Raw genomic sequence first — 115,343 nt, 5'->3', positions numbered from 1 at the left:
CTACGAGCTTCAAGGATGCCCAGACGCACACTCACATAACCCTGGATCAGCAACGTCAGCGACAGGGCAACACCGAGAATAGGCTGTACCAGAGTCACTACCGGCAACAACAGCAGACCGGTGTTGGTCCCCCAACGGAACGACCCGACACCGCCGATGATCGATTTCATCGCCTTCGGCCCACCTTTAAAACGCTCGATCACCACCACCAGCATCGCCGCCCATTTTGGGCCGCACATGGCGACATCCGGGCCAAAGATACTCATGAACGCATTACGCGCGCCGAAGATCAGGTGAGAGCGATCGGCGTTGTAGTCGACGACTTCATCAGTGCGGACAGTTTCTGCCTCATCGAGGAGCGATTTCGCACTGAGCACATCGCCGAAGACAATGATGTACACCGCCAGCATGGTCGGCAGCGCGGAGATGAACATCGACAGTGGCGGCATGCCCAGACCGAACACAGTGTAGTTGCTCCACAGCCCGGCGAAATCCGGTTTGCTGATGCCCCACTGAATGGTTGGCCATGGCGCCTCACCGAACAGCGGCGCAATCACCACTGCCAACAGAATGATCGGCAAGATGCCGAGCTTGGCGAAGTTCCACCAGAAGCGGTTGCGCTGCTTCAGTTCGTTGAAGTGCTGGGAGAAGATCAGATAGAAGGCGATGCCGACCGCAATGGAAATGGTCCAGGGCAGCACATTGAATTTACCGCCAACCTGGAACACCGCGATCACCGCACTCAAGCCGGCACCGACGATAATCCCGGATTTGATCGCCGAGGGCACATATTCCACAACCTTCTTCGCCATCCCGGTCGCCCCTAGGGCAATTGAAAAAACCCCCAACATCAACTGGAAGGCAATCAAGGCGTGGACACGCTCCGGGCCCACTGGAAATTGAGCACAGTAAGCCATCAACAGGGGTACCGCCGGGGTGATCCAGCCAGGTACGGTCGGGTCACCGAGCAAATGGTGCACGAGGTAAAGCAAGCCGTTGAGCATCACGACGGCCAGTGCGACCTCAAATGGCATGCCGAGCAGTTCGGTCATCAGCGGAATGGCGGCCAGATCCACGGCACACATCAGCAAGCCTTGAAGGTAGTCCGGAAGCTCGATTTTGTAGTGAACAAACGGCAACCGAACCTTGAAAGGACCCAGCGGGATGTACGGGCTTTCGCTCCGTTGCGCAGTAGTGTTGGACATTGAGTGCACCTGTTTTATTGGTCTTGTAATGGCAGACGCCCGAACCGGCAGGCTGGGGCGTCGCGGCTTTTCGGGATCAGTAGGCTGCGCGGTAGATTTTCTCAATATCGGTGGCGGTCAACTTGCGCGGGTTGTTGCGCATCAAGCGGTCGATCTTACTGGCCTCTTCGGCCATCGCCGGGATGGCATCCTCAGGCACGTTGAAACTGCGCATACCGATTGGGATATCCACCGCGGCACATAGATCCGCCATGGCTTTGACAGCCTGATCCGCCGCATCCTTGTCGTTCAGGTCGGCGACACGCACGCCCATGGCTTCGGCAATGTCACGGAAGCGCTCGACGCAGGCCATCTTGTTCCACTCCATCACGTACGGCAGCAGCAGGGCATTGCTGACACCATGGGCGATGTTGAACCGGCCGCCCAACGGGTACGCCAGCGCATGCACTGCGCCTACCCCTGCGTTACCGAAGGCCATGCCGGCCATCAGGCTGGCGGTGGCCATGTCTTCCCGGGCTTGGAGGTTGGACGGATTGGCATAAGTCTTGGGCAGCGCCTTGGCGATCAGCTTGATCGCACCCAGCGCAATGGCATCAGTGATGGGCGAAGCATTCACCGAAAGATAGGACTCGACCGCATGCACCAGCGCGTCGACACCGCTGGCCGCCGTCACACTGCGTGGACAAGTCAGGGTCATGATCGGGCTGACCAACGCTACGTCAGGCAGCAGGTAGTCGCTGACAATGCCTTTCTTCAGCTTCGCTTGCTTATCAGAAAAGATGGCCACGTTGGTCACTTCCGAACCGGTGCCAGCGGTCGTCGGAATGGCAATCAGCACGGGGCCTTTGCGTTTCACCTGATCGACACCGAACAGTTCGGCCAGCGGGCCTTCATGTCCGGCAAACGCCGCGACGCCTTTGGCGATGTCGATTGCACTGCCGCCACCCACAGCAATCAACCCGTCGTGACTGCCCTCGCGATAGGTGCGGGTACAGTCCTCAACAATGGCAATTTCAGGTTCCGGTTTGACCTGATCGAAAATGCCGTAACAGCGCCCCCCCAACTGTGCCAGCGCCAAGTCCACAGTGCCGGACTGGACCAGAACGGCGTCTGTCACGATCAGCGGGTTTTTGACATTGAGGCGATTCAGTTCAGTGGCAAGCTGCTCGATAGCAGCCGGTCCAGTGATCAGTTTGTTGGCGATTTTGAAAGCAGAGATGTTCATAGTGCTCGTCCAGTGGATGTTGTTTTATTGGAAGACGTGCCATATGAGATAGCGAAAGACGTGCCAATACCCGCAAAGCCCTGTGGCGTGGGCCTTTGCGCGATTCACACGAAAAAAGAGGGTTTTTTACCGCTCAGTCCCGATTAGTTTTCTGATCGATTAATTCGGGGCTGATTAAAATCCTAATCAGAATGTTCCCAGCGTTTCATTTTCTGCACCACAGTCGCCTGACTCACGCCCAACGCCTTGGCCGCCAGGCGCGTGGTCTTGTGCACACGCAGCGCGGCACGAATCGCACTGCGCTCGGCGTTTTCCAACACCTTGCGCAGCGGTAAGCGGCTGTCATCGGTATTCAGCGGGTTGAGGTTGAGGATCTCCTCAGGCATGTCCAGCGCCTCAATAGTCCCGGTTTGATTGGTCACCACCAACCGTTCGACGATGTTGATCAACTCACGGATGTTGCCAGGCCAGGTGTAGTCGCACATCAGGTCGAGGGTTTCGAGACTCCATTGAACCTGGCGTTCATAACGGACATTGAATCTATCGAGGTAGTAATTTAGAAGCGGCAGAATCTCCTCACGACGCTCGCGCAGCGCTGGAATGTTGATCGGCACCACGTTGAGCCGGTAATACAGATCAGCCCGAAAACGACCGTCTGCCACCAGACGCTTGAGGTCGTGGTGGGTGGCACTAATGATGCGCACATCGACCTCCTTCAACTCCAGGCCGCCGACAGGAATGAAGCGATTTTCTTCGATAACCTTGAGTAACTTGACCTGCACCGGCAGTGGCAAATCACCAATTTCGTCGAGAAACAATGTTCCGTGATGCGCCAATTCCAACAGGCCGCGCTTGCCTTTGGGGCCTGCGCCTGTGAACGCTCCAGGCGCATAACCAAACAGCTCGGCTTCAATCAGATTCTCGGGCAGTGCACCGCAGTTGAGCGCGAGAAATGGTTCACTGGCCCGTGGACTGGCGTTGTGGATGAATTGCGCTACAAGGGTCTTTCCGACGCCGGTTTCTCCCTGAAGCAGAACCTTCACCGAGCTACTGGCAACCTGCCGGGCCAGCGAGAAGACGCGGCCTGAAACCTCCTGATCGGCCATAAGCGGAGAACGCAAAAGATTGTCTCGTTGGCCAGCATGAAGTTTGGCGGTGCTGTTGCGAAGTTGTTTAAGCTGTTGCAACTCATCGCGCTCGTGTTTCATGCGCAGCAGTTCGGTCATGTCGCGTACGGTACTGACAACATATGAAATCCGGTTATCAGCGTCGAGAATCGGCGTGGCGCTGACTAGCAATTTCTTGCCCTGACTCAGGCTCTGCATCACCGACACCGGCCGACCTTCATGCAATACACGCAGTGTGGCCGATTGCGAGAGGACGCCCTCCTTCACCAGCTCCTGCATGGATCGGCCGATGAGATCAGCACCACTGAGCCCGGTCTGGCGCTCATAGGCTTGATTGACCTTCAGCGTCTTGCCGTCGCCATCAGTGATGTAGACGCCGTCATGCAAAGCGTTGAGCAGTTCTTCGAAACTGGCGTCGTTGACGTTCACCGGGGAGATTCCTTCGAGAGTGCGGAGCCGTTAAGTGTAAACGTTGTGTTGAGGGATGGAGAGTGACGGGAAGACAAGAGAGCAATTGAAGCCTTGAAGTGGTCCCATGCAGCCAAGGGCATGGGGCCTAATCCAATAGAAGCGTGTGACGCCGGCGTTGACTCAAGGGCTGGCTGGAACAGGTCACCGTCCGACAAGTGAAAAGAGTCATCACTTACCTCCCCTCTCACGAACTGCTCCCACACCTCCCCGCCCACCTGGAAGAAACAGCAAAGACACTAACTTCAGAACAACCCGCACGAGCAGTTAGCTTGCTACAACAAGCAAAACGCTCAATGCAACAAGCCATTTGCCAACTGGCACCTGTGCATTGAAGGTGTAGCATTGAGCGAATAACACGAAACCAACTTCCCCTGCAAAAAAGCATTCAAAGGATGAAATAATGAAAACAACATTTTCTCACTTTGCCGCAGTAGGTTTCATTGCACTTGGCACTCAGGCTGTCGCTGCACCGCTGCTACAGGAGTACAACTTCAAGCAGGACGTAAATGCAACAATATCCCAAACAAACGCCTGGTTAGAGATCAGTAAATCTGCTTTCAAGCAAAATATAGAATTCGTAAAAAGCAGATTATCGAAAGGCAGTAGCTTGTGCGCCGTGATGAAAGCAGATGCTTATGGCCACGGCATCGCATTATTGATTCCGACGATCATGGAAGCGGGCATTAATTGCATCGGCATTGCGAGTAATGAAGAAGCGCGAATTGCCAGAAAAGAGGGCTACACAGGAAAAATAATTCGCGTTCGGCAAGCCACGGAGGGAGAAATCGTCAGCGCATTGCCTTATGACATTGAAGAGCTTATCGGCAATGCACAGGTAGCCCAAGCCATGAGCACGCTGGCAGAACACAATGGCAAGCCCATCAAAATTCATCTCGTTACCAATGCGGGCGCCATGAGTAGGAATGGCTTGGAGCTTGCCACCGAGCAGGGCAAAAAAGACGTGCTGGAAATCACCTCAATGAAGGGACTGAAGGTCACCGGGATCATGACGCACTTCGCCGTCGAGGATAAGGCCTTCGTCATGGAGGCCTATGACAAGTTCATGTCGGAGCAGGACTGGATCATCAAGACAGCACACTTGAACCGTGACGAAATTACCGTTCATTGTGCCAACTCGTTCGCAACGCTTGACGTCCCGGCAACCCACTTGGACATGGTGCGCGTGGGCGGAGCACTTTACGGCGATTTGATCGGCCGCGCCGAGCTGAAACGCGTCATGTCACTTAAAAGCAAGGTTGCTGCGGTCAACACCTATCCTGCCGGAAACACAGTGGGTTATGACCGCACCCTCACACTGACTCGAGACTCCAGGCTCGCCAACATCCCAGTAGGTTACTCAGATGGCTACCGCCGAGTGTTTACCAACAAGTCTTTTGTCGTTATCAATGGCGTGAAAGTGCCCACGGTCGGAAAAATCTCGATGAACACAGTTATGGTAGATGTGACCGACATAAAAAACGTCAAGCCCGGCGATACCGTAACGCTCTATGGCAAACAAGGCGATGCCGAGATTACACAAGCTGAATTGGAAGACATCAATAACGGTGCACTGCTCGCCGATGTTTACACCATGTGGGGCACCTCAAACATTCGAATACTGGTCGACTAAAGCAAGAGGCCCATAGCATGTGATGAAAAGCCACCTCATCAGGGTGGCTTTTCATTGCGCAGTTGCACTGATCCGCCAGTTGGCCAAAAACCGCACCAGAGTTCAGTTGGCAACGGAGCTTCGGCCTGGGCAGCGGTCATGGTTTTTTCAGGACGTCTGTTCCGTCTTTCAGCTGGCGGCATTTTTATCCGATGCACGCTGCGGCGTTAGGGCATAAGCACCATCGCCACACAGCGCGATAGCAATCAGCACCGCCGTCCAGAATGCCGGGTACTCCCAGCCCCCGCCGGTACTGCTGAACAGCCAGCCATTACCCGAGTGCGCCCAGGTGGCACCCAATAAAACAGGAATGGCCGCCAAGGCCGCATAGCGAGTTTTAAAGCCCAGCACCAGCATTGCACCCGTGGTGACCTCAACTCCGAGAACCAGCCACGCCAACACACCCGGCAAGCCAATCGACTCAAAAAAACTTGAAGTACCTGACATTGTAAAAACGAAAACCTTTAAATACAGAGAGTGCGCAAGCAACGCAATACCAGCTGTCAGGCGAAGCAATAAAACACCATAGGATATACCTTTAAAATCGTCCATACAACTTCCAAAATAACACTGACAGCGCACGTTGCGCTGCCTTCCGAATATATTGTTGCGAGTAATCAGCAACCCTACAATCTGCAATTTAGCTATTACGGACTGCATATATGCACACTTGGGACTGGGACGATCTGCGCCTGATACTTGCCGTTGCCGAACACAAGTCTTTTGCCGCCGCCGGACGCGCACTTCATCTTAATCACACCACCGTGCTGAGGCGTATCAATGCCTTCGAAAAACTTCATGCATTTCGACTATTTGATCGCCTCTCGACCGGCTACACAATGACTGACGCCGGAGAAGAATTACTGCAGACAGCACAAATCATGAATATCGCCGTCAGCGAACTGTCCCGCAAACTCGAAGGCAAGGATCTGCGATTGGAGGGCATACTCCGCATTACCACCTGCGATACTTTAATGGCATCCATTTTACCGGAGGCACTTGGAGGATTCAGTGAACTCCATCCCGAGATATCACTTGAAGTCACCACCGGCAATTTCATCAGCGATCTGGCCCAACGGCATGCAGATGTAGCAATACGAACCAGTGACAGTCCTCCCGACGCATTGATCGGTAGGCGTATCGCCGATGTCGGGTTTGCCGTTTACGCTGCCAGGGGATTTTCTCAGCGTCATGGGAGCGTTGATCCAGCGCACTTCAATCGATGGCTTGCCCCGGATCTCGCACTTGGTCAAATGGATATTGCAAAATGGCTGCGTGCCAGCGTTCCTGCAACGTCCATTGTTTTCAAGGCCGACTCTTTGGTCACCCTTAGGCAAGCAGCGCTGGGGGGCTTGGGAATAGCCGCACTTCCCTGCTATTTGGGAGATTCAACCCCCGGGCTAGAGCGGGTCCCGTTCGTAGGAATCAACGCCCTCAAAACGGGACTGTGGGTCCTCACCCATCAGGACCTGAGACATACCGCTCGGGTGCAAGCCTTCACCCGCTTTTTGAATGAAGCACTTCAACGTTCCTGGCCTGGACCGACAACCACATGACCGTTGAGCAGAGTGACGTATTTCAGATGGAACGTAACCTTGCGTACCGTTCAATTGCGATTTTTTCCGGACAGTTACTTTCTTTATTCATGGGGGGCTTGCCGGGGAGGCAATCCCTGGTTTTCACCAGTGCCGCGATCATTGCGCTGGTGACTGTGCTGCTCCTGTCTCTCACTCACAAATGCTACTGGATCGGGTAAGTACTGCACCTGATCTCAACCAGCTCAAACCAGAAATTGTTCAACTAACCGAACCCAGTAACTAGCCCCCGTCCCCAGGCAGTCATCGTTGAAGTCGTACCCAGGGTTATGCACCATGCACCCCCCTTCCCCATCACCATTACCGATAAAGAGATAGCTGCCAGGACAATGCTCAAGCATCACTGCAAAATCTTCACTGGCAGCAATAGGTGCCATGTCTTGAATCACCCCCTCTTCACCCAACCAATCAACAGCGACCTGTCGGGCAAACGCAGTAAGCTGAGGATCATTGATCAAGGGTGGCAATGATTCTTCCCTATCAACCTCCACACTGACACTGGCACCGAAGCTAAGCGCTTGAGCTTGGGCAACCTGGACAATCCGCTTGAGAAGGTCGGCACGAACGTTAGGCTTCAAGGCGCGCACACATAGTTGGAGTACTGCATGCCCCGGAATGACATTGGGCGCCTCACCAGAATGAAAGGAGCCCACAGTGATCACCGCCGTCTCCAGAGGATCCGTATTGCGCGACACAATACTCTGCAGTGCCATGACAATTGCCCCTCCAGTAAGTATGGGGTCAATGGCTTTATGTGGCATTCCGCCATGCCCGCCCGTACCATCAATTCGAATTTCAACCGTATCGGTGGAGGCCATGAACGGTCCGGCCCGAAAACCCAACTTCCCTACTGGCAACCCAGGCATGTTGTGCATACCGAACAACGCATTACAGGGAAATCGCTCCAGGAGACCATCATCCAGCATTTTCTGCGCGCCCCCATCGCTTTCTTCGGCGGGCTGAAAGATGACCACCAGCGTACCGTCGAACTGCCGGCTGTTGGCTAGGTGCTGCGCGGCAGCCAGCAGCATTGCAGTATGGCCGTCATGACCACAGGCATGCATGGCGCCTGGATGCTGGCTCGCATAAGGCAATCCGGTCTGCTCCTGAATCGGCAGTGCATCCATATCTGCCCGAATACCAATGACCTTACTTCCACAACCTTGCTGAAAACGCCCTACAACACCAGTCCCCCCAAAACCACGATGCACCTCAAACCCCCACGACTCGAGCTTGGCAGCAACCAGATCTGAGGTTTTGAACTCCTTAAGGCTGAGCTCCGGATAAGCATGAAGCTGACGGCGCAACTCAATCATTTCAGCTTCAATGGCACGGATACCCGGCAGCATGGGTCGAACGGTCATGGACTTCACCTGTTTCATGTAAGGGAGGCTCGCCTGCAAAGTGCGAGGATATAAAGCTCATCAACGTTAAGTGCTGCAAACTCTGCTCAATCACTGGCAGGCAGCTGTATTGTCTAGCGAGTCGTGAAACGCATCATGACGCGCCCACCTCGAGCGAGTTTGTAGCGCACAATGGCAAATACCTGAGCCGTCGCTGGTTGATCTGGGAGGTACGTTTCGCGCCTGCTATACACGGCCAAGAATGTTTCTTGTAGCAAGTCCTCGATATCACTTGGTTGACACTGAAGTCTATTACGCAGAAATTCACGCGCATGAACACTTAGCTCCGACAAAAACGTGAGATAGGCTTTTCGTTTCCGCCCAGGCCTGCGAGGAACGATGCTTGTAGGTGAATCACCCGATTGAGAAAGGCAGCATTATGTGTAGTTCGTTCCATCGTTAACCCGGGTCACGTAAAGGTCGGATATTGTTGATCGAGTGATTGAATTTTAATGCCTCGAAGTAGTTCGATTTGCTCATAGCTTTTTGAGTTGGCCTCGTTTAAGGCAAGGAGATACATCCGAAACGCGATGCGATTCAGTTTGCTCAATGGGCCCTCAGTATCAAGAACTCGGGGTTCCCACTGAGCAGGAAAAACTATTAATAATCAACAGCGTTCGATGTATTCAACTTAAGTACGGAAGCTATCCACCAGATGTTTGAGTCGGCTGGCTTGTTGCTTAAGGTCATCACAGGCGAGCAAGGTGGCCTGGAGATTCTCCACGCCTTCTTGGTTGAGGGATTTGATCTCGGTGATGTCCATATTCAACGAGTCGATTACAGCGGTCTGCTCTTCAGTAGCAGTGGCTACAGACTGATTTATGCCATCAATTTCGCCAATACGCTGAGTAACGCTCCCTAGTCGCTCGCCAGCCTGGTTGGCGATAACCACACCTTCATGGCTATAGCGCTCGCTTTCGCTCATGGTGCAAACCGCCTCACGAGCGCCGACCTGAAGCTCCTCAATCATCGTATGAATTTCTTGTGCCGATATCTGAGTGCGGTAGGCAAGACTGCGTACTTCATCCGCCACCACAGCGAAACCGCGACCTGCCTCGCCCGCCCGCGCAGCCTCGATAGCGGCGTTGAGCGCTAGTAGGTTGGTCTGTTCGGAAATGCCCTTGATCACTTCAAGGATCCGACCAATGCTCACCGTCTTACCATTAAGCGTCTCTATGTTGCTGCAGGATGCACGAATTTTTCCTGACAACTCGTTCATGGCGTTGATCGTCTGAGCTACCACTTGCCGGCCACCCTCAGCCTGAAGGCGTGCATCTGACGCCTGAAGTGAGGCATCACCGGCATTACACGCGATTTCCTGAGCGGCTGCACCCAGCTCGTTGATCGCTGCTGCAATGCTGTTGGTGCGATTGGCCTGTTCGTCGGAATTTGCTATGGATGAGCTGGAGGCAAACATCACTCGCTTTGCCACTTCGTTGACTTGTTCGGTCGCTGATGAGACTTCGCGTATTGAATGTTGGATTCGCTCCACGAAAAGGTTGAAGTCGCTGGCCAATTCTCCAAACTCATCTTGAGAATGCACGGCCAAACGTCGGGTCAGGTCCCCCTCCCCCTGGGCTATATCGCGCATGGCTTTGCCCATTAACCTCAGAGGTTGCATCAGTACGCGGATTAGCATGCCCAGTAGAAGCAACGTGATTAGCACGGCAATCAGAGTGGCGAAAATAGCTGAAGCACGGAAATCGCCTAACGCCTGGTAGGCTTTTTTCTTGTCGATGGACAAACCGATATACCAGTTGACCGAGGGCAGCCCCTTGATCGGCGAGAACATCAGAATATAAGGAACACCCGCCTGCTCAGTCTCACTGAAATGGGTGCTGATAGCGGGTGTGTCTTGCGGATAGATATCGATAAGATTTTTCATCACCAAGTCTTTATCCGGGTGAGCAAGTATCTTGCCGTCGGCACTGACTAGGAAGGCATAACCGATGCCGCCCAGATCGAGCGAACTGACAATTTTCGCCAGGGTATCCAAAGTCAGGTCACCACCGACCACACCGAGAGGTTGGTTTCCATGGTGAACCGGAGTAGCGATGGTCATCATCAACTGGCCAGTGGATACATCCAGGTACGGCTCAGTCAAAGTCGTACCACCAGCTGCCATCGCATCCTTGTACCAAGGCCGGGTACGCGGGTCATAATCGGCGGGCAATTCGTCTTTTGGTCGCATCGCAAAGCTGCCGTCGATACCCCCAAGATAGGTGAAGTTAAATGTTGAAAGCAGCGTCTTCTGTTCCAGCAGGCGCACCACACTGTCCGGCGTATTGTCGTTGGCAACAGTCTGAGCGACGGTGTCTATCAGCAAAACACGTCCAGACAGCCAAGCTTGGACATTGCTTGCAGCAATTTTGCTCATCCCCTCAAGGTGGCTTTCGAGGTTTGTATGTATAGCGTCACGCTGAAAATAATCGTTGTACAGTGTGAATAATGAGAATGCTGCAATGACTACGAGCGATGCGGCGAGCAGAACTTTGTGGCTGAACCTTAAGTGGACAGTCATTGGAAATTTACCCGAGATTAAAAATTTCTGTTTTTATTATTTAACTCCAACCGCAGGCCTTTAAGACCTGCGCCAGTTCATCTCATGCGTAGCCCGTATCTTTTATACTACACCGCTAGTCGTGGTGTGTGGACGAATGTTTAACAACAGCCAATTCAGGGTAGGCAACCAGTTTGTCGATACACAGGTCCTCATTCTCCAACCAAACTTCCGTAAGCGCACGATAGTGCTTCATATCTGTACAGTGCATACGCAGGCTGTAGTCGAACGGACCACTGATAAGATGGCATTCCAAGACCTGAGAACAGCTATCTACACATGCTTCGAAGGCTTTTTGTGCAGTGCGCCGATTCTGGCTCGATATAGCGACCAATACCTGTAGTGACAATCCCGGTGAGACCTTTTGCACATCGATGAACGCACCATAACCGCGAATCACCCCTAGCCTCTCCAACTTGCGTACGCGTTCCTGGCAAGGGCTTGCGGTCAGGTGCACAAGTGTTGCTAGTTTCTGGTACGTGATGCGCCCGTCATGGCGTAATACGTCAATGATAGCCTCATCAATACGCCCCAATGTTCGTGAAAAATCGGGATTTTTTTCCTTCCTTTTCATTGTTAACTCTATTCACTTCAGTCCATTAGACAGAAATTGTTGAAGGCGCTCGCTGCGCGGGTTATCCAGAATCTCTGCCCCACCCTGCTCCTCGACTCGGCCTTGATGCAGAAACAGTAACTGGCTCGACACCTTGCGGGCAAAGCTCATTTCGTGGGTCACCATGATCATGGTCCGGCCTTCTTCGGCCAGGCCCTGAATCACCTTTAGTACTTCGCCCACCAGTTCAGGATCCAGCGCCGACGTCGGTTCGTCGAACAGCAGAACTTCCGGCTCCATCGCTAATGCTCGTGCAATCGCCACTCGCTGTTGCTGACCGCCAGAGAGAAATGCTGGAAACTGCTCCGCAACGCGCGCTGGCAGCCCCACCTTGTCCAGATAACGTCGGGCACGATCTTCGGCATCTTTTTTGCTGACACCCAGCACCCGGCGCGGGGCCATCGTGATGTTTTCCAGAACGGTCATGTGGCCCCACAGATTGAAGTGCTGGAAGACCATGGCTAGACGGGTGCGCAGCCTTTGCAACTCAGCGGCATCGGCCACCTGCATGCCATGATGGTTTTTGACCATGCGAATCTGCTTGCCGTCCAGGCTCATGGCTCCGTCATTGGGTGTTTCGAGAAAGTTGATGCAGCGCAGGAAGGTACTTTTGCCTGACCCACTGGCGCCGATCAAACTGATCACATCACCAGTTTTGGCTTTCAGAGATACGCCCTTGAGTACTTCGTGGTTACCGTAACTCTTGTGCAGTTCTTCAACAGTCAATTTGTACATGTGCGCAATCATCCTCTAAGGGAAAATGTGGCGTCGCTGTGCAGCTGTGACAGCCGGCGACAAAGCCCGAGGCCTAATGAGCGGCCATATGGAGTACCAAGCCCTAATGAGCCGGACCAAGGAAAGCCAACCAACGGCGCTCGGCGATGCGGAATAGTCCGACAAGCGCGAAGGTAACCACCAAGTAAATCAGCGCAGTAATACCGAACGAATGAAAGGTCAGAAAGGTCGCCGAGTTGGCGTCGCGAGCAACTTTCAGAATGTCCGGGACGGTTGCAGTGAAGGCCACGGTGGTCGAATGCAGCATCAGAATTACTTCGTTGCTGTAGTACGGCAACGAGCGACGTAGCGCCGATGGCATGATCACGTAGGCATAGAGCTTCCAACCTGTCAGGCCATAGGCCTTCGCAGCTTCGACTTCGCCATGGGCCATGTTGCGAATTGCTCCGGCGAAAATCTCCGTGGTGTAAGCGCAGGTGTTCAGCGCAAACGCAAGGATGGTGCAGTTCATCGCGTCGCGAAAAAATGCATCGAGCACCGGTTGTGCACGAACTGCAGCCAGGCTGTAGATCCCGGTGTAGCAAATCAGCAACTGGATATAGAGCGGCGTTCCCCGAAACAGGTAGGTGTAGAACTGTACGGGCCAGCGTAGGTAACACTTGGATGAAACCCGGGCAATGGATAACGGGACCGACACCAAAAATCCGATGAAGATTGAGGCACTGAGCAACCACAAAGTCATGGCTAGCCCCGTGATCTGGTGGCCGTCGCTATAGAGAAAAGGCTTCCAGTAATCCTGCAAGAGTTCGATCATCGTACAGCCTCCCGGGAACCTGCCGCATAACGCCGTTCCAACCAACGCAAGACATAGTTTGAAGTACTGGTAATCACCAAATAAATAAGCGCTGCCAAGACCAGAAAATAGAACAATTGATAGGTGCTTTTACCAGCGTCCTGGGCTGCCTTTACCAAGTCAGCAAGGCCTATGATCGACACCAGTGCAGTGGCTTTGAGGATGACCATCCAGTTATTACCAATACCCGGTAAAGCAAAACGCATCATTTGCGGGAAGACCACAAAGCGAAAGCGCTGAGTGCGACTTAAGCCATAGGCGGTGGCCGCTTCCACCTGTCCACGGGGCACGGCTAGCATCGCCCCGCGAAAAGTCTCAGTGAAATAGGCCCCGTAGATAAACCCCAGCGTGATGATCCCGGCAACAAACGGATTGATCTCTATGTATTCCCAATCCAGTGCCTGCGTGATCCCGGTCAACCAGGTTTGCAGGCTGTAAAAGATCAGTAGCATCAGCACTAGGTCCGGCACCCCGCGAATCAGGGTAGTGTAGAGCTGTGCTGGGATTCGCAGGAGTTTGACACTGGAAAGTTTGGCACTGGCCCCGATAAGACCAAGCAGCACGCTCAACAGCAGCGAGAGTATTGACAACTTGACGGTCATCCAGGCGCCCTCCAGCAACAGAGGACCGAACCCTTTCATGCTGTATGTGGAGAGCCCGAGGGCCTGCAACAGTATTTCGAACATAATTCAGGAACCTATCGCGATAATAAAGCGCCCGCCCCAAGGACGGGCACCCGGGCCTTACTTGCCGCTATAGAGATTCAGATCACCGAAGTGTTTTTTCTGGATTAAGTCATAGGTACCGTCATCGTGTAACGCTTGGATGCCCTTATCCAAAAAGGCCTTGAGGTCTTTGTTACCTTTAGAGATACCAATAGCTGTTTTGGCTGGCAGTAACTCGCTGTCAACGGGCTTGCTGACTTCATAACCAGTGCCTTGGGGGGAATTCAAAAAACCCAGCTGAGCTTGCAGCATGTCCTGGATCGCCGCATCGAGGCGACCGGAAACCAGGTCGTAGTAAACCTGATCCTGGTTCTGATAGGCCTGAGTTTTGACACCAGCCTTATCCAGAACCGCTTTGGCATAGGCTTCCTGGATACTTCCTTGCAAATAGCCTACGGTCTTGCCCTTAAGGGAAGTAACCTCTTCGCTCAGACCAGAGTTTTTCTTGAACACATAAGAGGTTGCGCCGGAGAACAGCTCATTTGAGAAGTCAATGACTTTCTCGCGGGCTGGGGTCACCGTCATGGAAGAGAGAATGCCATCGAATTTGTTGGCCTTCAGGCCAGGAATCGTGCCGTCGAAATCGCTCTCGACCCACGTACATTTGACCTTCAATTTGGCACAGATTGCATTACCCAGATCGATATCAAACCCCGTAAGACTACCATCTGCGGCTTTAGATTCGAATGGTGCGTAAGAAGCATCAACGCCAAAACGCAGTTCTTTGTACTCCTTGGCCAGAGCGACATTTGCGCAAAGTGGGAAAAGTGCTAACACGAAGAGCTTTCGAAGCGAAATCATATGAGAATCCCTAGATGTTGTAGTTTGATTAAGGGCAGTGAACGATTTGACGACTTTAACGATTCTTCTTTCGGCAACTACATTTCGGATATAAACCCCCGCAATAGTTGCATTACTGCACACCCATTTAAGAGCTGTGGCAAGCGTTACGCAATCAACGGCAATAGAAATTTAGCTATACACCTCCTAAGCAATTTTATATTCACTCATAATCAAGACCTCATGTCCTGGTACTGGACACTGATAGTACGCCGATGGCTCGCTCATCCAAATATGGCAAACAGATCAATGTTATGAGCAAACCGCTCGTAACAGAGAGCAATCTGCTTGACTGAAAACCTGTTTTGCAAAGGTAAACAAAAAATCAGCGCATGAACCCCCTCAGGAAATGCTGAGGCGTCACTCCAACTCTTATCATTTATTTTCTAACCGAAACAGAAAAAATCAAGCTGAAGCCAGCTTCATCATTAGAAGACCGCTGACAATTAAGACAGCTGCGACAACTCGCATAAGGCTGGCAGGTTCCCCTAGAAAGATGATACCCACTGCAAACGCGCCAACAGCACCAATGCCAGTCCAAATTGTATAAGCAGTACCAAGCGGTAGACTTCTCATGGAAAATGATAGGAGCGCAAAACTTGCCATTAGCATGACCAAGGTAACAACAGTCGGCCCAAGCTTGGTCATACCTTCAGATTGCTTCATGGAGAAAGCCCAAACAACTTCAAGTACCCCTGCAAATATTAAACATATCCAAGCCATGATAAGCCTCCATTGAAAGATCCGTCACGACCAAGACGAATACAACCTACAAGTATTGGGGCCGCGCCCCTGAAAATAAAAACAATGGATCGGGCTCTTAAAAAAGCCCCCGCTGGTACGGGGGCAAAGGAGGGTTACCGACCAGACCATATTTTGAGCAATGCCGTACATCCAACGCTAAAGGTGCCACCAATTTTTTTGCGTTCAGATCATTTGAATGTCTCGTCCAAGGCCAGGGAAATATCTTTGATCAAATCGTCCGGATCTTCGAGCCCCACCGAAAACCGAAGGTGACCGTAGGTACGGAACTCTTCAGGGTACTTGTCAAAGCCGCCTCGGCCTTCCGCACCCACATGAACGATGAGGGACTCATCGTGCCCGAGGGATACTGCAGAAGTGATGATGCGCAGATTCGAAACGAACCGATTCTGAGTATCCGGATCGCCCTTTACTGCAAAAGCCATCATCGCCCCATATCCCTTGCCTGCAAATTGCCGACGGGCTAGTTCATGCTGCGGGTGGGACGGAAGCCCCGGATAGTAGATATAGGCTATACGATCATCCGAATTGAGAAACTCAGCCAATTTTTCAGCCGTATTTAGAAGTTGTTTCAGTCGCAGAGGCAGCGTGACTGAACCGCGCATTATCATCCAGGCGTTAAATGGAGAGATGGTCGCGCCGAGGTCAACAAGAGCGTCATTCTTGATCTTGGTAATCATCTGAGTGGAACCGATAACCACCCCGCCCATGGCATCACCATGGCCATTGATATACTTCGTCAGAGAGTGGACGACCAGGTCGACCCCGTGCTGACTGGCACGGAAAAACGGAGGTGGAGTGAAAGTAGCATCGACGGAAATCAGTGCCCCGTGTGCATGGGCAATTTCAGCCAGCGCAGCGATATCTGCAACCTTAGTGGTTGGATTAGCAATCGTCTCGGTATGGATCAGTTTGGTATTAGGGCGGATCGCTTGGCGAACAGCCTCTAGGTCACCTACGTCGACAAATGTGGCTTCAATGCCATAACGCTCAGGCAAAAGCTCCGCGAAAAGACGCCATACAGCCTGATACGTAATATCACTGACAATGACGTGGTCACCGCTTTTCAAGAAAGAGAAAAACACTGAATGCAAAGCGGCTACGCCGGTAGCAAATACAACCGCAGCCTCGCAGCCTTCGAGTGCAGCAAGTTTCTTTTCAAGGCATACCTGGTTATGCCCCTGGTTCCGCGTGTACACAAGGCCGTCTGGGCTAGACCAGTCCATCGTGGCCGGATCTTCAGGCAAGAGATAAGAGTTAGCCATTACCAGCGGAGTGCGAACAGCACCAGTAGTGGTGTCGGTTACGTTACCACCATGAACTGCGAGTGTAGCCGCCGAAAGTGTGGACAGATTCTTTTTGTCAGGACGCATGTCTATTTCCTCCAAAGTTATTTTTTGTTGGGTGTCATTGATTCTGAAGGTGAGTGAAAGAAGGACGGTTGGTCTGATCTGCTCGGACCAATTCTTGATTTTCGTCAAAGACTAATTCACCACTCTCAATTGCACGAACACGGCCACGAACCATGTACCAACCAACAACAAGGGCGGTGGCATAAAACGGCAGCGAAGCAATCGAGTACGTACCTACGGGATAATCGAATGCGATAAGAACCAGAACCAAACCGAAGAACCCCAAAGTCGCGTAACCACTGTAAGGCGCAAACGGCATTCGAAACCCCGGACGCTCCAGATCACCTTGCTGGGAGTATTTGAAGAGTTTGATCTGACACAGGACGATTGTTGACCACGAACCGATCAACATAACGGCAGTGAGTGTCAGCGCGATTTCAAAGGCTTCCCCCGGAACAATGGCGTTAAGTACGACACCAATTAGTGAAGCAACGGTCGTCAGCATGATGCCAGCGAACGGAACACCTTGACGGTTCATCTTGGCCAGGAAGCTAGGGGCTGATCCGTTGATTGCCAGCGAGCGAAGCACCCGGCCAGTGGAGTAAATGCCAGCGTTCAGAGAAGACACGGCCGCGGTAATCAAGACCATGTTCATAATCGCGTCTGCACCCTTGATCCCCAGCGAGCCGAAGAAAGTCACAAACGGGCTTACCCCCGCCGAGTACGCTGTGTGGGGGAGCAGCATTGCCAACAGCAATACAGAACCAACGTAAAAAACAATAATGCGGAAAACAACTGCCCGAATGGCTTTCGGCATGACTGTAGCGACGTCTTGGGCTTCGCCAGCTGCAGTACCAACCAACTCCACACTGCCATACGCAAATATCACCCCCTGGATCATGATTACGGCGGGCAAGAGGCCTGATGGGAACCAACCGCCATTGTCAGAAATCAGTTTGAATCCGACCTCATGGCCTGGCAGCGGAGTGCCGAACAGCACCATGTAAATGCCGATCCCAAGGAAGGTCGTTAATGCAGCCACCTTGATCAGGGCAAACCAGAATTCGAGTTCACCAAAAATTTTTACCGAGACAAGGTTAATCGCAGTAACAAAACCCAATGCTCCCAGTGCCAAGGACCATTGAGGGATGTCGCCCATGAAAGGGACATAGGCTTTGAAGAAATTCAGGTAGAGCGCTGTCGCTGTGAGATCTGCAATGGCAACCATTACCCAGTCAGTCCAGTACATCCATCCCACGGCAAAAGCCCATTTCTCACCGTAGAACTCTCGAGCATAGGAGACGAACGAGCCCGAGGATGGGCGATACATCACCAGTTCGCCCATAGCCCGAATGATGAACCACGCAAAAAAGCCACAGATTGCATAGACAAACACAAGCGAGGGTCCGGCTTCGGCGAGTCGTGCGCCTGCGCCCATGAATAGACCACTTCCGATTGCCCCCCCTATGGCAATCATCTGAACCTGGCGAGGCTTGAGCACCTTTTGATAGCCCGCATCTTCTGCGCTGAAGTCTCTCTTTCGAGTTACACCAGACGATGGCACGCGTGTGGGATTAAGATCATTCACACTCATTTTGTTACCTTTTATTGTTGTATTGGGCAAGGCTCTACCGACCAGAAGAGCCTTGCCGAGGACCCGATTTAATCCTAGGGATTCACATCGATCCTTTAATCAACTTCCGCCAACACCGTTTAAGCAGATCACTTTTGGTTGCGTCATATCTTCATACGCGAAACGCACACCTTCACGCCCCATGCTGCCGTATTTTGAACCACCAAATGGCATTGCATCAAAACGATAGTCAGATGAGTCATTAATCATGACGCCGCCGGCTTCGAGTCGTTTAGCTGCTTTCATGGCGACATTCAAATTGCTGGTGAAAATACCCGCATGCAAACTGTATTCTGGTTCATTAGCCAGTGTCAGCGCCTCATCAAGCGAGGCCACGCGTTGAAGAATGACAACCGGACTAAATACTTCCTCACACCAAACTTTACAGCTTTGGCTAACATTCTCCAGGACCGTCGGAGAGTAAAGCGAGCCTTGGCGTATATTACCAAATAACAGGTTAGCCCCTTTATCCATTGCCTCGATAACTACTTTTTCAGTGCGTTTTGCAGCAGCTTCAGTAATCATTGGCCCAACATCCGTGCTTTCGTCAGCAGGATTTCCCACGACTAAAGCACTTGTCTTCACAACGAATTTCTTTTTGAACTCCTCATATATTGTCTCTTCAACAAGAATTCGTTGGGTACCGATACAATTTTGCCCGGCCGCCCAAAAAGCGCCTGATACACAGGACTCAACGGCTTCATTCAGATCACAATCGCCCATGACGATAACCGGGGCATTGCCCCCCAAATCCATCGCCAGTTTTTTAAGGCCTGCATTGCGAGAGATCTGCTCACCGGTAACAAAACCGCCCGTGAAGGAAACCATACGTACCGCTCGATGAGCGACCAGTGCCTTGCCCAGCGCAGCCCCCCCAGTTGCAATGGACACGACCGCAGGAGGGAGACCCGCAGCGTTCAGGCAAGCCACCAGCTTAATGGCAGATAACGGAGAGAGCTCAGAGGGTTTGAGTACAACAGCATTACCGCCAGCGATCGCAGGCCCCAACTTGTGAGCGACCAAGTTGAGTGGGTCGTTGTATGGGGTAATTGCAACAATTACCCCCAAAGGCTCCCGAGTAAACCATCCCTGACGGGACTCAGATCCTACATAGGAGTCAAACGGAATCACTTCGCCAGCATTACGCTTGGCCTCCTCAGCGGACAGTTTCAGCGTATTGACGCAGCGTAAAACCTCCTTTCTCGCCTGCTTGATCGTTTTTCCCGACTCGGCAACAATCAGACTGGCAAACGCCTCCTTGTCGCTCTCAACCAAAGCAGCGGTTTTTTCCAGTATGCGAGCACGTTCGTGCCTTGGAAGTTCTTTGGCAATCAGCGCACCAAGCTTCGCCGTATCAATGATCGCAGTGGCAAATGAAGCGGGTATGTCCGTCACCTCTCCAACTGCAGCGCCATCATACGGACTCAAAACTGTTATGGTTTTATAATCAACAGCGAGCGAAAGACTCAAGCTATTCATGATCACTTACCTATCTTAGTTTTGTTCTTGTGAATGCTGACGATATCCGAGAGTAAGGCGAATGCTGTTTCAAACCGACCTGCACCCGCTCCGACAACCGTTACCGGGCCCAGAACATTTGTATTAAATGTAATTGCATTCGTTGCACCACTCACACCGGCCAGTGCGTCCCCCTGAGGCAACAATTGAGGACTAACAGATGCAGTGATGGAGCCATTGCTCATTTTTTCCGCGCTGCCAATTAGTTTCCACCGGGCATTGGCTTTCGTTGCTTCGGCGATATCTTTTGACGTGATCCCCGAGATGCCTTTGCAAAGGACATCGCTCGGAGTCAACTTCGCCCCCAGAAGCTCATTCGCCAAAATGACTACTTTAAGACGAACATCATGCCCTTCCACGTCTGCAGTGGGGTCAGCTTCTGCGTAACCGAGTTCCTGAGCCTTGGCGACTGCATCAGAGAAGTCGAGACCTTCTTCCATGCTAGAAAGTACGAAATTGGACGTACCATTCAAGATGCCCTTAAACCCGCTGATTTCCGAGCCGGCCAGCGACTCTTTAGCCAGACGAATGACGGGGGTGCCGCTCATTACCGAGCCTTCAAACTCGAATTGGGCACCGGTGCTTCTGGCCAATGCTTTCAGGCTTTCAGCGTGCAACGCCACCGGCCCTTTGTTGGTGGTGACCACACTGATACCTTTTTCCAGAGCCCAGCGACAGAAAGTCGTAGCTGGCTCTCCGTCTACAGGGTTGGTGAACGTCGCCTCGGCGATAAGATCGGCCCCCGAGAAACGGATAACCGTCTCATTTGCAGGCTCAGCACTGCCCGCTGGCAATGTTCTAAACCCCCCTTTTACAGCAGGAACTGCGGCCAATTCGTGGGCATCCAACCCGTTCTTGTTGATGATGGAGCCAAAGTAAAGATCACTGACACCAACAATTTTTAGCTTAAAACCAAATTCATTAGCCCAGTGCTCGTTCTTATCTGCAATGAGCTGCGTCAACGCACGGTTTACACCACCAAAACCAAGCAAAGCAATTTTATATTCAGTCACGACATGGGCCTCATTGTTATGTTTTCGGTACTGAAATACTAAACTGCAGCAGTGCTCATACGAATATGGCAAACCGATCATTGTTGCGAGCAAAATGCTCGCAGGAGAGAGCGTTTTGATTTCCTAGCAACCTACTTCGTGCAAGACAATACAAAAGACGTAACCGTATTCAGAACTCCTGGCAACGTGGATATGTCGCTCCAGACCCGATGAATACAATCCGAACTTGCCGCTTCAACTGTCACTACGATATCCAGGTCACCACTCATTACATTGCAGGACACGACCTCAGGCATTGAGACAATTGAACGCACTACTTCAGCACCACGCATTCGGTCTTTTCGATACACAAAAATAAGGGCATTAATTGGCGCAACCTCGGAAGGTGGCCCACCTTTGATTATGGTATAACCCCTGATATATCCGTCCCGCTCCAACCGTTCAATCCTGAGCCTGACAGCATTCCTAGACAAATTAACTTTCATGGCAATGTCGTTATGCGCAAGTCGAGCATTACGAGTAAGCTCTTCCAGTATTTTTTCATCCGTCTTATCTAAAACGCGCTTCATCTCTAACTCCAGGATTATAGCGAGCGAGACTTCGTGTCTTGGGATATCGTCTTGATGAGTTCCGTAAGGATGCCAACATCATTGGAAATTGAAATGCATTCGTCATTAGAGAAGGGGTGAGCACTCACCACACTTATTGGAGATTGAACATCGGCTTCAGCCAGAACTGAGGCAGAGCTTGAAGGATGCGTCGTGGCCAAGCAGATCATTGGTGTCAGTAAGCTACGCCTGTTAATTCGCGCAGCTCGTAATCCAATCGCGGTATTAGGACTGATCAAGTAACCACTTTTAACAAAGACTTCATGAATACAGGAAAATGCCTCTGCATCCTCTACCGCCAAAGAATCAAATAGCTTTCGCGCCTCTAACCACTCATCCTGTTCCAGTTGAATTTGGCCATCCGTCTCTAGTAGCTCCATATTTCTAGCCACTTTATCACTGCACCTATTGAGAATGCTCCATTGCAGCCGCTCGAAATTAGAGGCTAACGACACATTCATGCAAGGCGTGTTGGTAATACGAATCTCATTACACCTATAGAGGTTAGACTGAAGAAAGTCATGCAAACCCGCGTTGGTATTCGTTGCTACAATTAGCTGCCTGATGGGCAACCCCATTTCCCTTGCAATATAGCCTGCATAGAGAGCACCAAAATTTCCGGTAGGCACACTGAACGCCACCTCTCTTTTAGGCGCACCTAATTGAAGCGACGAGTAGAAGTAGAAGGACAGATGCGCCAGCACCCTCACCCAATTCACCGAATTGAAAGATATTAATTGTTGACCTGTTTCGTTAATGCCTCTGTGAAATTTTTCGCACAGCTGATGACAATCGGCGTAATCACCCTCAACCAAGATATTTACAACATTTTCTTCGGCAGCGCCTAATAAGCGACGCCGATGTTCATCTGTTATTCCTCTGGAAGGATGCAGAACAATCACAGTCACACCTTCCATGCCATTGAAGGCTTTGATGGCCGCGACACCGGTGTCTCCACCAGTGCAGCCAACGACAAGCGCTTTCTTTCCGGACTTTAGTAAAGAGTATTCAACCAGACGAGACATCAATTGGAGACCGAAGTCTTGATAGACCCCTGCCGGACCATGGAATAGTTCTAATACCCACTCATTGGTAGCCGTCTGATAGAGCGGCGCAACGGCGTTACTTTTAAAACGGTCAAATGTCTCCTCAAGAATTCGAGACAGTTCATTTTGAGGGATATAGTCACCTAGGAACGGCTCGATCACATGACGTGCCAGTTCGTGAAATGGTAGCCATTCAAGCTTCAGGAGATCATCGCTTTTGAAGCGAGGAACCTTGCTAGGAACGAAAAGCCCACCATCCGGTGCGTACGCCCCCATGAGGACCTCGCTGAACTCGAATTCTTTACCAGGCGTCCGTGTGCTGACGTACTTCATGATTTGAGACACCCTCTCGCCTTTTCTGAGCCTTCCACCCGTAAGGCGGCGCCCTGCTGAAATTCAGTGCTGCAGTGAGCCTTTCCTGTGAAATGTGAGGCCTTCTTCTGAAGCGTTGAGCGAGATCATCGTCATCTGCAAACGCAGATGGTGAGGGGTCGCACATCACCCGCGCCAGGCCAATCACCCATCACTCAGCTACCACACGGCCACTTTCGTCGCTTGCCGTTCAAGCTACCAACTATTGACTAAAAAAGTCAATATAGTGACTATCCCATCTATCCGACCGTGCACGGCTATTCCCCTGCGGGAAGGAGCCCTATCCGCATTCCCATCAGAAGGTCCAGGGCAGCCAGAAAATTAGAAATCCAGGAGAACGCCATGAGTGCCACGAACCTTCTTCATTCGCTTTACAAATACAAGGCATGGTCTGAGGAGGAACTGTTCAAGTGCTTGAAAGCCCCCGCGGCAAAAAAATTTCCAACCGAAATGGAGGAAGCACTCTACTGGCTAGCCCATATCAATATTGTTGACCAACTGTTCATTGCCAGACTGCAGGGAAAACCGGATGAATTTGACTCCATCCTGACCGAACAGAAACAAGACCTAGGTCGACTGGAAGAGTGCTTTTCTTCAGCGAATCAATGGTTTGTGAACTACACCCAGTCGATCACTGCAATCGAACTGTCTGATCCGGTTGCGTTTATTTTCAAGGATGGAAAACCAGGCAACATGACGAAAGAGCAGGTTCTTGCACACGTGCTATCACACGGATTGCAGCATCGAGGAAGTGTGGCGACTATCTTGCCTGGTGAGCTCCTGCTGGATCACAAGGACCATTTCACAACGTTTTTGAAGCTCTAGGCACTGATGGGCCGGCCCATGTATGGCGATGATACGTAATAGGAAATTTTTCGATGTTCTGCATACCCGATCAAGCACCAGTTGCCCCCAATATGACGAGCGCTGGATGCATAAAAGGAACCTGAGACAATTCCGCTCAAATGTCGAACGAGGCTTCGGTGTGATTCAAACTGAGTAAGCCGGCCTGCCGGCCCGAAGCAGCGATCTCAAAAAAATGCCTCAGCAAGCCACCTTCTGCTGAGGCGTCCTCACTGCAAAGAAAATTCATAAGTGCCTACGATTTTTATGAGGAGCGTGTCACGAATAGAAATGCTCCTTTATTTCAGTAGGCGCCTTTTTGTAAGTGGGAAGGAAGATGCTAAATGTCTTTATTATCAGCGCACTCAAGCATGGCTAATCCAATTCCTCGCTCATTACGCGAGACCAAAGCATCGCCAGCACCTCGGATATCACGGGCTTCCTCATCCTGACCGAGCTTGAATTTCCCCACCAGCCTCGTGATTTCGATCTCGACCCCTACAATTTTTTTCAGCATGGCATCTATGTACTCCTTGGGACTATCGGTCATTTTCCAAGGTGTGGGCTGAGTTGCTTCATGAGACTTGGTCAGCTTTGCTACGACACGACGCACGTACTGTGCATCATCGTGAAACGTCACACGACCAAATGCGTGCACGACCCGGTAGTTCCAAGTGGGGACTTGCTGATGGAAATCCTGTTTGCTCGGATACCATTGCGGCGATATATACGCATCTTGAGCTCGAAATATCACCAACACCTCACTGCCCTGGGCGACTTCATGCCATAGGGGGTTATTCCGCGCCACATGCGCCTGCAGCACCCCAAGCGCTCCGCTGCGGAGTACAAGTTCAAAAGGTAGGTGATTGGCGTCAATCCCATCACCCGAACAAGTGACAAGTGACCCAAGCGGATTTCGCATAATGACTTCTTGCAAAACGCCAACACGAGACTCTTCAAACTGAGGGGGGATGTACATTTACTTTGCTCCTATAACTGATCTGCTCGCTCAACATTAGGGCCACTGCGCCGGTCAAAGCCGACTAAACATCGGCCCTACCGCGCCTGCTGAGCTGTATCATTGTAAAGATGCAGCTTGGCGTTTCGGATGCGTTCGCAGCACTTACTGCTCAGCTCAGTTCGAGCTCGTCGATCACCGCAGCAATTTGCTGACGCCCTGCTCCACTGATGGTTCTGAGTGGCAATGGCAAGCTCGGAGAGTGGGTGAATCCACGAAGCTCGGCCGCCGTTGCAACAACGCGCAAGCTTCCCCCAAATTGTGTAAAGAGGGCCCATAGAGGCTTCAAAGATTCGGAAAGGCGAGTCGCTTCTTTGGCGTTACCCGACAACGCAGCACGCGTGATTGCCAGGGCTGTTTTCGGGAACAAGCCCCCAATGACGGAGTACCAGACCTGACAGCCTGCGTTCAATCCAGTAGCAGCAAATACATCCCCGCTTACCCCGATCGTTACGTGCTCCGGAATCAGTGCCCGAAGGCGATCGACTCGTGCCTTGGCCTGATCTGGTGCTTCAGGAACGCCAGGGATCTTGATCGAGTGCACATTCGGCAGGTGGGCAATGCGCCCGTGAAGCTCATCAGTAAATTCGAAATGGGTGGTGCCGGGGTTGTCATAGACGCATAGCGGGACGGAGATATTGGCGGTGACCGTTTCGTACAGGGAAAAAACATCTTCAGCTGTTAGCTTCTGATAGGAAACGGGTGGCAGCAACAATGCCTTGACTCCCACCTTCTGCGCATCCTCTGCCAGCAACAGCACATCACGCGTCCGCAGCGACCCAATACTTACCATGACGGGAACATTCCCGGCTGCCTCTACTGCCAACTGCGTAACTCGTGAGCGTTCAATCCGAGAAAGGTACGCATAGCTTCCTGTAGATCCGAGCGCACCGATAGAATCCACTTTTGCAGCCACCAGTTGCTCCACAAGGCGAGCAAATGCTCCTTCATCCACACCCTGCTCATTCATTGGCGTCAAAGGAAATGCACTAAGACCGGTAAACATAGTTCAGGACTCCATTGTGTGATTCTGCAATTAGATCACCACAGGACGGACGGACTCCGAAGCATACATCGCTCAATAATCGACACCATGCGCCATGGAGATTTCTTCGATTCAGCTGCAGGCTTTTTCAAGGTGATGTGGGGGGGGGCATGAATGCCACCGATAAAAAGGCTGCGTGCGAGGCGAGATTGGACATAACCCCGTATGCATCCACACAAGCAGCCCGTACCCTCTCGCTTATGTACTAATTGGCACCTGGACCGATAAGCACACTCTCAATCTGAGCGCCTGGCATCATCAGTTGCAGGCCTTCTATCAGCTTGTCACCCGCTTCAGTCAATGCCTCGAGCGGCATTGTCGGCAGACTTTCCAGAATGAACCACATGTGCTTCGCGTCTGCACTGAGCCGTGTTCTGACACCCTGTCGCCAATTCCAACGACGGCAAGTCACCCCTTTATCGTCTCGCCAAACAACCTCGCCAGAATCAGGATATTCGTGGGCTGGAGCGCCTTCTTTCATGGTGTCGAAAGGTTCCGATCCATCAGCAACAGCGAGTCGCGGCGAGCCCACATAGGCTTCGACGTTCTCACCGCCGACCGGAACTGCGTATTCAATGCTGATGGCGTTATAGAGATCAACCACTGGATCGATACTCGGCAGACTGCCGTCACGCAGGACCCGTTTGCGAAGAGCTTCAGCTGAGCAAGGGGTGCGCTGCGGCTTGGCACCGAATTTTCGGAAGAGATCCGCCCAAGCGGTCAGGTGAGCGTCTGCCCACAGTGCACCACCCGCCGTGACTGATTGACAGGCTCGAGCCAAAGCGTCCTTGCCAATATCTGGATTGGCGATTGGTGCAGCTTCGACCACAATGCTGAGCGCTCTGAACTCAGGTGCCAAATTGATTACGTCTTGGTCGATTGACGGCAGTACGGACAGCATCAGAGAATCCCTTTAATCCTAAATTTCACTTCATACTAGCGATCAATGACCAAAATAGTCAATATACCGACCAACACCGGGGCCGACGTTCAAACCGTTAGCGAGGCAGTTTCCCGTAGGCTCAAACAGGAACGGAAGAAGCGGAAAATCACTCTCGACGAGCTTTCCCGTCGCTCCGGTGTCAGCAAGGGCATGGTGGTCGAGATAGAGAAATGCACGGCTAACCCAAGCATCGCGATCCTGTGCAAAATCGCTGCTGCTTTGGGCCTTTCAGTTGCTGATGTCGTAAACGTGTCCGACGCCCCATCTGCCCACCTCATCGAGAGCAAGGATATTCCCACACTCTGGACAGGAAACATGGGAGGGACGGCTCGGCTCCTGGCTGGAACCAGTGGTCCGAACATGATTGAGCTTTGGCGCTGGGAAATGTTTCCCGGCGAAAACTTTGCCTCCTCAGGGCACCCTCACGGCACAACTGAGCTACTTCACGTGGAGAAAGGGACACTCCACTTCATAGTAGGAGATACCGAACTGAGCGTTTCTGCGGGTTGCTCAGCCGTAGCAAAAACAGATGTACCTCATGTCTACTCGAATAAAGGCAAATCAAAACTGATATTCACCATGTCTGTAACGGAGATCCACCAATCCGGGCGTGAAATTTAACGTTCAGACAGCATCGCGCTGAAGCTTACAGAGGAGTCCGCCGGGTTGGCTCTTATGGTCGGCCATCATCGCCCCGTCATAGGGCTCCTAATAACGGAGCCGCTGACTGGCATAGAACTTCGTTAAGGGGCTTTTAATGTCATTTGATTACCACCATCTCTTCCTCGTATTCACGGCCTATATTGTTGGAGCGGCGAGTCCTGGACCGAGCAACATGCGAATAATGGGCGTCGCGATGCACCAAGGCAGGCAGCCTGCGCTCCTGCTAGCGGCAGGTGTGATCAGTGGTTCGATTTTCTGGGGATCGATGGCAGCCACGGGCGTCTCAGCCGTCCTGGCGCAATATGCGCAGGCGCTGGGTGTCTTAAAAACGGTTGGCGGTGCTTACCTGCTCTTCCTTGCCATCAAAGCAGGCCGCTCTGCTCTAACGTCCAATGAGCGACTCGAGAAAGAGATAGCTGCCGCGCCAAAAGTCTCGGGCTTCAGTCTTTATCAGCGCGGCTTGTTCATGCATCTCACAAACCCTAAGGCGCTGCTCGGCTGGATCGCTACCATGACCCTTGGCTTGGGTCCGCACGCTTCGCCAAAAACGGTCGGGATTATTCTGGCCGGTTGCGCCGTGCTTAGCGTCACTATCTTCTGTGGCTATGCGATCATCTTCTCCACCGCGCCCATGATTCGGGGATATCGCCGAGCACGCCGATGGATCGAAGGTACCCTTGCGCTAGTTTTCGGAGCGGCTGGAGTAAAGCTGATGTTCTCCCACTCCTAGCCCGGATCTGGGCTGTTTATGCATGTAGAGTCTATTGATTGTGTAAGCCACTTGAACGCGCCTTGGGTAACGTTCAGACCCAGCGCCGACTGGCTGAAACTGCGATTCCGTGCGACTTCTTCAAAGACTCGCAGCATGTTGAGCGAGGGCATTTGACGCATGAAAGGATGACTCCGCACCAGCCTCAGTTGTTACGTGGGGCAGGTTTATTGTTTTTCTTGGGGTAGTGATTGTTCTGTAGGGCCTATCTGACTATCAGTGGATGGGCTGATGCACGTGTTGTTTGGACTGACGAATTCGCGAGCGGGCTCGCTCCCACAGATTATGCGCTAAACCTGTGGGAGCGAGCCCGCTCGCGAAAAGGACGTTAGGGCTGTTGCCAAAAAATCCGGATCAGAAGTAATAACCGATGTTCATGTACAACTGGTTTTCCCACTGGTTACTACCACCAGCCCCCAGACTCTGGGTGAGGCTGCCGCCACCGATGACAGGATCATTCTTGCCGTACAACCATTCCGTGGCGATCCACAGCTTGCTGAGGGAGAACGATGTGCCGAAAATCATCCGTTGCGAGGTCTTGAAATCGTCCGCAGATTTATCGAAGGCGCTGTAGTTGGCGTACAGCTTCACACCGCTGATCTGATCGAACAGATACTTGCCGCTGACGTCATAGCTAACATCCGCCACGTACAAGTTGCCGCGACTGGCTACGTTGAAGGTGGCGTCGTAACTGCCGAAAGTCACCAGTTCATCGGTGCCGGGGTTGCGCGGGGACATCTGCTGTCGCGCGGCTTGCAGTTGCACGCCCCATGGGCCGTTCTTACCGATGTAGTGCACCGCCATGGCATTGCGCCGGCCATCGTTGTTGGTGTCGCGGTTCTCCAGGGACGAGGTCAGGCCGGAGATCCCGACTTCGGACTTCCACGGTCCCAGGTCCAGCGCCTTGGCCACCCGAAGGACCACTGTGTTGCGTTCCTGGTTGTTGCTGCCGTCGATGACATAGCTGTCCGCTTCGGAGACCACGGTGGAGTAGGTTTCACCATTGCTAGTGCCTTTACCCTGCCAAGCGGGGCGCAGGTAGTAACCGGCCTGAATATTCCAGTCGCCGCTTTGCTGGATGTACTTGGCGCCGACTTCTTCCACGTCTTCCAGTCCTATGACGCTGCCCAGGGTTTGGTAGAACGTGCTGCCGAAGTACGGCTGCAAACCGAACGGCAGCTGGTTCAGGCCGACTTGAACCTGCTGGTCGGGGTTGAACTTGTAGCCGATCCACGCCAATTCGGCGAACTGGACGTCACCGACATTCTCTGTGTACTCGTAAGGGTAGGCTCGACCGTAGAAACGGTATTGGGCCTCGCCGATCCAGGTATCTGAGTTGTACTTGGCGCTGAGGATCGCGGTGTCGAAGTTGAACTTCTGGATGTCGCGATCCGGGTCATAGTCCCAACGCGCCCGGACGGCACCGCCGAGATCGAGGTTGTCGGTGACCTGGATCGCCATCGCAGGGGTGGAAAGGGCCCCCAACAGCGCCAGCGGGGTCAATGAGCGCAAGGCCCGGGTGGTGTTCAAGTTCATGGTCGCTCCGTCTCTTGTTTATTTTATTGTTGGCAACACTCATCCCGGCCACGGCAAAAGCGCGGTCTGGATGAAAGGGGTAGGGCCCACCAGAACGAAGGCTGCAAACAGCGTCCAAGTTAGGGCCGGGAGGGTCAGCCGCCGGAGGCCAGCCGGGTCTGGGTGTAGCTATGCCGAGCCTGCACTTGGCACCTCTTCACCAAGGCTGGGAGGTGCCTGACAAGCCGCGGTCATTCACACTCCCGCGTCAGCTGCGTTGCAGTTCTTCAACCACAGCGGCACAAGCACGGAAGGTATTCAACGTCCACTCTGCATTGATAAAGTCCGGCCAACTGGAAAGTTTTACGATTGTCACTTCAGAAGCCGGATCCCAATAAATACTCTGCCCAAATACTCCGCGCGCCGAATAGGTACCCTGTTCACTGTCCAGCACCCAGCACTGATTGCTATAGGCGGCGCCAGGAAAGTGTTTGACATAGAAGCCATAGAGGACTTCAAAAGCCGGTGTGGAACCACGGCCGCATGCACGCACAAACTCCTCTGGAACAATCTGTTGGCCGTTGAAATGTCCACCCTGCAGATACATCTGGGCAAAGCGCCCCAGATCACGCAGCGTGGCGCTCATCCCGCCATCGGCCAATGCAGTTCCAACGCAATCGAGGGTGATATTCGCGTCTTGTTCTGCCCCCAGTCTTGACCAGATTTCCCGGCTCAGTAAAACGGGAAGCCGTTCGCCGCAGGCCCGCTCACAGACCCAGGCCAACATATCGGTATCCACTGAGCGATACTCAAAGAACTGGCCATGTTCACGGTCTTTACTCAGCGACTTCAACAAACCATAAATGCTGTCAGGTGACTCTCGCTCTCCCCGTTCACGCCAACCCGAGGCGATATCCAACTGGATGAATTCAGCATCCGGATCGGTGTAGTCCTCCCTGAATCTCACTCCCGTGCGCATATCCAGAAGATCCTGTACCCGGGCGTCGCCATAACCGCTTGCCGAAAGCTCGGGCACATAGTCGCTGACACGCGCTTGGGGATCGATTCTGCCCTGGCCGATCAATCTGCCCACCAGGCTACCGACGACGGTCTTGGACACCGATTGCAACAGATGCAACGTGTGCGGCTGCATACCGTTGAAGTACTGCTCCGAAACCACCTTGCCTTGATGAAGCACCAAAAAACCATCGGTGTAGCTATCGGTCAAGAAAGTCGCCAGATCGGTTTGCCCGCCGTCGATCCGCTGGAAACGTAGGTCGTCCAGTGAGCGTTCGTTGCGCTCGAGTTCGGTGACCGGCCCGGGACTGCGATGAATAGCGGCCACCGGAAACAACTGGCTCATGTGCTGGAACGACCAGCGGTTATAGGGCGGACTGTCCCAATTATGCAGGCCGACTTGCTTTTCCCGGGACGGCGGATAGCCCTGCATCAAACTTAGGTCCTGATAACCAATGCCGGGAGCGGTCATGTCTTTTTTATTGTACATAGGGGTTCAGCTCTCATCATTCAGAGGGTGGTGGCAAGAAAAGCGGTGGCCGTGATCCTGGGTCTCGGCTGGCACCTCTCGGCGACAACGCTCACTGGCCCGCGGGCAACGGGGCGCGAAGTGGCACCCGGCAGGCCGGTTCAAGGGGCTGGGGATCTCGCCACTCAGGATTTGCAACTGGTCACGGCGCTCCGGGTCGATGGAGGGCACTGAATTGAGCAGCGCACGAGTGTAGGGATGACGCGGTCGGCCAAACACCTGCTCCACAGGCCCGGCCTCGACGATGCGCCCCAAGTACATCACCAGCACCTGCTGCGCCAGATACTCGACCGTCGCAAGGTCGTGGCTGATAAACAGGTAGCTCAGGCCATTGTCGGTCTGCAGCATCTTGAGCAATTGCAGCACCTGGGCCTGGACCGACACGTCGAGCGCCGCCGTAGGCTCATCGAGGATCAGCAGCTTTGACTCCAGCGCCAGGGCCCGGGCGATAGCGATACGCTGCAACTGGCCACCGGAGAATTCATGGGGATAGCGCTCCATGTGCTCCTCGCCCATCCCCACATTTCCCAGCAGCGTGAGAATGCGCGCGTGCAAGGCGCTACCGCGCAAACCAAAGGCAACCTTCAGCGGCTCGGCAACAATCGCCTTAATCGTCATTTTCGGGTTCAGCGAGGCGTAGGGATTCTGGAACACCATACTCAAGCTCCTGCCCCGCTCCCTGGCATCCGTGGGCAGCGGCCGACCTTCAACCAGAATTTGCCCACTATCGGCTGGCAGCAGACCGAGTAAGGTCGCGGCCACCGTACTTTTGCCACAACCGGATTCCCCCACCAGCGCGACCGTCTCACCGACCTGCACCTCCAGGCTGATGTGGTCAATGGCCGTCACCAGGCCATCGCGGCTGGCGTAGGTCTTGTGCAGCTGATTGACGCTCAGCAGTGCGGGCTGTTTGTTGTTATTCATAGCCGTTTACCTTTCAAAGAAGCCTCACACCTTGACCAATATGTTGTGGCAAGCTGCCCAGTGCTCCTTGCCGATGACAACCCTAGGCGCAGCGTGATTGCAGCGTCCGGTGGCGCGTTCACAACGTGGGTTGAAGGCACAGCCAGCCGGGGGAGCCGCCATGTTCGGCACCTGCCCCGGGATGAAGCCCAGGGGCTGGGGTCCCTGCCCCAACTTTGGCACGGTGCCCATCAACTTCAGGGTGTAGGGGTGTGCAGGTCGTTTGAACACCTCGCCCACCGGACCGCTCTCCACCACCTCGCCGGCATACATCACCGCCACCCGGTCACAGAGCGAAGCCACTACCCCCAGGTTGTGGGTGATAAACAGAATCGCCAAGTCCTGCTCCCGTGCCAGCTTGCGCAGCAGAGCGATGATCTGCGCCTGCACGGTGACGTCCAGCGCCGTGGTCGGCTCATCGGCGATCAGCAGTTTCGGCCGACAGGCCAGCGCCATGGCAATCACCACTCGCTGCAACTGACCTCCAGACATCTGGTGCGGGTACTTGGCTAACGCCAGAGGGGGATCTGGCATGCTTACCGCTTCCAGCGAGCTCAGCGCCTCGGCGCGGATTTGTGCCTTACTCAGTTGCCGATGGCAGCCGATGACGTCGAACATCTGCCGCCCGACGGTGAAGAACGGGTTGAGCGCCTTCATCGGATTCTGGAAGATCATCGCCGCGCCACCGCCACGCAAAGCCGCCAGCTGCGATGCCGATGCGCCGTTGACCTGCTGTCCGGCGACCCTGACATTGCCTCCCAGTCGAGCGGCCTCAGGCATCAATCCAAGGCAGGACATGGCCGTCATAGACTTGCCCGAGCCCGACTCCCCCACCAACCCGAGGATCTCGCCGCGCCTTACCTTAAGGTCTATGCCGCGTACGGCCTTTACGGTCTTGAACAAACCAGGGAAGGACACCGTCAGCCCTTCCACTTCCAGCACCAGGTCTTGAGCTGCGTCGTTATTCGAAGCGGCTAGACTCTCGATAGCAGAATATTGCAAGGATTCGTCGATCATCAGCGCGTCCCCTTCTTTGGATCAAGCACATCGCGCAGCCCGTCACCTACCAGGTTGACGGCCAGCACCAGGACAAAAATCGCCACTCCGGGAAACAGCACCGTCCAGGGATTCTCGAGTAACTGCGAGCGCGACGCTGCGGCCATCAGCCCCCATTCGATCATGGGCGGCTTGGCCCCCAGCCCGATAAAGCTCAGCGAGGCAGCGGCGAGAATGGTGTAACCAAAGTCCATGGAGCCCTGCACGATCACAGGCGTGGTGGCATTGGGCAGTACATGGCGAAGCAAAATACGGCAGTGACTGACACCCATGGAACGGGCGGCATGGATATAGGTTTCTGACCGAACCCGTACTACCGCACCGCGCATGATCCTCGCGTACCAGGGAAACCAGGAGACAGCGAGCGCTAACATGGCGTTGGCCAATCCCGATCCCAGCGCAGCGGTGATAGCGATCGGCAACAACAGCGGCGGAAAGGCCAGAAACACATCTGATAAACGCATCAGCAGCGTATCAACTCGACCACCGAAGTAACCGGAAACAAGCCCAATCGGAATCCCGATCAGCATCGCAATCAGAGTCACGCTCACTCCGATGATCAGCGAGGTGCGTGCGCCATAAAGCACCCGTGAAAGAATGTCGCGACCAAACTCGTCGGTGCCCATCCAGTGTGCCCAGTTGGGTGCCAGCAATTTCTGGGAAAAGACAATCTTGTTCGGCTCATAAGGTGCAAGCCAGGGGGCGAAGACTGCCGCCAGGATGATCAGCAGCAATAACAGCGCGCCGAATACAAACAACTTGTTATCGCTGGCAAACGCCAGGGCCTTGATACGCCATGATGGGGCTCGCGAGGGCATGGACAGGGATACGTCTTGGATACTCATTGGACTCGCAACCTCGGATCAACAAGGTGATACAAGAGATCAACGATCAGGTTGATCGACAGATACGTCGTGGCCAGCACCAGGGTGGCGCCCATCACAGCGGGGAAATCATTCTGGGCAATCGAAAACACCACGAAGCCGCCCAGGCCAGGCCAATCGAAAATGAACTCAACGACTACCGCACCACCGAGCAGGTAACCGAAGGTCAGGCCCACCACTGTCAGGAGCGGAATCATTGTCGCCTTCAGGGCATAGGCGTAATGGATACGCCACTTGGGTACACCGTAAGAAACGGCCGTACGGATGTACTCTTCGGATAGCACCTCCACCATCATGTTTCGGGTGATCCGGGTGACAGTGGCCAAGGTCACGATGACCAGGGTGAGCACGGGTAGCGTCAGGTGTTTGATGGCGCTCCACAGTGCTACGAAATTACCGGCCAGCAGCGTGTCAATCAGGTAAAAGCCTGTTACACGCTCAAAAGGGCTATCGAGAAGAATGGAAGCATCGATACGTCCTTGTAGTGGCAGCCAGTTGAGCTTGCCGTAGAACAGTAACTGCAAGCCCATGGCCAGGATGAAAACTGGAAACGCCGTCCCGGCGATGGACCCCGCTCGTGCCGCATTGTCGACCACTGAGTTTTGCCGCGCCGCTGAGATGACACCGATCGGCACCCCTAGCACCACCACCCAGAACATCGCCAGGAATGTCAGTTCAAAAGTCGCACCAACCCGCCTGACCACTTCCTCCACCACCGGCCGCCCGGTGCGCAGACTAGTGCCAAAATCACCTCGGAGAAGATCACCGATGTAATTGAAGTATTGGATCGGCAGAGGCTTATCCAACCCCAGTTTTTCCCGTGCGACGGCAATCTGCTCCACCGTGGGGTGGTTTCCCAGCATCATTTCTACCGGGGAACCCGGAAGAGCTCGGCTCAGAACGAAGGTGATGGTCAACACTCCCAAAAGAATGAAGAACATCACTATCAATCGCTGAGCTATATACTTCGCCATTTGGAATACCCCTTGTGGCTAAAAAACTTGACCCTGACTTCTTACGCCCTACTAAAAACCCCAAAAGCGGATTAACCCTTGAGGGAATGACCAGGCAAATTAACTAACTGCCTGGTTATCGATTTACATGGCAAATCAGGTATTACACGTACCACTTCATCAAAGACGACTCAGCATTCAGCGATTCAGGTTGTAGTAGAGAATCGCCTCATAAGCAGGATTCAGGCTCTTTTCCATACCCTTGATGTCTTTGCGGGAGACACGTATCTGCTGCACGTCGGCGTACCAGATCGCAGGAGCGTCCTTGGCCAGTAGCTGCTGGGCCTGCACGTACTTTTCAGTGGACTTGGCCCGATCACTGCCCTCTAACGCCGCCGCCTCTTCGATCAACTGATCAAAGTTTGGGTTGCTGTAGTGAGACAGATTGAATAGCGTGGTTTTCTCTGTATGGAACTCACTGAAAAGCCAATCGCTGGGTGTCGGATATGTCGGCCACCAAGCCATAGATTGCATGTTGGGAGCGGTATCCAGCTTCTTTGCCTTATCCCAGATCACACCCCACTCGCCGGGGAGTAACTCCACCTCAACGCCAACCTGAGACGCCGTCGCCTGGAATAGTTCAGCAGCGTTTGCATAGATGCCACTGATGTACTGCATCGAGACCTTCCAGTCCTGCTTAGGTACACCGGAGGCTTCCAACAATTGTCGGGCTTTATCCAGATCGTAAGAGGCCATAGGCACGCTGGCATGCCCCCAGATACTGGCGGGCAAAGGCCCCTTGGGAACACTGCCGTAGCCATGCAAAATATCTTTGGTGACACTTTCATAGTCCCAGAGGTACTGCAGCGCCTGACGAAATGCCAGGTTGTTCGTAGGGTACTTCTGGGTATTGATCAAAAATTGAAAGTTCTTCCACGAAGGCGCGGTGCTCACCTTGATGGAGGGGTTCTCTCCCAACACCTTGAGCTGATCAAGAGGGACATCCCAGGCGACACCGGCCTCGCCATTTTTGATCATCTGGGTACGAGTGGCGGCTTCGGACACGACCTTCACGATGACCCGATCAAATTGCCCTTCTTTCCAACCTCCCCAGTAGCCATCGAATCGCTCAAGCACCACTTGCTGGCCCTGCTCGACCTGCCCAAGTTTGTAGGGACCGGTACCGATGGCGTTGGGAGCCATCATCCAGTCATGACCTTTCTCCACCGCCGCCGGGGCAATGATGTAAGCGGCATACTGACCTGCCGCGATCAGATTGGCCGGAGTGGGACTGTTAAACTTGAGCACTACCGTATCGTCAGCGAGAGCCTCGGCGGCATCCAGACCTTTCCATACAAATGCAGCGCCCTGTTTCAGCTCCTTGACGTAATCAATGGACTTTTTGACCGCTGCGGCATTAAAGGCCGAACCGTCATGAAATTTAACGCCGTGCCGCAGCTTGAAGGTCCAGGTCTTGCCGTTGTCGCTGCTTTCCCAGGACGTGGCAAGCCCGGGGGAAAACTCCTCAGCACTGCCTGGCGCGTTATATACAACTAGTGTCTCGTAGATATTGCCCAGTACCCGCACTTCCTCCGAAAAGGCCGAGGCTGGATCCCAATCCTTGAAAGAGGCTCGATCAGCGACAACCAAGGTATTGTTTGCCGCATACACCAGACCACTGGTCAATGGCGCAGTAATGGACAGCGCCATCAACCCCGCCATCAATGTTCTTTTGAATTTCATCGGTGTTCCTCTTATTTTTATGGCGAGCGCAGCGGATCACTTGTAGAAACCGGCACCCATTCAACTGGAATGAATGATGTGATTGGCCGTTAACGAAACTGACATTTGAGTGGTGTATGGCATTATCGATCTGCCGCACGGCCAGCTCAATTTCGCGAGCACGAAGAAAAAAACGCCAGGTGACGCCCAAAAGCGTCACCTGGCGTCAATTTAAAAAAAGACTAAAACAGCGGAGGGACGAGGTTGAACTCACCTTCTGATGGATGTACCAGCAGCCGCGACCTCACCTCATCGGGAATCTCAGGGGCATCAATCGGAAAACAGCTGCAACTGGTGAGAGCGTTACGCAGGTCGATCGACTCGCCTAGGTGCTCAAATACAATATGGGCACCAAAAGGACGGCGGAAATTGTCACCCGAAACGCCGAGTACCAAGCCGTTGAGAAAACGGAAACGACTGCGGTAGGAGGGATAAAGCGCTGACCAGATATAGCCCCGGGACGAGAGGTACTCGCGCTCGACGATGTAAATCAGATCCGATGAGGCAAAGCAAAACCCACGATATTTATTGATGCCGAAACTGTTCAACTGGTCATCGCCCAGCCTCATCCGCTCGTAGGTTTTACTCAGGATCTTTTCGCCGGAGCGGGTCAAGCGAGTAATCGACTTGATCACCTCCCCCGGCGCGGCAGGCGACATCAAATAGACAAAGTAGTAACCCTGGTACTTCGACAACTCCTGCGCGGAGCTCGGGAAAAAATCGGCTGGTACCGCGCTGTCCGACTCTCGCGCCGTGCGTTGCCTGTTGAGCAGAGTGCGGAAGGATTCATGCTCGGAAAATATTTCCTCCTCATCCACCCCAAAAAAAGTGCAGATCTTGCGCAGGGTAAAGGACGAGGGAGTCGCCTGCGCCCCCAAGTATTTGTTGAACTGCTGACGGTTGATATCAAGGGAGCGGCACACCTTCGCCACCGATTTATAATATCCGCAGAGAAGGCGCAAGTTTTGACTGAAGTCTTGCATCGACTGGGATGAACTGGAACTGACCATAGAGAGTATTCCTAACGCCACAATTGACAACACGCTGAACTAATCGTCGCTTGGGGTCACGGTTTCAAAAGCCGAGTGCAAGACAGTGCCTGAAAGTGGCGCAGAAGCTCGGCAATGCCAACCCGTGATCGACGCGAGCATTGACCCCGACCATAGCGTCTAGGTGAGGAGATGTTCAACAAATACACAAACTTATCCAGCGATTCCTGACGCCTCGATAGAATTACCATCGGCTGCATATTTGTAATTCGCGCCTATTGTTACCCAAGATGTCACCGCTGTGGTCTTCATTAACACCACCGGTGGCGAGGCCGGGGCAGGCACCAACGAAAAAGCCCCGAATAATCAGGGCTCTAACATATATATGTCGTGGCATTTTCCGTGAATACTACAACGGGCTTGCCTGTAAGCCATTTAGCAGGTCCGCTACCTACTCTCAAAGGAGAGTCCGCGATACGACACCAAACCTATCAAAGTCGAGCCGTACCCGTACTCAATGCCCCTGCGCCAGCCACCGCTGCGTATCCTCCAACGCCTTGCTGAAACAGTTGATGATAAGGTCGACTTCTTCCGCTGTAGTGACCAGGGGTGGGCAGAACGCAATGCTGTCGCCAATGTTGCGGACAATCATGCCGTGCTCTTGGCAGCGAGCATTGAAATAACTACCGACTCGGCGAAGCGGCTCGAACCGGGTTTTCTCCGATTTATCTGCGACCAGCTCAACGGCGGCAATGAAGCCGACACCTCGGATTTCCCCGATTAACGGGTGGTCAGCATATTGCGAAAGGCCAGCTCGCAGTCGCGCGCCCATTTCGGCCGCGTGTTCTACCAAGTGTCGCTCTTCAATCAACTTGATGTTCTCCAGCGCCACTGCCGCAGCCACTGGGTGCCCGCTCGCGGTGAAGCCGTGTCCAAAAGTCCCGATGGTCGAACTTTGCCCCGCGATCTCCTGATAAATCCGTTCGTTGATCAACACTGCTGCAAGCGGTTGATATGACGAGGTCAACTGTTTAGACAGCACCATAATATCTGGCTCGATGCCGAACGTAGTCGAGCCGAACATGTTGCCAGTGCGGCCAAATCCACAGACGACCTCGTCTGCTACTAACAAAATATCGTACTTGCGGCAAACCGCCTGGATCTTTTGCCAGTAGCCGCGCGGAGGAACAATAACCCCACCGGCCGCCATCAAAGGTTCGCCGATGAACGCAGCAACTGTATCGGGCCCTTCGCGTTGGATGAGAGTTTCGAGCCCTTTTGCAAGACGATCCGAAAATGCCTCCTCCGACTCGCCGGGTTCGCCGAAACGATAGTGATGCGGGCACATTGCATGCGCTATGTCCATCATAGGCAGGTCGAAAGCACGATGATTGTTCGGCAAGCCAGTTAGGCTCGCCGCAGCGATGGTCACGCCATGGTAGGCTCCAATGCGGGATATCACCTTTTTCTTCAACGGCAGGCCACGGGCGTTATTGTAGTAACGAACCATTTTCACCACCGTGTCGTTGGCCTCAGAACCGGAGTTGGTAAAGAAAACCTTGCTCATCGGCACCGGCGCCAGCGAGATGAGCTTCTCCGCGAGATCCACGGCAGGCTGATGCGTTTTGTGAGTAAAGGTGTGGTAGAAAGGTAGCTTACGCATCTGCGTCATAGCCGCCTCGACCAGTCGCACCTCGCTGAAGCCAAGTGCCGCACTCCACAGACCCGACATGGCTTCAATATAGCGACGCCCCTCGGTGTCATAGACGAAAACCCCATCCCCACGCTCAATTGCCAACGGACCGACACCTTCGTGCATCCGCGCATCGGTATAGCTATGAAGGTGATGGGTTATATCCCTCGCGTACAGTGTGTCAGTGGCATTGGACATGGGTGTCTCCAAGAAAGAAAGTGACGACCCCGCTCACCTTAATAGCAACTTGGCAGGGTCTGGATTTAAGTTTTGGCTGGGAAATTAGTCCGGAACACAGTCGTTCCAGACTAGCTTGCGGCACTTGGTTATAACGCGGTTATGGCATGAGAGTCGCTGTGCTCTAACGTGGTTTTCCCCTTCGCTGTTTTTGATATTCAGCCCGCGCCCACTCATTTGAGAGCTGAGTTTGATACAGTTTCTCCTGCTCAGACAGGCACTTTATTACTTCCTCAGTGGTGACTTCATGTCACCACTCCATAGCTAGTGCGGAGGCATTTCTCCCCCATGAGCTTCGTACATTCCGAACGGATCGTTATCCAGAGCAAATCGCCATAAACGGCAAGTCTTTGCCACTAACAGCGAAACTAGCGGACAGCGCCCCCCCAAACCGCCTTGTCGAAGGTCATTCGCCAGTCATTCGCAACGGGTCCGTTTGTGATGGGCGCGTGCATAGCATGTTGGTGAATGAGCGCGGTTGCGACAAGAACTGGGAGATACTTTTGTGAATGGACGAAACTTTGACGAGCCAGCGTCAATGGCAGGAGGAACATGCGCGCATGTGTTGAGCGGAAAATCAGTTTGAGGCTATTCGACCTGGATCTGCTCAGTATCAAACCGAACTTTTACCTGACGGCTAAATTATTCTTCAGCGCAATCGTGTTGACTTATCACACCAGCTGACTGGCCACCCGTCGTCTCCGCGATAGATTGCTGCATCCAAGCGCGGAAACGCGCCAATGTCACTTCATTCCAACGCTCACGCGGTCCAACTAAATAATAGCCTCCGAGCCGAACATCGGTTCCAAGCAACTCGACCAGCCGCCCGGTGCGCAGATCATCGGCGGCAATTAGGCGTGTCGCGAGTGCGATTCCCTGCCCCGTTAGGGCCGCGTCGACCGTAAGATTGGCTGACCAGAGCCGCGGCCCGTTCAACACTACTTCATGCCCATAGCCAGCCTGATGGAACCATTGTCGCCATTGATCGCGGCTTTCCTCATGTATCAACGGCTGACTCACAAGATCGTCAAGAGAGCGGATGGGTGCGTTCTTGCTGATCCAGTCCGGGCTAGCGACCGGGAAAATCCGCGGCCTTTCCAGCAAAATCCAGCGCACATTCCCCTTCGGCTCATCCAAATAACGGATATCGACATCGGCGTCGTAATGCGCGAAATCGGGCTCTAGATCGGTCGCGCGCATGACAAAATCAATACCGGGCAGCGCAAGTTGGAGCTGGTTAAAACGCGGCGCCAGCCAGCGCGTCGCGAGACCAGGGACACACCAGATTCGTAAAACCGAGCGGCTTACCGCCGGACGCAATTCCGCCGTCGACTTGGCGATCATGTCGAAAGCCATTCCCACAGTCTCGGCAAAAAGCCTGCCTTCCGTAGTCAGCCGAATGCCTCGTGGTCCAGCATCCACAAGTCGCGTGCCAAGCCAGGATTCAAGATTTCGCACATGGCGGGAAACGACCGTATGGCCGACATTGAGATCATCCGCAGCCTTGCGCATCGAGCCGAGCCGGCTCACTGCCTCAAAGGCGCGGACCATCGAAAGCGGCGGTAGACGTCCGCGTTTGGCGCCACTTTCTAGCTCCTCTTCTGGCGATTTGGTTTTGCGCAAGCATGCCTCCTTGAAAGTGAGTGTTTCCACAAGTTTAAACGTCATAATGCCGAAAACCCCTCCTGTGCGAAATGAAATCCGGGGCTCGTTCCCGAAGAGACGCACAGAGGTCTATGACGAAGCGCCTATCGCTGACGGATCCTCAAGCCCGCTGAACCGCAGCTTCAGGTCGCTCGGCGTTCTACGCTTATTCCACGAATTATCTGATCGATACCGAGCACAGCGTCATTGTGGATGTGGAACTCACACCGGCTCATCGCACTGCGGAGGTCGAGAGCACCAAGACCATGATCGATCGGGTTGAAGCGCAGTTCGACATCAAGCCGGAACGACTGATTGGCGACACCGCTTATCGCAGCCAAAAGGCTAATCGGGATAATTTGTTAATTGCTCTGATCCCTCTGCTACTCGTGTGCGTAAACCGGCAGGTCAGTGTCGAAACTTCCGTAGACTGAAACGCCAACGATCGCGGGCGCGGCTACTTGCAGGCATTTGCTCACTCTCTCGAAGCAAGATTTCGCGATCATTTGACCATCGAGCAGTACGCAGTGGATGTCGGCATTAGTGCTGCTTATCTCAATGCGCTACGCCGCAAGCTGGGTGGGCAATCAGTCTTGCAAATGATCAACGAAAGGTTGGTGCTGGATGCTAAGCGCAGCCTGATGTACACGACGAAGACGATCAACCAGATATCCGACAGCCTAGGGTTTTCGGAACCAGCGTATTTCTCCCGTTTGTTCAAACGCTGCACAGGCAGCCCGCCCAAAAATTTTCGTTTACGTCGCTGAAGGCGTTGCTTCGGGACACCCTTCTCCGCGTCGGCGTACCACCACTCAAGCCTCTGAGCACCAAAACCGCTATCACGTTTGAGAATCTTGATTTCTCACACCTGTTGAAACACTCACTTCAAGGGTGAATCGGCCTTGGTGTACAGCTGTAATAACGTAGGCCGTAGCGTAGTACGAAATCATCGCCGCGCAGTCATTTTGACTTATCCGCGTCGCAATGCGATCGAGGCACTCAAGCCGGCATGTGCAATGCCCCTAAAGCAACTGCCTGTTCAATGATCGGCGCTGCCCCCTGCACTACGTCAAAACCTGTTGCAACCGCGTCTCGTGCAGCGAACTATCTCCATGTAGAGCTGTCTCCATAATTGGATCCAATTGAGGTTTGGAATCTGGCTCGCTCGGAGAGGCCTAGAAGGATTGCCCGCGCCAGCGATTCTAGGACGAATTTAGCAGGAGGCTTTTACCATGGTCTCGATCAGAAGCTCCTATCACCCTATCGATGCCGCGATCCTCTGGTGCAACCTCGCCGACCATCAAGGCGAAATTCTGCAGGTAGATCTTTCTCACCCCGGTAGTCTGCTCAAGCATTTTCCGCAATGGCCCTTTCTCCATGCCTACGCCGAACGCATCTACGACGCCATCGTCTGTGGCGAGTTAGCAGCGACCTACCTTGGACGACCCATTACCTCTATCGATCAGGTTGAACGTGTCTATTGGTCCATCCGCCATTCTGATCTGCGGGTTTGGTTTGCGCGCAACTGCCCGGAAGAAAAGCCAGCGTTCCTGTTTTCCCAGAATATCGACCATTCCGAATGCGTCAGCGTGACCGCACATCTGGCCCTGCAAGCGGAGCGAGACGCCGGCGCCCGCGAGATTGAAAAACTACGTCAGGAGCACTCGGCAATTGTCGATGAGGCGAAGGCTCACGCCCTCAACCATCACAAGCTATCAGCACAGCTTGGCACATTTGAGGTCCCCTCCGAGGCATCCGCTTTCGTGCACTACACAATCATCGGCGCACTGCTGGAGGTCGCGCTGGGCAAGTCCAAAAGCGGCCGCCTGCAGTCGATCTATAAAAACCAGGCTGCGGTTGTCGAGGCCATTACTACACAATTCCCTGGTGTCCCTGGACTGAGCAAACGCACCCTTGATCGGAAATTTGCCGAAGCTCGCCGTAATTTGGCCAAAGCCCTACAGGCCTAAAACCGAATTGCCAGGCAATGGGTGCCATTGCCTGGCAATGATTTCTCTTCTCTGCCGGGCTTCACTGACTGTCACATCCCACCACGCGCCACATGGCGCTATGGAGTGACACCATGCAACCTATCAGCCCTGTCCCGCTGTTTGCCGAACGCCACATCATGCGTCGTGAAGAGGTCGAACAAAAAACCGGATTTAAACGCTCACACATCTACAACTTGATGAAAGCCGGACTGTTCCCGAAATGCCACCGCATCGGCACGCGTGCCGTCGGTTGGGACTCACTGGAGATTGAGCAATGGGTACAGGATCGCTTGTCGACAGGGGTCTAGCGGCATGAAAGTTCTTTCGTTGATCTCGACCAAGGGTGGCGCCGGCAAGACCACCGTCGCCGCCAATATTGGTGGATTGCTCGCCGACTCAGGATTGCGGGTGCTGCTGCTGGACCTGGACAGCCAACCGACGCTGTCCAGCTACTATGCTTTACGCGAAACTCGTGAGGCCGGCAGTTACGAACTCATCTCGCAGCAGCTCACGGCTCCCGAGCAGGTGATCAGCGCCACCGCGATTCAACACCTTGACTTGATCGTGTCCAACGACCGCGCCGGGCATATCAGCACCTTGCTGTTGCATGCGGCCGATGGTCGCCTGCGACTGCGCAATCTGCTGCCAGACTTTCAGGATCGTTACGATGTGCTCATCGTCGATACCCAAGGCGCGCGCAGCGTGGTGGTGGAGATGGCTTTCCTCGCTTCCGATTGCGCCCTGTGCCCAGTCCCGCCAGAAATGCTGGCAGCGCGCGAGCTGCGCCGCGGTACGCTCGGGCTTTTTGAGGAGCTGGAGCCGTACCGCTACCTAGGTGTCGCGTTGCCGTCGGTGAAGCTGTTGCTCAATCAGGTCAACGCCAATCGCCGCGATACCCGCTTGATCATGGAGAGCCTCCAAGATTCGTTTAAGGCCGATCCTCATGTCAGCCTCTGCGCGACAGTAATTCCTGATCGAGTGGCTTACCTCAATGCGGCCTCACTGGGGTTGCCCGTGCACCGCGTCGACTTTACACCACCCCCCGGTAGCCATAGCCCTTGCGCCGCTGAGGTCATGCGCGCGCTGGCTCTGGAGTTGTTTCCGGAGTGGATCGATCAGCTGAGCGCCCCGACAGGTGGAAACGTGCCTAGCCAAACGTCAGCGGCCGACCGTCGCATTATTCGTCGCGACTGATCGGAGGATGTAATGAAGCCGCCGACCTCCGAAGAAATCACACGTCAACTGCAGCAGGCCCATTTCCCGCAGAAGCCGGACCGTGAGGTCACGGCCGCTCCCGTCGGCGACACACCGATGGTCGTCAGCCTCGAGCAACTGCGTCCCTACGAGCTCAATCCGCGGGTCATTCGCAATCCGCTGTATGACGAGCTCAAAGCCTCGATCCGCGAACGCGGTTTGGACCAACCACCCTCCATCACCCGTCGGCCGAATGAGCAGCACTTCATCATCCGCAACGGCGGCAACACCCGTTTGAGCATCCTCGGTGAACTCTGGCAGGAAACCCGCGAAGAGCATTTCTTTCGTATCCACTGCCTGTTCCGTCCCTGGCAATCCGAGTCACATGCCTTGCTTGGGCACTTGGCCGAAAGCGATTTGCACGGTCAGCTCACGTTCATCGAGAGGGCCCTCGCGGTAGCGAAACTCAAGGACATGTTTCAGGAGCCTAGTGCCCCCCTGAGCCAACGCGAGCTCTCCGCGCGCTTGAGCCAAGGTGGATACCCTGTCTCGCAATCGCATATCAGCCGTATGTTCGATGCGCTCGAGCATCTGCTACCTGCCATTCCGCAGGTCCTTTATGCAGGTCTCGGCAAACCCGTCATCGAGCGGCTGATCACGCTGCGGCGCCGAGCGGAGTCGACCTGGAACCAGTATTTCGGTGATGCCCAACAATTCGCGATGCTGTGGTTAGAGGTGTTGTCGACATTCGAAGGTGAAAAACCCGAGCTGGATTGGAGTGAGCTGCAGGACGAACTGATCGCCAAAATGGCCATGATCCTGAACCAGACGCCCCGCCTGCTGGCCCTTGAAATGCACCAAGAGCAGCGTGTGTCGCCTGACGCAGCAAACAATGCTCAGCCTGTGCCTCAACGCTTGGAAAACGATCCTCCACGTCCGTCATCAGAAATCGTGGACGCCTCAGAAACATTTAGCGAATTGTCTAAGCCCGACCAACGGCGAAGTGGCGACGCCCCTTCGACGGCGCAAGAGCCCCGCCTCTCCCACATTCGCCAGGCGCTGAGTGACAAACAGCCGGCTGTGAAGCAGCAGCATGGCATCGATGACGTTCAGTCACCGGTGAGCCCGGTTTCACCACGGGTCACGTCACAGAATGACATCAACGGCTTGCGCGAAACCTGCGCCACGCTGGCGACCGATCTAGCCAAATATGCCGACGCCAGTGCAATGGTCAGGCCGCAAGCTGACGGCCTGGGCTTCACGCTGTCACTGGAATACGGCGAACTGCTCAGCCCACGATATACCGGCATTCAGCTTTTGCTCTCGGCCCTGCTGCGTTTACAAGATGACGTGGCCTGGGAACAACGTCAGCAGTTGCCGGCCGCGCTTTTTGGTCAGCTGCTGATCGGTGCCTATGACCTGCCATTTGCCGAACGCCCCTCCCTGACGGTTGGCCTGGAGCGGCTCCCCGATGATCAGCTGGAGCATCTATTCTCGCTGATCCGCCACGCCCGGCGGTTGATCGATCTGACGCTGTCGTCCACTCGCTAACGTGAGGAACTGCCTCATGACCACCACCTTTAATTTGTTGAACCATGCCATGTTGAATCAGGTGCTGCACGAGCTGCGCCATGGGCGTCTACAGCGGTGCAAAGCCTTGGGGCTGGCCGATGAAGACATCGAGGTCCTGCAGTCGCTACCACCGACCACCTTATCCCACCTGGCGCACTCGTCCATCGCCTGGGTGGAGGTCAAAGTCGACACGGCTGTGCTCCGACGCCTCATCGCTCAGGCCGAACGGGATGAACAAAACGAGCGGTTGATCAATCGGGCGCTCAAGTTGGGGGCGAGCTCCAGCATCATGTACCGCTGCTTTGGCCTGGACCATTCGGAAACTGCGCTGCGTCGTCGCGTGCTTAAAATCGAGACTCACCGCGGTCGGCCGATTCAGCTTAGCGAAGCGCAAGAGCATGCCGTGTGGAACCGCTGGAGCCAACTGCGGAAAAACGATCCGGATAACGATCCGTTGGACGCGATGATGATGCTGGCGGAGGAACAACACATCAGCCTGACCCTGATCTGGCAACAGATCGAACTGTACGGAGGTACGCCATGCTGAACTTCTATCAGGTCGACTGGCAGGATGTGGTGCGCCAGTGCTACGACGCGCTGCGGCGTCGTATGGAGTGGCAGGCGGCACAGGCGCAAATGGCTGCCTCCGCTAAGGAGGCGCCGCTACGGACCATTTACTTTGGCGACAATGATCCGTTGCCCCAAGCGTTGCTGCTTGATCGCCGGCTGACGCCGCTGGAACGCAACACCTGGCAGGTGTTGCGCTGGCTGATCACTGAACGTCAGGTAAAAACGCCCCGCTACCAGGACCTGCAGCCCTACCTCGCCACCAGCCCCTGCGGCATGCAGGCGTCGCGCGAGACCATCGCTCGGGCGCTTAACGTACTCCGTACCACCCGCTGGCTCAGCCTGGTCGATCGATCCCGCGATGCCCAGGGCTGCCTGCGCGGTTGCGTCTATGTGCTGCACGGCGACCCGTTGACGCCCGCCGAACAGCTTGAGCTCGACGCCGGCTACGCAGCGTTGCTCCAGCAGAACCTCAGCCACGCCACCAAGGGCGTGCGTGATGTGGCGCAGCATGTGATTGAGGAAATTCACGCAGATCCACAAGTGGCGACGGTCGATAAAGAAAAACTCGCCGCTGCTGCTTTACCAGCTCAGCAACAATGCCTGCCTCTAACCCGCGAGGGGGCGGACAATGCCGAAGTTGGACAAAGCCACCAGGTTCGGACCGAAGACGCATCGTCCACGGATTCCGAACCCTGCGAAAACGCACCGATTTCGTCTGTGGTTCGGAATGCCGACGCCGGCCGTACAGTACAGAAAGACCAAAGCAAAAAAAGTACGGTACTGGCGCAGGTGGAGTTCGGCCAAGCCCGATGGCCGGAAGACCTACCACTAAGCCCAACCGAACGTCGCATGGCCTCCCAGGCGATGCGCCAGCTCGAACCTGAACAGCAACAAGCAGTGATCAACGAAGCGGCGGTGCGGTGCGCCCGCGGCGAGATCCGCAAACCGGTTGCCTACCTGATGGGCTTGATCAAGCGCGCATGCCAAGGCGAATTTACTTTGTGGGCGGCTCGTGCCGAGACGACTATGCCAGTGAACACGCCCCACCGCGCCCCGAAAGCGGAACCAACCTGCGAGCGCCCACGACGCAGCGGCGAACGCACGGCCTCTCCACTCGCCTTGGCGTGCCTGGAGGAACTGAAGCAACGCTGTCGCGGCATAGGCGCAATGTCTTAATACTGGACGCTAGCGGAATCAATGCCGGTGCCATCAAATCCAGGGAAATCCACTGCCTGTAAATACGAGCTGACCACCTTCGCGTTGATCCGCGCCGCGCCTCACTGAACAGCCCATTGTCTGTGTCATTCCGACGGCGAGGTACTGGCGATGGTCGATCACTATCAGCTCAACCTGGGTTCTCTGCGCAGCAGCATCACCCTCACTCTGCACACCCATCATGCCGCGCGGCTGTGGCAAGGCCGCATGGCCCGCGAAGGTGTGCACCCCATCATGGGCATGGCCGGCTACATCAGCGTCACCAACCTGCTCAAGCACGCGAGCAGCCAGGACGACCCATTCGCCGACTGGTTCATGCTCCAGCTGGAAGACAAACTGCTGCAGGCCAAGGCCGAAATGCTCACATTGACCAGCCAGATCAGCCAGGTGGAACGCGACCTGCCCACTCAAGTCGATGTCGGCGACAACCTCAACATCCATCCCGTCACTCTGCCGCTGTTCATCGGCAGCCAACTCGGCTTTCTCGCGGTCTACCTGCTGACCGACTACGACACCTTGGTACGCCGTGTGCTGCTCGCCCATCACACCGCCTTGATCGGCCGCAGCGACATGGAGGTCTGGATCGATCGTGGCGCCCATCTGCTGCGCAGCCTGTTCGGTTTGGCGCAGCGTTACCGCCTGGCCGGGGTCAGCCGGGATGACATGTCCGCCAACAACGCCCGCGCCCGCGAGGCCATCGACAAGTTCGGCACGCCACCGCGAAACATTCTCGAGGGCAGCCGCCGCTCCCAATTTGCCCCACCCATCGCACGCGGTTCCACGGCCTCGATTCGCGATGAGCCAGATCAGGCAGAGACAGAGGCTCAGCTCGCGCAGGACATTCCATCCGAAGGGGGTGAAACATGACCTTGGCCGAAGCGATCGTCCGGCGTTTGTCAGCGGATGCCTATCGCGAGTTCGAACAAGGTGCCTCCCTAAAAGGCCTTTTAAAGCCTTTTAAGGGTAAGGGGGAACTGCAGCAATTCGCCGAGACGATCCTGCGCCTGCGCACCCGGGTCGCCGGATTGATGGGGGTGATGCTGACCATCATGGCGCAGCCTCCCTTCTCGCTCCTGGACCTGCGATTGGTCGTCCAGCACAGCGCCTCCGGAACCGATTTCCTGCGCTGGCGCAGCCCGGACTTCCAGCGCATGGGGGTACAGGTGTGGCAGCAGGCGATGGCACTTCCGCATCTGGCGCCTTCGCTGCGGGAGGCGCTGTACCAGTTGGAGGTCAACCGCGTCACCCTGAACCTGCAGATGAGTAGCCTGCAGTCGCTGTATCGCCAGGCCGAAACCGGCGTCAGCAAGCTGCACGCCGCCGAGACCATCTTCGATCTATCCCGTTCCCCCACCGAGGAGTAGCAAGCATGAGCACGTTCTTTGTTGGTGAAGGCAACATCGGCAGCGCCCCGGAGTTCCAGGAGTTCAACAACCCCCCGGATGAACCGCGACGCCTGTTGCGGCTGAATGTCTATTTCGACAATCCAGTACCGCGCGAGGGCGGCTACGAGGATCGCGGCGGCTACTGGGCCCCCGTCGAGCTCTGGCACCGGGACGCCGAGCACTGGAGCACCCTGTACCAGAAAGGCATGCGTATCCTGGTCGAGGGCCGGACGGTCAAGGATGAATGGGAGGACAGCGAGGACAACGCGCGGGTCACGTTCAAGGTGGAGGCCCGACGCATCGGCATCCTACCCCACCGTCTGGCCTCGGTGTCCATGCGCGAAAAGGCCAATGAAAGCAGCGGCTCCGGACGCAAGGGGGCTAGCAAGAAGACTCCACGCAAGTCCGGCTAAGCGGGTGGTCCTCATTGGAATCACAGCTTGCAGCGCGATACCCCTGAGGGCTCGCTGCCCGTTCGGCGTGCAACGCTGGATACTGCAGGTGGTTCAATGCCGCCGGGGCTCTCCCCGCTGATCAGCATCCAGCAGCTGCGTCACCTCAGCCAGGTACTGGTCCAGAGCAAGAAATGCCCGCCAGTGCGCCTGGCTTTCCTGAACCCATGCGATCAACCTCGCGCGCGCCTTCAGATTGTCCGGTTCCAGGTGGGTTGCCATGAACAACTCATAGGCCTTGATCGCTAACGCTTCTGCCTCACGCTCGTTAGATCCGTCCAAGTCGTAAGCTCCGTTTTGACGGGAGGGTGATCACACTCAATTCATGTGATACGCCTCATAGGGTTGCTAGTCAACCTTATGAGGCGTTCATATATTCGGGTTGCTGGTCAACCATGTGGGTCGAATTGGAGAGCGCCCCCGTTGCCAGTCAAAGAGCCTAGCCCACAACACATCGGTCGCGAGTTGGCGAAATATCGCCGCGCACGTGGTTTGACCCAAGAGCAAGTTGGTGAGCGTCTGGACATCGGCGCCGAGGCCGTCTCGCGCTTTGAACGTGGCGTGGTCGAACTGACCGTCAACAAGCTGCTGCAATTGGCCGATATGTACGGCTGTCCCGCCGATGAGCTGCTGCTAGCCATCAGTCCTCGCCCCCAGGACCAGGGCCAGAGGATTGCATCGCTGATCAAGGAGCTTGGTGAAGCAGATAAAAAATTTGCCTTGGAGTTTCTGCAAACGCTGGCCGCTCACCTCGCGCAAAGGAAGTAACCTTTAACCTCCATTGAACCGCCGATATGATCTCGGCGCATTCAGGTTTTCGCTGGCTCTCTCACGCCACACCGCCACCCTATCGGTACCTCACCGAGAGGGCCGACGTATGCGCCTGTTTATTTGCGAAAAACCATCTCAAGCCCGCGATATCGCCCGCGTGCTGCAGGCCACCCGGCGTCACGACGGCTGTTTGCAAGGCCAGGGCGTCACCGTCACCTGGTGCGTGGGCCATCTGCTGGAGACAGCACCACCGGAGGCTTATGGTAATTACAAACGTTGGTCGCTGGAGGACCTGCCAATCATCCCTGGCCACTGGCAGTTGGTGGTCAAACCCAAAGTCGCTAGCCAGCTGAAGGTCATCCAGCAACTGCTGCGTTCCTGCTCCGAGGTGATCATCGCCACGGACGCCGACCGTGAAGGCGAGATGATCGCCCGGGAAATCCTTGAGCGCTGTCAGTACCAAGGACCGACTCTGCGCCTGTGGCTCTCCGCCCTCGACGATGCCTCAATTCGCCGTGCATTGGGCACGCTGCGCCCGGGTGAACAGACCTTGCCGCTGTACCACTGCGCCTTGGCACGCTCACGCGCGGACTGGCTGGTGGGTATTAACCTCAGCCGGCTCTTCACCCTGCTCGGTCGCCGCGCCGGCTTCGACGGCCTGCTGCCCGTGGGGCGTGTGCAAACGCCGACGCTGCGCCTGGTAGTCCAGAGAGATCGGGCGATAGCGGGCTTTGAGCCTCAGCCGTTCTGGACCGTCGATGTGCAGCTGGAGGCCGGCGGCACTCTCTTTCAGGCGCGCTGGCAACCACCGACTGCAGCCTGTGACGAAGCCGGTCACTGCATTGACGAAGCGGTCGCACAGAGCGCGGCGCTACGCTTGTGCCAGCAGGGGACTGCCCAGATCCGCCGTATCGAGGTCGAGCGCGTGCGTGAAGGCCCTCCGCTGTCGTTCGATCTGGGCACGCTGCAGGAGATCTGCTCGGCCAAGCTTGGCCTCGGTGCCCAGGAAACCTTGGCGGTGGCCCAAGCCTTGTATGAAACCCACAAGGCAACGACCTACCCACGCACCGACTGCGGCTACCTGCCGGAAAGCATGCTGGATGAAGTGCCGCGCGTACTCCACGCCCTGGCGGCGGCCGCCCCGTCACTCGGACAATGGCTGAAGGAGGCTGACCCCAGCCGACGCTCGCGGGCCTGGAACAGCAGCAAGATCACCGCCCACCATGGCATCATCCCCACTGCTGTGACGCTAGACCTGGCCCAGCTCTCTGAGCGCGAGCGAGCGGTCTACACACTGATTCGCGCCCGTTACCTCGCACAATTTCTGCCCGACCATGAGTACCTGAAAACCCAGGTGGTGCTGCACAGTTACGAAGATCAGTTGCTGGCGCGCGGCAAGCAAATCCTGACCCGCGGTTGGAAGGCGGTGATCGACGAGGTCGACGGCAACGAACCCATCGAGCAAACCCAACGCTTGCCCACACTGCGCGAGTCGGCTGCGGTGGCAATAACCGACGCCACGGTCAACGCGCAGCGCACGCAGCCCCCCAAGCCCTACACGGAGGGCACACTGGTCAAGGCCATGAAAACCATCGCCAACCAGGTGGAGGACTCACGACTCAAACAGAAACTCAAGGACAGCTGCGGCCTCGGGACCGAGGCCACCCGAGCGGCGATCATCCAGGGCCTGATCGATCACGGGTACCTAACCAAGAAAAAACGCAGCCTGGTCGCCTCGGCGGCGGCACACACCTTGATAGAGGCCGTGCCAGCGGAAGTCGCCGATCCGGCGCTGACAGCACTCTGGGAGCAGGCGCTTGATCGTATTGAGACGGGACAGCTGAGCGTCGAAACCTTTCTCGCCAGGCAGGCGGAATGGCTGACCCGGCTGGTGCGTGGCCACGCCTTGCTCACCTTGCAGCCACCGGCTACCAAAGGCCCGCGCTGCCCCGTGTGCCGCGGCGCCATGCGCCAGCGCAAAGGCCGCACCGGCAGCTTCTGGTCGTGCACCCGCTATCCCGAGTGCAAGGGCACCAAGCCGGTCGCCAAACCCAAGCGCACCAAGCAGCCAAGCGCCTTCTGAGCGGGCATGTGTGACTTGACGGCGTACGGCAGCACTGGTGTAGTGATCAGGTCCGTCGCCGCTTGGCGACCCCAGACCGATTCGCTCCGGGCAGCTCGGTCAGACTCGAAGAGTTCGGAGCCGCATTTCACTTTTTCTTCGGATTTCTCCCCAGCGTTTCAGGTCCCCAAGGTGGATGACCCGTGCGGCTTGGTGTCAGGTCTCAGGGGTCATCCGCTTCGGCGACGATGCTCAGCACCGGTGCCCGCCGGCGAAACACTGGGCACCTTTTGTGCGCGGATGCGTGCCAGTTGATTTCGACCCAGGCCACGACAAGGGTCGGTTGATCCAGGTGGATCGACAGCGGAGGTTTTGCGATGAACTCCGGTGTCACGTTACCGGGTCAAGGGTGGTCTAGCTCTTCCTAGCCTGATGACCGTCGGGCTATTTTTTCGTCACGCAGAATCCACTGAGTGCCACCCACTTCCGCCCGCCCAAGCCTCCCCCAATCCACTGTTGACGGGCCGTTGGCGCCGTTTTATAGATGAACTGCACACCGCTGTCGCTGACAGCGTACAGGTAGCCGGAACCTTCAAGGCTACGCCCATTTCGGGTGGTTCTCCCCCAGTGCGATCAGCGCTCGGCAGCTCGCACGGTCACCGACCTGTCGGTGATGAGCGCCCTTCTACCGACCACGCTTTTTTTGCACCTCCCCCTTGCGGAACTCACCAGCCGCCAGGGCCGGTGGATATCCGCGTTTCTGCTAACCAGGAGATCCACCATGACGACTGCAAGCAACAACGCTCCCACCACCTACTTCAACCTGCACACCCAAGGCATTGGTTATTTGAACCGCGTTCGCGAAGTCCCTGTACGTCGCGGGCAACCGTTCATGGCCTGTGACATTGCCGCCTTGCACGGTGCCTCGGACGACGTCGAGTACACCCGCTTCGACTGTAAGGTCGCCAGCGGTGAAGCCGAACGGCTGATCCGTGAACACCTGGAAGACGTCCGTGCTGAACGCAAGGTCCTGATCGCCTTTCGCATTGGTGACCTTTGGGTTGACCCTTTCCTGTACGAAAAAGGCGAGCGCAAGGGCCAACCCGGTGCCAGCCTCAAAGGCCGGCTGATCTTCATCGAGTGGATCAAGGTTGATGGCCAGTTTAGCTACCGAGCACCCGCTCGCACCGACTCCATTACCGTTATCGACGCAGCAGCGGAATCGGACCAAGCCGACACCGTCGCCGAACAGCACCAACCCGCCTCTGCCCGCGCGAGCGCGTCCACCGCTGCACGTCAGTCTGCCTGAGGCACATTGACCGCCACCAACAGGCGCTCCCACGAGCGCCTGTTATCCACTCACGTCGGAGGCCGTCATGGAAAGCTTCTGGCTCTGCGAGGACTGCCTGCAAGCGGTCGCGTATGACGATTTCAGCGCACTTTCGTTGTACTACAGCGAGGCTGAAATCGAGCAACGCATCGCGCAGCTGCGCACCGAACTGCAGGCCCTGATGCCACTGAGCGCCGATTTCGATCCGCAGACCGGCTCCGGCATCGAGTCCTTTTCCACCCGAGCGTGCGAGGGATGTCAAAGCCGGCTACACGGTGCCCGTCATCGCTTTACGCGTCTGTGAATCATGCACTTCACCAGCCTGGGGCACTCCCCCAGGGGCGCTCCATCTCCCACGAGGAATTGCCCATGAACACTGCCCTGAACCTGGTCGACGCGCTCGACCCGGCATTGGCCCAACGCGCCCATGAGGATGCACTGATCACCCAAGCCCTGCAGTTGCTGGATCAACGTTACTTCCAGCGCGGCGAACTGCTGTTGACCCCCTCCGACGCTGCAGCCTACCTGAAGCTGCGGCTCGCCCCTTACCAACACGAGGTGTTCGCTCTGCTTTGCCTGGACTCACGCCATCGCGTGCTGAGCTTTGACGAACTGTTCACCGGCAGCATCGACGGCGCCTCCGTCTATCCACGCGAGGTCGTGATCAAGGCGCTGGAGCACAACGCCGCCGCCGTGATCCTCAGTCACAACCACCCTTCCGGTTGCCCGGAACCGAGCTCCGCCGACCGGGTACTCACAGGACGCCTGACCGAGGCCCTGGCCCTGGTTGAGGTGCGCGTCCTGGACCACATCATCGTCGGCGCAGGTACCCCGCTTTCGCTCGCCGAACATGGCTGGATCTGACAGCCCATCCCTGCCTCGGAGGTCACCGCCAGTTTGGGGGGGCCTCTGCGCCTAAGGAGAAACATCATGCCCCCATCATTTCGCAATCCCTTCCTTCGCGGTTTCCACGATCTGAGCTACGAACGCGTCGTCCAGATCAGCTATGCCAACAATTGTCCACCCTGCTACCGCCCTCTGCACCCAGCGCAAATCCATCTGCCCAACGAGGCCATCTATTTCCAACCCTGCGTATTCGATGACGACTGCGCGGTTATCACCGACGGCCAAAACGTGCCCAGATTTGTCCGTATGCGCCGCCCGGGCGCCGGCCTGGTGAGTAGCGTGATCTACCAGATCATCGACCATCACCGTGGACGACCGATGCATCTCGGCGACCTCCCCAACGAGGAAGCAGCACGCACCCTGATCGAGCTGTTGTCCTTTTCCACGGGGCACTACAGCCGCAGTTGGGAGATCAGCTCTGCCCACCTGCCAACGACGGAATTCGAGTACCTGCAAGAGCGAGCTTGGCACCCTTCACCGACAGGCTTCTTCGAGTGCTTCGAACTCAGCAGCAGCCATGCCGTGGGGTGCAAGCTGTACTCGACACCCTGGAGCATGGAGGCCGAAGGGCACTGCAGTTGCAGCGCCGACGAAGTCAGCACTCGCATGCGCGATGACGATGTCCCGCCCGTGTTGTTGCAGCTGTTACTGCTGGCAGGTCATGCCGACACCCGCTTGCTGATCTTTGACCCCGACGCAGCGCCACTCCCGGAACTGTCCCTATTCACTGAAGACTGACCCAAGGCGCCCCACGGGCGCCTTTTTTATGAGTGCTTCACGGTAATCCGGACGGCCAGATTCGGTTTTTCGGTAGGAGCGCGGCTCGCACTTTCGCCAAGGTAACGGCAACTTTTGTCGAGACCCGGACATGCATACCCCCACACTCCTCACCCTCGGACTGATGATCGCGCTGACCGGCTGTAACACGTCGCCACCGGCGCCCGCCCCAGCAGCGCCATCAGTATCGCCGGCCTCACTGCAGAAGCAGAAACCCAAGCTACCTAAATGGGTCCGCCAGGACCGATACACCCTGGCCAATACACAGCCGACCCTGGAACAGCGCCAGCCGCTGTATCAGCTCATCAACGTACAGATCGCCCCTGCTCTGCACGCGAATGTCGGGGAGGCACTGCGTCACGTGCTGCAACGGTCGGGCTACTCACTCTGCCCCGACAGCGCAGCGGTGGATCGGTTGTTCAGCCGTCCCCTGCCCGCCGTGCACCACCAACTCGGACCGATTTCGCTGCTGGACGCCTTGACCATCATCGGCGGACCGGCCTGGAGGATCAACATCGATCCGGTCGACCGGACCGTCTGCTACACCCTTCGCTCGCCACAGCCCAAACCGCCACTCTCGACATCGGAGATCGCGCCATGAAGGTCCACCGCTTTCAGGCCCTAGTGATCGGCGGCCTGTGCCTGGGCGCCGCCGTGCTGGCTGGCGAAACGTACAACCAACACCAGCAATTGGCCGAACTCCAGGCCGCAGCCCGCGGTGCCCCTGCCGACCCGGCTCCCGCGTTGCGGCGCGACGTCGATGCGCTCGGCAATACGCTCGCGACATTGCAGCTGCAGGTGGCGGCGCTGGGAGACGCGCAAGGTCAGCATGCTTCGGCGCAGACGACGCTCAGCCAGCAGTTGGATGAGATGGCCGCATCGCTTAAGGCCGTTCAAGCGGCACCGAGTGGGCCGAGCAGCGCCGACTTCAGTGCACTGGAACAGAGGCTTGGCAGGACAGAAATTGCGCTTGAGACCCTGTCGGCACGAGCCTCCGTGCCAGCGGCCGACACAACACGGCCGCTGGCGCCCATGGGCCAGAAAGCCAAGGCCAAAGCCCCGGCGCCGCCGCTGACCCTGCTGGGTATCGAGACCCGAGGCGTGGTGAGGTTCGTTACTGCCCTGCCCACCGGTGCCCACTCGCTGTCGACCGTGCACCTGCTGCAGCCCGGCGACAGCCTGAACGGTTGGCAGCTGCGTACGATCCACGAGGACGAGGCCGTGTTCCACGCCCCCGGCCATGGCGATCGCACACTGCCCCTGCCGTGAAGAGGTGCTTATGCTTCGGCTCTCCGCCCTCCCGCTGATCCTGCTTCCCACCTGCCTGCTGGCAGGGCCGGGATGGAGTGCACCGAAAATGCTCGGATCAGACCAGCAGTACAGCGAGCAGGCGCCGCTGGATCGGCAGCCGTCAGTCGCGACGCAGGCCAAAGTTTGGGGGCTAACGGATGACGAATGGGCCAAGTTCGAGCAACTGCAGTCCGGGCCGCGCCACTACTGGTCGCCGCAGCTCGACCCTCTCACCACCCTGGGCGTGGAGGCCGACTCTGAGCAGGAGCGGCAGCGCTACGCCGAACTACAGGTTCGCCTCGAAGCCAAACGCGCAGAACGCGAGCTGGCTTACCAGAAGGCCTACACCGCCGCCTGGGCACGACTGTTCCCGGGAATGCTGCCGGTGCAGGGTCTGGCCGATGAGTCCGCAACGTCGAGCAACACCCGCTATGCCCTGTTCGTGGAAGAACGCTGTCCTGACTGCGCGACCAACACCCAGCAGTGGCTCCGTGCCGGCGCCCGCCTGGACGTGTACCTGGTGGGCAGCCAGGGTGACGACGCGAGTCTCCGACACTGGGCGCGTGGCGCAGGCATTACCCCAGCCCAGGTTAGCAGCGGCCAGGTCACCCTAAACCACGACCACGGCCGGTGGTTCGCCCTGGGCGCGGCCCGACCCTTGCCGGCGCGTTTTCAGCAGGTGGATGGTAAATGGCAGCGCATCGACTGATCCTCACGCTGGCCTTGACCGGCGTGACCGTGGTCCAGGCGGACGCCCTGCCTCCGCCCGCGTACCAGTTGGCCGCCGCGCGGGCCGGCATCCCCGCCTCGGTACTGTTCGCCATCGCCCTGCAGGAGAGTGGCACCCCGCTACGCGGTCGTCTCATGCCCTGGCCTTGGACCTTGAATGTCGCCGGCACACCGCAGCGTTTTGCCAGTCGCGATGAGGCCTGTGCTGCGCTCAGGCTAGAACTCACACGCCATGACCCCAAGCGCATCGATGTCGGTCTGGGACAGACCAACCTCGGCTACCACTCGGACCGCTACCCCAGCGCCTGCAATGCACTCGATCCACGGGCGAACTTGGCCATCACCGCCGAGCTACTGCGTGCGCACTATGCCGATGTGGGTGACTGGGTCGTGGCTGCTGGGCGCTATCACCGTCCGGCCGGCGGTGCGCCCGCGGCGCGCTACCGCACACAGTTCAGTCGGCACTGGCAGCGCATCCAAGCGATCGCGTCCCTTCGCGGAGGGTCACAGCCATGAGTCTCTCGCGCTTGGTGGCACTGGCCATCTGTACGTGGCTGTCGCTAACCGTGATCGCCGCTCCCACCAAGCCCCTCGATCCACGCGCGCTGAATTGGGTGCTGCCGGTGCACAGCGCGCGCCTCACGCCGGGCGCAGTGCCGCCTAGAAAGTTGGACCTGCCGGGCATCACGCCGCTGTTCCTGGTCGGGCAGGACGCAACCTCGCTGGCCTGGTTGGCGCACCATGCGCAGGCCCTGCAGGACCTGGGCGCCAGCGGGCTAGCTGTCGAGGTCGCCGACGCCCAGGCGTTGCGCCGCATCCAGGCGACAGCCCCTGGACTGAACATCTGGCCGGTGAGTGGCGACGACATCGCCGAGCGGCTGGAGCTGGAACACTACCCGGTGCTCATCACGCCCACCGGCTTGGAACAGTGAGGGAGGATCATGGGCGACCATGCGATGGAATCCCTGCTGCGCCCTGCAGTGGAGCTGTACACCGTGGGTATCTGCGCCGGAGCTGGCGCCCTGTGCCTGCACTCGCCTTGGGCGGTGGCCCTGTCGCCTGAGGTGGGTACGGGCATGGCCCTGGCTTACACCGCGTTCGGCCTCAAACGGCTTAACGAGGCCCGGATTGTCCTGCGCTATCGGCGCAACATTCGTCGCCTGCCGCGCTACTCGCTGACCAGCCGACAGATTCCGGTGAGCCGCAAGCGACTGTTCATGGGGCGTGGCTTCCGCTGGACTCGCTTGCACACCCAGCGCCTGCTCGAAGCTCAGGACCCGGCGCTGGCCTGCTATGTGAACCAATCGGTTGCGTATCAGTGGGCCAGGCGCCTGGAGTGTCTGCTGGAAAAGGCGCCTTCAGGGCTCTCGCTGCTACCCCGCCTCACCGCCTGGGACAACCCGCTCAATCCGGTACGCCCGCTGCCACCGGTCGGGGGCTCACCGCTGCTGCACGGCGTCGAGCCGAGTGAGCAGGAAGCCACCTTGCCGCTGGGTGAGCGTGTTGGGCACACCCTAGTGTTGGGCACCACCCGGGTCGGCAAGACGCGCCTGGCGGAGGTCTACATCACCCAGGACATCCACCGTCCAACCCAAGAGGTGGTGATTGTCTTCGACCCCAAGGGCGACGCCGACCTGCTCAAGCGCATGTACGTGGAGGCACGCCGCGCCGGCCGCGAGCACGAATTCTACGTATTTCACCTCGGGTGGCCGGAAATCTCCGCACGCTACAACGCCATCGGCCGCTTCGGTCGCATCTCGGAAGTTGCTACCCGTATCGCCGGACAGTTAAGCGGCGAAGGCAACTCCGCCGCGTTTCGCGAGTTCGCTTGGCGTTTTGTAAACATCATTGCCCGGGCTCTGATCGAACTGGGCCGGCGTCCGGACTACCTGCAGATCCAGCGCCATGTGGTGAACATCGACGCGCTGTTCATCGAATACGCCCAACATTTCTTCGCCCACCACGACGCGCAGGCCTGGGAAGCGATCGTGCAAATCGAGGGTCGCCTTAACGAGAAGAATGTGCCGCGGCATATGATCGGCCGGGAAAAGCGCGTGGTCGCCATCGAGCAGTACCTGGCTGCGAAGCGCATCTTTGACCCGGTGATGGATGGTCTGCGCTCGGCCGTACGTTATGACCGCACCTACTTCGACAAGATCGTCGCCTCGCTACTGCCCCTGTTGGAAAAGCTCACCAGTGGCAAGACGGCGCAACTGCTGGCCCCCAACTACGCCGACCTGGACGATCCACGGCCGATCTTCGATTGGCTGCAAATCATCCGCAAACGCGGCATCGTCTACGTCGGCCTGGATGCACTGTCAGACGCCGAAGTCGCCGCCGCTGTCGGTAATTCGATGTTCGCCGACCTGGTCTCCGTCGCCGGCCATATCTACAAGCACGGCATCGACCACGGCCTGCCGGGTTCCTCCAGCGCGGCGGACAAGGTGCCGATCAACCTGCACGCCGACGAGTTCAACGAGCTGATGGGGGATGAATTCATCCCGCTGATCAACAAGGGCGGTGGTGCGGGTATCCAGGTTACTGCCTACACCCAGACCTTGAGTGACATCGAGGCGCGCATCGGCAGCCGGGCCAAAGCCGGCCAGGTCATCGGCAACTTCAACACTCTGCAGATGCTTCGTGTACGGGAAACCGCAACCGCGGAACTGCTGACCAATCAACTGCCCAAGGTCAACGTGCAGACCCGCACCCTGGTCTCAGGGGCGACGGACACCGCGGATCCCGAAGCCCGTACGGACTTCACCTCCTCTTCGCAGGACCGTGTCACTACCAGCGCCGTGCCGCTGATCGAACCCGCACACATCATCGCCCTGCCCAAGGGACAGATGTTTTCGTTCCAGGAGGGCGGGCAACTGTGGAAGGTGCGTATGCCGCTGCCCACACCGGCCAGCGACGATGCGATGCCGGCGGATCTGCAGACCTTGGCCGCGTGCATGCGCGACTCGTACAACGCCAATGCGGGTAACTGGTGGACCACTGCGGGAGGTGCACCGACCGTCGACTTCGATCCCGAGATGCCACCGCCTGGGCGTAGACGCGAACCGTAAACGCCCAGGCAGCAACCGAGTATTGTGGAGCCCATATGCCCACCACCACTGCTAGCGCGACTCCTGCGCCACGACGTCCGGGGCTCATCTTCGGCACGGTCGAACTGTGCTTACGGCTGTTCGGCCTGCTGTTCGCTTCGCTGGTTTTCTCCATCGTGCTGGAGTTTGTGGGCCTGCTGTGGTTCTGGCCGGAACAGGGCTGGCATCACAGCCATACCATGTGGCTGAGTGAACTGGGCTGGCTCAGCAGTCATTTCAAGAGTTCACTGCTCGTGCAAGAACCGGCGCAAGCGACCGCTAAGGTTCTTCAGCACCTCAACGACTGGGTCGTGGTCCGCTCCGGGTGGGCACAATCCGATGCTCAACTGAAGCTGCTCAGTCGAGAGGCGTCACTACAGGGGCAGTTTGCCCAAGCATACGTCGTGCTGCAGGACTACTTGCTGGCAGCCTTGTTCACGGTCTTCACTTTCGTGGTTCGCCTGGCCGTCCTCATCCTGGCCATGCCCCTGTTCCTGCTCGCCGTGATCACCGGTGCCGTCGATGGCTTGATGCGACGCGACCTTCGTAAGTTCGGAGCCGACCGGGAGAGCAGCTTTGTTTACCACCGAGCGAAGCGGACATTACTGCCGCTGACGGTGAGCCCCTGGGTAATCTATCTTTCTCTACCTTGGTCGCTTAATCCCAACTGGGTGCTGCTCCCATGCGCTACGCTGCTCGGCTGCATGGTCGCCATTACTGCTGCGACTTTCAAAAAATACCTCTGATCACTCACCTTTCACCTCTAAAAGCTGACGAAATAGTGCATTTGAGGTTTGCAGTGTCCAGCGCACAGTTACACACAGAAAAATTCGCATACCGGTCAATTAGCTGGCCTGTTTATTATCTCCCGCGCACCGGTTTGCCTCGAAACCTATCTATCAAGCCCCCTGTAAATCGATGGCCCGACAATCCTTTAAGGTCATGTCAACACCTGCCTAATACATCAAGGTGAATGCCAGATTCTCGGCTGGATTTCGCCATGATCTCTTCACGCTATCCGCTGCTGCTTGCTTGCTTTGTGACGCTATCTGCCGCTGCACAGGATGCTCGCGAGCGTTCGGACCTAGGCCTTATGCAGCGGCAGATCACTGTCATCGAGCAGTTGGCCGATCGCGCGCGCAGTAGCCAGGTCGATGTCGAAACGTCTCGGTATCACTTCGACTACCCGAGGTTCGTAGCCGACCTCGAGCATATGCGCCGCGGCATCAGCAAGTACCTGTCGCCCTCCCGAGCGCAGCCGACCGATCTAGCCGAGCTGACCAGTGACTATCGCGCTGAAGCGCCTCACCCGAGTTCGCCCGATGAGCATGACTGACGCCCAACTCACCGCGTTCTCCGCAGTGGCCGGGTTTACCCCCCAGCTCAGTTCGGTGCTGTGGTGCTCCTCGGTTCTGGTGCTGGCGTTGCTCTGGTGCGCCTGGGCGCTGTGGAGCGGCTACCGCGGCTGGGCGGCCGGCAACACTAATTTCGGCGCGCTTGGCGGCAGCACTTTGCGCCTCGCCCTCGTCTTGATCGTGCTGATGTTTTTCATGCTGTCGTAAATCAGGAGACCTTGCCATGAACTTCTCCCGCCGTTGCCACCGCCAGCTCGCCATGCTGCGGGATACGTGTTCGAAAGCCCTGCTCGGCGCTCTGGTGCTGCTGGGCTCGACCCTAGTCTGGGCTGACCTGCCGACCATGGAAGCGCCCTCCCGCGGCGAAGGTTCGGGGCTGATCGATACCATCAAGAACTACGCCTACGACGGCGGCATCCTACTCGGGCTGCTGATCGCCACCCTCGCGTTCCTGGGCGTGGCTTGGCATTCGCTCACCGTCTACGCCGACGTGCAGAACCAGCGCAAAACCTGGAAAGACCTCGGCGCCGTGGTCGGTGTCGGCGCACTGCTGGTGGTGGTGATCCTGTGGTTTCTGACCAAAGCCGCCACGATTCTGTGAGGTCACCATGTCCGACACCCCTACCACCCTGCCTGACGGCACGTTGACCTTCCTGCCGGAGCGCCTCAACCGTGATCCGGCCGTCCTCCGTGGCCTCACCAACGACGAGATGTGGGTCGCGCTGATCGTCGGCGCCACGCTGGGCGTGATCCTCGGTGCGCCGCTGGCGGTAGCCACCGCCTCCATCGCCACCCTCCCCACCTGCATGTTCCTGTGCATGACGTTGGTGTTGCTCGGCGGCGGCCAACTGCTGCGCCGGGCCAAGCGTGCCCGCCCCGAAACCTGGCTATACCGGCGCTTGCAGTGGCAACTGGCGGTGCACTGGGGCATCGGTACCAGCCAACTGATCCTGCATTCCGGCCCCTGGACCGTCCGGCGTACGCGCCGGCACGTGAGGGCCGCCACATGAGCCGCTTCCGCAATAAGGTGGACGCGCAGCAGGCGCATATCCTCAGCCTGCGTCTGGCCGTGGCGATCCTGGCGTTATTGTGCTCGGGGTTCTGGTACGGCTGGCAGACTGCACCCTCTGAGCTGACCATACACGTGCCGCCCGACCTGCGCTCCGGCAGTACGCGCAAATGGTGGGACGTACCGCCCGAAAACATTTATGCCTTCGCCTTGTACATCTTCGGCCAGCTCAACCGCTGGCCCACCGATGGCGAGATCGACTACCACCGCGCCATCTTCGCCCTGCAACCCTACCTCACCCCGGCATGCAAAACCTTCTTCGACGGCGACTTCGAGTACCGCAAGGCAGCAGGCGAACTGCGCGGCCGAGTGCGCGGTGTGTACGAGGTGCTGGGCCGCGGCTACAGCGACGATCCCAACCTGCGAGTGAAGCAGCTGGATAAGCACAGCTGGCTGGTCAAGCTCGACCTAAATGCCGACGAATACTACGCCGCCGAGCCGGTGAAACGCGTGGTGGTGCGCTACCCGCTGCGGGTGGTGCGCTTCGACGTCGACCCCGAACACAACAAGTGGGGCCTGGCCCTGGACTGCTACGAGGGTACACCGCAGAAGCTGACGCTGCCTGGAGGTGCATCATGATGCGTGCCTTGTTCCTGATACTCGTGACTGCCGCTGGCTGGTGCTCAGCCGCGGGTGCCGTCGAGGTCAAATACTGGGACCGCCTGCCGTTGGCCATCCCGCTTACGGTGGGTCAAGAACGCATCTTGATACTGGACGAAGACATCCGTGTCGGGCTGCCCAGTGCGATCGCCAGCAAGCTGCGCGTACAGTCCGTCGGTGGGACGGTCTACCTCCGCGCGACGGAAGCCCTTCCCCCTACCCGACTGCAACTGCAGTCGGTGAAATCGGGAGACATCATTCTGATCGACATCGAAGCACTCAACGGTAGTGAGTCGCTGGAGCCAGTCAAGATCATCGCCCAGACCCAGGCGCCGGATGAGGAAATCGCACGGGGCTCAGCACCTGCAGCGACCCCGGTACCTGTGGTGCTCACCCGCTATGCGGCGCAGAACCTGTATGCGCCTCTGCGCACGGTGGCGCCACTGCCCGGTGTACGTCGGGTGCCGCTGAGCGACTCCATCGCCTTCAGCACATTGCTGCCTACCGAACGGGTTTCGATTAAGGGGTTGGCGGCCTGGCGCCTGGGCGACTACTGGGTGACGGCGGTGAAGATCGTGAATCGCGGACCCGGCAAAGTCACGCTCGACCCGCGTCATCTGCAAGCCACGTTGTACGCCGCTACGTTCCAGCATGCGTACCTCGGCAACGCCGGCACGCCCGAAGACACCACCGTGGTCTACCTCGTCACCCGCGGTGGCGACCTGAAGCACGCGTTGCTGCTGCCCCCGTCGACGCCGGAGGCTGCCGATCATGAAAGCTAACAGCCTGCTGAAGTGGCTTGTACCCGGCGTCCTGCTGGGCATTGTCCTAATCATCGGCAAATCCTGGGTGGTCGCACCTGGTAGCCAGCCAGCTCACGATCCCGACAAGGCAACACTCAGTCCGGAACAGGCAAAGGCTCTGGGCATCGCCGGCGACACTCCGCGCGACACCGTGGCCACGCTGATTGGACAGGTCAAGGCGATGCGCAGCGAGATGCTGTCGTTGAAGAAAGGCAACGATGGGCTGCAGACCGAGAACAGCCGGCTACGCACGCGCGAAGGCAATATCGACACCCGCATCCAGAGCACGTTGAGCAGTGTCACTCAGCAGGTCACCGAACAGCGCCAGCAGGCCAATGATGCCCGGCAGAAGGCCGAGCAGCAGCATCGCGAAACCCAAGGGCTGCTGTCCAGGCTCAAGGACCAACTCACCGACAAACCTACAACGAAGTCCGACGTGCCCGTGGGCTTTGGTCTCGAGCCAGGTGACGAGCAGCAATTTTCAGGCGCGCAAGCATCGGCTGACGTGGTGCAGTGGATCGAACCGTCGAATGCGCGCGCCAGCCAAGAGGACACCACGAAAGCCGGTGGTCCGCTGTCGACACTCACCTCGAAATTCAAGGACTTGCACGGTCTGGACAATAACGCGATCGACCGTGGCCAGGACCACTTGCGTGCCGCTGCCAAGGGCGAGCGCGACCTGGGAAGCGCCCAAGACCGCACCGAAGGTGCCAGGCCCGTCTACACCATCCCCGAAAACTCGACCTTAATGGGTTCCATCGCCATGACCGCCCTGATTGGCCGCGTGCCGGTGGATGGCACGGTGAACGACCCCTATCCGTTCAAGGTGCTGGTGGGTCCGGACAACCTCACCGCCAATGGCATCGACCTGCCGGACGTAGTCGGCGCAGTGATGAGCGGCACCGCCGCAGGCGACTGGACATTGTCCTGTGTACGCGGCCAGGTTGAATCAATCACCTTTGTCTTCAGCGACGGCACCGTCCGCACGGTCCCGCAGCCGCAGAAAATCGTCAGCCGTAATCGCACCAGCGCCCAGACATCAGACACCGAGAAAATCCGCGGCGGCTTGGGCTACATCTCCGACCCCTACGGCATCCCGTGCATCTCCGGCGAACGCCGCTCCAATGCTCAGCAGTACCTGGGGAGCCAGAGCTTGATCACTGCGGCCGGTGCCGGCTTCGCCGCCGCATTGGGCAGTGAGCAGACCAATACTTCCTTCATCAACTCGGCCAGCGGCAACTTGGGCCTGACCCAGAACAGCGGCAACAGCGCGTTGAACTCGGTCATCAGCGGTGGCATTGGCGACATTCGTGAATGGATCAACAAGCTCTACGGTGAAGCCTTCGCGGCCATCTACGTCCCACCCGGGGCCAAAGTGGCCTTGCACCTGGACCATGAAATCAGCATCGACTACGAACCCAAAGGCCGGAGAGTGAATCATGAAAGCCCATCCGTTTCGGTACTGGATCTGGATTAGCCTGCTGCTCAGTCTGCACCTGGCCGGTTGCTCCACCAGCAAAGATGAAATGCTGCCTCATGGCGATCAAACCATGCTCGACATCTGGAACGGCAGTGGCTCGGTCGGAGCGCAGCAACAGCTGCAGGAGGCTCGCGGCGAACTGCGCAGGTCGGTGCTCGATCCGGAGCGGCTGATTAGCGACCAGAGTACCTATACCCGCACGGCCGCCAACGAGATCCGCAACCAGTTCCCACGCCTACCCAACCCCGACCTGGTGATGTACGTCTACCCGCACCTCGCCGGCACCCAACAGACGCCGGTGCCAGGCTACTCGACGGTGTTCCCGCTGTACGAGAAAGTCCAGTACGCGCTGCCCGGCGAGCGCCTGGAAGATCTGTGATGGCCGATGACACGAGTCGCGACCCACCGCGCTGGAAGCCCTGGCGTTCGACCAAGCGTCGGCGGGCAACCCTTGCCGATGAAGCAGCCCAGTACGCACACAATCCCAGTTTCACCGACCACTTGCCCTGGGTTGAATACCTTGAGGACGAGCAGTGTTTTCTCCTCGATGACAATCGCTCGGTGGGCGCCGTGTTTGAGCTGCAGCCGATCGGCACTGAGGGCCGTGAACCCGAGTGGCTGTTGGCGGCGCGCGACGCCCTGGAAGACGCACTGCAGGACAGCTTCGACGAGCTCGACCAGGCGCCCTGGGTGGTGCAGTTCTACTGCCAGGACGACAGTGACTTTTCCCCGTACCTCGAACGCCTGGAGCGCTACATCGCGCCACGGGCACAAGGCACGCCGTTCACCGAGGCTTTCCTCGCGTCGATGCAACGTCACCTCGACGCCATCGCCAAACCGGGCGGACTGTTCGACGACCATATCATCTCTCACCTGCCCTGGCGCGGCAGCAATCGGCGGATTCGGCTAGTGGTCTATCGCTGGCTGGGGGATCAAGGTGACGACGATACGCAGAGCCCGGCTCAGCTGTTGAGCCGGACGTGTGACCGTCTGGTGGCCTCGTTGCAGGCCTGCGGGGTCAGCCCGCGGCGTCTGACCGGGCGCGACTTCTACACCTGGTTGTTGCCCTGGTTCAACCCGGCCCCTGCCCTCACCGGCGAATCACCCGCAGCGTTTTATCGTCAAGTGCCCTACCCCGAGGAGGATGACGGCGATGGACTGCCGCTGCCGTTCGACCACAATTTTGCCGAGCGACTGTTCTTTCAGGAACCACGCTCGGATAGCGACCAGGGCCTGTGGTACTTCGATCAGCAACCGCATGCCGTGATGGTGGTCGACAAGCTGCGCAGACCGCCCCATATCGGTCAGCTGACCGGCGAAACGCGTAAGGGCGAGGCATTGAACGCCTTGTTCGATCAGTTACCCGAGCAGGCCGTCATGTGTTTGACTTTGGTAATCACGCCTCAGGATGTGCTCGAGGAGCAGCTCAACCGATTGGCGCGCAAAGCCATCGGCGAGAACCTCGCCTCGACCCAAACCCGCCAGGACGTGGAAGAGGCCCGCGCGCTGATCGGCCGACAGCACAAGCTGTACCGCGGCACCTTGGCGCTGTACCTGCGCGGTGCCGATGAACAGCAACTGCGCCAGTGCTCGACCCAGGCCGCCAACGTGCTGCTCGGCGCCGGCCTGCAGCCGGTGCGCGAGGGCGACGAAGTCGCGGCGTGCAACAGCTACCTGCGCTGGTTGCCCATGGCCTACAACCCGGCTCGAGACACGCGCAACTGGTACACCCGACTACTGTTTGCTCAGCATGTCGCCAACTTGCTGCCCCTGTGGGGACGCAGCATCGGCACCGGCAATCCGGGCCTCACTTTTTTCAACCGTGGTGGTGCGCCGCTGTCGTTCGACCCGCTGTCGCGTTTCGACCGCTCCATGAATGGCCACCTGCTGTTGTTCGGTCCGACCGGCGCCGGCAAGTCGGCCACCTTGGTTTCAATATTGATGCAGGTCATGGCCGTGTATCGACCGCGGCTGTTCATTGTCGAAGCGGGTAATTCCTTCGGTTTGCAAGGCGATTACTTCGCCACCCTGGGGCTTTCCGTCAACAAGGTTCAGCTCAAACCCGGCAGTGGCTTGAGCTTGGCGCCTTTCGCCGATGCTCGCCGTCTGATCGAACACCCCGATCAGGTGGCCAGCCTGTTGACCGAGGACCTGGATGAAACCGTGACGGACAGTGATGAGCAACGCGACGTGCTGGGCGAGCTGGAAATCACTGCCCGCCTAATGATCACCGGCGGCGAAGCCAAGGAAGAGGCGCGGCTGACCCGGGCAGACCGCAGCCTGATCCGCGAGTGCATCTTGGATGCCGCCAGACACTGCGCGACCACCGAGCAGCAGGTCATGACACGCCACGTTCGCGATGCACTGCGCCAGGTCGCCAGCGACGCCCATCTGCCCGACAAGCGTCGCGAGCGGGCACAGGAGATGGCCGAGTCCATCGACCTGTTCTGCCAAGGCTTCGAGGGTGCCCTCTTCGACCGGCCAGGCACACCCTGGCCAGAAAGCGATGTGACGATCGTCGACCTCGCCACCTATGCCCGTGAGGGCTACGAGGCGCAGATGTCGATCAGTTACATCAGCCTGATGAACACGGTGAACAACCTCGCCGAACGCGATCAGTACCTCGGTCGCCCGATCATCATGGTCACCGACGAAGGCCACATCATCACCAAGAACCCGCTGCTGGCGCCGTTTGTGGTCAAGGGCACCAAGATGTGGCGCAAACTCGGCGCGTGGTTCTGGATGGCGACGCAGAACCTGGCCGACTTCCCCGATGCAGCCCAGACCATGCTCAACATGATCGAGTGGTGGATCTGTCTGAACATGCCTCCGGCAGAAATTGAAGAGATTGCCCGCTTTAAAAAGCTCACATCCGCTCAGAAGGCCCTACTGCTTTCCGCGAGCAAGGCCTCGGGCAAATACACCGAGGGCGTGGTCCTGTCGAAGAATCTGGAAACGCTGTTTCGCGCGGTGCCACCGAGCCTGTACCTCGCCCTGGCCATGACCGAGCCCGAGGAAAAAGCTCAGCGCTGGCGACTGATGGAAGAGTACCAACAGTCAGAGCTGGACGCCGCCCTCCAAGTCGCGACGGAGATCGATCGGTTGCGCGGCATGTCGTGAACACCCGAGCGCCGGCGATCTTCAAGGGCCTATCGATCAACAAAAATCGGCAGGAGTCCATTGGTACGCCTTCAGCGATTTTGTACAGCTTCACGGCCCGCAACCCGGCGACTGACAAAAGCGATCACACCAGACTCGATTTGTCCGCCGTCCTCTTCGGACAGATCCGGGATGCTCAAGCTTGGCGCACGGATGCACACCGCTGCCACCTGTCGAGCGCTGCCCATGATCTTGACCGTCACCACCCGACGCAGATCGCCACAGTCCAGGAAGATCGGACGCGGCCGAGCCTTCACCACGGCTGTACTACTCGTCGCGGCCGAGCATTGTCTGGCACTGACCACCCCCGCCATCATCGCCTCTGTCACTTCGCTGCAATGCCTGGAATACCGGGTCGTCGGGATCTGCTACTGGCTGTTCTGTACGCCGTTTGGCTGCACGGTGAGGACCTCGCCCAAGGTCCGCCACTTCATTCCCGAACTGGTGGTGTCGAGCTATTCCGACACCGGCGGCAATCCCTGGAGTGAGATGTCCGCGCTGTCGGCGCCTACGCCCACGTCGCAAGGGGGTGGCAACCTGATCACGCCATCGTCGCAGCGCGATAACCTGCCCCGCTTCAAGAATGTCGATGGCATCGGGCATCCCGGCGGTTCGGCGCTGATGGCCCTTGCGCACGGTTTCGGCTATGCGTGTCCAAGTGGCGCGATTCCCGTTGCGCCGTACTACCTCAGCACGCTCGACCCGTTGGCCTGGCGTCAGGCCGTTCCCGAATCCGTCTACCCACAAGCGTTCATTCCGGGCATGCGCGAGATTGGCGACCAGGCACTTGGGAACATGTGGGGCAATGTCTACCCGCGACACGGATTTCTGGTGCAGCCGGACGACTTCAAAGCATCCGCCGTCATGGCCCAGCGTGCCAGCGACTTCATCACGCGCGTCGGCCAGCCGCATGTCTACCTGCCGCTGCAGCCGATGCCATCTCCCGGCTATTGGCCGCCGCAGCCGGTGATGGAGAACGACGTCAACAACCACCGCTGGCAATTGCTCGCCCCGGTGATCCAGACCACCTGTGCCATCTTCCCCAGCCCGACGATCCAGAGCGCCGACGGCGCCTATACCTGGTCGCTATGGCGCCCTTACCGCTGCTGCCAGCGGATGGGCCAGACCTTGCTGTACAGCATCGACTTTGATGGAGGCCAATGATGAATACCCTCTCGCTCGGGTTGGTGTGCGCCCTCGTAAGTGCCGTCGGCCATGCCGCAGAAAACGGCTACCACCTAGGTGACCAGGCCCAGGTCCTAGATGACCGCGTGATGTACACCATTGGCGGCGGATCGGCGACGGGGTCCCCCTCCTCGCTCTACCGCCCCAATGGCCTTGGCGTGGGCATGTCCTGGCGCGCGAACATGATGTGCGGAAACATGAACCTCTCCAACACTCTGCAGAATCAGCTCAATGGCGCCACCCAAGGCTTCCAGCAGATCATGGGCAATGTGATCGAGAATGCCACACAGGCCGTGATGTCTCTGCCGGCGATGATCATTCAGCGCGCCAATCCCGGTCTGTATGAGCTGCTGAGCAACGGCGTACTGCAGGGGCGCATCGACTTTGACCGCTCAAAGCTCACCTGCCAGGCGATGGCGGCCAAAATGGCCGACAAGGTGGACCAGGCCGGTTGGGGCGCACTGGCGCAGAACCAGGAGATGCAGAACAACCTCGAGCAGTCCGACGGTGATGCTGTGGTGGCGGTGAAGGATACCGAATCGAACAACGGCAACAACGGTGTCAGCTGGGTCGGTGGGCAGAAAGCGGGGGGTAACGGTCAGGAACCCATACGGGTGACCTCGGACGTCGTTAAGGCAGGCTACAACCTACTGCATAACCGAGCGGTCGAGGATACGTCGGCCGTCGACTCTGGTTGTCAGAATGGCGCCATCTGCCAGGCCTGGTCGAACCCCGAGGAAGCCTCCGAATGGGCCACCCGCGTACTTGGTGAAACCGAGGTAGAGACCTGTGACGACTGCGAGACGCTGCGCGTTACTGCCGGGACAGGCCTCTCGCCGCTGATTCAAGAAACCTACTCGGAGCACTTGGAGGGTCTGCAACGCATGCTATCGGGCGCCGAGCAACCGACGCCGGAGAATCTCGGCAAAGTCTCCAGCCCGTTGCTGCAGGTGACTCGCGGGGTCATCGAGGGCTTGCGCGACGACCCCGACCAAAACCTGTTGGCCCGGCGCCTAGCCAGCGAGACCGCGCTGTCGAGCGTGATCTACAAGGCGATGCTGCTACAGAGAACGCTCCTGGCCGGCAGTCATGAGCCTAATGTAGCGTCGGTGCAGCCCGCCACCACCGCCCTGAACGGCAATGTCGAAACGTTGGAGCGTGAGATCCGCCTACTGCAAACGGAGCTGCAGGTACGCCAGTCGCTGGCCACCAACACCGCCAGCCTGGTCCTCGATCGCCACGCCGGCGGCGCCGACGCCTCCCGCAGCATCGACCAGCGCGATCCGGAGCCAGACCGTCTGCACCGCGCCGACCAGGGTAGGAGCACGCCATGATGCAGTTTTCTGTGAAGTCCACGATCGCCCATGTGCTGCTGATCCTCAGTGCCATGGTGGTGATGTTCCTGATTGCCTGGATGGCGCTGCAACTGCCGGGAGTCAAGCTTGACTGGCTCGAGCATGCTCAGGCGGATGCACCCTTCTTCACCTGCTGGCGCGCCCTGCTGTACACCCTCATCTTCGCAGGCTGGGCCGCGACGTTGCGCTTGCGGCCAGCGCCTGAGGACCAGCAACGCCTTCAGCGCCTGGGATTGATTGGCTTTAGCCCGATCATCCTGGTCGAACTGTCTCGCGTGTGAGGTGCGGCCATGAGCATGAGCACCAACAGCTACCTCGAGTACTACCTGTCGCTGTTGGCCTGGATCATCAACAACGGCATCTGGAACACACTGGCAGACACCGGGCTGTTCGCCGCGCCCTTTGGCGCGATCATCCTCCAGGAGTGGCTGTCGACCCGCCAACAGGGCGTAGACGAAGGCAACAAGGGCTTGCTGTCGATCCCCCGTGTCGAGAACCGGCTGTGGATGAGCTACGTGGTGATCGTGTTTGGCTGCATGCCGTTTTTTCCGCTGAACCTCTCCTCCGTGACCTTCGACGATACGGCGAGCCAACGGTGCGGCGTTTCCATGACCAAGCCCGCCGAAACGGCCTGGGGCACAACCTTCAACACCATCGGCGAGAAGTCAGCGAATGTGCCGGTATGGTGGTTTCTCGTGCATGCCATGAGCAAAGGCATCACGGTCGCCACGACCGCCTCGATCCCATGCGCACCTGACATCCGCGCGATGCGCATGGAGATCGACAGCTCGCGTATCAACGACCAGATCCTGCTGCAGGAAGTCGCCGACTTCACCCGGGATTGTTACGGCTACTCGCGCTCGCGACTGTTCACTAATCGTCCCGAACTGGACGAGTCGCAGAGCTACGACGCGTCCTGGATTGGCTCGACGTACTTGCTCAACACACCGGGTTACTACGACATGGATCGATCACGAACTCCCAGGGTCGATTGGCCGTACGACGAGACCCGGGATACCTCCCTACCCCAACTCGCCAACGGTGCTGGCTACCCTACCTGCAGACAATGGTGGAGCGACGCCACGATCGGGCTGCGTGATCGTTTGGTCGCCGAGGTCGATCCGTCGCTGATTTCGCGCCTGCGAGGCTGGTTAACCGGGCGTACCACTGGCGAGATCGAAGACGCCACCCTTCGCGAATTGATTAGCCCGCGGCAGCAATCGTTGAGCATGGCGCCAGGACAGGTGTTCCAGGATTACGGCAGCAGCGCCCGTGGCGGATCACTGACGCAAGGACTCAACAACCTGGCCACGAACACCGGGCTGGCCCTGGGCTCGCTCAGCAACTTCCCGGCGATGAATGCGTTGCGCGCCGCACTACCAATGGTCCAGGCCTTCCTGATCATGGGCACGATCATCAGCCTGCCACTGGTGCTGCTTATCAGCACCTATCAGCTCAAAGCGCTTATGACGGTGACGTTCGCGCTGTTCACCCTGCACATGCTGACGTTCTGGTGGGAGCTCGCACGCTGGATCGACTCAAGCATGCTGGAGACGCTGTACAACCAGGTGTCTGCCACGGACCAGACGCTCTTGTCATTGCCGACGGCAGGGTTCATGGACGGGACGGTGACCGCACAGGTTATCGAGTACGTGATGGGCGCGATGTTTGTGGTACTGCCGATGTTCTTTCTCGGCGCGATGAGCTGGGCTGGGTACAACGTGGGCAGCAACGTTCAGAGTCTCCTCACTCAAGGCGCAGAGAACGCCAAAGTCCAGGCCGGAAAAGGATCATCCCAAATCGTTGGAGGTGTCAGTAAGCTTAAGTAACGGAAATTAACGGAGAGATCCGTGATCGTCGTACATTTCAGGATATTTGAAACGATGCCTAGGGTGACTCATCTCAAACACATCGGGCTCATCATCGGGTGCCCCTATGGGCAGCGCTGCAATGGTCCACAGAGCAATCATCCCGATCGCTAAGGTAAGCGCGAATGATGCAACCGCAAGCACGAATATCAACTTAAAAATCTGCACGCCGATTTGCCGAAACTTGAGCGGCACGGAAGCCAACAGGCTGGACTGCAAAACTGTCGTTTCGAGTGAGCGGACCAACCGACCCAAACGCACAGCGGCACGGACTAAATACTTGCCGATAGGGGTACGGCTCGAAGTAGAAGACGTTGGAACAGTCATTTAATGCCTCCCTTTTCTTCTCTGCACTCGCGGCCAAGGATCCACCGAGAGTTTGGATCCAAGCCTTAGCTTACTCCTGTCCCGTTGATTTCCATGACCGTTGATCACCTGGGCTGCGCTGATAATGGCGAGTGGAGCTGTATGGATCTGAGCTGCCCATTCAAACGAAAAACGTCGTTGACGTTATACCGATCCGCTTGATACACCAACTGGGCAATCGCTGGTTTTCCAGCACCCCAGGTAGCCATAACCTTTGAGGCTACGTCACCCACGTGATGGTTATCCCCAAATGCGATTCGCGTTCGGCAGCTCGCATGGTCACCGTTCCCGCGGTGATGAACGCTTTCTAATCCCTCAGGCTCCCAAAGCCTGCGTCTTCGATACAACCCTTCTCAATCCATTCCAGTGCTGGGAAATTCCCCCGCATGGGTGGCATTCCTCCGCACTCTCTGGAGGATCTCATCATGCTGCGCTTCACAGGTTCTGAACTCCACGCCGTGTTGGCCGAGGCCGGTATCAAAGGTTGCCGTGTGCTCTTGGTCAAGGACCACGGTGTCTACCTCATGTCCGAGTTCGGCGAGAACAAACCGGATGGAGGTGGCCGTAAAAACGTGTCCTACGCCACCGGCTGCAACCCTGACGTCGACGATTTTGATTCCTGGTGGAATCGCGCACGAGATGAATTGGGTGGCGATGATTTTGCCGAGTACTTCGACATCGACGATCCGGTCCTGGCAAGTCTTCGCGGGACAGCCGGGTCGCTGGTGGTGGAGGCAACCTCCACACACCTGTACCTAGCCGCCGAGGTTGACCCGACGGGAAAATCTTGAAGCAAATGCGAGGCTCAGAGTTTCCGGAGTGACTCCGTAGCCGGGCCTCCTTGGAGCGCTTCTCGCATCAACTCATACCCGGTTGCCGACCGCCGTTTATCTGGAACTTGAGCCAGCTAGTCTTCCTTGGAACGCCTTGGAATGCCGCGCTTTCCTGGTGTCTGGACTAGAGATTGACCCAACGTCCGAGCGGGTTTTAATACACAGACAGGCCATGTCTCTCTGAATGATAGGCCCCGCGCAATATCCTCAACTGAGGTATCGCGGGATCAACTACCCGGAGGTTCCAATGTCCAGGAAGAAGCTCTTCTCTCCCGCCGTGGTGCTGAGCCCAGGCGTGTGGCGACATGTCATTAACCCCACCACAGGCAACGACCCCGTTGGACACTCAGCACAGCGCTTGGCAGCCCTGCTCAACAGCGCCCTGATTTCAGCGCCTCGCACCTTACAGTGTCCAATCGAGCTGCGGTTCGATCATCCACAGAGCGACGACTCATCAGCAGTCGAACACTCAACGCTGTTACAGCTGGCTCGCATCACACCTCGCAGTGGCCCAGCTTTTCTGCTCATCCGTCTGCCAAGTGAGATCGCTGTAGACATTGCCGCCATCTGACACCGCCAACACATCGAATGCCCCTTTACCCCACCGGGAACCCTTCCCGGCCGGGCAGCGTTCCCCCTTCACAACCGGAGAACGTCATGTCCGATATCTACCTGGACGTCACCAACAAGATTGTCAGTGCCCTGAGTCAAGGGGTTATCCCTTGGATCAAGCCTTGGACAACCACCAGCTCGAGTACTGACTCCCCTTTCCCCATCAACGCCATCAGCCGACGGCCCTACGCCGGCATCAACATTCCGCTACTGTGGGCCGAGTCGCGCCTACGTGGTTTCCGCCAGGATCGCTGGCTCACGTTCAACCAGGCGCGCAAAGCCGGTGGCCATGTTCGCAAGGGTGAGCAATCAACCCTCGCGGTGCTGTACAAACCGATGAGCAAGGAGGCGCACGACGAAGACGGGCAGGTCGTTCGTGATGAACAGGGCAACATCAAAATGGTGCAATTCGCGCTCCTGCGAACGCATTGCCTGTTCAACATCGAGCAGACCGAAGACTTGCCTGCCGAAGAGCAAATACACGATGAGTGTGACGACCAGCCAGCCTTCGTCGATCATGCCCCTGCCGAGCAACTACTGGTCGCCAGTGGGGCGCGGATTGAGCATCGCTACGGCGATCACGCGTTCTATCAGCCAGTGCGGGATCTCATCCAACTGCCTACCAAGGCACAGTTCGAGGACGTTGGCAGCTACTACGCAACGGCCCTTCATGAGCTGACGCACTGGTCGGGTCATCACTCGCGCCTCAACCGCGACGGCATCACTGGCGGGCACGCGTTTGGTTCCGCGGCGTACGCCTTCGAGGAACTGGTAGCGGAAATGGGCGCAGCGTTTCTCTGTGCGCTGACCGGTACCCAGGGTGAGTTACGTCACGAGGAGTACCTGGCATCCTGGCTGAAGATACTCAAGGAGGATAAGCGTGCGATCTTCCGCGCCAGCGGCCAGGCACGTGACGCCTCCGAGTACCTACTGGCTCTGCAGTCCGATCAGGCCACTGAAACGACTGAACGGTTAACGGCGTGACTTCACTCAAGCATCAAAAAGGCCCCATCTGGGGCCTTTGTTTTGCCTGCAACGCCGGTCATCCGCCGCTATAACTGGACGACTGATTACTGCAACCAGCCCTCGACGGTGTCGGAGCCGTGCTCCTGCTTCCACTGTTTGAGGACTTTGTGGTTGCCGCCCTTGGTTTCCACGACCTCACCGCTGTGCGGGTTTTTGTAGCGCTTGATCTCACGAGGCTTGCGCTGGACGTTGCTGGAGGCGCCGGCGGTACTTACGCTCACCCCTTTGGACGGATCAAGAATGGTGATCACCTGCCGCAGGTTCATGCCGTACTCTTCCAGCAAGGCCTTAAGCTTTTGTTCAAACTCGATTTCCTGCTTCAGCCCGGAATCGTTTTTCATCGCATCCAGCTGTTGAAGTTGCGCGGCCAGCTGCGCTTCCAGCGCTTTGAATTCGGCTAGCTTAGACATGGGCTCTTCCTAGTATGAGACAAGTGTGGGAATAGTATCTGAGACCCGCAGTTTATCCGAGGTTTTGATCCTCACTGCGGCTCGTCTGGTGTCCAGCTTTAACAGATCTGCCTGACTTTTCACTCTGCCAAGTATTGGCACAGGTGGCCCACAAGTTGCCGAGGTGCAGGGCTATTCACAATTTTGAACAAAATATCGCGCTGACCACGTGGCAGCTTTTTCGCGCAGCGCTTCGCAGCTGAGCGAATGGCAACGTCAGTTCCATGAATCCGGTCGACCAGCAGCACGATCAACACTGCATCGGTAAGCGTCATCAGCGCCCTTGCTCCGAAAAATGATGCCGGCCAGTTTACCCCCTGTAAAAGGGACCGGCTATCCCGATCGACCGACTAACTCGACGCTCCCGCCTTCGGATTTTCGCGTTCGCGAAAAGGACAAAGACAGTAAAGGATAACGGCGCCAATGGAAGGGATTGCAAGGGTAAGAGGCTTATCCGAAAAGGCAAAAGGACCTCCCAGGTACAAAGCAGGTATTGCGATGATGCGCTGGTGGCTCAAACATGAAAAAGACAACGCCGCCAGCCCCGCGCCAGCACTTGTCGCCGAAGGTTACTTCTTGCCTGAGTCATCAGAATCGCTCCTTGCCGCCGATCACCGGAAGCGGCTGCTCGAACGCATCCGCCAATACACCGCCCTTTCCCAACCTCAGTTCGATCAGCTCTATCTCGATCCAATCCACCGCTACGCCAAGTATGTACAGCAACTACCTGCCAGCGAAAGCCATCATCATGCCTATCCGGGAGGCATGCTGGACCACGGTTTGGAGATGATGGCCTGCAGCCTGAAACTGCGCCAGTCGTACCTGCTACCCAGCGGCGCCGCGCCCGAAGACCAAGCCGCGCAGACCGACGCCTGGAGCGCCGCCATCGCCTATGGCGCCCTGCTCCATGACATCGGCAAGATTGCCGTCGACCTGCAGGTGGAGTACCAAAATGGTGAGCTCTGGCATCCGTGGCACGGCCCCCTGAACAAGCCCTACCGCTTCCGCTACGTGACAGGGCGCGACTACCAGCTACATGCTGCGGCCGCTGGGCTGCTCTACACCCAAATACTGACGCCGCGCCTGCTCGACTGGCTCAGCGGTTACCCAACTCTATGGGGCAACCTGCTGTCGTTGCTGGCCAACCACTATGAATACGCCGCGACGCTGGGGGAGCTGGTGCTGCAAGCTGACCGGGTATCTACCGCGCAGAACATCGGAGCCAATCCCACCAAGGCACTACAGGCGCCCACTCGGTCGCTTCAGCATCACCTGCTGACTGGCTTACGTCATCTGGTCAAGAACGAGTTCAAACTCAACCAGCCCGGGGCTGCTGGCTGGCTCACCGAAAATCATCTGTGGCTAGTCAGCAAGACCGCAACCGACAAACTTCGCGCTTACCTCCTGGCCCAGGCAGTAAATGGCATCCCCTCCTCCAACATTGCCATGTTCGATGAACTGCAATCCCACGGGTTGGTAGACACCACGCCAGAAGGCAAAGCGGTATGGAGCGCAACCGTGTCAGACGAAGGATGGCAGCATCGCTTCACATTCTTGCGTCTCCAACCGAGCCTGATCTGGGCCGATGAAATCCGGCCCCGATGCTTTGAAGGAACAGTTGAGCTCGTTGCTGACAATACCGTGCCGAGCGGTGAAGCTATCGAGTCGGCCTTGGATCGACCACAAGCAACTTCGGCCAAGGAAACGCCAGAGCCCTTACCTCCGAACCATGACTTCGACTATCTCGATGACTTGATGGGTATGTTGCAAGAGACGGTTGAGCACGAGGATGAATCGAGCGCTCAAGGACTGAAATCCTCAACTGCTTCACCCCGCGAGGCACCAGGGCTGGCCTTTGTCGACTGGCTACGCGAGGGGATCCAAAGCCATCGCCTGCTCGTCAACGACTGTAAGGCAAAGATTCACACAGTCGACGGCACGTTCTACCTGGTCACACCCGGCATTTTCCAGCTCTACGCTTCGGAGCACCCTGAGCTATCTGCAGGTGACGACAAAACCGATGCTTGGCGGCGCACTCAACGTCACTTTGAGCACTTAGGCGTACATCTCAAACGACCAAACGGGCAGAACATATGGACTTGCACAGTGCAGGGCCCCCGCCGGAGGGCTTCCCTCAATGGCTACATGTTGCAAAATGCTGAAACTCTTCTGAGCCCTGTCCCTACTGACAATCCTTTCCTCAATCTTACTTATTAGCATCGCAAGGGCAGCCCCATGCGCGCGTGGAGTGCCAGCGAAATAGTTCGCTGTCCCGAAAACGGCCGTGTCGATTTTTGGAAAAGGTCGAGTGATTGGGGACTTCATCTTCCAGGCTCAACCGGCAGAACCAGCGATACGCCAGGTTCAAATGGGCTTCTTCGCACAGCCGACGCTCTGAGCGAATACCGTAGCAATAACCCACGATCAGCATGCGGATCATCCGTTCGGGATCGATCGACGGACGCCCAATCGGGCTGTAAAAATCGGCGAGGTAATGGCGCAAGTCGCTCAGATCGAGACACCGTTCAATGCTACGCAGAAGGTGATTGGCGGGGATGTGGTCTTCAAGGTTGAACGAGTAAAACAGCCGTTCCTGCCCACTCGATAACTGTCCCATCAGGCTGGGCTTCCATGCTGGCCGATGCGCGAATTTTGCCGCAGGCCAGACAGGGGAGCTACTTTTTCAACAGAATCGGTCGATTGCAGTCCTTCGCCACAGGCAAAAAACGGCCATATCCGGTCGCTCGTAACTGATCACAGTCAACCCGTTGCAGGCAGCCGGCCAGCTTTGGAATAAATCCGCTCTCTTACTCGCGGACGGGAGTTATCCATCTTGAGTCAACGCAGATCCGCTTCCTCATCCACTGTAGGCGCCAATTGCTTTCTAGTGTGTTAAGTCGAGGTACCGAACAACCCACCGCCGCAACAGTGACAGCACCGGACAAGGCAATTACAATTTGATTAACATCCAGCGACTTGAGCGATTGAATACCCCATGGAAAGCAAGACTGCGCGCCTCACTGTGCTCATTGATCCCGTCAAGAAAAAAGCTTTCGAGGAACTCTGTGCAGCACAAGACCTGACGTCTTCGCAGGTGGTCCGTCAACTGATTCGTGACTACTTGGACACTCACGGCGCCAGCTATTCGACCAAGAGCAAGCATGCCACCAGCACCAAGTCATAACTAAGACGGGCAGTAGTCTCTAGAGAGTCGACGTGCCCTCTACGTGACTGACAGCTTTAGCCAACGCAGTGTTGAAGTCGGCGTGGTAATGCTCCGGACCAATTTCTTGCAGGATACCCACCCTATCGAGCTTGTTGAGCACTCTCGTGTTCGCTTCGCAGAGCTTCACCACGATATGCCGCTTGTGCAGCTGCTGAATAACCTCCTCCAACACTTGCAAGCCCGTGATATCCATAAACGGTACGCGCTTCAGACGGATAATCAGCAGGTTTGGGTCAGTGTGGGTCTGTGCTATCACACGCTCGAAGGTCTCGGCCGCAGCAAAAAACAATGGCCCTTCAATCGTATAAATCAAAAGCCCTGGCGGTAGGCGAGTATGGCCATTGGTCCTCAGCTCTTCTTCAAGCTCGTGCTCCACGACCTGTTGCACTTCCACCGATGAGGCCATGCGACGCATGAAGTGCAGCATCGCAAGAATGACGCCGATATTCACGGCGATCACCAAGTCACTGAACACAGTGAGGATGAAAGTGATGAGCAGGATGGATACGTCTGCGCGTGGGGCTCGTTGGACCATGCGTTTGAAGTGCTTCAACTCGCTCATGTTGTATGCGACCACGAAAAGAATGGCAGCCAGGGCGCACAGTGGGATGTTTGAGGCTAGAGGTGCCAGGAACAGAACAATAAGCACCAAGGTGACCGCATGCGTAATGCCGGCCAGCGGGCTCGTACCGCCGTTACGGACATTGGTTGCAGTACGGGCAATGGCCCCGGTAGCTGCAAAGCCGCCAAACAATGGTGTGACCAGGTTGGCGACCCCCTGACCGATCAGCTCCTGATTGGAATCGTGCTTGGTGCCCGCCATGCCATCGGCCACCATCGCCGACAGCAGCGATTCGATTGCTCCAAGCATGGCGATAGTGAACGCAGGACCAATCAAATCGATAACGCGGGATGGCGTAATTTCAGGCAGGCTCAACGCTGGCAAGCCTTGAGGTATACCACCGAATGCACTGCCAATCGTGGCTACCCCCTCGAAATGAAAGGTTGACTGTACTGCTGTAGCGACCGCCATTGCGACTAGCGGGCCAGGCACCCGTTTGAGACCGGGAACTCTGGACGCGGTGATGACCAGGAAAAGGCTAAGTACCGCCAGCAGGGTGGTGGCCATGTGAAGATCCGGCAAGGCCTGTAGCAGATGCCAGAGCCTTTCATGGAAATGCTCTCCACTGATCGTCGGTAAACCGAAAAAGTCTTTCCACTGCCCGACCCAGATGATCACACCGATGCCCGCGGTGAATCCGACAATCACCGGGTCGGGGATAAACTTGATGATCGCACCGAGCCGTGCCATCCCCAGCAATAACAAGATGGCCCCCGCCATCATCGTGGCGATTTGCAGACCGTCAACGCCATGCTTGGCCGTGACCCCCGCCAGAATCACGATGAACGCACCTGTAGGCCCGGCAATCTGCAAGCGGCTTCCCCCAAAGAGTGAAACCAGCAAACCACCGATGATTGCGGTGTAAATGCCTTGCTCAGGTTTGACGCCAGATGCAATGGCAAACGCCATTGCCAGAGGGAGCGCCACGACCCCGACGATCACGCCAGACACCATATTGCGAAGCCAGTGTCCTCGTCCCAACACCCCCGCCTTCCATGCCTCACCTATCGCAATCATGGCTAGCCCCTCAGTGGATGCATGTGCATAATATTAACATACAGTGATAATTAAATGCCCTAGATCCACTGCTTCGAGCGGCTGGAGATGTTTATAGTGAAAGCTCAGATGGAGCTGGGCGGGCATGCACTGCAAATAGAGAATTTTGAGAGCGCGCGTAGCGTGGTGACAGACATGAATCGTAAAACTGTGCAAACCAAACATGCCGAAGGCGTGACCTTCGACACCCATGTGATCGCAAACCCAACCAACCCCAAGGAGTGGATAGTGTTCTTCAAGAAGGACGCTGGCAGGAGTTATTTCTTGGTTGATGACAACGAGGAGGTCGAGTCTTTTGGGCATCTGGATGACTTGATCGCCGAGCTTCGAGACCTGGGCCTCAAGACCGCTGAAATCCACTTTTAACCCTTGGATCACGCCTTGGAGACATGATCATGTCAGTGAAGATCGAGTATCTGCCCAGTCAGAGCGAAGCTTTCTGGTCTGTACGTTTCGGCACCAGACGAGTGCAGTTTCGAGATGAAAGAAGTGCTCAGGACTATGCTGCCACGCTCAAGGAGAGAATTGAGGCTCCGCATGTTTACCCTCGACGTGATCGGCCAGCGAACATTCATAGTTGACTGGGCACAGGCAGATCGAACTTCACCCTGCATGGCTATTAGATTGTTCTGCGTAAAGGATTCGATGAACTCTGGGCCCTCTACACAAAGGCCGAACAGCCAATCGCCAGTCTTGATATCTGTAACAGATAGGCGTGTTACTGCAAGGGAGTGAATGTTTTTGGCGGGTTGATGCCTGATATGACAGGCAGCTTTGGGTCCAGTCAGTGTGAAAACGCACCGAATACGTCGAAAATTGAGAGCTACGAGCGTTGCCTGCGAAACCAGCAGACGAAAGCGCGAATTGCCCTAGTCAGCTAGATAGGCGTTCGTAAATGCTGTTTGGGCCGCGCCAGCGGCCCAAACAGTTGCACACGGACGATCGAGCAACCGGATTCACGCCCTGATCGCTTCCAGCAGTCCTGTGATGCCGAAGATGCTCATCATTCGTTTGAGGTTGTAGGCGAGCACATGAAGGCTCATCTCGGTGCTTACCCTCGGCAGGGTTTTGGTCAGGAAGTGGGTGCTTCCCATCCAGTATTTGAGCGTTCCAAACGGATGTTCAACGGTCTGTCGTCGAACCCTCATCATCGCTGGATCATGTTCTAGCCGATCCTGCATCGCGTCGATTACCGCCTCATGTTCCCAACGCTGTTGGCGCCGATGCAGAGTTGACCCAGTTGCCGAGATGTCACTGATCCAGTCTGACTCCTCGCAAACTGTTGCCTTTGCTGGATTTTGGCGAGCTGGAGGTAGGTCAGTTTTGCCTCGGCACGTGGGTCAATTCGACATCAGCGTCAACACGATGACCTGTTCGATGACTTTTTCGCGCCCATAGCTCGAGACGGCGCGGGCTTGCTCGAAGTGGACCTTCGTTTGATGAAGGCCCTTGTCAGTCTCGCGCACATACACCCTGATTTGTTTGGCGGTGCCTGTACCCGGCATGCAAATCTACTTCTCAAGCGCGCGAACCTTGCCCTGACATTGGAGGAGGACAAACAGACGCTCGGTGCAACGGCTCGACAACTGGTGCGCTAGATCAACCTGACTTTCGCGAAGTTGCATCACTTGTTGGCGCTGATGCGATATTGACCCAGGGGGCCGGAAATAATTGACCCTCCCGAGTACTTAGTAAACGATGTCTTTGCGCGGGGTTTCAGAGACCGAATTTAGGTCAGTCAAAATCAGCAGCCTGGGTCAAAGTCATGTCAGCGCCAACACCTCAGGACTTCCAAAACGTCCATAGAGCCGATCTTCTTAGTGAGCACTTGCAGCTCTGCATAGCGCCTGAAGGTCCGTCAGCTGTGTGTCCAGGTCATCCGCGCGTTGCTGGTGCGCGGGGCCGTTCCAAAAGTCACTAAAAGGCATAGGTTCCCTCCTCATTACTGAATCGAATGGTTGTTTGGTTCTAAATCACCTAGACAGCTTTATAGCGTAATCCAGCCGCCACAACAGTCTGGCAATCGTCTACGTCCAATTACAATAAACCGGTGAGTGCTGGATCTTATGATTCCGCGACTGTTAGGTGAACAACGGATCACACACCTGATCATCCTCTACGGATGACAGCTTGGGTTGATTGCAGCCCTTCGCGCCATGCAGCAATCAGCTGTCGCCGCCAGTGACGTCAGGCCGGGGTGCCTCCCAGAGTTCACATCGAATGAAAGCCGTTCAACACCTAGTCTGCAAGACTCGTGAAAATCCACCTACATCGAGTTGATCGAAACCACTTCGACAAATCGGAATTTTTTCCTAGCCGCCTTAGTAGCTTCTTGCTCAGCTAGGAGGGTACTCAACGTATCGGCCTCGTGGACCATCTCGTGCGTCTTACCTTCAAATTCATTGCCCACCCGTAGCGTGACTCTCAACCTGGGGGTGAATGCTTTCGCAACTTTCTCTTTCACCGCCGCGTTCGCCGACTGCGTGACCACGATATCCGAGAGAGGCTTTTGCACTGGAGGCGCACTGCCCTGCGCAACTTGCTCGCCACCACCGAACAGCGCCCGGCGCATCTCTTCTTCAGTTAATACTGGGTTCATGCCAATTCTCAGAGGGATGTTATGAGTAGCTAGTACGATTCTATCAGCATGACGAATTTCTCCAGTAGTGAGTCCCCTCTGATCAGATCTAAACCCTTGGCCACCACGGCTGGAGGATTTAGGTTCGCTATGTTCCGACACGGCCACGTAAAGCGTACTCGTCGCTATTGTTGGCGAATGTACAAAAAGAGATGTATGGCCACACCACATGGCAATTGGCCGTCATCACGAAGCTCCCCCGCACATGAACTTGTCGTAGAGCTAGTTTAACCACAGCCAGATATGCGACCGGTTGAATCCACAGTCGAATGCGCCTGCTCGAAGTCAGCACTCAAACGCAGGCTTGAACCCGTTTTGCGTTTTGCTGACGACGACTCTGCTTGTTTGCATACATAGAAGCATCGGCACAAGCGAGTAGCTCACCCAAAGGCTTAAGCTCCTTTGGCGAACATCCAACAGCGCCGATGCTTAACCCAATGGGATAACGACAGCGGTCACTACCATTGAATTCATCGACCAGTGCTTGCACACGAGCAGAGAGGTCATCCGACGGCTCCCCCGCGTCGACAGCCAGAACAACGAACTCATCACCGCCGATCCGAGCCACAACATCGCTTTGCCTAAACGCGGCTGTGAGCACGTGCGCAGCAGCAATGATCGCCAAGTCGCCCGCCTCATGGCCGTGAACATCATTAAGTTTTTTCAGACCGTCGAGATCAATAAAAAACAGCAAGCAGAATTGATCATTACGACGAGCTGAGCGCATTAACTGGTCAGCCAAAAGAAAAAAACTGCGGCGATTATGCAAGCCAGTCAGCTCATCCGTCAGCGACAGTCGGCGCACCTCATCTTCGACCTTTTGTCGCTGCGATATTTCCCCCATCAGCGTTCTGTTCACCGTTTCTAGCTCACTGGTTCGCTCAACCACCCGCAATTCAAGTGCCGCATTCAGGGTTGCCAGTTCCGCCTCGGCATTCCCTCTCGACCTATCGACTTGCTGGAGATGCCTCGCAGTTCTCAGTATTACCGCAACAAGCGTGGCGATGCTCAAAGTCGCCATCCACGCTAAGCTGAACCGATCGTCGTAGTAGCCCAGCTTTTCTCCGGCTAGTAGCGCGCCGCCGATGCTGAGTATTACCACTGGGATACTAGCCAGTAAGCTTCTCGCTACCTCGCCACCCGCAGTATCGCTTGTCAGCAACTCGACGAATTCCGAGCGCTGTTGGATAGCCAGCAGTCCGGTATTGAACAGGATCAGCGCAATAGCCGTATGGATAGCCATAGAGCTATACAGGCCGACCGAGTAGAGAGCGCTGGCGTCGAACAAATAACCAGCAAGAGCTATCAGGCTTATAAATAGTGTTGACGACGCAAAATATTGCGGCAGTGACGGCCTGCCCTCAAGCAGCAGGCCGAAGCCAGAAAGCAGAAGGCACAGGGCCGTAGCGGGAGCCATTCGCCCTGGAAAAGTAACGGGTTGGCTGCGTTGAAGCTCGAAAGGAAGTAGCAAATCAAGCGCTAGATTAACCGACAGGACATATTCAATGAGGGTCAATCCACCAACCAGTATCGCCAATACTGCGCAAAACCGCCTGATCAAGCTTCCGGCCAAGGAAGCTTTGAACGTAGCGCACCACAGTCCAATTCCGAGGGCAATGAACATACTGGCGGTATTGACCATCATTGCAGTCCAGCCAGGAAGCACTGTTCTTAGCATGGGCACATCAAGCAGCCAGCCCGCCAGCACACATATACCGACTACCGTCACAGTGAAGGCGGCCGATCGGGCATAGATTAAGAACTGACGCAGCCTTTTTACCTGGCTGACTTGGTACTCTAGCCTCATCGTCGTCTCCGTTAATGCATTATTAAACGCCATCATTATGATGGCATGCATTGAGTACCGTTGCTCCTCTGTGAACACTGTTACTCAATCAAAACCCTTGGACGTACGCAGACTGACTGATTGCCCGTAGAAATTTTACGTAAAATTTACGGGGCTTTGAGGTTGAGCACCCGATACTGCGCGGCGTTAATTTCACAGGCTACTTTTATGTCCCTCGCAGCAATGCGGCTTATCGGCTTCATCTTGGGCATTTTTCTGATCACGCTGGCCATAAGCATGGCTATTCCCATGATCACACTGGTGGCCTATGAGCGTAGCGACGATCTGTCGGCCTTTCTCTGGTCGAGTTTGATTACCTTCATCTGTGGCCTCCTGTTGATCGTGCGAGGGCGCCCGGATACTGGCCAGCTTCGTCCTAGGGATATGTACCTGCTGACTACCGCAAGCTGGGTAGTTGTGTGCACCTTCGCAGCGTTGCCAATGGTGTTCATCAGCAATATCAGCTACACCGACGCATTCTTTGAAACGATGTCTGGCATCACAACCACTGGCTCGACTGTACTCACCGGTTTGGATAGCGCATCTCCCGGTTTATTGATATGGCGCTCCATGCTGCATTGGTTGGGAGGCATCGGTTTTATCGGCATGGCTGTAGCGATCCTTCCACTGTTGCGAGTAGGCGGCATGCGTCTGTTCCAGACAGAGTCCTCAGATTGGTCGGAGAAAGTGACACCGCGTTCCCATGTGGCAGCCAAGTACATTCTTTTGCTCTATCTGGGGCTTACTGGCATCGGAGCTCTGGCGCTCTGGTTCGCTGGTATGACGCCATTTGAAGCGGTCAACCACGCAATGTCGTTGATCTCTACCGGGGGGTTCTCAACTTCGGACGCCTCACTTGGGCATTGGACGCAACCAGCGATTCACTGGGTATCAGTGGCCATCATGATTCTGGGCAGTCTGCCGTTCACCTTGTACGTCGCGACATTGCGGGGCCATCGGCTTGCGCTGGTTCAGGATCACCAGGTACGCGGGTTTATTGGGTTCTTGCTCGTCACATCGCTGGCTGTGGGTACCTGGCTAAGTTTTCACAGCGAATACGTATGGTGGGATGCGTTTCGTATCGTGGCAGTCAATGTGACCTCGGTCGTCACAACCACCGGTATTGCGGTTGGCGACTACACCTTGTGGGGCAGCTTCGCTGTCTTGCTGTTTTTCTATCTGACCTTCGTCGGTGGATGTTCCGGCTCCACTGCAGGCGGTCTTAAAATTTTCCGTTTTCAGGTTGCTGCTGCTCTACTGGTCAGTAGTTTGAAGCAGTTGATCCATCCGCGAGCCGTGATACAGAAGAAGTACAACGGTCATCCCATCGACGAGGAGATCCTGCGCTCGCTTTTGACCTTCTCGTTTTTCTTCACCATCACTATTGCCGCCATCGCCTTGGGCCTGGCTCTCATTGGGCTTGATTGGACAACAGCGTTGAGCGGTGCCGCTACTGCGGTGTGTAACGTCGGGCCAGGGCTTGGCACAATCATTGGGCCGGCAGGTAATTTCTCATCATTACCTGATGCCGCCAAATGGCTACTGACCGTTGGAATGCTTCTAGGACGGCTGGAAATCCTGACTGTGTTGGTACTTGTAACTCCAGTTTTCTGGAGATATTGACCCAAGGGGCAGCGAGTACTTCCATAGAGAGATAAGTGGTCGTTTGGGTTGCCGCTGTTGGCCGATTGCTGCCCGTCGTGAAGGGCAGAAAACGACCGATTCTGTTGAAAAAGTCGACAATGGTTTCCGCAGCAGAAAAGTATGCGTCCGAGGTTGAAATCTTCACTTTCGGCAGAGGCTTCCGGACTCAGATTTCACGTAGCAGTGTGCAAAAAAGGCGTTTTAACCAGTCAATGACCAGGCTGTTTGGGCGAACCGACTTTTTCAACAGAATCGACCCCAAGCCGACATCTGAATATCTGGCCGCTCGCGTAAGGGATAAGGCCGTAAGATGTGTGCTTCATTGCCGATAAGGAAATCGCCATGTCACCGAACAAGGCTTGCCCGGTCATCCTCTCCAGTATTCCTGGCACACACATCCTTCTGTTCCGCCATCCAATAGCAGGCGTACAACTGGTCAAAGGGACAATCGAGACAGGTGAAACTCCAGCTCAGACCGCTCTGCGTGAATTAAGCGAAGAATCAGGCATAGAAGTCGCCTCGGTTGTCAGCGATATGGGCTGCTGGGACGCCGCGCATCTCGACCAGATATGGTCATTTCAACTGTGTTACACGCAGGCACTTTTGCCGGAGCAATGGACTCATCACACGCTCGATGACCATGGTCACACCTTCAGCTTTTTTTGGGCTCCGCTGGATGATTTGCCGTTTGCCGACTGTCATCCGGTCTTCCGTCGAGCATTACGGTACCTGACTGCCACACTGACAGCGCAAGGTTATGTATTGGCTCATGATCAAAGCACAAACATATCATCCGAAGCTCCGACTTGATGTTCGCAAGCGGCTTTCGAGCGGCTGCTTCTGGCCGTTTTCTGCCTGTCGTGACGGGCTTAAACCGTCCGCGCCAAGCCGATTGCAATCCTCCGCGAAAACTACAATTGACCAGCGGCTTTTCAAATATGCCTTTAAATCCCTAGACGCTTCACTCCGACGGCGTTTGATTGTAGATAAGAGTCGATTTCAGCTGACCATTGTGGCCTACGGAAAAAATGCACTTCAGAAAAATGCACATGAACCGACATAACAGGGGGAGCTTTATCAATCATGCCAAGGAACATCCATGCGAAACCCACTTAAATTCGGTGCAATTGCAGTAACACTCGCATTCGTAGCGGGGTGCGGTCCCAAACCACCTAACTGCGACAACGAAACGGTAGCGAACATTATCGGCGATGATGTTAAGAGCCAGATTCGGCAAGTACTCCTCGACAACGCTAGACCTATGGTAGGCGGGCCGAAGGTAGACGAAACGGAAATTCAAGCCATTCTGTCTGAGTTCAAACCCAAATTGATAAGCACGCGTACCACCAAGGTTGATGCTGCGATCAACAAAAGTTATTGTGCCGGGAAACTAGCTTTCGATGTCTCGAAAGATGCTCTCTCACGCGCCACAAAAGGAATGGACCACAACAACCTCGATAGCTCAATGAACTTGCTGCTCATGGGGGTTTGGACGCATTCTCCGAATGGAGATTTCGACGCATATGGAGCCAAAGCAGGTATTAAAACCGGAGAGCGTGAATATGCTCAGGACATCGAATATACCGCGCAGCCTACAGATAATGGCGATCAAATGTATGTCGAGTTCAGTAAGACCCCTACCGTTACATCCTTTTTAGCGCAGCTTTCCTCAGCGGCTATCAACGGGAATCGACCTCCGAGACTGGCTCAACCAGTACCAGTTGCTAACAGCACAGACTCCGATAAATGTGTCGAAGGCAAGGTCGCAGAGTTCCGTAGGAGCCAAGGTGAGGAAGCCCCGGTGATGAACGACATGCTCGAAGAATGGGAGCAGGATTGTGCTATTGGCCGGTAATTTTCCTAGCCGGAGATAAAATCGTTTCGGTTGAGCCTGCACGAAAATGACTTTGAGGATGATCACCCAATCTATTGGGTGAATCGCCCCGGATTCTTTAGACACCTTGCAAACTCATTGCGTAACGCTTTTCAAACTCTACCGGTGACAGCTGATTGTTGAAACCATGGCGGCGTTTTGCGTTGTAGAACATCTCGATGTAATCAAACACATCACTACGAGCATCTTGCCGCGAGGTGTAGATTTTCCGCTTGATCCGTTCCCGTTTCAGAAGCTGGAAAAAGCTCTCGGCCACGGCGTTGTCATGACAGTTGCCTCGGCGACTCATACTGGCAACCAAATTGTTCGCTTTCAAAAAACTGCGCCAATCAGAGCTGCTGTACTGGCTGCCTTGGTCGGAGTGAACCATCACCTCCTGTTTCGGTTTTCGCCTCCAAACCGCCATCAATAACGCATCAATGGCCAAATCACTGGTCATCTGCGACTTCATTGACCAGCCAACGACCTGACGAGAAAACAGATCCAGCACCACTGCCAAATACAGCCAGCCTTCATACGTACGAATGTAAGTGATGTCGGTGACCCAAACTTTGTTGGGTTCTACGACATCAAACTGGCGCTTCAGTAAATTGGGTGAGGCGACGGCTGGCTTACCGCCGTATTTGCCAGGGCGGCGTCGATACCCTGTCTGAGAGCGCAGACCTTCAAGACGCATCAGCCTCGCCACACGATGCCGACCACAATCCTCACCGACTTCGCGCAGATCGTCATGGACTTTGCGATAGCCATAAACGCCGCCGCTCTCCAGCCAGGAATGCTTGATCAAACCCAGCAGTCGCTGGTCGTCTTTGGCGCGCACAGATTGCGGCTCAGACAGCCAGGCGTAATAACCGCTGGGATGGACTTTCAGCGTCAGGCAAAGCCGTCGAATGGAATAGTCGCCCGCTCGCTGCTTGATAAAGGCGTACTTCAACCGCACTCCTTGGCAAAGTACGCGGCGGCCTTTTTTAAGATGTCTCGCTCTTCGGTGACCCGCTTGAGTTCGGCTCGCAGACGACGCAGTTCAGCGTGCTGATCATCATCCTGCTGCCGTTCTTGTTGAGGTTTGCTGTAGCGCTTTATCCAGGCATAGAGGCTATGCGTCGACACGCCGAGACGAGCCGCTACATCAGCGACAGGCAGCTTCTTTTCGGTCACTTGATTGACCGCTTGGATTTTGAATTCTTCGAGGTAACGCGGGTTGCTCATGGCACCTCCTAATTGGCCTCAGTTTAAGGCAAAGAGGTGTCTACGAAACCCGGGGCGATTCAAGTTGTATGACGGGGGAAGGCGCGGGGGCAAGCGTCGCAGCCACCTCGGAGAACGCAGTCACCAGGTCGGTTGGAGCTACTACAAATCCAAGTCGCAGTCCCGGGCTTATCGTCTTGCTGAAAGAACCGATGTGGATAACCCGGTTGTTCCTGTCTAAAGACGCCAGCGCCGGGGCCGCCCTGCCCTACAGCTGCAGCTCGCTGAGATAGTCATCTTCGATGATCCAGGCGTCGTTGGAGACTGCCCATTCGAGCAGTAGAAGCCGTCGCCTCAATGGCCAGCGATACCCGAGCACCAAATCAAAGGGTTGAGATTCGCCTCGTCCTCGAACAAGAAGAAATTGCGTACGCATTACTTTTACTTTAGATATTCATTCATATCAGCAACAAGCTCCTCTATTGCCTCAGTGAAGTCGTCTGCGGTGATCGGAGTCTTGTTATTGTCCAAAGTCTTGCCGAACACCTTGCGTGCGACTCTGAACATTGGCTCATTCGCGGCGTTGACCAGTAAAGCCTCGACATAAAGCTCTGAATTCTGATTCCGCTGCCCGGTAGCGACATTGACACCACCAATAGCCGCGGCTACCGGAATCACCTCGTACCACCTCATCTCCTCGTTAGATGCACTGACGCCTGTGATTGCGGTGTGCAGCACCAAAAGTCTTGAGGCGAATGGAATGGGGTCCTGCGATCCAAGTACTCGATATCGTTTGGACAGCACTTCATATACCCGGGTATCAGCTGTTCTTCGCAACCGTTCAAAGGTTTGGATGTCGACGCGGTCGGTAGCCTTCGGCGCGGGGTACAGGATGAGGGGGTCAAAAATTACCGTGTCGTAATTTTTAGATCTGAACGCTGGCGACACCCAGCGCAGGGTGGGAGCGCCACTCGGCGAAAGGGTCGATTTAAGTACATCGTATCGATCCAGATAACCTGAATACTGTCCTTTATCAGTCGTCCTTGAGACACAACCGGATAGCAGGAGACAACTGAGAGCAATAACCATCGACAAATTAGTTGAACACGCCATATACGGTCTTCCTTATTGAGTAGCGTAGCCATCGAACTGTACGTGAGTGCTGTGCGCGAATCGACAAGGGAGCGTCACCTTTTGATTCGTTATCAGTCGGCGTGCTCGCTGCCGAACCCGCTTGGGTGGAACGACAAAACGACGATTTTTGACCCTGCCGAATAACGAGAGCCGGTGGCCGCCTGTAACTGTCCGCCGTCACGCACAAAATCATCTATGGAAGCGGCTATCAGGGTGGAGCAGAGTCCGTATGGACCATTTGAAAAAAAGCGCATCCGTGCTAAAACCAATGTATTCAATACCATGTATTTTTGGATGCAATCATTGCACACGACTCGCCTATTCGATGATTCGGCCCAAGGACTGAGGGGGCGTCGCAGCACAGCCGAGAGGTGTCAGGCGCTGGCTCATGGGCGCTCTGCTCTTTTGCTCGCCATGTGTTAGACGTCACCAACGTGGCCAATGCGCCCATTTCAGGAATGATAGCGAGCTTATATGCCCTCAAAAAAATCATCTTTAAGAATGAGCGGGCCTGGAGAAATTAGTACAAGCCCATTGCGTAGGTTCCCGGAAGTAGTTGACGCGATAGGGGGTTCCTCGCGAAGCGTTTTCAAAGACGCTGGTATCAGCCTTGAGCAATTTGCAAATGAAGACAACCACCTCGCCTACATTGACGTTGCACGTCTGTTCAACACGGCATTCAAACACACTCAGTGCCCCCATATTGGCCTGCTGATCGGTGAGCGCTTTTCGCTGGATAATTTGGGGCCGGTCGGTCAGCTTATGCGTCTCGCGACTACGCCAGGCGACGCATTGATCGACCTGGTCGGGCATGCCAATCTCTATGATCGTGGTGCGACCCCACTCTTTCTTCCCTTGGCGGGTCAACATAGTTTGTTGGGATATGTCATTTATCGCCACGACCTGCCCAATCAATCATTACTAGTTGACACTGCCGTCATGGTTGGCCTGAAAATGTTGCGGACATTGTTAGGCGCTAACTGGACACCCGTTCGTGTGCAGTTTTCATATCGCAAGCCATCCGATATCACCCCGTACGTCAGAAAATTTCGCTGTAACATTCAGTTCAATGCAAGCATCTCCGGGCTTGTAATAAACAATCAGCAACTCCGGCAAATTCAATGTACGGCGAATCCACGCTTACACCATCTGCTTAAACTGGCTATTTCGACCGCCACGTCACCTTTGACGATTTCAGAACAAATAAAGAGCCAGACATACGCTCTATTATTGAAAGGCCAGGCAAACTCCAAGCACATCGCCGGTCAATTCTCATTAAATGAAAGAACGCTGCGACGCCGGCTGGATGCGGAAGGTTCTCACCTTAAAGAACTGATCACCGACTCCAGAAGCAACTTCGCGCGGCAGCTCTTGAAAAATACGGATTTGCCGATATCCACAATCTCTCAGACCCTTCAGTACCAGGATCCAAACGCCTTCTCCCGCGCATTCAAAACATGGACAAACACGTCACCACAGCATTGGAGAAATGGGCTGGGGTAGCCTCCGTTGGGGGTTGATTCAACAACTTCCATCCCCCCCGCGATACCGCGCGCACTGTCCGAAAATGCAAGGTGCCTTTCTGATGATTGCCGTAAAGTGAACGCAACAACAGGCTGGTTGCAAAGCTGACCTTCGGTTTTTTGTGCTGTTCATGAGGCTGGCGATTAGTTGCACATGCGGTTGGAGCTCCGCGTAGACACTCAAGAAAGCCGCACAAAAAAAAGTCGATGCCCTGGCCTTGGGGCGATCTAAGCTATATCGATTGAGTGATCTGATAGAGAGGGATTTCATGCCATTAAATAAAAGTATGTTGTCGATTACTGTTCTCGGTGCGCTGACACTCTTTATCAGTGGTCGCAGTGTTGCCGGTGGCCTGATGTTGTACGAGATCGCCACCGACAACGTCGGACTGGCCAATGCCGGTGCAGCGGCCCGGGCACAGGGTCCTTCGACCATAGCCAGCAACCCCGCTGGCTTAAGCTATCTCAGCGGAACACAGATCTCCGCTGGCGCTCAGGTTCTTTTTGGTGACTTATCGTTCGATCGGGACAGTGAAACCAATACGCCGGGCACTGGCAGCGGTAACGCGCTCGATCCCATACCGGGTGGCAGTTTCTTCATCAGCCATCAACTGGATGATCGGTGGTCCGTCGGCTTCGGCTCCTATGGCGATTTCGGCCTCGCTGAAAACTACGACAACGACTGGTCCGGCCGTTATTTCGTGCAAAACGCGAGCATTGCGGGACTGTCACTGGTACCCAGTGTCGCCTATCGCTTCAACGATCAATGGTCCGTCGGCGTCGGACTCAAAGCCATGTACGGGATGTTGAAGAGCGAAGCCGCCATCGATCAGGCGCCGCTCGGACTGACACAACGGGGTGACGGCCAATACAAATACCGGGACAGCACATGGGGTTACGGCGCCAACGCAGGCGTAATTTATGCCCCAAAGCCCGGTACCCGGATCGGCTTGGCTTACACCAGTCAGGTTGACCTCGACTTCGAGGATCGCCTGGATGTGAAGAGCAGTGCTCCGTTGGTGAGTCGCCTCAACAGCCTCAACACCAAGATCGACCTGAACGTACCGCAAACGGCGACCCTCAGCCTGTACCAGCAACTGGACACGCAATGGGCTGTCCTGGCCTCGGTCAATTGGCAGGACTGGTCGAAATTCGGTGACATCGGCATTGACGTAGACACTTCCAGAACCGGTTCCCGGTCTACCTCGATCGATGCGCGTTACAAAGACACGTATCAATTGGCGCTTGGCGCTCAATACCAGATGAACCCGGACTGGGCCTGGGATTTCGGTGTCGCCTATGACACGTCCGCTGTGTCCGACGGTAATCGTACGCTCACCGTGCCCATGGGCGCCGCCTGGCGTTTCGCCACTGGCTTTACTTATTCGCTGAATAAAGAGACGGACGTGAATTTCAGTTGGGTCACGGTGTGGATGGGGGATATGTCCGTCGATCAGCAAAAAACGCTGTCTGGCAATCGTGTATCAGGCGAGTTCGACAACGCCTGGATTCAAGCCCTGACCGCCAACATGACTTGGCGCTACTAAAAAGTCGGCGAGCGTTTCAGATCTTCAGATGACTTAACCGTAGATATGAACACTCACGACGCCAGCTTGCACAAAACCAACGAGGTGAAAATGAACAGGAAGTCTCACAGTAGCTGGACAATGGCTGCAGCACTCGTCGTAGTAGGTTCAACGCTTTTCGCGGGGTGTGCGAACAAGAACGATCCGATCGCGCAAGCAGACAAGGCGGATGTAGCCAAGGGCGTGGCCGCGCCGAGTCTGGAGCAAACCAAGGCGATCGCCGAGGAAGGCTTTATCTACGGCTTGCCGCTGGTCATGAACTACGCCGTGATGAACGAATTCGCGGTGGACTCCAAGTCTAGCCAGTTCAAGGCCCCCTTTAACCAACTGCACAACGATCACAAGGTCGCGACACCGGCTGACACAGCCATCATTACGCCGAACAGCGACACGCCGTACTCCTTTCTCTGGGCCGACCTGCGCGCAGAGCCGCTTGTAATCACCGTGCCGGCCGTCTCCAAAAAGCGCTACTACTCGGTGCAACTGATCGACGGCAACACCTATAACTACGGTTACATCGGTAGCCGGGCAACGGCCAGCGCACCCGGGAGCTATTTGATTGCAGGCCCTGACTGGAAGGGTGCGCCCCCTCCGGGCATCGCCAAGGTGTTCAGCTCCACGACCCCTTTCGCACTGACGTTGATCCGCACCCAATTGTTCAATCCAGCCGACATGCCGAATGTCGAGAAGCTGCAGGCGGGTTACAAGGTCCAGCCGCTGTCCGCCTTCCTCCATCAACCCGCGCCGCCGGCTGCGCCGAAGATTGATTTCCTGCCGGCTACCACGGAAGGTATCAAGGCCAACTTTTTCGAGTACCTGTCGGCCGCGTTGGAGTACGTGCCGCCATCGGCTTACGACAAGGATATCCGTGCCAAGCTGGCCAGCATCGGCGTAGGCCCGGGCCGCAGCTTCGAATTCAAGGACCTCTCGCTCGAGCACAAGGCCGCGGTCCTGCTCGGAATGAAGGCCGGCGACGAAAAGGTCGAGAAGTTCCTCTCGAGCGGCATGAAGAATATCAACGGCTGGAGCGTCGGCGCATTCTTGGGCGACGAGGCGTTCTACAAAGGCGACTGGCTGATGCGGGCTGGCGCCGCGAAGGCTGGCCTGTACGGCAATGACGCCGCCGAGGCGATGTACCCCTTTACGCGTACCGATGGCAACGGCCAGACGTTGAACACCGGCAAGCACAACTACACGCTCACCTTCCCCGCCGGCAAACTGCCGCCCGTCAATGCCTTCTGGTCGGTGACCATGTACGACGGCAAGAGCCAACTGCTGATCAAGAACCCGATCAACCGCTACCTGATCAATTCGCCGATGCTGTCGACCATGAAGAAAAACCCGGACGGTTCGCTGACCCTGTACATCCAGAAGGATTCGCCGGGCAAGGCCAAGGAAGCCAACTGGCTGCCGGCACCTGACGACACGGTCTATCTGGTGATGCGCCTGTATTGGCCGAAGGCCACGCCGCCTTCGATTCTTCCCGCCGGCAACGGCAGCTGGCAGCCGCCAGCAGTAGTGGCATCGAAGTAACGCGATGCTTGCGACTGCTTGCAGTTGGCAGGCAGTCGTTTGATTGCTCAGGCTGAGATCCCAAGGGCAGAGGCCACAAGGTCTGACCTTGAATAAAAGACATTCAGGAACACATCCCTCAAGGAGTACCGTTATATGAATTTTTCGCACAAATGGATAACGGGCGCTGCACTGAGCAGCTTGTTATTGACCGGCTGCGTATCGAAAGTCACTGAAGCCGAGCAATACTCGGGCTATCTGTCCAACTACAACAACTTGCAGGAAGTCAAAACGGCAAGCGGCGGCACAACAATGCGTTGGGTCAGTCCGTCGTGGAACTCGAATGCCTATGACACGGTGGTGTTCAACAAGCTGGAGCTCTATCCCGCGCCCAAGCCCGATGAGCGGGTCAACCAGCAAACGCTGACCGACATCCAGAACTACATGACCAGTAAGGTTAAAGGCACCCTGGGTCAGAAATACCGGGTGGTCTCCAATACCAGCGCCGCGCCGGTGGGTTCCAAAACCCTGCTGATGCGTGCGGCGATCACCGGGGTGAATGCCGAAAACGAAGGGATGAAATGGTACGAAGTGGTGCCGATCGCCGCCGTGGTCGGAGCAACACAGGCCGCCACCGGCCACCGTGATCAGGACAGCACTTTGTTCATCGAGGCCGAGATTATCGATGCGAGAACCAACCAGACGGTAGCCAAGGTAGTACGCAAGGTATTTGGTACAACGCTGGAAAACGAAAGCCAGAAGATCACCGCCCAGGACTTCAAAGCGGCGATCGACAAGTTGAATGTCGATCTCTGGGCGTTCATCCGCAGTTAAGCCTTGATTGAACTGCCAAATACCAATAACGAGGTGCACCGCAATGAAAATAATCCTGTCCTGGCTATCAGTCACATTGATGACGGTGCTGATAAGTGCCTGTTCCGCCGTCGGGTCAACCGATGGCGGCGCCGGTGAAATCGAGATTCGCTCAGGGAAGATCGAGCAGATATCGCTGACGCAGATGCAGACCAACCACGACAGTGGTGTCGGCGCCGTACTCGGTGGCCTTGGCGGCCTGGCGGTTGGCAGCTTGATCGGGGGTGGCACCGGGCGTGACGTCGCCATGGTTGCCGGCGCGCTCGCCGGTGCTGCTGGCGGTAACTACGCAGAGAAGAAAAAGTATGACCAACCGGTCGAGGCGCAGCAGATCATCGTGCGGGTCAGCAGTGGCGTGCTGGTATCGGTGACCCAACCGATCAATCCGTCCCTGACTAAAGGCTCGAAGGTGTATATCCAAGGCTCAGGCAATGATGCCCGCGTTGTGCCGCAAGGCAGTTAAGGCTGACTGTAAACGGAATTCGACATGACCAAGTACATTGAACGACTCTTGCTATCGCCTTTGGTTTTAAGTATTTCCGTTTCCAGCCTGGCTGACGATCAGGCGGAACTGGCTAGGCAGTCATTAAATCCAGTCGCGGCACTGTACAGCTTGCCCATTCAATACAACTGGAATCAAAAAATGGGACCCTCCGGTAATGGAATCCAGAGCGTAACCAATATCCAGCCGGTATTACCCTTCACACTCAATGAAGATTGGAATCTGATTTCTCGCACGATCCTCCCGATCATTGATCAGCACGGGTTGGCACCGAGGGGTATCGCCGATAAAAGCGGAGTGGGCGACACCTCGCAAAGCTTCTTTTTCTCGCCCAAAAAGCCCACCGAGGGCGGCTGGATCTGGGGCGCAGGCCCCGCGTTGTTGTTACCGACCGGCAGTGATGAGCTTCTGAGTAGCGAACAATGGGGAATTGGACCGACAGCGGTGGCGTTGAAGCAAGCCAACGGTTGGACGACCGGTATTCTGGCGAACCATATCTGGTCACTGGACAACGACCCGGCCGATGACAAGGAGAAGGTCAACCAGACGTATCTGCAACCCTTCCTGGTCTATACGACAACGTCCTACACCAGTTTTGGGATTAATACCGAATCCACTTACGACTGGGAAGCCAAGGAGTGGAATGTGCCGATCAACTTGTTCGTGACGCAATTGTTCAAAGTCGGCAAGCAGCCCATGAGCCTTCAGGTGGGACCGCGATACTGGGCGGACAGTCCTGAAGAGGGTGCACACGGCTGGGGCTTTCGAGTGGCGTACACCCTCCTTTTTCCTAAGTGAAACTAGAATATCACCGGACCTGCAGTTAACTGGCCGACTCACTCATCCAATACGAAAAATGGAGTTTCAAGTTCATGATAACCACACTCCCGAGAACATTTGGCTGTGCGCTGGCATTGCTCGCGTCCTTTGGACTTACGCACGCCCAGGCAGCGGACATCACTGCCGCCGAAACGAAAGCCATCGCCGAGGAAGGCTACATCTACGGTCTGCCCATCGTGATGAACTATGCGACCATGTACGAGTATGCCGTGGACAAAAGTTCCAGCCAGTACAAGGCGCCGTTCAACCACATTTACAACATGCACAAAGTCTTTAGCTACAAGGACACGGCCATCGTCTCGCCGAACAGCGACACACCGTATTCCTTGATGTTCATGGACCTGCGTAGCGAGCCGATCGTGCTCTCGGTACCGACGGTGGAGAAATCGCGGTACTACTCGGTGCAGCTCATCGATAACAGCACCAACAACTTCGGTTACATCGGCAGCCGTACCACTGGCAACGAAGCCGGCGATTACATGCTGGTCGGCCCAGACTGGAAGGGCGTGACCCCGCCAGGCATCAAGAAGGTGTTTCGTTCCAGCACACAACTGCCCTTCGTGATCTTTCGCACCCAGCTCTACAACCCGGTGGACATGCCAAACGTCGAGAAGATCCAGTCCGGTTATGCGGCGCGGCCGTTATCGGCTTATCTCAAGCAGCCTGCGCCGCCTGCCGCGCCGGCGATCGACTTGCCGAAGATCGACAAGGACCTGGTGAAGACCGATTTCTTCAAATATGTGGGCGTTGTGATGCAGCTTGCCCCTGCTACACCGGAAGAAACGGCGATCCGCGCGAAGCTGGCCCGCCTGGGCATTGGCGCCGGCAAGGACTTCAACTTCCAGGATCTGTCCGCCGAGCAAAAGGCCGCAGTGGTTGAGGGCATGCAGGCTGGGCATGCGAAGGTCCAGGACGCGGTCAATCATCTCGGCACGCAGGTCAATGGCTGGAACATCGTGAGTTCCGGCGGTGATGCGGCGTTCTACAAGGATGATTGGCTAAAGCGTGCCGCCATCGCGCAAGCGGGCATCTACGCCAACGACGCCGAAGAGGCCACGTATCCGATGGCCAAGGTCCTGTCCGATGGTACGCCGCTTGACGGCAGCAAGCACAACTACACCATCACCTTTCCTGCGGGACAGCTTCCGCCGGTCAATGCCTTCTGGTCGGTGACCATGTACGACGGCAAGTCGCAACTGCTGATTAAAAACCCGATCAATCGCTACCTCATCAACTCGCCAATGCTGCCCGACATGAAGAAGAATGCAGACGGCTCGTTGACGCTCTACGTCCAGAAGGACTCACCCGGCGCGGACAAGGAAAGCAACTGGCTGCCCGCACCGAACGATCTGATCTACATGGTGATGCGCCTGTATTGGCCGAAGACGCAAAGCCCTTCCGTCCTGCCACCTGGCAAAGGCACGTGGAGCCCGCCTGCGATCGTTAAAATCAATTGAGCACCTAACGACCGTTTGCAGCGGACGGCGCTAGCGCGCCGCCGCTGAATCGGGGCGTCAGGGTTTCGCAGAGGCCTTGACCGTCCGCTGTGATTACCCGAAGGCCGGCGGTGGCCGCAAACCGTATAGGTTGTTGTTTGGGCGTTATTTGCACGGTACTGCGCGTGCCGCGATTCAACGTAAGTGGGTGGATACCCCTCCTCAAGAGGGGGGCGGTGTGAGCACAGCCTGTTCACGATGCTCTTGACGCACCGTGTAAATCCTTCCACCGTCCAACAGAGAACAACAAGCATGTTTTATGAAAACATCGACACCTCCTCCATCAACGACGAGGACCTGCCGTGGGTTCCGTTCGCACCTTACAGCGATGAAATCTTCATCAAATACATCAAATGCGACCCGGTTCGCGGGGAAACCATCACCCTGCTCAAGGCACCGGCCGGGTCTTCCCTGCCCAAGCACCATCACTCCGGCACGGTCATCGTTTACACCGTCAAGGGCGGCTGGAAATACCTGGAGCATGACTGGATCTCGACACAGGGCGGCGTGGTGTTCGAAACCGCAGGTTCCAGCCATACACCGATTGTGCTGACTGAATATGGCGATGAACTGATCACCTTGAACATCACCCAGGGCGACCTGCTGTATTACGACGATAACAACAACGTCGTGGCCATTGAGAACTGGAAATCCAGCGTGGATCGTTACCTGGCGTTCTGCAAAGCCAATGATATCGAGCCCAAAGACATCACCAGCTTTGCGGTCTGACCCGCCCTCCAATCTCTCGGCCGTCCGGTGTTCGACCGGGCGGCTGCGCCGTTGCAATGAATAAAAAACGGAGACACCCATGTCCCAGAAGCTGCAACCCGCCGGACGTTTCACCCTGAAACTCTGCGCACTGTTGGCCAGCTCGGTCGCATCCGCACAAGACTCACTGCCCTTCCCGCCGACGCCTTCGGCCAGTGACGCCAAACCGACGCTGCAAGAATCGAAGCACCAGAAACGTCAGCAGCAATCCCGGCTTCCTGCCGAGGCTCCCAATATTCTGGTGATCATGCTCGATGACGCCGGCTTCGCGCAGTCCGACACCGTCGGCGGCGCAGTCCATACGCCGACCCTGAGTCGAGTCGCCGACAGTGGTGTGCGCTACAACGCTTTTCATACCGCGGCCATCAGCTCCGCTACTCGCGCCGCATTGCTCACCGGACGCAACCATCACCGAGTTGGCAACGGCGTCATCGCAGAGCTGGCCACCGATTGGGAAGGCTACACCGGCAAGATCCCCAAAAGCTCGGTGACCATGGCCGAGGTGCTCAAGCAATATGGCTACAGCACCGCCGCGTTCGGCAAATGGCATAACACGCCCCCCCTGGACACCACGGCGGCCGGTCCTTTCGATACATGGCCGACGGCCTACGGTTTTGAACATTTCTACGGTTTCCTGGCCGGCGAAACCTCTCAGTACGAACCGCGTCTGTACCGCGACACAACGCCAATCGAACCGGCGCGAGATCCGAAATATCACCTCAGCGAAGATCTCGCCAATCAGGCCGTAAACTGGCTGCAAGACCATCAGACCTACGCGCCGGAAAAACCATTTTTCATGTATTGGACACCGGGTGCCGTACATGGCCCGCACCAGGTGAATGCGCAATGGGCCGATAAATACAAAGGCAAGTTCGACGGTGGCTGGGATGCCTATCGTGAGCAGACGTTCGCTCGCCAGAAAGCGCTGGGTTTTATCCCCCAGGACGCCGTCCTCACCCCACGCCCGGCGGAACTCCCAGCCTGGGACAGCTTGTCTTCCGAACAGAAACAGTATCAGGCTCGGTTGATGGAGGTGTATGCCGGCTTCCTGGAACATGCCGACACGCAGGCTGGCAAGATCCTCGACGAACTGGAGCGTGAAGGTAAGCGCGACAACACACTGATCTTTTATGTCTTCAGTGACAACGGCGCTTCTTCCGAGGGGATGGAGGGCACGATTAATGAGTTGCTGGCCCAAAACGGGATTCCAGTTCCCAAAGAGCAGCAGTTGAAAGTCCTCGACGAGATGTATGGCGGCTTGTCCGCGCTCGGCGGTCCCAAACTTGAAAGCATGTACAACGCCGCGTGGGCCTGGGCAGGATCAGGGCCATTCGTAGGCACTAAACTTGTCGCCGGCTACTTCGGCGGTACGCGCACGCCGCTGGCCGTTTCCTGGCCGAAACAAATCAAGGCCGACGCCAGAGTTCGCGGACAATTTCACCATGTTAACGACATTGCCCCGACGGTCTACGACGTGCTGTCGATCACGCCACCCAAAGAGGTCAACGGTATCGCTCAGGACCCAATGGATGGCGTCAGCCTGCGCTACACCTTCAATGACCCTCAGGTGAAGTCGAAAAAACCGGCGCAATACTTCGAAGTCTTAGGCAGTCGCGGCATCTACAAGGATGGCTGGATGGCTTCGGTTTTTGGCCCGCGCAAACCCTGGGTGCAAGGCTTCGCGCAGTTCATGGGCTGGAATCCGGCGAATGATCAATGGTCGCTCTACAACCTGCAAGACGATTACTCCCAGGCCAAGGATGTAGCCGCGAGCAATCCGCAAAAGCTTGCAGAGCTGAAGGCAGAGTTTGACGTGCAGGCCAAGGCGAACCATGTCTTTCCGATTGGTGCCGGTCTCTACCCCTTCCTCGATCCGACTGCACGAATCTCCAGCGGCCAACGCGAATGGCATTTCAGTGATCGCGTCCATCGCTTTCCGGAATTTGCTGCCCCCAACCTGCGCAATCAGAACAGCAAAGTTGTCGTCGACGCCGACGTTCCAGCTAACGCCACCGGCGTGTTGTATGCCTTGGGCGGTATCGGTGGTGGGGTCAGCCTGTACATGGATGACGGTTTCCTGATCTACGAGTACAACGCGCTGGCTATATCTCGAGTCAAACTGCGTTCGACCGAACGAGTACCCGCAGGCAAAGTCAGTATCGAAGTGCTGACGACCCTGTCGTCAGCCAAGCTCGGAGGACCGGCCAGCCTGAGCTTGCGACTTGACGGGCAGGAAGCCGCCAAAGGGGTGACGCCGTTTACTCCAGCACTGACATTCACCGCCAGCGAAACCTTCGACGTGGCTGAAGACCTCGGTTCCCCCGTCACCCTGGACTATTTCGAGCGTGCGCCCTTCGCATTCAATGGCAAGGTCAAGGATGTACACGTGACGTATTTGCCTTGACCCTCAATGCCGCCCGGACAACCGGGCGGCAGATTGATGACTCCCGGACCCTGCCCCCATGCCTACCCACGAAACCCCGCCCCAGGGCTTGCATCTCATGGCCAAACCCGTCGGGCCGATCTGCAACCTCGATTGCAGTTACTGTTTCTATCTCGAAAAAGAACAGCTTTACCCGCCCAGGGAACGCTTCAGCATGACCGACGAGGTGCTGCGTCTGTATGTGCAGCGCTACATTGAGGCCCAGCCCACGCCTGAGGTCGAATTTACATGGCAAGGCGGTGAACCGACGTTGCTGGGGCTGGATTTTTTCCAGCGCGCGGTCCTGTATCAACGCCAGTTCGCGGGGAACAAAGTCATTCGCAACACGTTGCAGACCAATGGCACGTTACTCAGTGACGACTGGTGCGCATTCCTCGCCCGTGAACGCTTCATGGTGGGGATCAGCCTCGATGGCCCGCGATTCGTCCACGACCTCTATCGCCCCGACAAGCGCGGACACTCCAGTTTCGATGACGTGATGCACGGTCTGGAACTGCTCAAGCAGCATGGCGTCGACTTCAATGTGCTGGTTACCGTGGCGCGCGATGTCGCCAGATTTCCCTTGGAAATCTATCGATTCCTCAAGTCTGCGGGCGTTCGTCATATTCAGTTCAACCCCGTGGTGGAACGCGAGCCCAGCGCCTCACAGGTCAGTCTGGGTCTGCATTTCGCTATCCCGCCGGAATTGCGCTTGCACGAGGTGCCGGAGCCCGCGAGGGTGACGGAGCAAACGGTTGGCCCCGAGGCCTATGGCGATTTTCTCATCACGATTTTTGACGAGTGGGTGCGCCAGGATGTCGGCGAGGTTCATGTCATGAACTTCGAATGGGCACTGGCCTCATGGTGCCAGCTGCCGGCCTCGGTGTGCCTGTTCAGCCCGCGCTGCGGCAAAGCGGCGATCGTGGAGCACGACGGCAACGTCTACTCCTGCGATCACTACATGTATCCCGAGTATTTGCTGGGCAACCTGAAGACCGATGATCCTGCCGTGCTACTCGCCTCTGCTGCGCAACAAGCCTTTGGCGCCGCCAAGGAAGAGACACTGCCGACGTATTGCCAGCAGTGCGATTACCGCTTCGCCTGCCATGGCGAATGCCCGAAAAACCGCTTCATGAACGCGCCCAACGGCGAGCCGGGCCTGAACTACCTGTGTCCGAGCTACAAGAAATACTTTCGTCACCTGACGCCCTACATGAACGCCATGGCCCAACTGGTCAGCCACCAGCAACCCGTGGCGTTGATCATGCAGGCCTTCGCCGGCCCGCTGATCGTGCCACTGGATAAATAGCCTTTTAGCTCTGAAATCTGAAGTCGCGAAACTGTTCGCGTAGCTTCATCTTTTGCAATTTGCCGGTGGCGGTATGCGGCAGCGCTTCGACGAAGGCCACATCGTCCGGCAGCCACCACTTCGCCACGCGGCTTTGCAGCACCGTCAGCAGATCGTCTTTGCTCGCGGTTCTACCAGGTTTGAGCACCACCACCAACAACGGCCGTTCCTGCCATTTGGGATGAGGGATGCCAATCACCGCCGCTTCGGCGACGGCCGGATGACTGACGGCAGCGTTTTCCAGATCAATCGAGGAAATCCACTCGCCACCCGACTTGATAACGTCCTTGGCGCGGTCGGTGATCTGCATGTAGCCGTCAGTGTCGATCGTTGCGATGTCACCGGTATCGAGCCAGCCCTCGCTATCAAGAATCTGCCCTCCCTCGCCGCCGTAATACTGGCTGGCGATCCATGGTCCCTTGACCAGTAGAAGACCGCTTGCCTTGCCGTCTCGCGGTAGTTCAGCGCCTTGCTCATCGACAATCTTCATCGACACCCCAAACAACGCCCGCCCTTGTTTGGCCTGCAAGTCGAGCACTGCTTCCAGCGGAGCATCACGGTGTTTGGGCAGCGGATTGCAGATGGTGCCCAGCGGGGACATCTCGGTCATCCCCCAGGCATGCAAAACACGCGCATTGAAACGGGTTTCAAACGTATCGACCTGGCTGCGCGGCGCGGCGGCTCCGCCGATCACCACCCGGTTCAGGCACAGCTCTGTCGCGGGTTGCAAAGCCTGTGTCTCGACATGCTGTTGCAACATCATCCACACCGTCGGCACACCCAGCGCCAGGGTCACCTGTTCATCTCGCATCAGCGTGTAGAGGCTCTCGCCGTCAAGTGCGGCGCCCGGCAACACCAATTTTGCGCCACACATTGCGGCGGCATACGGCATTCCCCAGGCATTGACGTGGAACATCGGCACAACCAACAACGCTGAATCCGCCGCCGATAGACCGAAGCCATCCGAGGTACACAGCGCCAGCGAATGCAGGATCGAAGAACGGTGCGAATACAGCACACCCTTTGGATTGCCAGTGGTACCCGATGTGTAGCACATTGACGATGCCGTGCGCTCATCGAACTCAGGCCAGATGAAGTCGTTGCTGTGCCCGGCGATCAGGTCTTCGTAGCACATCAAACCAGGCACATTGATTGCCGGCATTTGCTCCCGCTCACACAGAGCGATGAACGCTTTGACTGTCTTCAGGCGCGGCGCGATCTGCTCGACCAACTCAGCGAACGACAGGTCGAAAAGCAGGTACTGATCCTCGGCGTGGTTGGCGATGAATTCGATCTGCTCGGCGAACAGCCGCGGGTTGATCGTATGCAGTACCGCGCCCATGCCCGACACACCGAAATACAATTCCATGTGCCGGTAACCGTTCCAGGCCAGGGTGCCGATTCTGTCGCCGGGTTGTACACCCAACGCAACCAGCGCATTGGCCACTTGTTTAGCGCGTTCGCCGATGTCGGCGTAAGTGCAGTGATGCACCGATCCATCTGCCATGCGTGAGGCAATTTCGGTGTGCGGATGCGCCTTCAGCGCATGTTCCAGAACGGAAGAAATCAACAGCGGTTGATCTTGCATCAAGCCCAGCATGGTTTTGTGTTCCTTTTATTCTTGTTTGATGTCGATGTTTCAGAAGCGGCAGAGACTCACAGGTAGCCGAGCGGATAAATCATGCAAGCAACCATTTCAAGGAGCGCGACGGAGCAGGAAATGCGACAGTGCCGGGATCAGCACCAAGGCGCCGACCATGTTCCAGATGAACATGAAGGTGAGCAGGATGCCCATGTCGGCCTGGAACTTGATCGGCGACCAGGCCCAGGTGATGACGCCCGCCGCCAGGGTGATGCCAACCAGCGCCACCACTTTGCCGGTGAACGCAACGGAGTTTTTGTAGGCTTCGGTCAACGACAGACCGGCACGCTGCTGAGCCAACTGAACGCTGAGCAGGTACAGCGCGTAATCGACACCGATGCCAACACCCAAGGCAATCACCGGCAAGGTCGCGACCTTCACGCCCATGCCCAGCCAGACCATCAATGCCTCGCAGAGAATCGACGTCAGCATCAACGGCACGACCGCCACCACCACCGCTCGCCAGCTGCGGAAGGTGATGAAGCACAGCACGATCACCGCGCCATACACGTAGAACAACATGGTGCGATTGGCGTCGCGCACGACGATATTGGTCGCCGCTTCGATCCCGGCGCTACCGGCGGCGAGCATGAACTGCCGATCATCGTTGCTGTGTTCACGGGCGAACTGATCGGCCACTTTCACCACGTGATCGAGGGTTTCGGCCTTGTGGTCGGAGAGATAAGCGATCACCGGCATCATCGAACAATCACTGTCGAACAGTTCCGGGTTGTTCACCGAGGCCTGTTGCGCGCCGTAATTCAGCACGTTCTGGTTGCGCGCGACGGTCAGCATTTTTGGGTTGCCCTCATAGGAACCCGCCGTGATCTGGCGCACAGCGTTGACCAGCGACACGGTCGTCTGCACGCCCGGTTGCTGTTGCAACAGCCAGCCAAGACGATCGGCTTCCACCAGGGTTTCGTACTTCAGGCAACCTTCGCTGGCGGTTTTGACCATGACCGCAAACTGGTCGCTGGACAGCGAATAGTTGGCAGTGATGTAGGCGTTGTCGCGGTTGTAACGTGAGTCGGCGCGCAGCTCGGGTGCGCCCGGATCAAGATCACCAATCTTCAAATGCGTGCTGACCATGAAGCCACCTACCACCAGCAACCCGGCCACCACCACCGCCACCGTTGCCCAACGACGCTCGGTAAAGCGGTCAAGCAGGCTCCACACATTGCCCAGCCCTTTCCCTCTCAGCTCCTGACTTTCCTGACGCAAGCTGCGCGCCGCCGCCTTGGGACTGACACCCCAATAAGACAGCAGCACTGGCAGCAACACCAGGTTGGTAAAGATCAAAACCGCCACACCAATGCTCGCGGTGACGGCCAGGTCCTGGATCACAGGAATGTCGATCAGCATCAGCACTGCAAAACCCACGGCATCGGCCAGCAATGCGGTCAGTCCGGCCAGGAACAGACGACGGAAGGTGTAACGCGCGGCGACCAACTGATGAGTGCCGCGTCCGACGTCCTGCATGATCCCGTTCATTTTCTGCGCACCGTGAGACACGCCGATGGCGAATACCAGAAACGGCACCAGAATCGAAAACGGGTCGAGTACGTAACCGAACAAGGTGATCAGGCCCAGTTGCCAGACCACCGCAACCACCGAGCACAGGATCACCAGAGCGGTGCTGCGCACACAACGGGTAAAGCCAAAGATGATGGCAGTGGCAATCAGCGCTGCGGCGCCGAAATACATCATGATCAGCATCAGGCCATCGATCAGATCGCCCACCAATTTGGCGAAACCAATCACGCGGATCTTGATTGGGCCTTTGCCCTCTTCACCGGCAACGTGTACCGCGCTGCTGTCGGCGAACTCAAACTTGTTGCGTAACTGCTCTTCAAGCATCCGCGAAAAATGGTGATAGTCGATTGCGGCGTCCGTGACCGGATCCTTCTCCAGCAGCGGCACCACAATCATGCTCGATTTGAAATTATTGCCGACGAGACTGCCGATGATCCCGGAACGGGCAATGTTCAAGCGCAGTTGCTCGACCCCACTGGCCGAGCCATCGTAGGAGTCCGGCATGACCGGACCACCACGGAAGCCCTCCTCCGTGACCTCGGTCCAGCGCACGGCAGGTGTCCACAATGACTTTATCCAGGCCCGGTCCACGCCCGGGGTCAGGAACAAGGTGTCATTGACCTGCTTGAGCACCTCCAGGTATTTCGGGTCGTAGATGTCGCCGTCGGTGTTTTCCACCACCACCCGAACCGTATTGCCCAGCCCGCGTAACGACTGGCGATTCTCAAGGTAGTTTTTGATGTACGACTGACTCTGCGGAATCATCTTTTCGAAGCTGGCATTGAGCGTCAGCCCAGTGGCCGCGAAATAGCTCAGCAATACCGTCACGATCAGGCAGCTCAGCACCACCAGCAGGCGATTATTGAAAATCAGGCGTTCAAGGACATTGCCGGAGCGTGCATCGAAGCCCTTCAGCTCTCGGATCACCGGCATCGTATCGAGGTTGTAGTTACCCATGAAGTGGCTCGTCTCTTTTTATTATGTGGGGTGGGCTCATTCGAAGGGCAACTGGCGCAAGCCCCGTGCGCCTGCGACCACCACGACGCCTGATGCGATGGCCTGCGCCGCAGCGGCGGGCCCCAAGCGGTCTTGTGGCTTTAGCGTGAAACTGGCGCCGTCGTCGGTGCTGACAAGCACATGCCCGGCCTGGCTGACCAAGATGATTCGGCCGTCGGCGGTGATCGTGCTCGCGGTGATGCTTGAGGACAGACCCAGCTCAACCTTGTCCCAGTTCGCGCCGTGATCGACGCTGCGATAAACATTGCCACGCAGGCCATAAACGAGCACCGAGCCCGGCTTGCCGGTGATGCCGAAATAGCTGCCGCTGTAGGGCGTCGGGATATTGATAAAGCGTTGCGTTGCCGGGTCCAGTTTCAATACCAGGCCTTGCTCGCCGACAATGAACAGGTCATCGCCGATTGCTCGTATCCCGTAGAAATTCAGTGCTCCCGGATTGTCGGTGCGATCCATCAACAGAACCCAGCTCCGGCCGCCGTCTTCAGTGCGGAAAATCAGATTGAACGCGCCGACGATGTATCCGGTTTTATCATTCGCGAACCAAACGTCCAGAAAAGGTTTGTCAGCCCCTTCATCGACCATTCGTTGAGCCTCAGCCAATAACGCATCATTGGGCTGTTGCCCTTCTTGCCGCTGAAAATGTTCGAGCATGATCTGCCCCACCTGACGGCCATCGAGCTGACGCTTCCAGGTTTCACCACTGTTGCCGCTGTGCAACACAATGCCGTCGTGCCCGACCGCCCACCCCTGCGTCGGGCTCGGAAAATGCACGGCCACCAGATCGGAACTCACCGGTACTTCTGCCTGGTGCCAGCGGACGCCGTTGTCATCGGAATAAAAAATATGGCCGCGTTGACCCACGGCGACCAGGCGCTGACCTGCACGGGTCAACCCGGTGAACACCCCGCCAATCGCCTTGTCACTCTGAATCGCGGGGCTCGACAGTACGTCGACAAAGTCAGCGGCGACGACGGATCTGGTGAATGGGGCAGCCAACGCCAAAATTAGCGCGGTGAGCGCAATCCATCTGAATGTATTCATAAAGTCTACTCGGCAAAAAAAGCCGCCGAACAGTGCGGTACACACTGTCGGCGACAAAAAAACACCTGCGTTATGGCTCAGCGAATACCCGTGCCGGCCAATGACTCAGGTGCCCACTGCGCTTTCGAAAGCGGGTCGATGTACTTGACGCCGCCGTACGGGCCGTAGATACCGGTGATGTTGTAGCTGCCAGAGACCAGGTCATAAATCATGTGGTTATCGGAATTCGGCGCCTGCACGTCATAGCTGTATGCCATGTGTGCAAAGGACCCGCGGTACAGCTTGCCGCTGGCGTCATATTCATCCGAAGCCAGGGCGATCCAGCTGTCTTCGTCGAGATAGAAAGTGCGCTTGCTGTAGATGTGGCGTTTGCCGGGTTTCAGCGTGGCTTCGACCACCCACACGCGGTGCAACTCCCAGCGCATCAGGTCCGGATTGACGTGATGCGGCGTAGTGATATCCGCAGCGACCTTGTGATAGTTCAACTTGTACGTGTTGTAAGGAACGATCATTTCCTTCTTGCCGACGAGTTTGAAGTCGTAACGGTCCATTGCGCCGTTGAATACCCAGGCATCGTCATAGGTCGAAGCACCGGCCGAGCCAGGGTTTGGCGTGTCGTAGGCGATATCCGGTGCGAGTTTCACGCGGCGCTGACCTGGCAGGTATTGCCAGCCACGACGCTCCATTTTCAGAGGGTTGACGGCATCCTGCACCAGGATGGCTTCGCCTGCGCGACGGGCCGGGGCCTGGTAATAAAGTTTGGTCTTGAAAAACAGATCCGTCTCTTTCGCCGGTTCCGTACGCTTGGGATCGTACAGCGGGTACTCCAGATAGCCATTACCGGTCGTGGCCAGAATTGCCCTCCCGGAACTGTCGACGTTCCAGGAGTCATATTTGATATTGGTGGCATAACCCTGATAACGCAGCAGGTGGTTCCACATGGCCTCATAGCCATCTTTCGGGATCGGGAACGGAACGCCCGGCAATGCATTTTCCAGTGCTAGCCCGCCTTCGAGTGTTTTAGTGCCGACGGCATTTTTTGCGGTGTTATCCAACAACCGTTGAGGCAGCGCAACGCTGCGATGGGTCGGAAACACATCGACCCGGTACGTGGGGTAACGCTTGAGCAGTTCTTGCGTGGTCGCGGTCAATTTGTCGGTGTATTGACTTAGGTTGTTGCCATCGACGACGACGCGTGGCTTGTCGGCCTCGAAAGGGTCCGGACGGAACGAACTACCCGGTTGAAAACTGGCCGGCGCCGTGGTGAGACCGCCGGTGTAGGACGGAATGGTGTTGTCGGCATTGCCGGCCTTTTCAGCGCCGACGCCTGTCAGGCTGTTGCCGAGTTTGGCTGCTTCATCAGGGGACACGGCTGCGTGTGCCGCACCCGCGATGGCAACGGTCAAGGCAGTGGACAAAAGCGTATTGACGAACTTCATGGAGTGACTCCTGCTATCAAGCAAAGACTTCGATCAAATGGTCGTTTTGAAGGTAAAAGTGACCATGCCCCGATCCTTGAGCTGAGGCTGAGTACCGCCGAAAGCAGTGGTCTGCCCCGGTACGCAGTTGTATTGGCCGTTGGCCCCCGGTGCGGCGCCCTGGCCCTGTGCCCCGCAGGTGTCGAATGGACCAAAGTTGTCCACGTACTTCAGGTCAAACCGGTACTGGTTGTGCACGTCCATGCCTACACCGACCGAGTAGCTGCCGGAGTCCTTGTTACCCCCGAGCTGAACCGACGAGTTGCCCGCAAGGCCGACGCTGTAGTTGGCCGGCAGGTACATATCGATGCCGGGGAACACCTGATACCAGGTCGGGTTGAAGTTGACGCCCAGGACGTAGTTGTCCTTGGTGACATTGTCGACACCGCGATACCAGTCTTCGCCTTTGAATAGCTGCTTGTTCTCGGTGACGTCCAGCCAGCGGCTGTAGGCGAGTTCAACCAGCAAGGTCGAGCTGTCCCAGACCGGTGTCGCACCGAACGTGGTCAAGCCGTTGAGCACCGCGTGCACGGTGTTGCCTCGGGCCACGCCGTTGTCACCATCAAAGCTGCTGATGAAGCCTGGCAAACCGGCAGCACCGGCCGCCGGATTGACTGTTGCCGGCACGCTGGCCAGCGGCATGTTGTGGCGATAGTTCAGGTCGAGACCGACGCTGACACCTTCGATGCTTTTCGACAGGCTGATGCCGTAGATATCGATGTCGTCGACATAGAACTGGTTGTAGCTGCCGGCATTGCCGGAGATCAGTTGTGCAGGGCCGACCGCCGTTGGCTGCAACACCAGGTTGGGCAGAATGTCGGAGGTTTTTCGGTAGTAGAAACCCAGCGTACCCTGCAGCCATTCCGGGCTCCACTTGGCCATCAGGCCGAAGTCACCTTGATTGTCCGGGGTGAACGTATGCCCGTTGGTCAGCCGTAAAAACTGGTTGGCACCCAGTGGGCCAGGTATGCCGAACAGAGGGTTTTGGCCGCCGATCAACGACAGGTTGTGCCCGCCATTCTGAATGCCGTCGTTGAACCCCAGATAAGTGCCCGACTCCGGCAACCGCGCGGCGTCCCAGTCCAGGAAGTACTGCGCGGCGAGGGTCAGTTCCGGGCTGACCGTTAAGCTGGTGGACAACTGATTACGCGGAATGAACAGTTCTTTGGCTTCTGTTCCCGGGACCGCCAGCGACTTGGAAATATCCAGACCGGACTGGCCATAACTGTTGCCATGGGCAAAGGCGAGGATGCTTTCGCCCCAGTAAACGGTGTGCTTGCCGAGCTTGCCGCTGAGCAGTGATTCATCGCCGACTTCAGTGCTGCCAAACACGAAGGCATCAAGGATTTCCGAAGAAGGACCGTTGTAATACCGATCGGCGTAACCGCTTTGATGACGAGAGTCCGGCTTACCGTTGTTGAGCTGATTGGTCGAGGCGTTATCGCTGCCAATATCGTCGTAGGCGTGGTCGTACCAGGTGTTGGCGCTGACCCGGAAACCGACTTTTTCTTTGTAAACCACATCCAGTTCGGACAACACATCCAGTCGTTGGGAAACGGGACTGCCGGAGGAGAAGTTGCGATCCCCGTCATTGTTGTTCCACGAATTGACCAACTTACTGTTGGGGGCTTCCACGCGCTGGGCGTAGTTGAACTTCAGCGTGTTGTCGAAACGAACCGCAAAGTCTTCATTCCCCGTGTTGATCTCTACAGCCCCCACGGGTGCGATGCCCAGGCCGGTGAGAATGGCGGAGGCCAACAACCCTTTGCGAAGGTTTGCATGGCAGATCTTATTATTCTTGTTCATCTAGCTTGCCACCTGCTCTATGGTTTACGAAAAGTCATGGGTTGAATCACGGCGTAATGAGCCTCCTCTCAGGTGCGCTGCAAAAGGGTGACCGACACCGCCCTGCCCAGGGCGGTGCTATGTTGTAAAGCCGTGCGGGCACCAGCAATTTGCCTGCCGTCGGCCATGTCGCGCAGTTGCCAGACCAACTCGACCAGTTGCGCCAACCCGGTGGCACCCGGGGCGTGACCACGTCCCAGCAAGCCACCCGATGGGCACACCGCATTCATCTGTCCTTTCAGGCGGTGTCCTTGCTGCACAAATCGATCGATCTCGTCATCCCGGCAAAAGCCCAGCGCAGCGCTATTGACCATGAAGTCGCCGACGCTTTGGTCGTGCAGTTCAACCACGTCGATGTCTTCCGCACCGAGGCCCGCCTGCTGATAGGCCAGTTGTGCGACTCGCCGGGTGGTCGCCTGCCCGAGCACATCCAGCACGCAACCCGATTCCTGCTCTGAAGCACAGTCACTGCCCCTGACACTGGCCAGCACGGTGACGTCCGCCCGAGCGCCGAAGCGCAGGGCGAAGGCCGGGGTACAGAGCAGGATGGCCGCCGCACCGCAGGCGGGCGGACACAGATAAGGCGGGAGCCCGCCGTCGCGATCCGGCATGCGGTTCAATACGGCATAGGGATTGCGCCCAGCCTGGGCCCGTGCCCGCTCAAGCACTTGATCGAAGCTGCTTTGAGCAATGCCCATGCGTGTCAATAACCAGCGGGTTTGGGCAGCGAACAGCAGCGCCGGTTGTTGTCGACGCTCGATAAAGCCGATGGGGTTTTCATCCAGCCTGACCGTTGCCGACTCATCGTTAGCGTGATCTTTCAAACCGAAAAACTCACGATTGGAAATGCGTGCCGGCATGCACTCGACACCCACCAACAGGACACATTCAGCCTGGCCGCACAGCAGGCTGTTGCGGGCCAACTGGAAAGCACTACTGGCCGACGCACAGCCATCGCCGAGGCTGAAAATCGGCACCCCCGAGTAGCCAATCTGCGACAACATTTGCTCGGCGATACCGGCCTCTCCGTGTACGCAGGAAGTAAACACCTGGTCGACCAGATCATAGTCGATCCGCGCGTCGGACAGCGCTGCACGAATGGCTTGCCCCGCCAACGCCGCATGACTGTCAGAGCCACCCAGTGGTAGAAACGGCACCATTGCTGCACCGGCGATCAGCACTTTTACTGACATAAACCTGCTCCCACTCACCGATACGTTGGCGCTTTTGTGGGGTCAGACTATTGCGAAGTCGAAAAGCGTACCCCCCCATTGACTGGGGGGGCGATTGGAAATCGGATGTGTGGGGGGG

Annotated in this window: 107 protein-coding genes and 6 pseudogenes (1 of these 113 running past the window's edge); 60 read left to right on the top strand and 53 right to left on the bottom strand. The window is 56.6% G+C overall.

Translation table 11 applies throughout. The features are described 5' to 3' along the window. The 3 genes from Q8X48_RS12635 to Q8X48_RS12625 form a co-directional block, all read right to left on the bottom strand. A protein-coding gene (locus Q8X48_RS12635; protein WP_218497853.1) for a hypothetical protein crosses the window boundary here: on the bottom strand, positions 1–1,205 show its 5' portion. 238 nt of this gene lie to the left of the window's left edge; only the first 1,205 of its 1,443 coding nucleotides appear in the window; the start codon lies at positions 1,203–1,205; its stop codon lies off the left edge, out of view. A gap of 76 nt (positions 1,206–1,281) precedes the next feature. After that, positions 1,282–2,430: an iron-containing alcohol dehydrogenase gene (locus Q8X48_RS12630; RefSeq protein ID WP_218497852.1), complete on the bottom strand. Its 1,149-nt coding sequence runs from the start codon at positions 2,428–2,430 to the stop codon at positions 1,282–1,284. A gap of 182 nt (positions 2,431–2,612) precedes the next feature. Then, the gene (locus Q8X48_RS12625; RefSeq protein ID WP_218497851.1) at positions 2,613–3,986 is read right to left on the bottom strand and encodes a sigma-54 interaction domain-containing protein; all 1,374 of its coding nucleotides are present in this window, start codon (positions 3,984–3,986) and stop codon (positions 2,613–2,615) included. A gap of 442 nt (positions 3,987–4,428) precedes the next feature. Here Q8X48_RS12625 and alr point away from each other — a divergent pair, with 442 nt between their 5' ends. Further along, on the top strand, positions 4,429–5,658 hold the full coding sequence (gene alr / locus Q8X48_RS12620; RefSeq protein ID WP_407800219.1) for an alanine racemase: 1,230 nt from the start codon (positions 4,429–4,431) through the stop codon (positions 5,656–5,658). 168 nt (positions 5,659–5,826) lie between these two features. Here alr and Q8X48_RS12615 read toward each other — a convergent pair whose 3' ends face one another. Next, a complete protein-coding gene (locus Q8X48_RS12615) occupies positions 5,827–6,249 on the bottom strand; it encodes a DoxX family protein (protein WP_024777155.1) in 423 nt (140 codons plus the stop codon). A gap of 110 nt (positions 6,250–6,359) precedes the next feature. Here Q8X48_RS12615 and Q8X48_RS12610 point away from each other — a divergent pair, with 110 nt between their 5' ends. Continuing rightward, entirely contained in the window at positions 6,360–7,253 is an 894-nt protein-coding gene (locus tag Q8X48_RS12610) for a LysR family transcriptional regulator (protein WP_407800218.1), read from the top strand. A gap of 224 nt (positions 7,254–7,477) precedes the next feature. Here the strand turns inward: Q8X48_RS12610 and Q8X48_RS12605 are convergent, their stop codons facing one another. From Q8X48_RS12605 to thrC, 16 genes and pseudogenes are all read right to left on the bottom strand, one after another. Beyond that, positions 7,478–8,656, bottom strand: coding sequence for a M20 aminoacylase family protein (locus tag Q8X48_RS12605; protein ID WP_218497848.1), 1,179 nt, complete (start codon positions 8,654–8,656; stop codon positions 7,478–7,480). A gap of 113 nt (positions 8,657–8,769) precedes the next feature. After that, on the bottom strand, positions 8,770–8,913 hold the full coding sequence (locus tag Q8X48_RS12600) for a hypothetical protein (protein WP_371318483.1): 144 nt from the start codon (positions 8,911–8,913) through the stop codon (positions 8,770–8,772). A gap of 413 nt (positions 8,914–9,326) precedes the next feature. Next, positions 9,327–10,112, bottom strand: coding sequence for a methyl-accepting chemotaxis protein (locus Q8X48_RS12595; RefSeq protein ID WP_407800380.1), 786 nt, complete (start codon positions 10,110–10,112; stop codon positions 9,327–9,329). A gap of 72 nt (positions 10,113–10,184) precedes the next feature. Beyond that, positions 10,185–11,216 (bottom strand): annotated as a pseudogene (locus Q8X48_RS12590) (HAMP domain-containing protein); the annotation flags it as partial. A 115-nt stretch (positions 11,217–11,331) separates the two neighbouring features. Beyond that, positions 11,332–11,829, bottom strand: coding sequence for an Lrp/AsnC family transcriptional regulator (locus Q8X48_RS12585; protein WP_064676935.1), 498 nt, complete (start codon positions 11,827–11,829; stop codon positions 11,332–11,334). A 12-nt stretch (positions 11,830–11,841) separates the two neighbouring features. Continuing rightward, positions 11,842–12,603 carry an ABC transporter ATP-binding protein gene (locus tag Q8X48_RS12580; protein ID WP_024777150.1) on the bottom strand — a complete coding sequence of 254 codons (762 nt, stop codon included), beginning with the start codon at positions 12,601–12,603 and terminating at the stop codon, positions 11,842–11,844. A 103-nt stretch (positions 12,604–12,706) separates the two neighbouring features. After that, entirely contained in the window at positions 12,707–13,417 is a 711-nt protein-coding gene (locus Q8X48_RS12575; RefSeq protein WP_218497844.1) for an ABC transporter permease, read from the bottom strand. Then, positions 13,414–14,142 carry an ABC transporter permease gene (locus Q8X48_RS12570; RefSeq protein ID WP_064676932.1) on the bottom strand — a complete coding sequence of 243 codons (729 nt, stop codon included), beginning with the start codon at positions 14,140–14,142 and terminating at the stop codon, positions 13,414–13,416. Before Q8X48_RS12570 ends, Q8X48_RS12575 begins: the two co-directional genes overlap by 4 nt. Positions 14,143–14,199: 57 nt before the next feature. Beyond that, the gene (locus tag Q8X48_RS12565; protein ID WP_218497842.1) at positions 14,200–14,982 is read right to left on the bottom strand and encodes a transporter substrate-binding domain-containing protein; all 783 of its coding nucleotides are present in this window, start codon (positions 14,980–14,982) and stop codon (positions 14,200–14,202) included. A 444-nt stretch (positions 14,983–15,426) separates the two neighbouring features. Beyond that, on the bottom strand, positions 15,427–15,744 hold the full coding sequence (locus Q8X48_RS12560; protein WP_407800217.1) for a DMT family transporter: 318 nt from the start codon (positions 15,742–15,744) through the stop codon (positions 15,427–15,429). Between the two features lie 209 nt (positions 15,745–15,953). Beyond that, entirely contained in the window at positions 15,954–17,156 is a 1,203-nt protein-coding gene (locus Q8X48_RS12555) for a trans-sulfuration enzyme family protein (protein ID WP_024777145.1), read from the bottom strand. 34 nt (positions 17,157–17,190) lie between these two features. Further along, positions 17,191–18,729 (bottom strand): amino acid permease, encoded by a 1,539-nt coding sequence (locus Q8X48_RS12550; RefSeq protein WP_218497840.1) that lies wholly within the window; start codon positions 18,727–18,729, stop codon positions 17,191–17,193. A 99-nt stretch (positions 18,730–18,828) separates the two neighbouring features. Continuing rightward, positions 18,829–20,247, bottom strand: coding sequence for an aldehyde dehydrogenase family protein (locus Q8X48_RS12545; RefSeq protein WP_407800216.1), 1,419 nt, complete (start codon positions 20,245–20,247; stop codon positions 18,829–18,831). A gap of 2 nt (positions 20,248–20,249) precedes the next feature. Then, entirely contained in the window at positions 20,250–21,299 is a 1,050-nt protein-coding gene (locus Q8X48_RS12540) for a homoserine dehydrogenase (protein WP_123722605.1), read from the bottom strand. A 131-nt stretch (positions 21,300–21,430) separates the two neighbouring features. Beyond that, positions 21,431–21,868, bottom strand: coding sequence for an Lrp/AsnC family transcriptional regulator (locus Q8X48_RS12535; RefSeq protein WP_218497838.1), 438 nt, complete (start codon positions 21,866–21,868; stop codon positions 21,431–21,433). A 14-nt stretch (positions 21,869–21,882) separates the two neighbouring features. After that, entirely contained in the window at positions 21,883–23,286 is a 1,404-nt protein-coding gene (gene thrC / locus Q8X48_RS12530; protein WP_407800215.1) for a threonine synthase, read from the bottom strand. A gap of 381 nt (positions 23,287–23,667) precedes the next feature. On the opposite strand from thrC, the gene Q8X48_RS12525 reads away from it, so the two are divergent. Next, on the top strand, positions 23,668–24,150 hold the full coding sequence (locus tag Q8X48_RS12525) for a DinB family protein (protein ID WP_407800214.1): 483 nt from the start codon (positions 23,668–23,670) through the stop codon (positions 24,148–24,150). Between the two features lie 358 nt (positions 24,151–24,508). Here Q8X48_RS12525 and Q8X48_RS12520 read toward each other — a convergent pair whose 3' ends face one another. The 3 genes from Q8X48_RS12520 to Q8X48_RS12510 form a co-directional block, all read right to left on the bottom strand. Further along, complete coding sequence (locus tag Q8X48_RS12520) at positions 24,509–25,147, bottom strand: FMN-binding negative transcriptional regulator (protein ID WP_090454472.1); 639 nt, start codon at positions 25,145–25,147, stop codon at positions 24,509–24,511. Between the two features lie 151 nt (positions 25,148–25,298). After that, on the bottom strand, positions 25,299–26,192 hold the full coding sequence (locus Q8X48_RS12515) for a dihydrodipicolinate synthase family protein (RefSeq protein WP_095153003.1): 894 nt from the start codon (positions 26,190–26,192) through the stop codon (positions 25,299–25,301). A gap of 244 nt (positions 26,193–26,436) precedes the next feature. Beyond that, on the bottom strand, positions 26,437–27,132 hold the full coding sequence (locus Q8X48_RS12510) for a B3/B4 domain-containing protein (protein ID WP_218497836.1): 696 nt from the start codon (positions 27,130–27,132) through the stop codon (positions 26,437–26,439). A 45-nt stretch (positions 27,133–27,177) separates the two neighbouring features. Between Q8X48_RS12510 and Q8X48_RS12505 the strand changes: the two genes are divergently transcribed. After that, positions 27,178–27,795, top strand: coding sequence for a helix-turn-helix domain-containing protein (locus Q8X48_RS12505; protein WP_090454468.1), 618 nt, complete (start codon positions 27,178–27,180; stop codon positions 27,793–27,795). A 136-nt stretch (positions 27,796–27,931) separates the two neighbouring features. Continuing rightward, positions 27,932–28,567 carry a LysE family translocator gene (locus Q8X48_RS12500; RefSeq protein WP_223531870.1) on the top strand — a complete coding sequence of 212 codons (636 nt, stop codon included), beginning with the start codon at positions 27,932–27,934 and terminating at the stop codon, positions 28,565–28,567. Positions 28,568–28,623: 56 nt separating this feature from the next. On the opposite strand, the pseudogene Q8X48_RS12495 reads toward Q8X48_RS12500, so the two are convergent. The 11 genes and pseudogenes from Q8X48_RS12495 to Q8X48_RS12445 form a co-directional block, all read right to left on the bottom strand. Continuing rightward, positions 28,624–28,728, bottom strand: a pseudogene (locus tag Q8X48_RS12495) (LysR substrate-binding domain-containing protein); the annotation flags it as partial. A 232-nt stretch (positions 28,729–28,960) separates the two neighbouring features. Beyond that, the gene (locus Q8X48_RS12490; protein ID WP_095152368.1) at positions 28,961–30,142 is read right to left on the bottom strand and encodes a hypothetical protein; all 1,182 of its coding nucleotides are present in this window, start codon (positions 30,140–30,142) and stop codon (positions 28,961–28,963) included. Positions 30,143–30,389: 247 nt separating this feature from the next. Next, the gene (locus Q8X48_RS12485; protein ID WP_407800213.1) at positions 30,390–31,628 is read right to left on the bottom strand and encodes a serine hydrolase domain-containing protein; all 1,239 of its coding nucleotides are present in this window, start codon (positions 31,626–31,628) and stop codon (positions 30,390–30,392) included. A 6-nt stretch (positions 31,629–31,634) separates the two neighbouring features. After that, entirely contained in the window at positions 31,635–32,591 is a 957-nt protein-coding gene (locus tag Q8X48_RS12480) for an ABC transporter ATP-binding protein (protein ID WP_407800212.1), read from the bottom strand. 24 nt (positions 32,592–32,615) lie between these two features. Next, on the bottom strand, positions 32,616–33,647 hold the full coding sequence (locus tag Q8X48_RS12475; protein ID WP_407800211.1) for an ABC transporter ATP-binding protein: 1,032 nt from the start codon (positions 33,645–33,647) through the stop codon (positions 32,616–32,618). Beyond that, positions 33,647–34,531 (bottom strand): ABC transporter permease, encoded by an 885-nt coding sequence (locus tag Q8X48_RS12470; protein WP_095152372.1) that lies wholly within the window; start codon positions 34,529–34,531, stop codon positions 33,647–33,649. The genes Q8X48_RS12475 and Q8X48_RS12470 overlap by 1 nt, the downstream gene beginning before the upstream one ends. Then, complete coding sequence (locus Q8X48_RS12465) at positions 34,528–35,544, bottom strand: ABC transporter permease (RefSeq protein ID WP_095152373.1); 1,017 nt, start codon at positions 35,542–35,544, stop codon at positions 34,528–34,530. Before Q8X48_RS12465 ends, Q8X48_RS12470 begins: the two co-directional genes overlap by 4 nt. A gap of 177 nt (positions 35,545–35,721) precedes the next feature. After that, complete coding sequence (locus Q8X48_RS12460) at positions 35,722–37,266, bottom strand: ABC transporter substrate-binding protein (RefSeq protein WP_407800210.1); 1,545 nt, start codon at positions 37,264–37,266, stop codon at positions 35,722–35,724. 221 nt (positions 37,267–37,487) lie between these two features. Beyond that, positions 37,488–38,315, bottom strand: coding sequence for an XRE family transcriptional regulator (locus Q8X48_RS12455; protein WP_407800209.1), 828 nt, complete (start codon positions 38,313–38,315; stop codon positions 37,488–37,490). Positions 38,316–38,808: 493 nt separating this feature from the next. Then, positions 38,809–40,185, bottom strand: a complete 1,377-nt coding sequence (locus tag Q8X48_RS12450; RefSeq protein WP_407800208.1) for an aspartate aminotransferase family protein — start codon at positions 40,183–40,185, stop codon at positions 38,809–38,811. A gap of 681 nt (positions 40,186–40,866) precedes the next feature. After that, positions 40,867–41,847 (bottom strand): LysR substrate-binding domain-containing protein, encoded by a 981-nt coding sequence (locus Q8X48_RS12445; RefSeq protein WP_201783881.1) that lies wholly within the window; start codon positions 41,845–41,847, stop codon positions 40,867–40,869. 119 nt (positions 41,848–41,966) lie between these two features. On the opposite strand from Q8X48_RS12445, the pseudogene Q8X48_RS12440 reads away from it, so the two are divergent. The 11 genes and pseudogenes from Q8X48_RS12440 to Q8X48_RS12390 all read left to right on the top strand — a co-directional run. Beyond that, positions 41,967–42,302 (top strand): annotated as a pseudogene (locus tag Q8X48_RS12440) (transposase); the annotation flags it as partial. Positions 42,303–42,329: 27 nt separating this feature from the next. Further along, positions 42,330–42,635 (top strand): helix-turn-helix transcriptional regulator, encoded by a 306-nt coding sequence (locus tag Q8X48_RS12435; RefSeq protein ID WP_407800207.1) that lies wholly within the window; start codon positions 42,330–42,332, stop codon positions 42,633–42,635. Between the two features lie 465 nt (positions 42,636–43,100). Beyond that, positions 43,101–43,838, top strand: a complete 738-nt coding sequence (locus Q8X48_RS12430; protein ID WP_248687269.1) for a hypothetical protein — start codon at positions 43,101–43,103, stop codon at positions 43,836–43,838. 113 nt (positions 43,839–43,951) lie between these two features. Beyond that, on the top strand, positions 43,952–44,167 hold the full coding sequence (locus Q8X48_RS12425; RefSeq protein ID WP_248687270.1) for an AlpA family transcriptional regulator: 216 nt from the start codon (positions 43,952–43,954) through the stop codon (positions 44,165–44,167). A gap of 4 nt (positions 44,168–44,171) precedes the next feature. Then, positions 44,172–45,053 carry a ParA family protein gene (locus tag Q8X48_RS12420; protein ID WP_407800206.1) on the top strand — a complete coding sequence of 294 codons (882 nt, stop codon included), beginning with the start codon at positions 44,172–44,174 and terminating at the stop codon, positions 45,051–45,053. Positions 45,054–45,065: 12 nt separating this feature from the next. After that, complete coding sequence (locus tag Q8X48_RS12415; RefSeq protein WP_248687272.1) at positions 45,066–46,604, top strand: ParB family protein; 1,539 nt, start codon at positions 45,066–45,068, stop codon at positions 46,602–46,604. A gap of 16 nt (positions 46,605–46,620) precedes the next feature. After that, positions 46,621–47,172: a DUF2857 domain-containing protein gene (locus tag Q8X48_RS12410; protein WP_248687273.1), complete on the top strand. Its 552-nt coding sequence runs from the start codon at positions 46,621–46,623 to the stop codon at positions 47,170–47,172. Further along, positions 47,166–48,371, top strand: coding sequence for an STY4528 family pathogenicity island replication protein (locus Q8X48_RS12405; RefSeq protein WP_407800205.1), 1,206 nt, complete (start codon positions 47,166–47,168; stop codon positions 48,369–48,371). The genes Q8X48_RS12410 and Q8X48_RS12405 overlap by 7 nt, the downstream gene beginning before the upstream one ends. A 150-nt stretch (positions 48,372–48,521) precedes the next feature. Next, on the top strand, positions 48,522–49,277 hold the full coding sequence (locus tag Q8X48_RS12400; protein WP_407800204.1) for a PFL_4669 family integrating conjugative element protein: 756 nt from the start codon (positions 48,522–48,524) through the stop codon (positions 49,275–49,277). Further along, positions 49,274–49,774: a DUF3158 family protein gene (locus tag Q8X48_RS12395; RefSeq protein WP_274076491.1), complete on the top strand. Its 501-nt coding sequence runs from the start codon at positions 49,274–49,276 to the stop codon at positions 49,772–49,774. The genes Q8X48_RS12400 and Q8X48_RS12395 overlap by 4 nt, the downstream gene beginning before the upstream one ends. 5 nt (positions 49,775–49,779) lie before the next feature. After that, positions 49,780–50,208, top strand: a complete 429-nt coding sequence (locus Q8X48_RS12390; protein ID WP_150752588.1) for a single-stranded DNA-binding protein — start codon at positions 49,780–49,782, stop codon at positions 50,206–50,208. 93 nt (positions 50,209–50,301) lie between these two features. Here the strand turns inward: Q8X48_RS12390 and Q8X48_RS12385 are convergent, their stop codons facing one another. Then, the gene (locus Q8X48_RS12385) at positions 50,302–50,529 is read right to left on the bottom strand and encodes a hypothetical protein (RefSeq protein WP_248687277.1); all 228 of its coding nucleotides are present in this window, start codon (positions 50,527–50,529) and stop codon (positions 50,302–50,304) included. Between the two features lie 141 nt (positions 50,530–50,670). Between Q8X48_RS12385 and Q8X48_RS12380 the strand changes: the two genes are divergently transcribed. The 26 genes from Q8X48_RS12380 (at position 50,671) to Q8X48_RS12255 (ending at position 74,033) form a co-directional block, all read left to right on the top strand. Continuing rightward, the gene (locus tag Q8X48_RS12380) at positions 50,671–51,015 is read left to right on the top strand and encodes a helix-turn-helix domain-containing protein (RefSeq protein ID WP_407800203.1); all 345 of its coding nucleotides are present in this window, start codon (positions 50,671–50,673) and stop codon (positions 51,013–51,015) included. Between the two features lie 109 nt (positions 51,016–51,124). Continuing rightward, complete coding sequence (locus tag Q8X48_RS12375; RefSeq protein WP_407800202.1) at positions 51,125–53,101, top strand: DNA topoisomerase III; 1,977 nt, start codon at positions 51,125–51,127, stop codon at positions 53,099–53,101. Positions 53,102–53,861: 760 nt separating this feature from the next. Next, positions 53,862–54,389, top strand: coding sequence for an STY4534 family ICE replication protein (locus Q8X48_RS12370; RefSeq protein WP_223446305.1), 528 nt, complete (start codon positions 53,862–53,864; stop codon positions 54,387–54,389). A 67-nt stretch (positions 54,390–54,456) separates the two neighbouring features. After that, positions 54,457–54,714: a hypothetical protein gene (locus Q8X48_RS12365; RefSeq protein ID WP_218497818.1), complete on the top strand. Its 258-nt coding sequence runs from the start codon at positions 54,457–54,459 to the stop codon at positions 54,712–54,714. Positions 54,715–54,779: 65 nt separating this feature from the next. Next, positions 54,780–55,274, top strand: a complete 495-nt coding sequence (locus Q8X48_RS12360; RefSeq protein ID WP_218497817.1) for a JAB domain-containing protein — start codon at positions 54,780–54,782, stop codon at positions 55,272–55,274. A 66-nt stretch (positions 55,275–55,340) separates the two neighbouring features. Then, positions 55,341–56,054 (top strand): DUF5983 family protein, encoded by a 714-nt coding sequence (locus tag Q8X48_RS12355; protein ID WP_407800201.1) that lies wholly within the window; start codon positions 55,341–55,343, stop codon positions 56,052–56,054. A 130-nt stretch (positions 56,055–56,184) separates the two neighbouring features. Beyond that, on the top strand, positions 56,185–56,694 hold the full coding sequence (gene pilL2, locus Q8X48_RS12350; RefSeq protein WP_218497815.1) for a PFGI-1 class ICE element type IV pilus protein PilL2: 510 nt from the start codon (positions 56,185–56,187) through the stop codon (positions 56,692–56,694). Beyond that, complete coding sequence (locus Q8X48_RS12345) at positions 56,691–57,362, top strand: hypothetical protein (protein ID WP_407800200.1); 672 nt, start codon at positions 56,691–56,693, stop codon at positions 57,360–57,362. Before pilL2 ends, Q8X48_RS12345 begins: the two co-directional genes overlap by 4 nt. Before the next feature lie 10 nt (positions 57,363–57,372). Next, positions 57,373–58,092, top strand: a complete 720-nt coding sequence (locus Q8X48_RS12340; protein WP_218497813.1) for a TIGR03759 family integrating conjugative element protein — start codon at positions 57,373–57,375, stop codon at positions 58,090–58,092. Then, the gene (locus tag Q8X48_RS12335; RefSeq protein WP_218497812.1) at positions 58,074–58,628 is read left to right on the top strand and encodes a glucosaminidase domain-containing protein; all 555 of its coding nucleotides are present in this window, start codon (positions 58,074–58,076) and stop codon (positions 58,626–58,628) included. The genes Q8X48_RS12340 and Q8X48_RS12335 overlap by 19 nt, the downstream gene beginning before the upstream one ends. After that, positions 58,625–59,044, top strand: coding sequence for an integrating conjugative element protein (locus Q8X48_RS12330; protein ID WP_407800199.1), 420 nt, complete (start codon positions 58,625–58,627; stop codon positions 59,042–59,044). The genes Q8X48_RS12335 and Q8X48_RS12330 overlap by 4 nt, the downstream gene beginning before the upstream one ends. Before the next feature lie 9 nt (positions 59,045–59,053). Beyond that, positions 59,054–61,180 (top strand): type IV conjugative transfer system coupling protein TraD, encoded by a 2,127-nt coding sequence (gene traD, locus Q8X48_RS12325; RefSeq protein ID WP_407800198.1) that lies wholly within the window; start codon positions 59,054–59,056, stop codon positions 61,178–61,180. A 35-nt stretch (positions 61,181–61,215) separates the two neighbouring features. Continuing rightward, entirely contained in the window at positions 61,216–61,944 is a 729-nt protein-coding gene (locus Q8X48_RS12320) for a TIGR03747 family integrating conjugative element membrane protein (RefSeq protein WP_218497809.1), read from the top strand. A 254-nt stretch (positions 61,945–62,198) separates the two neighbouring features. After that, a complete protein-coding gene (locus Q8X48_RS12315) occupies positions 62,199–62,534 on the top strand; it encodes an integrative conjugative element protein, RAQPRD family (protein ID WP_223446320.1) in 336 nt (111 codons plus the stop codon). After that, the gene (locus Q8X48_RS12310) at positions 62,521–62,760 is read left to right on the top strand and encodes a TIGR03758 family integrating conjugative element protein (protein WP_407800197.1); all 240 of its coding nucleotides are present in this window, start codon (positions 62,521–62,523) and stop codon (positions 62,758–62,760) included. The genes Q8X48_RS12315 and Q8X48_RS12310 overlap by 14 nt, the downstream gene beginning before the upstream one ends. 16 nt (positions 62,761–62,776) lie before the next feature. Further along, positions 62,777–63,154, top strand: a complete 378-nt coding sequence (locus tag Q8X48_RS12305) for a TIGR03745 family integrating conjugative element membrane protein (protein WP_154910194.1) — start codon at positions 62,777–62,779, stop codon at positions 63,152–63,154. 7 nt (positions 63,155–63,161) lie between these two features. Further along, on the top strand, positions 63,162–63,563 hold the full coding sequence (locus Q8X48_RS12300; RefSeq protein WP_154910193.1) for a TIGR03750 family conjugal transfer protein: 402 nt from the start codon (positions 63,162–63,164) through the stop codon (positions 63,561–63,563). After that, positions 63,560–64,201, top strand: a complete 642-nt coding sequence (locus tag Q8X48_RS12295; RefSeq protein ID WP_218497806.1) for a PFL_4703 family integrating conjugative element protein — start codon at positions 63,560–63,562, stop codon at positions 64,199–64,201. Before Q8X48_RS12300 ends, Q8X48_RS12295 begins: the two co-directional genes overlap by 4 nt. Then, on the top strand, positions 64,198–65,004 hold the full coding sequence (locus Q8X48_RS12290) for a TIGR03749 family integrating conjugative element protein (protein ID WP_223446322.1): 807 nt from the start codon (positions 64,198–64,200) through the stop codon (positions 65,002–65,004). The genes Q8X48_RS12295 and Q8X48_RS12290 overlap by 4 nt, the downstream gene beginning before the upstream one ends. Then, on the top strand, positions 64,994–66,502 hold the full coding sequence (locus Q8X48_RS12285; RefSeq protein ID WP_218497804.1) for a TIGR03752 family integrating conjugative element protein: 1,509 nt from the start codon (positions 64,994–64,996) through the stop codon (positions 66,500–66,502). The genes Q8X48_RS12290 and Q8X48_RS12285 overlap by 11 nt, the downstream gene beginning before the upstream one ends. Next, positions 66,465–66,884, top strand: a complete 420-nt coding sequence (locus tag Q8X48_RS12280; protein WP_218497803.1) for a TIGR03751 family conjugal transfer lipoprotein — start codon at positions 66,465–66,467, stop codon at positions 66,882–66,884. The genes Q8X48_RS12285 and Q8X48_RS12280 overlap by 38 nt, the downstream gene beginning before the upstream one ends. After that, positions 66,884–69,625 (top strand): conjugative transfer ATPase, encoded by a 2,742-nt coding sequence (locus Q8X48_RS12275; RefSeq protein ID WP_407800196.1) that lies wholly within the window; start codon positions 66,884–66,886, stop codon positions 69,623–69,625. Before Q8X48_RS12280 ends, Q8X48_RS12275 begins: the two co-directional genes overlap by 1 nt. 225 nt (positions 69,626–69,850) lie before the next feature. After that, complete coding sequence (locus tag Q8X48_RS12270) at positions 69,851–70,828, top strand: TIGR03756 family integrating conjugative element protein (protein WP_407800195.1); 978 nt, start codon at positions 69,851–69,853, stop codon at positions 70,826–70,828. After that, positions 70,828–72,183 (top strand): integrating conjugative element protein, encoded by a 1,356-nt coding sequence (locus Q8X48_RS12265; RefSeq protein ID WP_407800194.1) that lies wholly within the window; start codon positions 70,828–70,830, stop codon positions 72,181–72,183. Before Q8X48_RS12270 ends, Q8X48_RS12265 begins: the two co-directional genes overlap by 1 nt. Beyond that, positions 72,180–72,485, top strand: a complete 306-nt coding sequence (locus tag Q8X48_RS12260) for a hypothetical protein (RefSeq protein ID WP_407800193.1) — start codon at positions 72,180–72,182, stop codon at positions 72,483–72,485. The genes Q8X48_RS12265 and Q8X48_RS12260 overlap by 4 nt, the downstream gene beginning before the upstream one ends. Before the next feature lie 9 nt (positions 72,486–72,494). Next, complete coding sequence (locus Q8X48_RS12255) at positions 72,495–74,033, top strand: conjugal transfer protein TraG N-terminal domain-containing protein (protein WP_407800192.1); 1,539 nt, start codon at positions 72,495–72,497, stop codon at positions 74,031–74,033. Positions 74,034–74,039: 6 nt separating this feature from the next. Here the strand turns inward: Q8X48_RS12255 and Q8X48_RS12250 are convergent, their stop codons facing one another. Beyond that, on the bottom strand, positions 74,040–74,399 hold the full coding sequence (locus Q8X48_RS12250; RefSeq protein WP_407800191.1) for a hypothetical protein: 360 nt from the start codon (positions 74,397–74,399) through the stop codon (positions 74,040–74,042). Between the two features lie 464 nt (positions 74,400–74,863). On the opposite strand from Q8X48_RS12250, the gene Q8X48_RS12245 reads away from it, so the two are divergent. Both Q8X48_RS12245 and Q8X48_RS12240 read left to right on the top strand, forming a co-directional pair. Continuing rightward, positions 74,864–75,229: a DUF3085 domain-containing protein gene (locus Q8X48_RS12245; RefSeq protein WP_407800190.1), complete on the top strand. Its 366-nt coding sequence runs from the start codon at positions 74,864–74,866 to the stop codon at positions 75,227–75,229. A 699-nt stretch (positions 75,230–75,928) separates the two neighbouring features. After that, positions 75,929–76,867 (top strand): ArdC family protein, encoded by a 939-nt coding sequence (locus Q8X48_RS12240; RefSeq protein ID WP_407800189.1) that lies wholly within the window; start codon positions 75,929–75,931, stop codon positions 76,865–76,867. Positions 76,868–76,953: 86 nt separating this feature from the next. Here the strand turns inward: Q8X48_RS12240 and Q8X48_RS12235 are convergent, their stop codons facing one another. Both Q8X48_RS12235 and Q8X48_RS12230 read right to left on the bottom strand, forming a co-directional pair. After that, positions 76,954–77,319 carry a histone-like nucleoid-structuring protein, MvaT/MvaU family gene (locus tag Q8X48_RS12235; protein WP_407800188.1) on the bottom strand — a complete coding sequence of 122 codons (366 nt, stop codon included), beginning with the start codon at positions 77,317–77,319 and terminating at the stop codon, positions 76,954–76,956. A gap of 119 nt (positions 77,320–77,438) precedes the next feature. Next, the gene (locus Q8X48_RS12230; RefSeq protein WP_407800187.1) at positions 77,439–77,633 is read right to left on the bottom strand and encodes a DUF7740 domain-containing protein; all 195 of its coding nucleotides are present in this window, start codon (positions 77,631–77,633) and stop codon (positions 77,439–77,441) included. A 223-nt stretch (positions 77,634–77,856) separates the two neighbouring features. Here Q8X48_RS12230 and mobH point away from each other — a divergent pair, with 223 nt between their 5' ends. Then, positions 77,857–79,575, top strand: coding sequence for a MobH family relaxase (gene mobH / locus Q8X48_RS12225; protein WP_407800378.1), 1,719 nt, complete (start codon positions 77,857–77,859; stop codon positions 79,573–79,575). 37 nt (positions 79,576–79,612) lie between these two features. Here the strand turns inward: mobH and Q8X48_RS12220 are convergent. Further along, positions 79,613–79,975: pseudogene (locus Q8X48_RS12220) on the bottom strand (transposase); the annotation flags it as partial. A 378-nt stretch (positions 79,976–80,353) separates the two neighbouring features. On the opposite strand from Q8X48_RS12220, the gene Q8X48_RS12215 reads away from it, so the two are divergent. Further along, positions 80,354–80,542: a ribbon-helix-helix protein, CopG family gene (locus Q8X48_RS12215; protein ID WP_128608462.1), complete on the top strand. Its 189-nt coding sequence runs from the start codon at positions 80,354–80,356 to the stop codon at positions 80,540–80,542. A 19-nt stretch (positions 80,543–80,561) separates the two neighbouring features. On the opposite strand, the gene Q8X48_RS12210 is transcribed toward Q8X48_RS12215, so the two are convergent. Then, complete coding sequence (locus Q8X48_RS12210; protein WP_407800186.1) at positions 80,562–82,223, bottom strand: SulP family inorganic anion transporter; 1,662 nt, start codon at positions 82,221–82,223, stop codon at positions 80,562–80,564. A gap of 174 nt (positions 82,224–82,397) precedes the next feature. On the opposite strand from Q8X48_RS12210, the gene Q8X48_RS12205 reads away from it, so the two are divergent. Then, on the top strand, positions 82,398–82,628 hold the full coding sequence (locus Q8X48_RS12205) for a hypothetical protein (protein ID WP_033039294.1): 231 nt from the start codon (positions 82,398–82,400) through the stop codon (positions 82,626–82,628). Positions 82,629–83,218: 590 nt separating this feature from the next. Here the strand turns inward: Q8X48_RS12205 and Q8X48_RS12200 are convergent. The 4 genes and pseudogenes from Q8X48_RS12200 to Q8X48_RS12185 form a co-directional block, all read right to left on the bottom strand. Continuing rightward, positions 83,219–83,485, bottom strand: a pseudogene (locus tag Q8X48_RS12200) (transposase); the annotation flags it as partial. Positions 83,486–83,602: 117 nt separating this feature from the next. Further along, positions 83,603–83,767 carry a hypothetical protein gene (locus tag Q8X48_RS12195; RefSeq protein ID WP_407800185.1) on the bottom strand — a complete coding sequence of 55 codons (165 nt, stop codon included), beginning with the start codon at positions 83,765–83,767 and terminating at the stop codon, positions 83,603–83,605. A 761-nt stretch (positions 83,768–84,528) separates the two neighbouring features. Beyond that, positions 84,529–84,861: a hypothetical protein gene (locus Q8X48_RS12190; protein WP_407800184.1), complete on the bottom strand. Its 333-nt coding sequence runs from the start codon at positions 84,859–84,861 to the stop codon at positions 84,529–84,531. A gap of 331 nt (positions 84,862–85,192) precedes the next feature. Continuing rightward, positions 85,193–86,758, bottom strand: coding sequence for a GGDEF domain-containing protein (locus Q8X48_RS12185; RefSeq protein ID WP_407800183.1), 1,566 nt, complete (start codon positions 86,756–86,758; stop codon positions 85,193–85,195). 156 nt (positions 86,759–86,914) lie between these two features. Between Q8X48_RS12185 and Q8X48_RS12180 the strand changes: the two genes are divergently transcribed. The 3 genes from Q8X48_RS12180 (at position 86,915) to Q8X48_RS12170 (ending at position 90,245) form a co-directional block, all read left to right on the top strand. After that, the gene (locus Q8X48_RS12180; RefSeq protein WP_407800182.1) at positions 86,915–88,369 is read left to right on the top strand and encodes a TrkH family potassium uptake protein; all 1,455 of its coding nucleotides are present in this window, start codon (positions 86,915–86,917) and stop codon (positions 88,367–88,369) included. Positions 88,370–88,732: 363 nt separating this feature from the next. Next, positions 88,733–89,200 carry an NUDIX hydrolase gene (locus Q8X48_RS12175; RefSeq protein WP_407800181.1) on the top strand — a complete coding sequence of 156 codons (468 nt, stop codon included), beginning with the start codon at positions 88,733–88,735 and terminating at the stop codon, positions 89,198–89,200. A gap of 289 nt (positions 89,201–89,489) precedes the next feature. Further along, complete coding sequence (locus Q8X48_RS12170; protein WP_407800180.1) at positions 89,490–90,245, top strand: hypothetical protein; 756 nt, start codon at positions 89,490–89,492, stop codon at positions 90,243–90,245. Positions 90,246–90,342: 97 nt separating this feature from the next. On the opposite strand, the gene Q8X48_RS12165 is transcribed toward Q8X48_RS12170, so the two are convergent. The 3 genes and pseudogenes from Q8X48_RS12165 to Q8X48_RS12155 all read right to left on the bottom strand — a co-directional run bounded on the left by Q8X48_RS12165 (position 90,343) and on the right by Q8X48_RS12155 (position 92,585). After that, a protein-coding gene (locus Q8X48_RS12165; protein WP_407800179.1) for an IS3 family transposase occupies positions 90,343–91,493 on the bottom strand; the annotation gives its coding sequence in 2 pieces (ribosomal slippage) (positions 90,343–91,259 and positions 91,259–91,493; 1,152 coding nt in all). A gap of 61 nt (positions 91,494–91,554) precedes the next feature. Further along, a pseudogene (locus tag Q8X48_RS12160) lies at positions 91,555–91,848 on the bottom strand (PLP-dependent aminotransferase family protein); the annotation flags it as partial. 65 nt (positions 91,849–91,913) lie between these two features. Next, a complete protein-coding gene (locus tag Q8X48_RS12155; protein ID WP_223616197.1) occupies positions 91,914–92,585 on the bottom strand; it encodes a DUF3313 domain-containing protein in 672 nt (223 codons plus the stop codon). A 495-nt stretch (positions 92,586–93,080) separates the two neighbouring features. Here Q8X48_RS12155 and Q8X48_RS12150 point away from each other — a divergent pair, with 495 nt between their 5' ends. The 10 genes from Q8X48_RS12150 to Q8X48_RS12105 all read left to right on the top strand — a co-directional run bounded on the left by Q8X48_RS12150 (position 93,081) and on the right by Q8X48_RS12105 (position 105,437). Then, positions 93,081–94,109: an AraC family transcriptional regulator gene (locus tag Q8X48_RS12150; protein ID WP_407800178.1), complete on the top strand. Its 1,029-nt coding sequence runs from the start codon at positions 93,081–93,083 to the stop codon at positions 94,107–94,109. A gap of 307 nt (positions 94,110–94,416) precedes the next feature. Then, positions 94,417–95,676, top strand: coding sequence for an OmpP1/FadL family transporter (locus tag Q8X48_RS12145; protein WP_407800377.1), 1,260 nt, complete (start codon positions 94,417–94,419; stop codon positions 95,674–95,676). 120 nt (positions 95,677–95,796) lie between these two features. After that, positions 95,797–97,248, top strand: coding sequence for a DUF1254 domain-containing protein (locus tag Q8X48_RS12140; protein WP_407800177.1), 1,452 nt, complete (start codon positions 95,797–95,799; stop codon positions 97,246–97,248). A 135-nt stretch (positions 97,249–97,383) separates the two neighbouring features. Next, positions 97,384–98,061, top strand: coding sequence for a DUF3313 domain-containing protein (locus tag Q8X48_RS12135; protein WP_407800176.1), 678 nt, complete (start codon positions 97,384–97,386; stop codon positions 98,059–98,061). Between the two features lie 43 nt (positions 98,062–98,104). Then, positions 98,105–98,563 (top strand): glycine zipper 2TM domain-containing protein, encoded by a 459-nt coding sequence (locus Q8X48_RS12130; RefSeq protein WP_407800175.1) that lies wholly within the window; start codon positions 98,105–98,107, stop codon positions 98,561–98,563. A 24-nt stretch (positions 98,564–98,587) separates the two neighbouring features. Further along, the gene (locus Q8X48_RS12125) at positions 98,588–99,400 is read left to right on the top strand and encodes a transporter (RefSeq protein ID WP_407800174.1); all 813 of its coding nucleotides are present in this window, start codon (positions 98,588–98,590) and stop codon (positions 99,398–99,400) included. Positions 99,401–99,474: 74 nt separating this feature from the next. Then, complete coding sequence (locus tag Q8X48_RS12120) at positions 99,475–100,899, top strand: DUF1254 domain-containing protein (protein WP_407800173.1); 1,425 nt, start codon at positions 99,475–99,477, stop codon at positions 100,897–100,899. Positions 100,900–101,190: 291 nt separating this feature from the next. Then, entirely contained in the window at positions 101,191–101,667 is a 477-nt protein-coding gene (locus Q8X48_RS12115) for a 2,4'-dihydroxyacetophenone dioxygenase family protein (protein WP_407800172.1), read from the top strand. A gap of 79 nt (positions 101,668–101,746) precedes the next feature. After that, entirely contained in the window at positions 101,747–104,110 is a 2,364-nt protein-coding gene (locus Q8X48_RS12110) for an arylsulfatase (protein WP_407800171.1), read from the top strand. A gap of 58 nt (positions 104,111–104,168) precedes the next feature. Then, positions 104,169–105,437, top strand: a complete 1,269-nt coding sequence (locus tag Q8X48_RS12105) for an anaerobic sulfatase maturase (RefSeq protein ID WP_407800170.1) — start codon at positions 104,169–104,171, stop codon at positions 105,435–105,437. Between the two features lie 4 nt (positions 105,438–105,441). Here the strand turns inward: Q8X48_RS12105 and Q8X48_RS12100 are convergent, their stop codons facing one another. The 6 genes from Q8X48_RS12100 to Q8X48_RS12075 form a co-directional block, all read right to left on the bottom strand. Further along, positions 105,442–107,076: a 3-(methylthio)propionyl-CoA ligase gene (locus Q8X48_RS12100; protein ID WP_407800169.1), complete on the bottom strand. Its 1,635-nt coding sequence runs from the start codon at positions 107,074–107,076 to the stop codon at positions 105,442–105,444. Positions 107,077–107,172: 96 nt separating this feature from the next. Next, positions 107,173–109,608: an efflux RND transporter permease subunit gene (locus tag Q8X48_RS12095; RefSeq protein WP_407800168.1), complete on the bottom strand. Its 2,436-nt coding sequence runs from the start codon at positions 109,606–109,608 to the stop codon at positions 107,173–107,175. A 36-nt stretch (positions 109,609–109,644) separates the two neighbouring features. Then, positions 109,645–110,709, bottom strand: coding sequence for a WD40/YVTN/BNR-like repeat-containing protein (locus Q8X48_RS12090; protein WP_407800375.1), 1,065 nt, complete (start codon positions 110,707–110,709; stop codon positions 109,645–109,647). 77 nt (positions 110,710–110,786) lie between these two features. Next, the gene (locus Q8X48_RS12085; RefSeq protein ID WP_407800167.1) at positions 110,787–112,148 is read right to left on the bottom strand and encodes a DUF1329 domain-containing protein; all 1,362 of its coding nucleotides are present in this window, start codon (positions 112,146–112,148) and stop codon (positions 110,787–110,789) included. Between the two features lie 33 nt (positions 112,149–112,181). Next, on the bottom strand, positions 112,182–113,993 hold the full coding sequence (locus Q8X48_RS12080; RefSeq protein ID WP_407800166.1) for a DUF1302 domain-containing protein: 1,812 nt from the start codon (positions 113,991–113,993) through the stop codon (positions 112,182–112,184). 68 nt (positions 113,994–114,061) lie between these two features. Next, positions 114,062–115,225, bottom strand: a complete 1,164-nt coding sequence (locus tag Q8X48_RS12075) for a thiolase C-terminal domain-containing protein (protein WP_407800165.1) — start codon at positions 115,223–115,225, stop codon at positions 114,062–114,064. Between the last annotated feature and the right edge of the window lie 118 nt (positions 115,226–115,343).

The sequence above is a fragment of the Pseudomonas sp. QLc11A genome (assembly GCF_052112305.1).
GTDB classification, from domain to species: domain Bacteria; phylum Pseudomonadota; class Gammaproteobacteria; order Pseudomonadales; family Pseudomonadaceae; genus Aquipseudomonas; species Aquipseudomonas laurylsulfatiphila.
The sequence above is the reverse complement of the archived record's forward strand: the minus strand, read 5'-3'. Positions and strand labels throughout refer to the sequence as shown.

Bases quoted from the DNA above. Each gene is read 5' to 3' on its own strand.
- Q8X48_RS12140 (WP_407800177.1), top strand. From the start codon at position 95,797: ATGGCTGCAGCACTCGTCGTAGTAGGTTCAACGCTTTTCGCGGGGTGT.
- Q8X48_RS12090 (WP_407800375.1), bottom strand. From the start codon at position 110,709: ATGAATACATTCAGATGGATTGCGCTCACCGCGCTAATTTTGGCGTTG.
- Q8X48_RS12110 (WP_407800171.1), top strand. From the start codon at position 101,747: ATGTCCCAGAAGCTGCAACCCGCCGGACGTTTCACCCTGAAACTCTGC.
- Q8X48_RS12230 (WP_407800187.1), bottom strand. From the start codon at position 77,633: ATGACGCTTACCGATGCAGTGTTGATCGTGCTGCTGGTCGACCGGATT.
- Q8X48_RS12470 (WP_095152372.1), bottom strand. From the start codon at position 34,531: ATGAGTATCCAAGACGTATCCCTGTCCATGCCCTCGCGAGCCCCATCA.
- Q8X48_RS12430 (WP_248687269.1), top strand. From the start codon at position 43,101: ATGGTCTCGATCAGAAGCTCCTATCACCCTATCGATGCCGCGATCCTC.
- Q8X48_RS12355 (WP_407800201.1), top strand. From the start codon at position 55,341: ATGCCCCCATCATTTCGCAATCCCTTCCTTCGCGGTTTCCACGATCTG.
- Q8X48_RS12310 (WP_407800197.1), top strand. From the start codon at position 62,521: ATGAGCATGACTGACGCCCAACTCACCGCGTTCTCCGCAGTGGCCGGG.
- Q8X48_RS12255 (WP_407800192.1), top strand. From the start codon at position 72,495: ATGAGCATGAGCACCAACAGCTACCTCGAGTACTACCTGTCGCTGTTG.
- Q8X48_RS12375 (WP_407800202.1), top strand. From the start codon at position 51,125: ATGCGCCTGTTTATTTGCGAAAAACCATCTCAAGCCCGCGATATCGCC.
- Q8X48_RS12610 (WP_407800218.1), top strand. From the start codon at position 6,360: ATGCACACTTGGGACTGGGACGATCTGCGCCTGATACTTGCCGTTGCC.
- Q8X48_RS12235 (WP_407800188.1), bottom strand. From the start codon at position 77,319: ATGTCTAAGCTAGCCGAATTCAAAGCGCTGGAAGCGCAGCTGGCCGCG.
- Q8X48_RS12285 (WP_218497804.1), top strand. From the start codon at position 64,994: ATGAAAGCTAACAGCCTGCTGAAGTGGCTTGTACCCGGCGTCCTGCTG.
- Q8X48_RS12405 (WP_407800205.1), top strand. From the start codon at position 47,166: ATGCTGAACTTCTATCAGGTCGACTGGCAGGATGTGGTGCGCCAGTGC.
- Q8X48_RS12245 (WP_407800190.1), top strand. From the start codon at position 74,864: ATGCTGCGCTTCACAGGTTCTGAACTCCACGCCGTGTTGGCCGAGGCC.
- Q8X48_RS12305 (WP_154910194.1), top strand. From the start codon at position 62,777: ATGAACTTCTCCCGCCGTTGCCACCGCCAGCTCGCCATGCTGCGGGAT.
- Q8X48_RS12330 (WP_407800199.1), top strand. From the start codon at position 58,625: ATGAGTCTCTCGCGCTTGGTGGCACTGGCCATCTGTACGTGGCTGTCG.
- Q8X48_RS12585 (WP_064676935.1), bottom strand. From the start codon at position 11,829: ATGAAAAGGAAGGAAAAAAATCCCGATTTTTCACGAACATTGGGGCGT.
- Q8X48_RS12275 (WP_407800196.1), top strand. From the start codon at position 66,884: ATGGCCGATGACACGAGTCGCGACCCACCGCGCTGGAAGCCCTGGCGT.
- Q8X48_RS12465 (WP_095152373.1), bottom strand. From the start codon at position 35,544: ATGGCGAAGTATATAGCTCAGCGATTGATAGTGATGTTCTTCATTCTT.
- Q8X48_RS12185 (WP_407800183.1), bottom strand. From the start codon at position 86,758: ATGCATGCCATCATAATGATGGCGTTTAATAATGCATTAACGGAGACG.
- traD (WP_407800198.1), top strand. From the start codon at position 59,054: ATGGGCGACCATGCGATGGAATCCCTGCTGCGCCCTGCAGTGGAGCTG.
- Q8X48_RS12425 (WP_248687270.1), top strand. From the start codon at position 43,952: ATGCAACCTATCAGCCCTGTCCCGCTGTTTGCCGAACGCCACATCATG.
- Q8X48_RS12370 (WP_223446305.1), top strand. From the start codon at position 53,862: ATGACGACTGCAAGCAACAACGCTCCCACCACCTACTTCAACCTGCAC.
- Q8X48_RS12360 (WP_218497817.1), top strand. From the start codon at position 54,780: ATGAACACTGCCCTGAACCTGGTCGACGCGCTCGACCCGGCATTGGCC.
- Q8X48_RS12320 (WP_218497809.1), top strand. From the start codon at position 61,216: ATGCCCACCACCACTGCTAGCGCGACTCCTGCGCCACGACGTCCGGGG.
- Q8X48_RS12455 (WP_407800209.1), bottom strand. From the start codon at position 38,315: ATGGTCAGTTCCAGTTCATCCCAGTCGATGCAAGACTTCAGTCAAAAC.
- Q8X48_RS12100 (WP_407800169.1), bottom strand. From the start codon at position 107,076: ATGCTGGGCTTGATGCAAGATCAACCGCTGTTGATTTCTTCCGTTCTG.
- Q8X48_RS12155 (WP_223616197.1), bottom strand. From the start codon at position 92,585: ATGGCGTGTTCAACTAATTTGTCGATGGTTATTGCTCTCAGTTGTCTC.
- Q8X48_RS12205 (WP_033039294.1), top strand. From the start codon at position 82,398: ATGAATCGTAAAACTGTGCAAACCAAACATGCCGAAGGCGTGACCTTC.
- Q8X48_RS12265 (WP_407800194.1), top strand. From the start codon at position 70,828: ATGAATACCCTCTCGCTCGGGTTGGTGTGCGCCCTCGTAAGTGCCGTC.
- Q8X48_RS12605 (WP_218497848.1), bottom strand. From the start codon at position 8,656: ATGACCGTTCGACCCATGCTGCCGGGTATCCGTGCCATTGAAGCTGAA.
- Q8X48_RS12520 (WP_090454472.1), bottom strand. From the start codon at position 25,147: ATGTACATCCCCCCTCAGTTTGAAGAGTCTCGTGTTGGCGTTTTGCAA.
- Q8X48_RS12290 (WP_223446322.1), top strand. From the start codon at position 64,198: ATGATGCGTGCCTTGTTCCTGATACTCGTGACTGCCGCTGGCTGGTGC.
- Q8X48_RS12490 (WP_095152368.1), bottom strand. From the start codon at position 30,142: ATGAACTTGAACACCACCCGGGCCTTGCGCTCATTGACCCCGCTGGCG.
- Q8X48_RS12505 (WP_090454468.1), top strand. From the start codon at position 27,178: ATGACCAAAATAGTCAATATACCGACCAACACCGGGGCCGACGTTCAA.
- Q8X48_RS12315 (WP_223446320.1), top strand. From the start codon at position 62,199: ATGATCTCTTCACGCTATCCGCTGCTGCTTGCTTGCTTTGTGACGCTA.
- Q8X48_RS12450 (WP_407800208.1), bottom strand. From the start codon at position 40,185: ATGTCCAATGCCACTGACACACTGTACGCGAGGGATATAACCCATCAC.
- Q8X48_RS12480 (WP_407800212.1), bottom strand. From the start codon at position 32,591: ATGAATAACAACAAACAGCCCGCACTGCTGAGCGTCAATCAGCTGCAC.
- Q8X48_RS12150 (WP_407800178.1), top strand. From the start codon at position 93,081: ATGCCCTCAAAAAAATCATCTTTAAGAATGAGCGGGCCTGGAGAAATT.
- Q8X48_RS12195 (WP_407800185.1), bottom strand. From the start codon at position 83,767: ATGCCGGGTACAGGCACCGCCAAACAAATCAGGGTGTATGTGCGCGAG.
- Q8X48_RS12535 (WP_218497838.1), bottom strand. From the start codon at position 21,868: ATGAAGCGCGTTTTAGATAAGACGGATGAAAAAATACTGGAAGAGCTT.
- Q8X48_RS12280 (WP_218497803.1), top strand. From the start codon at position 66,465: ATGAAAGCCCATCCGTTTCGGTACTGGATCTGGATTAGCCTGCTGCTC.
- alr (WP_407800219.1), top strand. From the start codon at position 4,429: ATGAAAACAACATTTTCTCACTTTGCCGCAGTAGGTTTCATTGCACTT.
- Q8X48_RS12420 (WP_407800206.1), top strand. From the start codon at position 44,172: ATGAAAGTTCTTTCGTTGATCTCGACCAAGGGTGGCGCCGGCAAGACC.
- Q8X48_RS12335 (WP_218497812.1), top strand. From the start codon at position 58,074: ATGGCAGCGCATCGACTGATCCTCACGCTGGCCTTGACCGGCGTGACC.
- Q8X48_RS12475 (WP_407800211.1), bottom strand. From the start codon at position 33,647: ATGATCGACGAATCCTTGCAATATTCTGCTATCGAGAGTCTAGCCGCT.
- Q8X48_RS12075 (WP_407800165.1), bottom strand. From the start codon at position 115,225: ATGTCAGTAAAAGTGCTGATCGCCGGTGCAGCAATGGTGCCGTTTCTA.
- Q8X48_RS12400 (WP_407800204.1), top strand. From the start codon at position 48,522: ATGGTCGATCACTATCAGCTCAACCTGGGTTCTCTGCGCAGCAGCATC.
- Q8X48_RS12130 (WP_407800175.1), top strand. From the start codon at position 98,105: ATGAAAATAATCCTGTCCTGGCTATCAGTCACATTGATGACGGTGCTG.
- mobH (WP_407800378.1), top strand. From the start codon at position 77,857: ATGATGCGCTGGTGGCTCAAACATGAAAAAGACAACGCCGCCAGCCCC.
- Q8X48_RS12555 (WP_024777145.1), bottom strand. From the start codon at position 17,156: ATGCGTCCTGACAAAAAGAATCTGTCCACACTTTCGGCGGCTACACTC.
- Q8X48_RS12485 (WP_407800213.1), bottom strand. From the start codon at position 31,628: ATGTACAATAAAAAAGACATGACCGCTCCCGGCATTGGTTATCAGGAC.
- Q8X48_RS12345 (WP_407800200.1), top strand. From the start codon at position 56,691: ATGAAGGTCCACCGCTTTCAGGCCCTAGTGATCGGCGGCCTGTGCCTG.
- Q8X48_RS12595 (WP_407800380.1), bottom strand. From the start codon at position 10,112: ATGTTTGCCTCCAGCTCATCCATAGCAAATTCCGACGAACAGGCCAAT.
- Q8X48_RS12295 (WP_218497806.1), top strand. From the start codon at position 63,560: ATGAGCCGCTTCCGCAATAAGGTGGACGCGCAGCAGGCGCATATCCTC.
- Q8X48_RS12115 (WP_407800172.1), top strand. From the start codon at position 101,191: ATGTTTTATGAAAACATCGACACCTCCTCCATCAACGACGAGGACCTG.
- Q8X48_RS12415 (WP_248687272.1), top strand. From the start codon at position 45,066: ATGAAGCCGCCGACCTCCGAAGAAATCACACGTCAACTGCAGCAGGCC.
- Q8X48_RS12410 (WP_248687273.1), top strand. From the start codon at position 46,621: ATGACCACCACCTTTAATTTGTTGAACCATGCCATGTTGAATCAGGTG.
- Q8X48_RS12390 (WP_150752588.1), top strand. From the start codon at position 49,780: ATGAGCACGTTCTTTGTTGGTGAAGGCAACATCGGCAGCGCCCCGGAG.
- Q8X48_RS12515 (WP_095153003.1), bottom strand. From the start codon at position 26,192: ATGTTTACCGGTCTTAGTGCATTTCCTTTGACGCCAATGAATGAGCAG.
- thrC (WP_407800215.1), bottom strand. From the start codon at position 23,286: ATGAAGTACGTCAGCACACGGACGCCTGGTAAAGAATTCGAGTTCAGC.
- Q8X48_RS12575 (WP_218497844.1), bottom strand. From the start codon at position 13,417: ATGATCGAACTCTTGCAGGATTACTGGAAGCCTTTTCTCTATAGCGAC.
- Q8X48_RS12460 (WP_407800210.1), bottom strand. From the start codon at position 37,266: ATGAAATTCAAAAGAACATTGATGGCGGGGTTGATGGCGCTGTCCATT.
- Q8X48_RS12125 (WP_407800174.1), top strand. From the start codon at position 98,588: ATGACCAAGTACATTGAACGACTCTTGCTATCGCCTTTGGTTTTAAGT.
- Q8X48_RS12395 (WP_274076491.1), top strand. From the start codon at position 49,274: ATGACCTTGGCCGAAGCGATCGTCCGGCGTTTGTCAGCGGATGCCTAT.
- Q8X48_RS12215 (WP_128608462.1), top strand. From the start codon at position 80,354: ATGGAAAGCAAGACTGCGCGCCTCACTGTGCTCATTGATCCCGTCAAG.
- Q8X48_RS12250 (WP_407800191.1), bottom strand. From the start codon at position 74,399: ATGACTGTTCCAACGTCTTCTACTTCGAGCCGTACCCCTATCGGCAAG.
- pilL2 (WP_218497815.1), top strand. From the start codon at position 56,185: ATGCATACCCCCACACTCCTCACCCTCGGACTGATGATCGCGCTGACC.
- Q8X48_RS12510 (WP_218497836.1), bottom strand. From the start codon at position 27,132: ATGCTGTCCGTACTGCCGTCAATCGACCAAGACGTAATCAATTTGGCA.
- Q8X48_RS12120 (WP_407800173.1), top strand. From the start codon at position 99,475: ATGATAACCACACTCCCGAGAACATTTGGCTGTGCGCTGGCATTGCTC.
- Q8X48_RS12095 (WP_407800168.1), bottom strand. From the start codon at position 109,608: ATGGGTAACTACAACCTCGATACGATGCCGGTGATCCGAGAGCTGAAG.
- Q8X48_RS12565 (WP_218497842.1), bottom strand. From the start codon at position 14,982: ATGATTTCGCTTCGAAAGCTCTTCGTGTTAGCACTTTTCCCACTTTGC.
- Q8X48_RS12210 (WP_407800186.1), bottom strand. From the start codon at position 82,223: ATGATTGCGATAGGTGAGGCATGGAAGGCGGGGGTGTTGGGACGAGGA.
- Q8X48_RS12615 (WP_024777155.1), bottom strand. From the start codon at position 6,249: ATGGACGATTTTAAAGGTATATCCTATGGTGTTTTATTGCTTCGCCTG.
- Q8X48_RS12550 (WP_218497840.1), bottom strand. From the start codon at position 18,729: ATGAGTGTGAATGATCTTAATCCCACACGCGTGCCATCGTCTGGTGTA.
- Q8X48_RS12260 (WP_407800193.1), top strand. From the start codon at position 72,180: ATGATGCAGTTTTCTGTGAAGTCCACGATCGCCCATGTGCTGCTGATC.
- Q8X48_RS12180 (WP_407800182.1), top strand. From the start codon at position 86,915: ATGTCCCTCGCAGCAATGCGGCTTATCGGCTTCATCTTGGGCATTTTT.
- Q8X48_RS12630 (WP_218497852.1), bottom strand. From the start codon at position 2,430: ATGAACATCTCTGCTTTCAAAATCGCCAACAAACTGATCACTGGACCG.
- Q8X48_RS12560 (WP_407800217.1), bottom strand. From the start codon at position 15,744: ATGGCTTGGATATGTTTAATATTTGCAGGGGTACTTGAAGTTGTTTGG.
- Q8X48_RS12175 (WP_407800181.1), top strand. From the start codon at position 88,733: ATGTCACCGAACAAGGCTTGCCCGGTCATCCTCTCCAGTATTCCTGGC.
- Q8X48_RS12300 (WP_154910193.1), top strand. From the start codon at position 63,162: ATGTCCGACACCCCTACCACCCTGCCTGACGGCACGTTGACCTTCCTG.
- Q8X48_RS12190 (WP_407800184.1), bottom strand. From the start codon at position 84,861: ATGAACCCAGTATTAACTGAAGAAGAGATGCGCCGGGCGCTGTTCGGT.
- Q8X48_RS12170 (WP_407800180.1), top strand. From the start codon at position 89,490: ATGCGAAACCCACTTAAATTCGGTGCAATTGCAGTAACACTCGCATTC.
- Q8X48_RS12365 (WP_218497818.1), top strand. From the start codon at position 54,457: ATGGAAAGCTTCTGGCTCTGCGAGGACTGCCTGCAAGCGGTCGCGTAT.
- Q8X48_RS12085 (WP_407800167.1), bottom strand. From the start codon at position 112,148: ATGAAGTTCGTCAATACGCTTTTGTCCACTGCCTTGACCGTTGCCATC.
- Q8X48_RS12340 (WP_218497813.1), top strand. From the start codon at position 57,373: ATGCTTCGGCTCTCCGCCCTCCCGCTGATCCTGCTTCCCACCTGCCTG.
- Q8X48_RS12270 (WP_407800195.1), top strand. From the start codon at position 69,851: ATGATCTTGACCGTCACCACCCGACGCAGATCGCCACAGTCCAGGAAG.
- Q8X48_RS12570 (WP_064676932.1), bottom strand. From the start codon at position 14,142: ATGTTCGAAATACTGTTGCAGGCCCTCGGGCTCTCCACATACAGCATG.
- Q8X48_RS12145 (WP_407800377.1), top strand. From the start codon at position 94,417: ATGTTGTCGATTACTGTTCTCGGTGCGCTGACACTCTTTATCAGTGGT.
- Q8X48_RS12545 (WP_407800216.1), bottom strand. From the start codon at position 20,247: ATGAATAGCTTGAGTCTTTCGCTCGCTGTTGATTATAAAACCATAACA.
- Q8X48_RS12500 (WP_223531870.1), top strand. From the start codon at position 27,932: ATGTCATTTGATTACCACCATCTCTTCCTCGTATTCACGGCCTATATT.
- Q8X48_RS12525 (WP_407800214.1), top strand. From the start codon at position 23,668: ATGAGTGCCACGAACCTTCTTCATTCGCTTTACAAATACAAGGCATGG.
- Q8X48_RS12105 (WP_407800170.1), top strand. From the start codon at position 104,169: ATGCCTACCCACGAAACCCCGCCCCAGGGCTTGCATCTCATGGCCAAA.
- Q8X48_RS12580 (WP_024777150.1), bottom strand. From the start codon at position 12,603: ATGTACAAATTGACTGTTGAAGAACTGCACAAGAGTTACGGTAACCAC.
- Q8X48_RS12240 (WP_407800189.1), top strand. From the start codon at position 75,929: ATGTCCGATATCTACCTGGACGTCACCAACAAGATTGTCAGTGCCCTG.
- Q8X48_RS12080 (WP_407800166.1), bottom strand. From the start codon at position 113,993: ATGAACAAGAATAATAAGATCTGCCATGCAAACCTTCGCAAAGGGTTG.
- Q8X48_RS12135 (WP_407800176.1), top strand. From the start codon at position 97,384: ATGAATTTTTCGCACAAATGGATAACGGGCGCTGCACTGAGCAGCTTG.